This window comes from Kitasatospora sp. NPDC085464 (genome assembly GCF_044541955.1).
Taxonomy (GTDB): domain Bacteria; phylum Actinomycetota; class Actinomycetes; order Streptomycetales; family Streptomycetaceae; genus Kitasatospora.
This window is the reverse complement of sequence record NZ_JBITTM010000024.1, coordinates 1-111,869: the sequence shown is the minus strand read 5'-3', so window position 1 is coordinate 111,869 and position 111,869 is coordinate 1. Positions and strand designations below refer to the sequence as shown.

Annotated in this window: 108 protein-coding genes and 1 pseudogene (1 of these 109 running past the window's edge); 56 read left to right on the top strand and 53 right to left on the bottom strand. The window is 74.8% G+C overall.

What is annotated here, in order from left to right; genetic code table 11:
• The 6 genes from ACIGG8_RS22225 to ACIGG8_RS22200 form a co-directional block, all read left to right on the top strand.
• Positions 1-469, top strand: partial view of a TetR/AcrR family transcriptional regulator gene (locus ACIGG8_RS22225; protein ID WP_396550094.1) — the 3' portion only. The gene continues 185 nt to the left of window position 1, outside the view; 469 of the gene's 654 nt are visible here — the last part of the coding sequence; its start codon lies off the left edge, out of view; it ends in the stop codon at positions 467-469.
• A gap of 207 nt (positions 470-676) precedes the next feature.
• Complete coding sequence (locus tag ACIGG8_RS22220; RefSeq protein WP_396550092.1) at positions 677-1,408, top strand: 2OG-Fe(II) oxygenase; 732 nt, start codon at positions 677-679, stop codon at positions 1,406-1,408.
• On the top strand, positions 1,405-1,914 hold the full coding sequence (locus ACIGG8_RS22215) for an ABC transporter substrate-binding protein (RefSeq protein ID WP_396550091.1): 510 nt from the start codon (positions 1,405-1,407) through the stop codon (positions 1,912-1,914). Before ACIGG8_RS22220 ends, ACIGG8_RS22215 begins: the two co-directional genes overlap by 4 nt.
• A 231-nt stretch (positions 1,915-2,145) precedes the next feature.
• The gene (locus tag ACIGG8_RS22210) at positions 2,146-5,127 is read left to right on the top strand and encodes a LuxR C-terminal-related transcriptional regulator (protein ID WP_396550089.1); all 2,982 of its coding nucleotides are present in this window, start codon (positions 2,146-2,148) and stop codon (positions 5,125-5,127) included.
• Positions 5,128-5,306: 179 nt separating this feature from the next.
• The gene (locus ACIGG8_RS22205; protein ID WP_396550087.1) at positions 5,307-5,978 is read left to right on the top strand and encodes a DUF6426 family protein; all 672 of its coding nucleotides are present in this window, start codon (positions 5,307-5,309) and stop codon (positions 5,976-5,978) included.
• Positions 5,975-7,066 (top strand): Fic family protein, encoded by a 1,092-nt coding sequence (locus ACIGG8_RS22200; RefSeq protein WP_396550085.1) that lies wholly within the window; start codon positions 5,975-5,977, stop codon positions 7,064-7,066. The genes ACIGG8_RS22205 and ACIGG8_RS22200 overlap by 4 nt, the downstream gene beginning before the upstream one ends.
• Before the next feature lie 165 nt (positions 7,067-7,231).
• Here ACIGG8_RS22200 and ACIGG8_RS22195 read toward each other — a convergent pair whose 3' ends face one another.
• On the bottom strand, positions 7,232-7,933 hold the full coding sequence (locus tag ACIGG8_RS22195) for a transglycosylase family protein (protein ID WP_396550084.1): 702 nt from the start codon (positions 7,931-7,933) through the stop codon (positions 7,232-7,234).
• Positions 7,934-8,210: 277 nt separating this feature from the next.
• Between ACIGG8_RS22195 and ACIGG8_RS22190 the strand changes: the two genes are divergently transcribed.
• From ACIGG8_RS22190 to ACIGG8_RS22165, 6 genes are all read left to right on the top strand, one after another.
• A complete protein-coding gene (locus ACIGG8_RS22190) occupies positions 8,211-9,035 on the top strand; it encodes a hypothetical protein (protein ID WP_396550082.1) in 825 nt (274 codons plus the stop codon).
• Between the two features lie 557 nt (positions 9,036-9,592).
• Positions 9,593-9,802, top strand: a complete 210-nt coding sequence (locus ACIGG8_RS22185) for a hypothetical protein (RefSeq protein WP_396550081.1) — start codon at positions 9,593-9,595, stop codon at positions 9,800-9,802.
• Positions 9,799-10,185: a hypothetical protein gene (locus tag ACIGG8_RS22180; RefSeq protein WP_396550080.1), complete on the top strand. Its 387-nt coding sequence runs from the start codon at positions 9,799-9,801 to the stop codon at positions 10,183-10,185. The genes ACIGG8_RS22185 and ACIGG8_RS22180 overlap by 4 nt, the downstream gene beginning before the upstream one ends.
• A gap of 95 nt (positions 10,186-10,280) precedes the next feature.
• A complete protein-coding gene (locus tag ACIGG8_RS22175) occupies positions 10,281-10,610 on the top strand; it encodes a hypothetical protein (protein ID WP_396550079.1) in 330 nt (109 codons plus the stop codon).
• Positions 10,611-10,755: 145 nt separating this feature from the next.
• The gene (locus ACIGG8_RS22170; protein WP_396550077.1) at positions 10,756-11,763 is read left to right on the top strand and encodes an SPFH domain-containing protein; all 1,008 of its coding nucleotides are present in this window, start codon (positions 10,756-10,758) and stop codon (positions 11,761-11,763) included.
• Positions 11,760-12,650, top strand: coding sequence for a hypothetical protein (locus ACIGG8_RS22165; protein WP_396550076.1), 891 nt, complete (start codon positions 11,760-11,762; stop codon positions 12,648-12,650). The genes ACIGG8_RS22170 and ACIGG8_RS22165 overlap by 4 nt, the downstream gene beginning before the upstream one ends.
• Positions 12,651-12,726: 76 nt before the next feature.
• Here ACIGG8_RS22165 and ACIGG8_RS22160 read toward each other — a convergent pair whose 3' ends face one another.
• Positions 12,727-14,178 carry an amidase gene (locus ACIGG8_RS22160; RefSeq protein ID WP_396550074.1) on the bottom strand — a complete coding sequence of 484 codons (1,452 nt, stop codon included), beginning with the start codon at positions 14,176-14,178 and terminating at the stop codon, positions 12,727-12,729.
• Between the two features lie 196 nt (positions 14,179-14,374).
• On the opposite strand from ACIGG8_RS22160, the gene ACIGG8_RS22155 reads away from it, so the two are divergent.
• A complete protein-coding gene (locus ACIGG8_RS22155) occupies positions 14,375-14,995 on the top strand; it encodes a TetR/AcrR family transcriptional regulator (RefSeq protein ID WP_396550072.1) in 621 nt (206 codons plus the stop codon).
• A gap of 84 nt (positions 14,996-15,079) precedes the next feature.
• On the opposite strand, the gene ACIGG8_RS22150 is transcribed toward ACIGG8_RS22155, so the two are convergent.
• Together ACIGG8_RS22150 and ACIGG8_RS22145 are read right to left on the bottom strand one after the other, a co-directional pair.
• Positions 15,080-16,054, bottom strand: a complete 975-nt coding sequence (locus ACIGG8_RS22150; RefSeq protein ID WP_396550070.1) for a DUF1906 domain-containing protein — start codon at positions 16,052-16,054, stop codon at positions 15,080-15,082.
• Positions 16,055-16,294: 240 nt separating this feature from the next.
• A complete protein-coding gene (locus ACIGG8_RS22145; protein ID WP_396550068.1) occupies positions 16,295-17,896 on the bottom strand; it encodes a sodium:solute symporter in 1,602 nt (533 codons plus the stop codon).
• Between the two features lie 247 nt (positions 17,897-18,143).
• On the opposite strand from ACIGG8_RS22145, the gene ACIGG8_RS22140 reads away from it, so the two are divergent.
• From ACIGG8_RS22140 to ACIGG8_RS22130, 3 genes are all read left to right on the top strand, one after another.
• Positions 18,144-18,842, top strand: a complete 699-nt coding sequence (locus ACIGG8_RS22140) for a hypothetical protein (RefSeq protein ID WP_350520624.1) — start codon at positions 18,144-18,146, stop codon at positions 18,840-18,842.
• 235 nt (positions 18,843-19,077) lie between these two features.
• Complete coding sequence (locus ACIGG8_RS22135; protein WP_396550066.1) at positions 19,078-21,123, top strand: protein kinase; 2,046 nt, start codon at positions 19,078-19,080, stop codon at positions 21,121-21,123.
• A 98-nt stretch (positions 21,124-21,221) separates the two neighbouring features.
• Positions 21,222-22,172 (top strand): hypothetical protein, encoded by a 951-nt coding sequence (locus ACIGG8_RS22130; RefSeq protein WP_396550064.1) that lies wholly within the window; start codon positions 21,222-21,224, stop codon positions 22,170-22,172.
• Positions 22,173-22,246: 74 nt separating this feature from the next.
• Here ACIGG8_RS22130 and ACIGG8_RS22125 read toward each other — a convergent pair whose 3' ends face one another.
• Positions 22,247-22,753: a glycosyltransferase gene (locus ACIGG8_RS22125; RefSeq protein ID WP_396550062.1), complete on the bottom strand. Its 507-nt coding sequence runs from the start codon at positions 22,751-22,753 to the stop codon at positions 22,247-22,249.
• On the opposite strand from ACIGG8_RS22125, the gene ACIGG8_RS22120 reads away from it, so the two are divergent.
• Positions 22,740-24,122, top strand: coding sequence for a helix-turn-helix domain-containing protein (locus ACIGG8_RS22120; protein ID WP_396550060.1), 1,383 nt, complete (start codon positions 22,740-22,742; stop codon positions 24,120-24,122). The genes ACIGG8_RS22125 and ACIGG8_RS22120 overlap by 14 nt on opposite strands.
• Before the next feature lie 111 nt (positions 24,123-24,233).
• Positions 24,234-24,536 (top strand): hypothetical protein, encoded by a 303-nt coding sequence (locus tag ACIGG8_RS22115; RefSeq protein ID WP_396550059.1) that lies wholly within the window; start codon positions 24,234-24,236, stop codon positions 24,534-24,536.
• Positions 24,537-24,664: 128 nt separating this feature from the next.
• Here the strand turns inward: ACIGG8_RS22115 and ACIGG8_RS22110 are convergent, their stop codons facing one another.
• Positions 24,665-25,171, bottom strand: a complete 507-nt coding sequence (locus ACIGG8_RS22110; protein WP_396550057.1) for a hypothetical protein — start codon at positions 25,169-25,171, stop codon at positions 24,665-24,667.
• A 201-nt stretch (positions 25,172-25,372) separates the two neighbouring features.
• A complete protein-coding gene (locus ACIGG8_RS22105) occupies positions 25,373-26,128 on the bottom strand; it encodes a hypothetical protein (protein WP_396550056.1) in 756 nt (251 codons plus the stop codon).
• Positions 26,129-26,272: 144 nt separating this feature from the next.
• On the opposite strand from ACIGG8_RS22105, the gene ACIGG8_RS22100 reads away from it, so the two are divergent.
• Entirely contained in the window at positions 26,273-26,626 is a 354-nt protein-coding gene (locus ACIGG8_RS22100; RefSeq protein ID WP_396550054.1) for a hypothetical protein, read from the top strand.
• A gap of 80 nt (positions 26,627-26,706) precedes the next feature.
• Here ACIGG8_RS22100 and ACIGG8_RS22095 read toward each other — a convergent pair whose 3' ends face one another.
• A complete protein-coding gene (locus ACIGG8_RS22095; protein WP_396550052.1) occupies positions 26,707-27,279 on the bottom strand; it encodes a hypothetical protein in 573 nt (190 codons plus the stop codon).
• A 141-nt stretch (positions 27,280-27,420) separates the two neighbouring features.
• Entirely contained in the window at positions 27,421-28,203 is a 783-nt protein-coding gene (locus ACIGG8_RS22090) for an SDR family NAD(P)-dependent oxidoreductase (RefSeq protein WP_396550050.1), read from the bottom strand.
• 49 nt (positions 28,204-28,252) lie between these two features.
• Here ACIGG8_RS22090 and ACIGG8_RS22085 point away from each other — a divergent pair, with 49 nt between their 5' ends.
• From ACIGG8_RS22085 to ACIGG8_RS22075, 3 genes are all read left to right on the top strand, one after another.
• Positions 28,253-29,197, top strand: a complete 945-nt coding sequence (locus tag ACIGG8_RS22085) for a helix-turn-helix transcriptional regulator (protein ID WP_396550048.1) — start codon at positions 28,253-28,255, stop codon at positions 29,195-29,197.
• 116 nt (positions 29,198-29,313) lie between these two features.
• Positions 29,314-29,571, top strand: coding sequence for a hypothetical protein (locus ACIGG8_RS22080; RefSeq protein ID WP_396550046.1), 258 nt, complete (start codon positions 29,314-29,316; stop codon positions 29,569-29,571).
• Complete coding sequence (locus ACIGG8_RS22075) at positions 29,556-30,158, top strand: serine hydrolase domain-containing protein (RefSeq protein ID WP_396550044.1); 603 nt, start codon at positions 29,556-29,558, stop codon at positions 30,156-30,158. The genes ACIGG8_RS22080 and ACIGG8_RS22075 overlap by 16 nt, the downstream gene beginning before the upstream one ends.
• A 26-nt stretch (positions 30,159-30,184) precedes the next feature.
• On the opposite strand, the gene ACIGG8_RS22070 is transcribed toward ACIGG8_RS22075, so the two are convergent.
• The 3 genes from ACIGG8_RS22070 to ACIGG8_RS22060 all read right to left on the bottom strand — a co-directional run bounded on the left by ACIGG8_RS22070 (position 30,185) and on the right by ACIGG8_RS22060 (position 33,083).
• Positions 30,185-30,715 carry an SMI1/KNR4 family protein gene (locus ACIGG8_RS22070; protein WP_396550042.1) on the bottom strand — a complete coding sequence of 177 codons (531 nt, stop codon included), beginning with the start codon at positions 30,713-30,715 and terminating at the stop codon, positions 30,185-30,187.
• 128 nt (positions 30,716-30,843) lie between these two features.
• Entirely contained in the window at positions 30,844-31,320 is a 477-nt protein-coding gene (locus ACIGG8_RS22065) for a diadenosine tetraphosphate hydrolase (protein WP_396550040.1), read from the bottom strand.
• A gap of 68 nt (positions 31,321-31,388) precedes the next feature.
• A complete protein-coding gene (locus ACIGG8_RS22060; RefSeq protein ID WP_396550039.1) occupies positions 31,389-33,083 on the bottom strand; it encodes a DUF885 domain-containing protein in 1,695 nt (564 codons plus the stop codon).
• 231 nt (positions 33,084-33,314) lie between these two features.
• On the opposite strand from ACIGG8_RS22060, the gene ACIGG8_RS22055 reads away from it, so the two are divergent.
• Positions 33,315-34,424, top strand: coding sequence for a DUF5937 family protein (locus ACIGG8_RS22055; RefSeq protein WP_396550037.1), 1,110 nt, complete (start codon positions 33,315-33,317; stop codon positions 34,422-34,424).
• 82 nt (positions 34,425-34,506) lie between these two features.
• Here the strand turns inward: ACIGG8_RS22055 and ACIGG8_RS22050 are convergent, their stop codons facing one another.
• The 3 genes from ACIGG8_RS22050 to ACIGG8_RS22040 all read right to left on the bottom strand — a co-directional run bounded on the left by ACIGG8_RS22050 (position 34,507) and on the right by ACIGG8_RS22040 (position 36,940).
• Entirely contained in the window at positions 34,507-35,169 is a 663-nt protein-coding gene (locus tag ACIGG8_RS22050; protein ID WP_396550036.1) for a hypothetical protein, read from the bottom strand.
• Between the two features lie 19 nt (positions 35,170-35,188).
• Positions 35,189-36,160 carry a hypothetical protein gene (locus ACIGG8_RS22045; protein ID WP_396550034.1) on the bottom strand — a complete coding sequence of 324 codons (972 nt, stop codon included), beginning with the start codon at positions 36,158-36,160 and terminating at the stop codon, positions 35,189-35,191.
• Between the two features lie 222 nt (positions 36,161-36,382).
• Positions 36,383-36,940 (bottom strand): TetR family transcriptional regulator, encoded by a 558-nt coding sequence (locus ACIGG8_RS22040; protein ID WP_396550032.1) that lies wholly within the window; start codon positions 36,938-36,940, stop codon positions 36,383-36,385.
• Positions 36,941-37,130: 190 nt separating this feature from the next.
• Here ACIGG8_RS22040 and ACIGG8_RS22035 point away from each other — a divergent pair, with 190 nt between their 5' ends.
• From ACIGG8_RS22035 to ACIGG8_RS22025, 3 genes are all read left to right on the top strand, one after another.
• Positions 37,131-39,977: an AAA family ATPase gene (locus tag ACIGG8_RS22035; protein ID WP_396550030.1), complete on the top strand. Its 2,847-nt coding sequence runs from the start codon at positions 37,131-37,133 to the stop codon at positions 39,975-39,977.
• Between the two features lie 116 nt (positions 39,978-40,093).
• Positions 40,094-40,888, top strand: coding sequence for an NAD-dependent epimerase/dehydratase family protein (locus tag ACIGG8_RS22030; RefSeq protein WP_396550155.1), 795 nt, complete (start codon positions 40,094-40,096; stop codon positions 40,886-40,888).
• A 409-nt stretch (positions 40,889-41,297) separates the two neighbouring features.
• A complete protein-coding gene (locus tag ACIGG8_RS22025) occupies positions 41,298-42,116 on the top strand; it encodes an alpha/beta fold hydrolase (protein ID WP_396550028.1) in 819 nt (272 codons plus the stop codon).
• Positions 42,117-42,144: 28 nt separating this feature from the next.
• Here the strand turns inward: ACIGG8_RS22025 and ACIGG8_RS22020 are convergent, their stop codons facing one another.
• The 3 genes from ACIGG8_RS22020 to ACIGG8_RS22010 form a co-directional block, all read right to left on the bottom strand.
• Positions 42,145-45,696 (bottom strand): tetratricopeptide repeat protein, encoded by a 3,552-nt coding sequence (locus ACIGG8_RS22020; protein ID WP_396550026.1) that lies wholly within the window; start codon positions 45,694-45,696, stop codon positions 42,145-42,147.
• A 176-nt stretch (positions 45,697-45,872) separates the two neighbouring features.
• On the bottom strand, positions 45,873-46,349 hold the full coding sequence (locus tag ACIGG8_RS22015) for a hypothetical protein (protein WP_396550024.1): 477 nt from the start codon (positions 46,347-46,349) through the stop codon (positions 45,873-45,875).
• Between the two features lie 67 nt (positions 46,350-46,416).
• Positions 46,417-47,199, bottom strand: coding sequence for an AraC family transcriptional regulator (locus ACIGG8_RS22010; protein WP_396550022.1), 783 nt, complete (start codon positions 47,197-47,199; stop codon positions 46,417-46,419).
• A gap of 286 nt (positions 47,200-47,485) precedes the next feature.
• Here ACIGG8_RS22010 and ACIGG8_RS22005 point away from each other — a divergent pair, with 286 nt between their 5' ends.
• The gene (locus ACIGG8_RS22005; protein ID WP_396550020.1) at positions 47,486-48,196 is read left to right on the top strand and encodes an alpha/beta fold hydrolase; all 711 of its coding nucleotides are present in this window, start codon (positions 47,486-47,488) and stop codon (positions 48,194-48,196) included.
• A 405-nt stretch (positions 48,197-48,601) separates the two neighbouring features.
• Here ACIGG8_RS22005 and ACIGG8_RS22000 read toward each other — a convergent pair whose 3' ends face one another.
• Positions 48,602-49,579 carry a M56 family metallopeptidase gene (locus ACIGG8_RS22000; RefSeq protein ID WP_396550018.1) on the bottom strand — a complete coding sequence of 326 codons (978 nt, stop codon included), beginning with the start codon at positions 49,577-49,579 and terminating at the stop codon, positions 48,602-48,604.
• Positions 49,576-49,998: a BlaI/MecI/CopY family transcriptional regulator gene (locus ACIGG8_RS21995; RefSeq protein WP_396550016.1), complete on the bottom strand. Its 423-nt coding sequence runs from the start codon at positions 49,996-49,998 to the stop codon at positions 49,576-49,578. The genes ACIGG8_RS22000 and ACIGG8_RS21995 overlap by 4 nt, the downstream gene beginning before the upstream one ends.
• Before the next feature lie 496 nt (positions 49,999-50,494).
• On the opposite strand from ACIGG8_RS21995, the gene ACIGG8_RS21990 reads away from it, so the two are divergent.
• The 3 genes from ACIGG8_RS21990 to ACIGG8_RS21980 all read left to right on the top strand — a co-directional run bounded on the left by ACIGG8_RS21990 (position 50,495) and on the right by ACIGG8_RS21980 (position 53,297).
• Entirely contained in the window at positions 50,495-51,643 is a 1,149-nt protein-coding gene (locus ACIGG8_RS21990) for a hypothetical protein (protein WP_396550014.1), read from the top strand.
• A gap of 198 nt (positions 51,644-51,841) precedes the next feature.
• Positions 51,842-52,804 (top strand): alpha/beta hydrolase, encoded by a 963-nt coding sequence (locus tag ACIGG8_RS21985; protein WP_396550012.1) that lies wholly within the window; start codon positions 51,842-51,844, stop codon positions 52,802-52,804.
• Between the two features lie 109 nt (positions 52,805-52,913).
• Positions 52,914-53,297, top strand: coding sequence for a VOC family protein (locus ACIGG8_RS21980; RefSeq protein ID WP_396550010.1), 384 nt, complete (start codon positions 52,914-52,916; stop codon positions 53,295-53,297).
• Positions 53,298-53,507: 210 nt separating this feature from the next.
• On the opposite strand, the gene ACIGG8_RS21975 is transcribed toward ACIGG8_RS21980, so the two are convergent.
• On the bottom strand, positions 53,508-54,596 hold the full coding sequence (locus ACIGG8_RS21975; protein ID WP_396550008.1) for a hypothetical protein: 1,089 nt from the start codon (positions 54,594-54,596) through the stop codon (positions 53,508-53,510).
• Between the two features lie 526 nt (positions 54,597-55,122).
• Positions 55,123-55,683: a TetR/AcrR family transcriptional regulator gene (locus ACIGG8_RS21970; RefSeq protein WP_350520661.1), complete on the bottom strand. Its 561-nt coding sequence runs from the start codon at positions 55,681-55,683 to the stop codon at positions 55,123-55,125.
• Between the two features lie 106 nt (positions 55,684-55,789).
• On the opposite strand from ACIGG8_RS21970, the gene ACIGG8_RS21965 reads away from it, so the two are divergent.
• Complete coding sequence (locus ACIGG8_RS21965; RefSeq protein WP_396550006.1) at positions 55,790-57,382, top strand: FAD-dependent monooxygenase; 1,593 nt, start codon at positions 55,790-55,792, stop codon at positions 57,380-57,382.
• A 158-nt stretch (positions 57,383-57,540) separates the two neighbouring features.
• Positions 57,541-57,789, top strand: coding sequence for an amphi-Trp domain-containing protein (locus ACIGG8_RS21960; protein ID WP_350520663.1), 249 nt, complete (start codon positions 57,541-57,543; stop codon positions 57,787-57,789).
• Between the two features lie 59 nt (positions 57,790-57,848).
• On the opposite strand, the gene ACIGG8_RS21955 is transcribed toward ACIGG8_RS21960, so the two are convergent.
• From ACIGG8_RS21955 to ACIGG8_RS21915, 9 genes are all read right to left on the bottom strand, one after another.
• Entirely contained in the window at positions 57,849-59,180 is a 1,332-nt protein-coding gene (locus ACIGG8_RS21955; RefSeq protein ID WP_350520664.1) for a sigma-70 family RNA polymerase sigma factor, read from the bottom strand.
• Positions 59,153-59,572 carry a YciI family protein gene (locus tag ACIGG8_RS21950; protein ID WP_396550004.1) on the bottom strand — a complete coding sequence of 140 codons (420 nt, stop codon included), beginning with the start codon at positions 59,570-59,572 and terminating at the stop codon, positions 59,153-59,155. Before ACIGG8_RS21950 ends, ACIGG8_RS21955 begins: the two co-directional genes overlap by 28 nt.
• Before the next feature lie 147 nt (positions 59,573-59,719).
• Positions 59,720-61,603, bottom strand: coding sequence for a hypothetical protein (locus ACIGG8_RS21945; protein ID WP_396550002.1), 1,884 nt, complete (start codon positions 61,601-61,603; stop codon positions 59,720-59,722).
• Positions 61,604-61,748: 145 nt separating this feature from the next.
• Positions 61,749-62,078, bottom strand: a complete 330-nt coding sequence (locus ACIGG8_RS21940) for a hypothetical protein (protein WP_350520667.1) — start codon at positions 62,076-62,078, stop codon at positions 61,749-61,751.
• A 418-nt stretch (positions 62,079-62,496) separates the two neighbouring features.
• Complete coding sequence (locus ACIGG8_RS21935) at positions 62,497-63,237, bottom strand: hypothetical protein (protein ID WP_396550000.1); 741 nt, start codon at positions 63,235-63,237, stop codon at positions 62,497-62,499.
• Positions 63,234-64,688, bottom strand: coding sequence for a DUF58 domain-containing protein (locus ACIGG8_RS21930; protein ID WP_396549998.1), 1,455 nt, complete (start codon positions 64,686-64,688; stop codon positions 63,234-63,236). The genes ACIGG8_RS21935 and ACIGG8_RS21930 overlap by 4 nt, the downstream gene beginning before the upstream one ends.
• Positions 64,685-65,704, bottom strand: a complete 1,020-nt coding sequence (locus ACIGG8_RS21925) for an AAA family ATPase (RefSeq protein WP_396549996.1) — start codon at positions 65,702-65,704, stop codon at positions 64,685-64,687. Before ACIGG8_RS21925 ends, ACIGG8_RS21930 begins: the two co-directional genes overlap by 4 nt.
• 127 nt (positions 65,705-65,831) lie before the next feature.
• Positions 65,832-66,377, bottom strand: coding sequence for a hypothetical protein (locus ACIGG8_RS21920; RefSeq protein ID WP_396549995.1), 546 nt, complete (start codon positions 66,375-66,377; stop codon positions 65,832-65,834).
• Positions 66,374-67,447, bottom strand: coding sequence for a DUF4129 domain-containing protein (locus ACIGG8_RS21915; RefSeq protein ID WP_396549993.1), 1,074 nt, complete (start codon positions 67,445-67,447; stop codon positions 66,374-66,376). The genes ACIGG8_RS21920 and ACIGG8_RS21915 overlap by 4 nt, the downstream gene beginning before the upstream one ends.
• A 414-nt stretch (positions 67,448-67,861) precedes the next feature.
• On the opposite strand from ACIGG8_RS21915, the gene ACIGG8_RS21910 reads away from it, so the two are divergent.
• Positions 67,862-69,199 (top strand): hypothetical protein, encoded by a 1,338-nt coding sequence (locus tag ACIGG8_RS21910; protein ID WP_396549992.1) that lies wholly within the window; start codon positions 67,862-67,864, stop codon positions 69,197-69,199.
• A gap of 100 nt (positions 69,200-69,299) precedes the next feature.
• Here the strand turns inward: ACIGG8_RS21910 and ACIGG8_RS21905 are convergent, their stop codons facing one another.
• The gene (locus ACIGG8_RS21905; protein ID WP_396549991.1) at positions 69,300-69,875 is read right to left on the bottom strand and encodes a TetR/AcrR family transcriptional regulator; all 576 of its coding nucleotides are present in this window, start codon (positions 69,873-69,875) and stop codon (positions 69,300-69,302) included.
• A gap of 169 nt (positions 69,876-70,044) precedes the next feature.
• On the opposite strand from ACIGG8_RS21905, the gene ACIGG8_RS21900 reads away from it, so the two are divergent.
• Positions 70,045-70,782: an SDR family oxidoreductase gene (locus ACIGG8_RS21900; protein WP_396549989.1), complete on the top strand. Its 738-nt coding sequence runs from the start codon at positions 70,045-70,047 to the stop codon at positions 70,780-70,782.
• Between the two features lie 123 nt (positions 70,783-70,905).
• Here ACIGG8_RS21900 and ACIGG8_RS21895 read toward each other — a convergent pair whose 3' ends face one another.
• On the bottom strand, positions 70,906-71,670 hold the full coding sequence (locus ACIGG8_RS21895) for a VOC family protein (protein WP_396550152.1): 765 nt from the start codon (positions 71,668-71,670) through the stop codon (positions 70,906-70,908).
• Positions 71,671-71,846: 176 nt separating this feature from the next.
• On the opposite strand from ACIGG8_RS21895, the gene ACIGG8_RS21890 reads away from it, so the two are divergent.
• From ACIGG8_RS21890 to ACIGG8_RS21870, 5 genes are all read left to right on the top strand, one after another.
• Positions 71,847-72,575 carry a tetratricopeptide repeat protein gene (locus ACIGG8_RS21890; protein WP_396549987.1) on the top strand — a complete coding sequence of 243 codons (729 nt, stop codon included), beginning with the start codon at positions 71,847-71,849 and terminating at the stop codon, positions 72,573-72,575.
• 330 nt (positions 72,576-72,905) lie between these two features.
• A complete protein-coding gene (locus ACIGG8_RS21885) occupies positions 72,906-73,835 on the top strand; it encodes a hypothetical protein (protein ID WP_396549985.1) in 930 nt (309 codons plus the stop codon).
• 172 nt (positions 73,836-74,007) lie between these two features.
• A complete protein-coding gene (locus ACIGG8_RS21880; protein ID WP_396549983.1) occupies positions 74,008-74,403 on the top strand; it encodes a hypothetical protein in 396 nt (131 codons plus the stop codon).
• A gap of 37 nt (positions 74,404-74,440) precedes the next feature.
• Positions 74,441-74,911 carry a hypothetical protein gene (locus tag ACIGG8_RS21875; protein ID WP_396549982.1) on the top strand — a complete coding sequence of 157 codons (471 nt, stop codon included), beginning with the start codon at positions 74,441-74,443 and terminating at the stop codon, positions 74,909-74,911.
• 265 nt (positions 74,912-75,176) lie between these two features.
• Complete coding sequence (locus ACIGG8_RS21870) at positions 75,177-75,545, top strand: ATP-binding protein (protein ID WP_396549981.1); 369 nt, start codon at positions 75,177-75,179, stop codon at positions 75,543-75,545.
• A gap of 25 nt (positions 75,546-75,570) precedes the next feature.
• Here the strand turns inward: ACIGG8_RS21870 and ACIGG8_RS21865 are convergent, their stop codons facing one another.
• From ACIGG8_RS21865 to ACIGG8_RS21845, 5 genes are all read right to left on the bottom strand, one after another.
• Complete coding sequence (locus ACIGG8_RS21865; RefSeq protein ID WP_396549979.1) at positions 75,571-75,936, bottom strand: iron chaperone; 366 nt, start codon at positions 75,934-75,936, stop codon at positions 75,571-75,573.
• A gap of 50 nt (positions 75,937-75,986) precedes the next feature.
• A complete protein-coding gene (locus ACIGG8_RS21860) occupies positions 75,987-76,748 on the bottom strand; it encodes a DUF6928 family protein (protein ID WP_396549977.1) in 762 nt (253 codons plus the stop codon).
• A gap of 113 nt (positions 76,749-76,861) precedes the next feature.
• Positions 76,862-77,842 (bottom strand): aminoglycoside phosphotransferase family protein, encoded by a 981-nt coding sequence (locus tag ACIGG8_RS21855; protein ID WP_396549975.1) that lies wholly within the window; start codon positions 77,840-77,842, stop codon positions 76,862-76,864.
• A gap of 116 nt (positions 77,843-77,958) precedes the next feature.
• A complete protein-coding gene (locus ACIGG8_RS21850) occupies positions 77,959-78,567 on the bottom strand; it encodes a cysteine hydrolase (RefSeq protein WP_396549974.1) in 609 nt (202 codons plus the stop codon).
• Positions 78,568-78,682: 115 nt separating this feature from the next.
• Positions 78,683-79,984 carry an MFS transporter gene (locus tag ACIGG8_RS21845; RefSeq protein WP_396549972.1) on the bottom strand — a complete coding sequence of 434 codons (1,302 nt, stop codon included), beginning with the start codon at positions 79,982-79,984 and terminating at the stop codon, positions 78,683-78,685.
• A gap of 138 nt (positions 79,985-80,122) precedes the next feature.
• Between ACIGG8_RS21845 and ACIGG8_RS21840 the strand changes: the two genes are divergently transcribed.
• Positions 80,123-81,058 carry a LysR family transcriptional regulator gene (locus ACIGG8_RS21840; RefSeq protein ID WP_396549970.1) on the top strand — a complete coding sequence of 312 codons (936 nt, stop codon included), beginning with the start codon at positions 80,123-80,125 and terminating at the stop codon, positions 81,056-81,058.
• 52 nt (positions 81,059-81,110) lie between these two features.
• On the opposite strand, the gene ACIGG8_RS21835 is transcribed toward ACIGG8_RS21840, so the two are convergent.
• Entirely contained in the window at positions 81,111-81,998 is an 888-nt protein-coding gene (locus ACIGG8_RS21835; RefSeq protein ID WP_396549968.1) for a patatin-like phospholipase family protein, read from the bottom strand.
• A gap of 84 nt (positions 81,999-82,082) precedes the next feature.
• Here ACIGG8_RS21835 and ACIGG8_RS21830 point away from each other — a divergent pair, with 84 nt between their 5' ends.
• Positions 82,083-82,673, top strand: coding sequence for a TetR family transcriptional regulator (locus ACIGG8_RS21830; protein ID WP_396549966.1), 591 nt, complete (start codon positions 82,083-82,085; stop codon positions 82,671-82,673).
• A gap of 127 nt (positions 82,674-82,800) precedes the next feature.
• Here ACIGG8_RS21830 and ACIGG8_RS21825 read toward each other — a convergent pair whose 3' ends face one another.
• Positions 82,801-83,706, bottom strand: coding sequence for an NADP-dependent oxidoreductase (locus ACIGG8_RS21825; RefSeq protein WP_396549964.1), 906 nt, complete (start codon positions 83,704-83,706; stop codon positions 82,801-82,803).
• A gap of 127 nt (positions 83,707-83,833) precedes the next feature.
• Positions 83,834-84,904, bottom strand: a complete 1,071-nt coding sequence (locus tag ACIGG8_RS21820) for an alkene reductase (RefSeq protein WP_396549962.1) — start codon at positions 84,902-84,904, stop codon at positions 83,834-83,836.
• A 218-nt stretch (positions 84,905-85,122) separates the two neighbouring features.
• Here ACIGG8_RS21820 and ACIGG8_RS21815 point away from each other — a divergent pair, with 218 nt between their 5' ends.
• Entirely contained in the window at positions 85,123-85,680 is a 558-nt protein-coding gene (locus ACIGG8_RS21815) for a MarR family winged helix-turn-helix transcriptional regulator (RefSeq protein ID WP_396549960.1), read from the top strand.
• A gap of 10 nt (positions 85,681-85,690) precedes the next feature.
• On the opposite strand, the pseudogene ACIGG8_RS21810 reads toward ACIGG8_RS21815, so the two are convergent.
• A pseudogene (locus tag ACIGG8_RS21810) lies at positions 85,691-86,026 on the bottom strand (3-oxoacyl-ACP reductase); the annotation flags it as partial.
• Between the two features lie 148 nt (positions 86,027-86,174).
• On the bottom strand, positions 86,175-86,699 hold the full coding sequence (locus tag ACIGG8_RS21805; protein WP_396549959.1) for a hypothetical protein: 525 nt from the start codon (positions 86,697-86,699) through the stop codon (positions 86,175-86,177).
• 638 nt (positions 86,700-87,337) lie between these two features.
• Between ACIGG8_RS21805 and ACIGG8_RS21800 the strand changes: the two genes are divergently transcribed.
• The gene (locus ACIGG8_RS21800) at positions 87,338-87,976 is read left to right on the top strand and encodes a ParA family protein (protein WP_350520697.1); all 639 of its coding nucleotides are present in this window, start codon (positions 87,338-87,340) and stop codon (positions 87,974-87,976) included.
• Positions 87,976-89,229 (top strand): ParB/RepB/Spo0J family partition protein, encoded by a 1,254-nt coding sequence (locus ACIGG8_RS21795; protein WP_396549957.1) that lies wholly within the window; start codon positions 87,976-87,978, stop codon positions 89,227-89,229. The genes ACIGG8_RS21800 and ACIGG8_RS21795 overlap by 1 nt, the downstream gene beginning before the upstream one ends.
• A gap of 90 nt (positions 89,230-89,319) precedes the next feature.
• Here the strand turns inward: ACIGG8_RS21795 and ACIGG8_RS21790 are convergent, their stop codons facing one another.
• A complete protein-coding gene (locus tag ACIGG8_RS21790; protein ID WP_396549955.1) occupies positions 89,320-93,501 on the bottom strand; it encodes an AAA domain-containing protein in 4,182 nt (1,393 codons plus the stop codon).
• Between the two features lie 183 nt (positions 93,502-93,684).
• Positions 93,685-94,125: a nuclear transport factor 2 family protein gene (locus ACIGG8_RS21785; RefSeq protein WP_396549954.1), complete on the bottom strand. Its 441-nt coding sequence runs from the start codon at positions 94,123-94,125 to the stop codon at positions 93,685-93,687.
• Positions 94,126-94,247: 122 nt separating this feature from the next.
• Here ACIGG8_RS21785 and ACIGG8_RS21780 point away from each other — a divergent pair, with 122 nt between their 5' ends.
• Together ACIGG8_RS21780 and ACIGG8_RS21775 are read left to right on the top strand one after the other, a co-directional pair.
• Positions 94,248-94,820, top strand: coding sequence for a TetR/AcrR family transcriptional regulator (locus tag ACIGG8_RS21780; RefSeq protein WP_396549953.1), 573 nt, complete (start codon positions 94,248-94,250; stop codon positions 94,818-94,820).
• A 134-nt stretch (positions 94,821-94,954) separates the two neighbouring features.
• A complete protein-coding gene (locus tag ACIGG8_RS21775; protein WP_396549951.1) occupies positions 94,955-96,175 on the top strand; it encodes a damage-control phosphatase ARMT1 family protein in 1,221 nt (406 codons plus the stop codon).
• 79 nt (positions 96,176-96,254) lie between these two features.
• Here ACIGG8_RS21775 and ACIGG8_RS21770 read toward each other — a convergent pair whose 3' ends face one another.
• From ACIGG8_RS21770 to ACIGG8_RS21750, 5 genes are all read right to left on the bottom strand, one after another.
• On the bottom strand, positions 96,255-96,689 hold the full coding sequence (locus tag ACIGG8_RS21770; protein ID WP_396549950.1) for an SMI1/KNR4 family protein: 435 nt from the start codon (positions 96,687-96,689) through the stop codon (positions 96,255-96,257).
• Between the two features lie 193 nt (positions 96,690-96,882).
• Positions 96,883-98,007: a DUF4185 domain-containing protein gene (locus ACIGG8_RS21765; protein ID WP_396549948.1), complete on the bottom strand. Its 1,125-nt coding sequence runs from the start codon at positions 98,005-98,007 to the stop codon at positions 96,883-96,885.
• 240 nt (positions 98,008-98,247) lie between these two features.
• A complete protein-coding gene (locus ACIGG8_RS21760; RefSeq protein WP_396549946.1) occupies positions 98,248-99,174 on the bottom strand; it encodes a universal stress protein in 927 nt (308 codons plus the stop codon).
• Positions 99,175-99,408: 234 nt separating this feature from the next.
• Positions 99,409-99,558, bottom strand: coding sequence for a sigma 54 modulation/S30EA ribosomal C-terminal domain-containing protein (locus ACIGG8_RS21755; protein ID WP_396549944.1), 150 nt, complete (start codon positions 99,556-99,558; stop codon positions 99,409-99,411).
• A complete protein-coding gene (locus ACIGG8_RS21750) occupies positions 99,546-99,890 on the bottom strand; it encodes a hypothetical protein (RefSeq protein ID WP_396549943.1) in 345 nt (114 codons plus the stop codon). Before ACIGG8_RS21750 ends, ACIGG8_RS21755 begins: the two co-directional genes overlap by 13 nt.
• 266 nt (positions 99,891-100,156) lie before the next feature.
• Between ACIGG8_RS21750 and ACIGG8_RS21745 the strand changes: the two genes are divergently transcribed.
• From ACIGG8_RS21745 to ACIGG8_RS21720, 6 genes are all read left to right on the top strand, one after another.
• Positions 100,157-101,038 (top strand): universal stress protein, encoded by an 882-nt coding sequence (locus tag ACIGG8_RS21745; protein WP_396549941.1) that lies wholly within the window; start codon positions 100,157-100,159, stop codon positions 101,036-101,038.
• Positions 101,039-101,089: 51 nt separating this feature from the next.
• On the top strand, positions 101,090-101,737 hold the full coding sequence (locus ACIGG8_RS21740; RefSeq protein WP_396549939.1) for a hypothetical protein: 648 nt from the start codon (positions 101,090-101,092) through the stop codon (positions 101,735-101,737).
• A 185-nt stretch (positions 101,738-101,922) separates the two neighbouring features.
• Positions 101,923-102,624, top strand: a complete 702-nt coding sequence (locus ACIGG8_RS21735) for a response regulator (RefSeq protein ID WP_396549937.1) — start codon at positions 101,923-101,925, stop codon at positions 102,622-102,624.
• Positions 102,625-102,766: 142 nt separating this feature from the next.
• Positions 102,767-103,150 carry a pyridoxamine 5'-phosphate oxidase family protein gene (locus ACIGG8_RS21730; RefSeq protein WP_396549935.1) on the top strand — a complete coding sequence of 128 codons (384 nt, stop codon included), beginning with the start codon at positions 102,767-102,769 and terminating at the stop codon, positions 103,148-103,150.
• A gap of 170 nt (positions 103,151-103,320) precedes the next feature.
• Positions 103,321-104,199, top strand: a complete 879-nt coding sequence (locus ACIGG8_RS21725; RefSeq protein WP_396549933.1) for a universal stress protein — start codon at positions 103,321-103,323, stop codon at positions 104,197-104,199.
• Between the two features lie 95 nt (positions 104,200-104,294).
• Positions 104,295-105,155 carry an NAD(+)/NADH kinase gene (locus ACIGG8_RS21720; RefSeq protein ID WP_396549931.1) on the top strand — a complete coding sequence of 287 codons (861 nt, stop codon included), beginning with the start codon at positions 104,295-104,297 and terminating at the stop codon, positions 105,153-105,155.
• Positions 105,156-105,285: 130 nt separating this feature from the next.
• Here ACIGG8_RS21720 and ACIGG8_RS21715 read toward each other — a convergent pair whose 3' ends face one another.
• Complete coding sequence (locus tag ACIGG8_RS21715) at positions 105,286-106,278, bottom strand: asparaginase (protein ID WP_396549929.1); 993 nt, start codon at positions 106,276-106,278, stop codon at positions 105,286-105,288.
• A gap of 134 nt (positions 106,279-106,412) precedes the next feature.
• Between ACIGG8_RS21715 and ACIGG8_RS21710 the strand changes: the two genes are divergently transcribed.
• Complete coding sequence (locus ACIGG8_RS21710; protein WP_350520720.1) at positions 106,413-106,901, top strand: hypothetical protein; 489 nt, start codon at positions 106,413-106,415, stop codon at positions 106,899-106,901.
• 218 nt (positions 106,902-107,119) lie between these two features.
• Positions 107,120-108,058 carry a phosphorothioated DNA-binding restriction endonuclease gene (locus tag ACIGG8_RS21705; RefSeq protein ID WP_396549927.1) on the top strand — a complete coding sequence of 313 codons (939 nt, stop codon included), beginning with the start codon at positions 107,120-107,122 and terminating at the stop codon, positions 108,056-108,058.
• Between the two features lie 29 nt (positions 108,059-108,087).
• Here the strand turns inward: ACIGG8_RS21705 and ACIGG8_RS21700 are convergent, their stop codons facing one another.
• A complete protein-coding gene (locus tag ACIGG8_RS21700; RefSeq protein WP_396549925.1) occupies positions 108,088-108,636 on the bottom strand; it encodes a DUF1707 domain-containing protein in 549 nt (182 codons plus the stop codon).
• A gap of 190 nt (positions 108,637-108,826) precedes the next feature.
• On the opposite strand from ACIGG8_RS21700, the gene ACIGG8_RS21695 reads away from it, so the two are divergent.
• On the top strand, positions 108,827-109,546 hold the full coding sequence (locus ACIGG8_RS21695; protein WP_396549923.1) for a TetR/AcrR family transcriptional regulator: 720 nt from the start codon (positions 108,827-108,829) through the stop codon (positions 109,544-109,546).
• Between the two features lie 138 nt (positions 109,547-109,684).
• Here the strand turns inward: ACIGG8_RS21695 and ACIGG8_RS21690 are convergent, their stop codons facing one another.
• Complete coding sequence (locus tag ACIGG8_RS21690; RefSeq protein ID WP_396549921.1) at positions 109,685-110,686, bottom strand: LysR substrate-binding domain-containing protein; 1,002 nt, start codon at positions 110,684-110,686, stop codon at positions 109,685-109,687.
• A gap of 153 nt (positions 110,687-110,839) precedes the next feature.
• Between ACIGG8_RS21690 and ACIGG8_RS21685 the strand changes: the two genes are divergently transcribed.
• Complete coding sequence (locus tag ACIGG8_RS21685; RefSeq protein WP_396549919.1) at positions 110,840-111,574, top strand: flavodoxin family protein; 735 nt, start codon at positions 110,840-110,842, stop codon at positions 111,572-111,574.
• Positions 111,575-111,869 lie beyond the last annotated feature (295 nt).

Sequence of the window (111,869 nt, the reverse complement as noted above, 5' to 3'; positions counted from 1 at the left end):
CCTGCTGGCCGCCATGGACGGCTACCGCCCCGAGGGCGACTGGAAGCAGCGCATCACCGCGCTGGCCCTGCGCCTTCGCGAGGCCTTCGGCGAGCAACCCCAACTCGCCGCGGTGTGGGGGCGCTACGCCTCCGGCGGCACCGGATCCCGGCTGGTGATGGAGGAGCTGCTGCAGGCCCTGCGCGCATCCGGGCTGCCCGACGAGGAGGTGCCGGTGCGGTACCACCGCGTCGTGATCCTCCTCGCCGCACTGATCGCCTCCGAGGCCGGCATCAGCACCATCTCGCCCACCGAGTACGAACAGGGCATGGAGCAGTTCCGCGTCGCGGTGCTCGGCGCCGACCCGGAACGGTTCCCCACCCTGGCCCACTTCGCCCGCGACGTCCGTCCCCTCGGAGCGGACCGCAGCGCCGCCTTCGAGGAGATCCTCGCCGCCCAGCTCGCCCACATCGAGGCCTCGATCCCCTGACGCGCCGGCGCCGGACGTCCCCTGCGACCGGGGCCCTGCCGAACGCCGGTGGCGGAGGTCGGATGCGGGAGGGACGCGGGTGCCCGTCGGCCTCCTCGCCCGCCCGCAGAGCGGCGTCCGAAATCCGCCGGACACCCGGACCCGGAACGACGAGGGTGGTCCGTGCGGGGGAAGCCCGCACGGACCACCTCGAAGGGACACCGGCCGATGGCGGCGCACACGACGACGGACAGGCCGGTGGCCGACCGGCTCGACGAGACCGACTGGGCGGCCCTGGCCGGGGAACTCGACGCGTACGGGCACGCCCTCACCGGCCCGCTCCTCACCCCCGCCGAATGCCGGACGATCTCCGCCCGCTACGACGAACCCGAGCACTTCCGCACGACGGTCGACATGGCCCGGCACCGCTTCGGCTCCGGCCAGTACCGCTACTTCACTCACGAACTTCCCGCCCTGGTACGGGACTTGCGGGAATCCTTCTACCCCCGCCTGCTGCCGGTCGCCCGTACCTGGGCCGCCAGGCTCGGCACCCCCACACCGTGGCCCGACCGCCTCGACGAGTGGCTGGAGCTGTGCCACTCCGCCGGTCAGGCCAGGTCCGCGCAGATCCTGCTGCGCTACGGCCCCGGCGACTGGAACGCCCTGCACCGCGACGTGTTCGGCGACATGCTCTTCCCCCTGCAGGTCGTCATCGGCCTCGACGCTCCCGGCACGGACTACACCGGCGGCGAGTTCCTGATGACCGAGCAGCGCGCCCGCGCCCAGTCCCGCGGCTCGTCCACCCTCCTCCCGCAGGGCCACGGCCTGGTCTTCACCACGCGGGAGCGGCCCGTGGCGAGCAGGCGGGGCTGGTCGGCCGCACCGATGCGGCACGGCGTGAGCACCGTTCGCTCCGGCCGCAGGCACACCCTCGGCCTCGTCTTCCACGACGCCTCGTGACCACCCACACCGACGCCGAACTCGCGGCTCTCGTGGGCCTGTTGACCGCCGACCGGGTCGGCGTCGAAACCGTCGCGATCGGTCACGGCCGGGACGACGCCTCCCGCGCCGCCGCGCACGCGTTCGCCGAGGCCTGGCAGGCGCGCGGCGGCACGGTCCTCGCCCGGGTGGACTGGCCGGAGGACGCCGCCTCCTGGCTGCGCCCCGCGCGCCGTCTGACCGCCCAGACCCCCGACGCCTGGGTGATCGCGGCCGCCGTCCCCGGTTTCGCCCGGCTCGCCCGCCGCCTGCGGCGGTCCACCGACTTCGACCCGGCCCGCGCCGTCGCGTTCGCCTCCCTCGGCGATCCCCGTCTGCCCGCCCTGGCGGGCCCCGGCACCCTGGACGGCTTGCGCGGCGCCACCGCGGACGGCGGCACCTGGGAGGTCCGGGACGGCCGGCTCCGGGGCGACCGGATCCGGGACGACCGGCTCACCTCCGACCACCCGAACGGGACGAGCAGCTGACCTCTGGGCAGGACGACCGGTGCGCTCTCCGTTCGCCGAAGGGTGCATCCGGAGGGTCCGTCCGGGCCGCCGGACGGCCGGGCGTGCACGACGGGCCGGGCCCGCCCGCTCTTGTGGACCCTTCGTGAAGATCGCTAGCATCGGCCCCGGGGCCGCCCGCCGACGCGGCCGGGGAGGAGCGGTGTGTCCCAGCGGCCGGCGTTACCGGCGGAGCCGGATCCGATGGCGGCGATGAACCGCCTCCTCGACGGCGTCCTCGCAGGTCGCGGTGGTGTCCTGGAGCTGGTGGGCGACCCCGGCACCGGCAAGACCCACCTGCTGAACGCCCTGGCCCGGCTGGCGGCGGACCGCGGCGCGGCGCTGCTGCGTGCCAGGGCCGTTCCGGGCGAGGCCAAGCCGTACCAGGTGTTCCGCGACGCCTGGTGCTCGGCACCCGAACCGCCCGAACCGCCCGCGCCGTCCGCCCCGGTACGCCTCCCCCGCTGGGACTCCGCCGCCGACCGGGAACTCGCCCGCGCGCTGGGCGCACTCGGCGGGGACGGCGCGGTCCTGCTGCTCGATGACCTCCACCACGCCGACCCGTCGTCCGCCCGGCTGCTCGGGCAGCTCCTCGACCAGCCGCCGCCCGGCCTGCTGCTGGCGCTCGCCCACCGGCCCCGGCAGACCGCGCCCGCGCTGCTCAGCGCGCTCGACGAGGCCGAGCAGGCGGGCACCGCCACCCGGATCGAGCCCCGGCCGCTGGACACCGCCGCCGTCGCCGCACTGCTGCGCGCGCACGCCGAGCGCACCGGGCCCGCCGGGCCGCCCGACCCGGCCGCCGACCCGGCCGCAGCGCCGAAGGCCCCGCCGGCCGGGCTCACCGGCCCCGGCGCCACCCCGGCCCGGTGGGAGGCGGAACGGCTGCGGGCGGCCGCGGGCGGCAATCCCCGGATCGCGCGGATCCTGCTGGAGTACGGGCCCGAGCCCGGCCCGTCGCCCGCCGGCGGCCGCCCGCCCCGGGCCGCCGCGCCGCTGCTCGCCGAGCTCGACCTGCTCTCCCCGGCCGCCGCCGAGCTGCTGGACGCCGCGGCCGTACTCGGTGAACCGTTCTGGCCCGGTGACCTGGCGCAGGTCCGCGGCCTCGCCGCCGCCCCCGCCGCCGAGGCGCTGGCCGAGCTGACCCGGACCGACCTGGTGCGCGCCGCCGGGCCGGGCGGCGAACTGGCCTTCCGTCACCCCGTCCTCGGGACGCTGCTCCACCGGCGGATCGACCCCGGTCTCCGGACGGCGCTCCACCGGCGCGCCCTGGCCCTGCTGGAGACCCGGGACGCCCCGGCCGCCGCCCGGGCCAGGCACGCCGAGCACACGGTCCGCGGCACGGACCCGGCCGAGGCACTGCGGCTGCTGGCCGAGGGCGCGGCCGAGGTCTTCGCGACCGCGCCCGCCACCGCGGTGCGCTGGCTGCGTATCGTCCTCGCGCACCCGCCGCGGAACAGCCGGGACACCGATGCCCGGGTCCGCCTCGCGGTGGACTGCTGCCGGGCGCTGACCGCCGCCGGCCGGCCCGCCGAGGCGCGCGAGCTCGCCCACCAGGTCCTGCACGGCTCGCACACCCTGGGCGAGGGCCCGCGCTCGGCGGTCCTCGCGGCCTGTGTCGGCGCGGAGCGGCTGCTCGGGCGGTACGCCGAGGCCGACGCCATGGCGCGCACCGTACTGGACTCGCTGCCCCGGCCGCTGACGGGCCCGCTGCCGGCCGAGACCGCCGAGCTGGTCTTCGACTACGGGCTGCTGCACGCGCTGCGCGGCACCGCCGCCGAGGTCCGGGACCTGGCCCACGAGGCGGCCGGGGTGGCCGGGCAGCCCGGCCGGACCGCGCTGCAGGTGCTGGCCGGCTTCTGCGACAGCTACGCCGGTGACTTCGCCCGCGCCGATCCGGCGGTGGCCGTCCTGGCCCACCTGGTCGACTCCCGACCGGACGGCTTCGCCGGCCGGGCCCCGGAGCTGCTGGCGCTGCTGGGCTGCGCCGAGCTGTACCTGGAACGGTTCACCGACGCCTACCGCCACCTGGACCGGGGCCTGTCGGTGGCCGGCGACGGCGCGCACAAGCACCTCGCCGTCGACCAGCTGCTCGGCCTCTCGATGCTCGACCAGTGGGCGGGCCGGCTCGACCTGGCGCAGCGCCGGGCCCGGCGCGCCGAGCGGCTGGCGGACGAGATCGGCGCCCCCGACGCCGCCGGGCTGGCGATGGCGATGCGCGCCTCCGCGCTGCTCTGGGCCTCGCCCCGGCGGCGTACGGCCGAGGCCGTGGCGCTGGCCGAGCGGGGCCTGCGGACCACCGTCCCGGGGGCCGGGTGGTGGGCCGGCTCGGCGCTCGGTCTGCTCGCGGTGGCCCGGCTGGCCGGCGGCGATCCGGCCGGCAGTCTGCGCACCCTCGCCGGCGGCGGCGGCCCCGACCTCGAACGGCTGCAACCACCGTCCAGGCCCTCGCTGTTCGCGGTGATGACGACGGCCGCCGCGCTGTGCGGGGACCTCGGTACGGCGCGGCGCAGCGCGGCGGCGGCCGACGAGGCGGCCCGGCGGCTCGGGCGGCCGACCTTCCAGCAGGCGCACGCCGACCGGGCGGGCGCGGCGCTGGCGCTGGCCGAGGGCGACCACCGGGCGGCGGCGCGGCTGGCGCTGGGGGCCGCCGAGGCCTTCGACGCGCTGCGCGTGCCGCTGCTGTCCGCCTGGACGGTGATCGGCGCGGCCCCGGCGATGGCGGCGGCGCTGGGCCGGCGGGCCGCGCTCGGCCGGCTCGACGAGGCCGTGGAGTCGGCCCGGCGGTGCGGGGCGCTGCGGCTGTGCGAGGACGGCGCGCGGGTCAGGTCGGCGCTGCTGGAGCTGCCGGCCGCGCCGACGGCCGCCACCGGCGGATCGACGACGGCCACCGGCGGCTCGACCGGGCTGAGCAAGGCGACCGGGCCGACCGGGCTGAGCGGGCCGAGCGGGCCGACGGGCCTGAGCGGGTCGACGGGTCTGAGCGGGCTGAGCGCGCGGGAACGCGAGGTGGCCGAACTCGCCGCGCAGGGGCTCAGCTCTCGCCGGATCGCGGAGCACCTGGTGCTCAGCCCGCGGACGGTGGAGACCCATCTGGGCAGCGTCTACCGCAAGCTCGGGGTGGCCTCGCGCGCGGCGCTGGCCCGGCTGCCGCTGGACACCGACGGCGGACTGCCGGGCGGCGGGCCCGCGGCCTGATACCCCGCCAGGGCAACTGCTCGGTAACCATCTTGCGTAGGTCTACCGATGCCCGCAGCGGCACCCCGGGGCCAGACTCGACGGCGGACGGCCGACCGCCGCCCGCGCACCGCGACCCGGAGCGCCGGGACGGTCGTGGACCCTCCGTCCGCCCCCCCTCGCCCACCGTGGAGACCCTCGTGAAGCTCCGGACCGCCCTGAGCGCAGTCGCGCTCGGAGTCACCGTCCTCACCGCCGTTCCGGCGACCGTCCTGCCGCAGGCCGCCTTCGCGGCGGACTGCTACACCTCGTGCGACCCGTGGGACCACGACTACACCGGCGACGGCTTCGTCCTGGACGTCGACGGCCTCCCGCTGGACAGCACGCCGTTCCCGGACGACGACGTGATCCGGGTGATCGGACGGGCGCAGCCCGACCCGGTCCCGGTGCAGCCGGAGTGGACGCCGCCCAGCGGCGGCTCCACCGGTTCGAGCCCCGGCACCCGGGCGACGCCGGTGAAGATCGTCAACAAGAAGGTGATCCGCAAGGACTGCGTCCAGAACACGTCCGACCACCCGACCACGATCAAGACCACGACCAGCTACTCGGTGTCGTACAGGGTGAGCATGGAGCTCGGGATCGAGGCGCTGAACGCGCTGAAACTCACCGTCGGGCACGAGCTGAACACCGTGTCCACCCAGTCCACCGAGGTCTCGGTGGTGATACCGGCCCACGGCACCTGGGCGCTGGGGGTGGAGTACCAGACGGTCGAGTACGCCATCACCGCGACCAACTGGATGGGCCAGACCGAGACCCAGTACGTGACGGTCACCCAGCCGACCGGCAGCCTGATCTCCGGTCCCTGCGGATGACCGCACCGTTCGCCGAGCGCGGGGCACGGCCGGTCCGTCCGGTCGTGCCCCCGCCCGGGGCGACGGCGGTGCCGGCCGGGGCGCGCGGTCCGGCCCTCGCCGCGCTGGCCGAACTGCGCGAGGCCGCAGCCGACTTGGACAACCCGGACCTGTTCCACCGCCCCCGGCTGAGGACCCGCCTCCACCCCGGCCGGCTCGGCGGCACGGACCCCGGCCGGCTGGCCGAGCAGGCCGCGGCCTCCGCCGGGAACCGCGCCGCCGCCGGACTGCTCGCCGTGGCGTCCGTCCGGGCCGAGCTCCGGGAACGGCCGGGGCAGCGGCCCTGCTTCACCCCGGACGCGCTCGTCGACCTGCACCGCCTGCTGGTCGCGGAGGACCCGTCCGTACCGGGCGGCGGCGGGCTGCGCCGCACCGACGCCCACGTGGTGTGGCCGGACGGACGGCGGTTCGCGATCGCTGTCCCGCCCGGCCGGCCGCTGCACGGGCACCTCCGCCGCTGGCACGACTGGACGGTGACCACCGACTCGCCGCCCCTGGACCTGGCGGCCTTCGGAGTGCTGCGGCTGTACACCGTCCACCCGTTCCCGGACGGCAACGGCCGGCTCGCCCGGCTGCTCGCCCAGTGCGACCTGGTCGCGGCCGGCCTGCTGCCCGGGCTGCTGCTCGACCTGGACGGCTGGGTGGAGGCCCGGCGCGCCGCGCACGACGAGGCGATCGTCGCCGCGGCCGACGGCGACTGGGCGCGCTGGGGTGCGGTCTTCGCCGAGGCCGTCACCGAGACCGCCCGGCACCGCACCGCCACCCTCACCGCCCACCGGCGGCTGCTCACCGCCGCGATCGACGCCGTCCGGGAGGACCGGCAGGCGGTGGGCGTGCTGCGCGGGTTCACCGCCGCCCCGGCGGTGTCCGCCGACTGGCTGCGGCCGCGACTGCCCTACGACCCGGGCCCGGCGCTGGCGCGGCTGCGTCGGGCCGGGCTGCTCACCCGTCACCCCCGGCTGCCCGGGGCCCTGGTCCACCCGGGCCTGCTGGCGCTGCTCGACACGCCGTTCGCCGCCCGCCCGCCTGAGGGAGCCCGGCCACGCTGACGGCCCGTGGTGTCGACGGCGCCGACGGGGTCGACGGTGTCGGTCACGTCGTCGCGGTGCTCCGGAGTGCGCCGGCGGGTTCCGGAACCGGGGCCCCGCTGAGCTCGAAGCGCCTGCGGACCGACGGGATCACCCGTGGCCGGTGGCCGAGGGGGCTCCCCGTGGTCAGGCGGCCAGGGTGAGGACCTGGCCGGGCAGGAGCAGGTCGGGGTCGTCGCCGACGGTGCCGCGGTTGAGGGCGTACAGGGCGGGCCAGCCGCCGGGGACGCCGGCCGCCTGCGCGATGTCCCCGAGGGTGTCGCCCTCCCCCACCGTCCACGTGCCGGTGCGCCGGTCGCCGCTCGCCTCCGCGACGGTGTCCGGGTCGGCGGTGTGCTGCGGGGCGAGGGAGGCCGCGGGTACGTGCGGCCGGGCGTACACCGGGCGGTTGCCGCGCCCGCGGCCGTCGGTGCGCGCGGCGGTGTGGGCGGTGGGGTGCGCGGCGGAGCGGTCACCGCCGTGGGCGGACCGGGCTCCGCAGGCCGGCCAGGGCGTCAGGCCGCGGCGTGCGGCGAGCCGTTCGGCCACCGCGATCTGCTGCTCCCTCGTCGCCCGGTCCGCGCGCGGCGCGTAGGCGAGGCCCCCGTTGGAGCGCCAGGTCTCCGCGTCGAACTGCAGGCCCCCGTAGTAGCCGTTCCCGGTGGAGGTGTTCCACCGCCCCCCGCTCTCGCACCGGGCCACCGCGTCCCAGTCCGCACCGGCCCGGACACCTTCCGCCGCCGCGGCAGCGGTCGACGCTCCCGGGCCGCCGGAGACGACGCCGAGCGCGAGCAGGACGAGCGGGAGAAGGACGATCAGACGGCGCACCGCCACGGGCAGCAGCGACATGAGCACTCCTGGACTCGGGAAACGAGCACTGGGCACCGCGGTGCCCCCTCCAGCCATTCACCACTCCGGGGCCGCCCGACCGCCGACGGGCCGGTGACTCCTCCGGGCGGCCGCCCTACACCACTCGAACGCCGGTGGGCACGAGGCGTCGCCCGGCGGGTTGTCGCAGTTCTGTACCGGAACCCGGCGGTCCGATCATCGACGGGCCACCGGTGGCTATCGTCGGCCGGGCATCGAGCATCGCGACGGCGGGGGATGCGTGAACGACGGGGGACGCGTGAACGACGGGAACGAGGTCGCGCCGGGAACCGGCACGGCGGCCTGGGCGAGGGCCGGCCAGAGGACGGCGCGGTTCCTGCTGACGGCGTTCGCCGGTGCGGGGATCGCCCTGCTCCTGCTGGGGCTCGGGCTGGCGTGGCTGGTGGACTGGAGCGGCCCGAACCCGACCGACACCGGCGGCTTCGGGCACTACCTGCTGGTTTCCGCCCTCTGGGCGGTCGGGGCGGGGGTGGCCGGCCTGGTCGGGGCGCAGCTGCGGCCCTCCCGGGGCGAGGGGTCGGACCTGGCCTGGCTGGCCTGGTGCGACCTCGGCCTGGTGCTCGCGCTGCTGTGGCCGTTGCAGGTGTTGGCCGTCGCTGCCGTCGTCGGGTTCGCCGCCGTCACCGGGGTGCGGGCCGGTGGCCGGGCCCGGTGGCTGCGCGGGTGCGGGGCACTGGCGGGGGCGTGCCTGTCCGTCGCCGGGGCGGTGTGGGGTGTCACCGGCTACGAGGCCGAGCAACCGTGGACGTCCGGCGATCCCGCCGGCCGGGCCGTCGTCGGCACCTGGAGCGGCCCGAACGGCGAGACCCTCGCCCTGGCCGCCGACGGCACCTTCCGCGCGACCGCTGCCACCACCGCGACGGCCGCGCGGTACTCCCTCACGGAGCCCTGGTACCAGGGCGAAGGCCGTTGGAAACTGACCGACATGGTAGGCCCTGGCCGGACGCTGACCCTCACCTTCGCCTCCGGCACCGACGACCTGGTGGTGTACGGGGCGCTGACCCCGTCCACGCTCTGCCGGCCCTACGCGGAGGAGTGGTGCGACGCCGCCCTCCACCGGTGACGGCCCGACCGGCCACGGGCACGACCGGCCACCCGCGACCGGCCGGGCCGTCGAACACCCGGATCGGTCGGACACGTGCGTTCCGTTGCGGGGGCCAACTGTTCACCGGGGACGGGGGTTTGGGGCGCAAGGCAGGACGGCGGCGGTACCGGCGGTCGGATGATCGGGGGATGGACCACGCCGCGAGCCCGTACCCGTTGCCGCTCCCGTCGGTTCCCTTCCCGACGGTCCCTGTTCCGCTGCCGCCCCGGCCACCGCACGTCCATCCGCCGTCCCCGCCGCCCCGGCCCCAACCACCGCCGACCGACTGCCCGACGCCCAGCCCCACGCCGACGCCCACGCCCACAGCCGGTCCCCCGGCAACACAGCCACCGACGACCTCGCCCGCACCCACCGCACCGTCCGCGTCGCCGGCCCACCCGTCGCCGTCGCACCCCGGGCCGGCCGCCGAGGTTCCCGCGCCGCCCCCGGCCCGGGTCCACGAGGGCACGCGGCCGACCGCGCCCCGGGCTACGCCCGTCCCGACGAGGCCCGCCCCCACGGCGTCCCGTCCCGCCGTGCCAACACCCCTGCCCGTCGCCGACATCGGCGCCAGCACGACCACCTCGGCGGTCGCCGCCCCGCCGCCCGACGGACCGGACGCGCCCACCGTGCCGGCTCTCGCGCCCTCCGTGTGGGCCACCGTCGTCGTCCTCACCGTTCTGCTGCCCGCCGCGCTCGCCGCGGTGTTCGGCCACCACCGAGCCCCCGTCAGGAGCCGCCGTTGAACCCCGGACCGCTGATCGCCGCCGTCACCGCCGCCACCCTCGCCGCCGCGTCCCTCGCCGTGGCCCACCGGCTCCGCCCGCGCTCCCCCGAGGGCGAAGCCCCGCCCGAACCGCACGCCACACTGGCCAGCATCGGCTCCGGTCTGCTCTCCGGCTTCACCCTGCTCACCGGCTTCCTGATCGCCACCGGCTGGGCCGCCCGGAGCACCGGCATCACCCCGCCCGGCGGCCTGTACGCGGCCGACCTCGCAGCGGGCACAGCCGTGCTGCTCTACCCGGCCCTGGCCGGGCTGCCCTTCACCCCCCGGTACGTGACGGCGGTCTGCCTCTTCGGCCTGCTCGTGGGCTACACGACGGCACTGGCGTTCCAGCTCCGGCCGTAGGCCCTGCCGGGCGGCACGGGGCCTGCCCGAGCCGGGCGCCCTCGCGCCACGAAAACCGTGTGACCTCACCCGCCGCGTGTCGAATACTCGGCGCCATGCAGACCTTCCCCAGGAACCCGGATCGGCTCGAAGCGCCGGTGCAGCTGACGGACGACACCGGCACCGCGTGGCAGCTCCGGAAGAGGCGGATCGACCTTCGCGCGGTGCGCCGGCTGATGAAGGACCGCGCCGCGACGGTCATCCTCGGCGAGAGCGGGGGCACGCGCCCCCGGCTCGTCGCGGACAGCGAGCGCCCGCTGCTCTGGGCCGCGGTCAGGGACGGCTACCGGGGGCCCGGCGGAAGCCCGAGCGCGTCCCGCTACCTCGCGCACGAGTTCCGTGCGGGCACCGACCGCCGCATGCTCTACGTGGAGGAGCACTGCTGACCACGCGGCGGATCACGCCCGGCCGGGGATGCGCTCGGCTCGGGCCGTGAGGTCCGGCCCTCGGCCACCCCCACCCCTTTTTCGTCATCTTGACGAAAAAGGGGTCCGCACCATATCGTCGTCATGACGAAAAGGGGGTCCTCCGATGGCCGACATCACCCGACGATTCGGGCTGCGCCACCTGCGCGCCGTTCCCACCGCCCACGTCCGCCACCTGCGGCGCGGGCGGGTCGCCCACGAGGGGGCCGGGCTGGCGTTCTGGTTCCGGCCGCTGACCGCGGCGATCTCCGAGGTCCCGGTGGACGACCGGGAGCTCGCCATGCTCTTCCACGCCCGCACCGCCGACTTTCAGGACGTCACCGTCCAGGCGACGCTCACCTACCGGATCACCGACCCGGCCACCGCCGCCACCCGCGTCGACTTCGGGATCGACCCGGACACCGGCGCCTGGCGCGCGGCCCCGCTCGACCAGCTCGCCACCCTGCTCACCGAGACCGCCCAGCAGCACGCGCTGGGCCTGCTCGCCCGCACCCCGCTCGCCGCCGCCCTCGTGGACGGGGTCGACGCGGTGCGCGAGCGGATGACCGAGGGCCTGGCCGACGAGCCGCGGATCACCGAGACCGGGCTCGCCGTGATCGCCGTCCGGGTGGTGGCACTGCGGCCCGAGCCGGAGGTCGAGCGGGCGCTGCGCACCCCCGCCCGCGAGCTGGTGCAGCAGGAGGCCGACCGGGCGACCTTCGAACGCCGCGCGGTGGCCGTCGAGCACGAGCGCGGCATCGCCGAGAACGAGCTCGCCAACCGGATCGAACTCGCCCGCCGCGAGGAGCAGTTGCTCGCCCAGCAGGGCGCCAACCGGCGACTCGAAGCGGAGGAGGAGGCCGTCGCCGACCGGGTCCGCACCGACGCCGAGGCGCAGCGCCGCACCCGGCTGGCCGCCGCCGAGGCGCAGGCCGCCCGCGAGCTCGGCGACGCCCGGGCGGCGGCCGAGGCCGCCTGGCTGGCCGCCCACCAGCAGGCCGATCCGGCGGTGCTGCGGGCGCTGGCGCTGATGCGGCTGGCGGAGCACCTGCCGCGGATCGACAGCGTGACGCTCACCCCGGACGTGCTCACCGGTCTGCTGGCCCGCCTCGGCGCCCCCGGGGCGCAGCGGTGACCCTCGCCCCGCGGGTGGTGCTGGTGCACCGGCGCACCGAGTACGAGGAGCTGGTGGCCCGTCACGGCACGCCCGGCCAGGCGGCGTTCTTCCTCGCCTCGCGGGGCCGCTCGGTGGAGGAGGTCGAGCAGCGCCACACCCGGCAGGCGGCGGCGCTCGCGCGGGCGGCGGCGGCCGTGCCGCTGGACTGGCGGCGCAGCCGGGTCGAGCGGGCGGACCTGCCGCGTTTCCTCTTCGAGCCGGGGGACGTGGTGGCCGTGGTCGGGCAGGACGGTCTGGTGGCCAACGTCGCCAAGTACCTGGACGGCCAGCCGGTGGTCGGCGTGGACGCCGAGCCCGGTCGCAACGCCGGTGTGCTGGTCCGCCACCGGGTGGAGGCGCTGCCCGCGCTGCTGCGGGCGGCGGCGCGCGGCGAGGGGCCGCTGGAGGAGCGGACGATGGTCGAGGCCGTCGCGGACGACGGCCAGCGGCTGCTCGCACTGAACGAGGTGTACGTCGGGCAGCCCGGCCACCAGACGGCGCGCTACCGGCTGGCCGTCGAGGGCGACCCGGAACCCCAGGCCTCCTCGGGGGTGCTGGTCGGCACGGGGACCGGTGCCACCGGCTGGTGCCGTTCGGCATGGCTGGAGCGCGGCGGCCCGCTCGCGCTCCCCGCCCCGGGCGCCCCGGCCCTGGCCTGGTTCGTCCGCGAGGCGTGGCCCTCCCCCACCACCGGCACCACGCGGGTGCACGGACTGCTCGACGGCGGGCGGCAGTTGGTCCTGACCGTCGAGTCCGAGCACCTGGTCGCCTTCGGGGACGGCATCGAGGCGGACGCCCTCGAACTGGCCTGGGGCCAGAGCGTCCGCCTCGGGGTCTCCACGACGTGCCTGCGCCTGCTGGCGTGAGCCCGGCCCCGCGCGCCGCCGGGCGGCGCGCGGGGCGGGGTGCGGGGCGGGGTGCGAGGGCGGGGTGCGAGGGCGGTCAGGCCCCGTGAGCACCGCCCGCCCACACGGCGGGGGTCCGCTGCGACCAGGGAGCGGCCTGTTCCAGCTGTCCGGCGAGCCGGAAGAGCAGGTCCTCGCGGCCGTGTCCCGCCGCGAACTGGATGCCGATGGGCAGTCCGGTGGCGGGGTCGGTCTCCAGCGGCACGGACATCGCGGGGGTGCCGGCGACGTTGAACGCAGCCGTGAAGGGCGAGCGGTGCAGGACCTGCCGGAGCCAGCCGACCGCGTCGCCGCCCTCGGCGCCCTCGGCGTACCCGCCCAGGGGGACGGGCAGTTCGGGCAGGGTCGGGGTGAGCAGCAGGTCGTAGTCGGCGAAGTAGCGGCCGATCGCGCGGGCGACGCCGTTGCGCATCGCGAGCGCCTGGACGAACTCCGTCCCGCTGACCGTCCGCCCGTAGGCGTAGCTGGTCAGCGTCTCGGGTTCGAGGGTGGTGGAGTCGACCGGTCGCCCGGAGGCCGCGGCGAGGCCGTCGATCCAGGCTGCCAGGTTGGCGGTCCAGAGGCGGGCGTTGGCGAGGACGAACTCCTCCCAGTCGACGCCGAGGTCGACCCTGACCTCCTCCACCCGGTGCCCCAGCGACTCGGCGAGCCGGGCGGAGCGGAGGGCGGCGTCGACGACGGTGCCCTCGACGGCCCGACCGCCCCAGGGCCGGGTGAGCAGGCCGATCCGCAGGCTGCCCGGGGAGCGGGTGACCTCCTGCGCGTAGGGCCGCTCGGGCCGCTCGGCGGAGTACGGGTCACCGGCCTCGGGGCCGTGGACGAGGTCCAGCAGCGCGGCGCTGTCGCGTACCGAGCGGCTGAGGACACCGTGGACGGCGAGGCCGTTGAAGACCTCGTCCGCGTCGGGGCCCATGGATATCCGGCCGCGGGTCGGCTTCAGCCCGAACAGGCCGTTGGCGGCGGCGGGGACGCGGATGGAGCCCGCCGCGTCGGTGGCGTGCGCGATCGGGACGATGCCGGCGGCGACGGCGGCTCCCGAGCCGCCGCTGGAGCCGCCGGGGCTGCGGGTCGGGTCCCAGGGGTTGCGGGTGGGGCCGTACAGGGCGCCTTCCGTGGTGGTGCTGTACGCGAACTCGGGAGTGGTGGTGCGTCCGAGCGTCACCAGTCCGGCGCGGCGCAGGCGCGTCATGAGCGTCGAGTCGGCTCCGGCGACGTTCCCCGCGGCGAGCCGGCTGCCCAGCTCGACCCGCCGGCCGGCCATGGTGACGGCGAGGTCCTTGATCAGGAAGGGCACCCCCGCCAGCGGGGTACTGCCCGGGGCCGGCGCGTCCTGGGCCGGCCAGGTCTCGACGACGGCGTTGATCCGCGGATTCACCGCCTCGGACGCGCACTGGGCGGTCGAGGCGAGTTCCGCGGCGGTCACCTGGCCGCGGGCCACCAGGTCTGCCAGGCCGACGCCGTCGTGGGTCACGTACTCGGAGAGCTTCATCTTCGTCCGTTCTGGAGGGTCGACACCGGTCGGCGATACCGATCGGTCCCGCATGAGACCGATCGGTATCGTCCGGGACTGAGCGGTACCGTAGCATCGGAAGCAGGCGGCGCAACGCCCCACTGGAACGAGGAGGGGCCGCAGGGTGAGCACGGACGGGATCGGCGGAGCCGACAGGGCCGGCAGGCGGAGCAGGGTGGCCACGTTGCCGCCCCGGGAGCGGATCCTCGACGCGGCGGAGGAGCTCTTCGCCCGCGAGGGGATCAAGGCCGTCGGCGTCCAGGCGATCGCCGACCGGGCCTCGACCACCAAGATGGCGCTGTACCGTCACTTCGCGACCAAGGACGCCCTGGTGGAGGAATGGCTGCGCATCGTCGCCGCCGACTACACCGCCGTGTTCGACCGGTTGGCGCAGGCCCACCCCGACGACCCCCGGGCCCAGATCCTGGGGATGGCCCGGTTCATCGCCGACGGACTTCCCGGGATCTCCCACCGGGGGTGTCCGTTCATCAACTCCATCGCGGAACTTCCCGACCGCGCGCACCCGGCGCGGCGGCTGATCGAGGCCCACAAGGCCGGCCAGCTGCGCCGGCTCACCGACCTGTGCGTCCGGGCCGGACTGCCCGACCCGGACGAGGCGGCTGCGGAGCTCACCTTCGTCCTGGAAGGAGCCCAGGTGAGCACCCAGAACGGAAGCGTCGGGCACGCGGGCGAGCGGCTCATGAGGATCGTCGGGGCCGTCCTGGATCGGCACCCGGCCCCTGCCCCCGACGGCCCGTCACGGCACCGGACCGGCCGACCGCCGGGGAACGGCTGACGGACGGCCGGGGGAAGGGAGCCGGCCGACCGCCGGGGAACTGCTGACAGGCGGCCGGCGGCCGACGGCCGGCTCGGCAGCGGGTCAGGAGCCGCCCGCCACCAGGCCGTCCACCTGGTCGCGGTCGATGCTGAGCGTCATCCCGCCGTACGTCTCGTTGACGCCGCCCCGGTACTGGTGGATGCGGTGGCCGGTCCACAGGTCGTCGGGCAGCCCGGCCTGGCCGGTGGTCGTGGCCTTTCCGTCCCAGCGGGCGTACCAGATCGCGTCCGGCAGCGGGGACCGTCCGGCCCGGGCGGCGGCGACGACGTCCGCGATGCCGGAGTCCATGCTGGAGTAGAAGCCCGAGCGGTACCCGGCGTCCTGCAGGGCCCTGGTCCAGCCGGCGGTGAAGTCGACCACCGCCCGGCTGCACACCGCGTCGCCTGACGGGTACGCCTCCATGTCGAGGTACACCGGGCTGCCCGGCCCCAGCCCGAGCGTCTGCAGCGCCTGCGCCGCCTCCGCCGCCTCCTCGCCGCCCTGCTCCTCGGCCCGCTCCGGGTCGATCCGCAGCGGCTTGTCCGGGCGCGCGGCGCAGGGCGCCTGGAGCCCGACGTGCGTGGGCACCAGCTGCCAGCCCATCGCGCGGACCTGGGCCACCCACTGCGGCGTCAGTCGGCTCTGCGTGCAGGCGCGCTGGCCACCGCTGCTGTAGATGTTCACCGCGCCGTACGGCGAGGCGGTCCACCAGACGGACATGGCGTCCAGCGACGGCGCCGAGCAGGCGTCGAACCCGGGCCCGGTGTAGCGGTACTCGGGCAGCGCATCGTCCGGTCGTGGTCCGCTCGGCAGCGGTACGGGCGGCAGCGGTACGGGCGGTCGTGGCACCGGCGGCAGCAGTCCGGCCGACAGCGGTACGGGCGGCAGCAGCCCGGCGAGGGGGCCGGGGGCGGGCGCGGCGACGGGCACGGGCCGGACGGCCGGCTCCCGCGCGTCGTGGGCGAGCCCGTGGGCGGCGCCGGGGAGCATGGCGAGCACGGCCGCGGCGGGGAGCGCGGCAAGGGACGAAAGGCGCATCCCCCCGTTCTAACCGCCGCCGGGGACGCCCCCGCGTCACACGGCGGCCGTGCCGCACCCGTTCACCCGCAAGCGCGACACCGCCGAGCCGAACGCACCGGACGCGGGCCGACCGGGGCGGACGGAGCCTCACCACACCGTTCCCGCCCGGCCGGCCGGGACTTCACTACGGGCGGCCCGGCGCAGCGCGGCCGTGAAGGCGGCCGCGTGGCGGGCGATGTGTGCCGCGTCGGCCCGGTGTCAGTCCGGGGCGGGGGCCGCCTCGGGGCGGCCGGGACCGACAACGGGGTCGGCACCGGGGCCCAGAACTGCGCCCGGCTGTGCGGCGCGCGCCGGGACGCGCGGGGCCTCGGGTGCGCGGTGGAGCAGGCTGAGCACGCCGCCGACGGCCAGGGTGACCACCACGCCGATGGGGACCAGCCACTGGGCGGCGATGGCCGTGGGCACCGTCCCGGCGGCCGTGGTGACGTCGATCTTCACCCCGCGCACGAGGTAGGTCATCGCGGCGACGGTGACCACGAAGGCGAGCACGGAATCGGTCCCGTTGGCGCGCCGCACGAGGCGGCCGAGCAGGAAGGCGCCGAGCAGTGCGCCGTAGGTGTAGCCGGCGATGGTCAGGCCGGTGAGGTAGACGTTGCCGGTGCTGGTGCTGAAGGCGCAGGCGAAGACGGCCATCAGCGCGGCCCACACCAGGGTCATCACGCGGGCGAGCCTGAGGAGGAACTCCTCGGAGGGCGTGCTGCGGAAGAAGCTGTGGATGATGTCGGCGACCGTCGAGTTCGACATGGAGTTCAGCGCCGAGGACAGCGAGCCCATGGCGGCGCCGAGGATGCCGGCGACGAGCAGGCCGGAGACCACCACGGGCAGCCCGTGCAGGATGAAGTCGGGGTAGAGGTTGTCGGAGCTGCCGAGTCCGAGCGCCTTGAAGCTCTTGCCCTGGTTGTAGGACCACAGCAGGGCGCCGACGAGGGAGAAGGCGGCGAACTGGAGGGTGACGAACACGCCGGAGGCGATCATCGCCTTCTGGCCGTCGCGCAGGGTCCTGGTGGCGAGGATGCGCTGCACGATGAGCTGGTCGGAGCCGTGGCTGGCCATGGCGAAGATCGCGCCGCCGACGATCGCGGTCGGTAGCGCGAACGGGCTGGTGAGGACGTGGGCGGGGGCGAAGTCGGTGTCGAAGAGCCGGAACCGGCCGGCGTCCAGGGCGCGCGCGTAGCCGTCGGTGCCGACGTGGCCGGACAGCACCGCGATGGTGAGGAGGGCGCCGCCGAGGTAGAGGCCCATCTGGATGGCGTCGGTCCAGATGACGGCCCTGATGCCGCCGAGGTAGGTGTAGACGACCGTGATCAGCGTGAGCACGATGATGATGGTGCGGTAGCCGGTGTGCACGCCGAACTCGCCGAGCAGCAGCTTGATCGGGATCGCCGAGGCGAACAGGCGCACGCCCTCGGCGAGCAGCCGGGTGACGACGAAGGTCACCGAGGCGAGCCCCTGGAGCCCGGGGCCGAACCTGCTGCCCAGGTACTGGTAGGCGCTGACGAAGCCGCCGCGCTTGTACAGCGGGATGAGCGCGGTGGCCACGACGACGCGGCCGATGACGTAGCCCAGGGCCAGTTCGACGTTGCCGAAGCCCTGCCCGCCGTAGGCGCCGCCGGGCAGGCTGATGACGGTCAGCACGCTGGTCTCGGTGGCCACGACGGAGAACGACACGGTCCACCAGGGCATGTGGCCCTCGCCGACGAAGTAGTCCTTCGCGGTCCGCTGACGGCCGGCCAGCCGCAGACCGATCACCGCGATGGCGACCAGGTAGACGACGACCACGAGAAGGTCGAGTTGGCGCACGCTCTCTCTCCTGTCTCTCTCCCGGCTGCCGTTCCCTCCCGCCCCCTGCGCTCTCCCGGCTCCGGGCCCGCTCCCGACGTCTCCTCATCATCACGCACCGGAGCCGGTCTCAGGACCAAAAAGCCGGATGCCTGCTGACGTGCCGTCCGATCACAATCTGAGAATCGGAGAATCCGTGAGACGGCAGTGACCTCCGGTGGGATGCTGTGCCCTTGGTCCGACCACCGCACCGACCCGGGAGCCACCCATGCCGCTGTTCGGCAACCGCAAGAACCTTCCGAAGCCGCTCTGCGACGAGCACGGCCCGTGCAAGGCGCTGGCCGCGATCTCGGTCTTCGAGGTCCGGGACCGGCTGCGGCTGCTGGTCGCCCCGACCCGGTCCCTGGGCCCCGACCCCATGGCCCGGCCGATCGACGACGAGCTGTCGGTCGTCCTGTGCGTGAACGGCGGCAAGCGCGGCGGGGCGACCGAGGCCCTGTCGATAGCCGAGCACGCCGCCGACCAGTGGAGCGTCAGCCGGGCCGAGCTCTGGGAGCGGGCCTTCGCCAACCTCGCCACCGAGAAGCTCAACCGGCAGTCCTTCAACGCGACGAACGGCGACGTCCTGTACGCCGTCAACGGGATGGGCGTGTGGCCCGGTGCCGCCCAGGCCCTGCGCCTGGAGAACGCCCTGGGCGGGGCCGAGCTGCCGTACGGCGCGCTGGTCACCCTGCCGACGAGCAACGCCTTCTGCGCGGCACCGATCCGCACCGGCTCGTCGCTGAACGCGATCCGCTTCATGATCGACCTGTCGAAGCAGCTCCAGGCGAACGACCCGGCCCCGCTGACCTCCTCGATCTTCTGGTACCGGGACGGCTGGCTGGAGAACCTGAACGTCGGCGACAACGGGATGATGCGGCCGTCCGCCCGCTTCCGGGAGATGGCGAACGGCCTCCCGGCCGCGTGAGGCCCGTCCGGATCGGCATCCCGGCTCGCCCGCCGGGGGCTGCCGGGCGTCCGCCGAACGATTGGCACGGTGTGCGAAGCACTCGCCCCGCCGTCACCCGCCCCCGGGGGCCGGGAACCCGGTGTCCACGGGGTGCGTCCTCGTCGTCGGTCGGCGTGCCGTAGGGTGCCGCGCCGGCAGGCACAGTCGGCGGTGGCGCACGGCGAGCACGACACGGAGCGGGGAGCAGCAGACGATGGACGACCGGACGCAGCAGGGCGACAGACCCGGCGGGGGCGGCACGCCCTCCACCGCCCCCGGCGAGGCCCCCCGGGCCGAGGACGCCCGGGTTGACGAGGCCGGCGTCGACGAGACCCGGGCAGAGGACTCGCAGACCGAGCAGACCGCGGAGTCCGCGGAGGCCCGGCCCGAGGAGCCTCAGGTCGAGACGCCGCAGGTCGAGGACGCCCGGCCCGAGGACGCGCGCGGGGCCTGGGAACTCCCGGGCTACCTCCACGACCGCGAACTCGGCGCCGGAGCCGGCGGCCGCGTCGTACTCGCCCACCACCTGGAGACCGGCACGCCGGTCGCGATCAAGTACCTGCACGACCGCGTCGGCACGCCGGCGCTGCGCGCCGAGGCCGAGGTCCTCGCCCGGATCGACTCCGCGCACATCACCCGGCTCTACGAGTACGTGGAGGGGGCGCGGGGCTCCGCCATCGTGATGGAGCTGGTGGACGGCATCGCCCTGCGCGACCTGCTGCGCGCGGAGGGCGCCACCAGCGCGCAGGCCGCCCTGGTGGTGCTCAAGGGCTCCCTGCTGGGCCTGGCCGCCGCCCACGAGGCCGGGGTGGTGCACCGCGACTACAAGCCCGCCAACGTGCTCGTCGACACGGCCGGCACATCGAAGCTCGTCGACTTCGGCATCGCGGTGCCCAGCGGCGACGACCGCGACGTCTCCGGCACCCCCGCCTACATGCCGCCCGAGCAGTGGGCGGGCCGCCCGGCCTCCCCGGCCGGGGACGTCTACGCCGCCACCGTCACGTTCTTCGAGTGCCTCACCGGCGCCCGTCCCTTCGAGGGCGCCACGATCGCCGAACTCGCCGTCCAGCACGCCGAGGCGCCGATCCCCGCCGAACTCGCGCCCGACCTCGTCCGGCCGCTGATCCTGGCCGGTCTGGCCAAGGACCCGGAGGCCCGTCCCGACAGCGCGGCCGCGTTCGTCCGCGAGCTGGAGGCCGTCGCGACGACCGGTTACGGGCCGGGCTGGGAGGAGCGGGGCCGCCTCGACCTGCTGGGCCTGCTCGCGCTGCTCGCGCCGCTGCTGCCCGGCGCCGGCGCGGCCGGCGCCACCTCGCTGGCCCACACGTCCGTGGGTTCCCAGAGCTCGCTGGGCCTCCTGGAGTCGCTGGGCTCCCAGGGTGCCGTGAGCGCCCTCGGCACCCAGGGCGCGGCTCCTGCGGCCCAGCAGATCCCGCACCCGGTCCCGCCCGGCCGCGGCGTGCTCCGGCGCAACCGCGGCAAGGCCCTCACCGGCGTCGCGGCCGGCGCCCTCACCCTCGCCACGCTGGCCGGCCTGGCGGCCGCGGGGGCGACCGACGGCGGTGCCCGCACGGTCGTCGGCGCAGCCTCCCCGGAGGCGACCACCAGCATCGACCCGCAGACGCCGACGGACGGCGGCGCCTCCCCCACCCCGACCGGCGACGGCTCCACGCCGAGCCCGACGGCCTCCACCCCCGCCCCGACGGCTTCGCCCACGGCCACCCCGAGCACGCCCGGCAGCACCCCCACCGCCACCCCGACCACCAAGGCGCCCACGGCACCCGCCTCGCCCGGCCGGCCCGCCCCCGGCGGGCCGCCGGCACCGTCCACCCCCGGCGCGCCCGCCCCCACCACGGCCGCGCCGGCCTCGCCCCCGGTCACCGCCCCGCCGAGCCCCAGCCCGAGCCCGAGCCCGACGGTCGCCCCCGCCACCCTGACGGTCGACTCGGTCAGCCTGGCCCCCGTCACCTGCAGCGGCCGTTGGAGCCTGACCGCGACGGCCACGGTGACCGCCCGGGGCACCGGCAGCGGGACGCTGACGTTCAGCTGGTACCACAGCTCGGGCGGCCGCGCGGTCACCGTCGCGACCGACACCGTGCCCGTGGTGAACGGCACCGCCACCATCAGCCGCGCGCACGACTTCGGCTCCGCCGACACCTTCCCGACCTGGGGCGTGCGCGTCACCACCACCCCGGCGGCGGGCAAGGCGGGCACCACGTCCTCCGAGACGTCCGCCTTCCTCTGCAACCCGCCCCGCTGACGCCCCGGCACCGGCCCCCCGGCGCCTGGTCCCTCCCGTTCCCCTTGCCGTTCCCGTCCGCTCCCCCGTTCCGTCCCCGTTCCCGTCCTGGAGAAGCCATGTCCACCTCCCGCCCCGACTCCGCGCCCGACCCGGGCGCGGACAGGACCGTCGTTCTCGGCAAGCACCCGGCCGCCGACGGCGGTACGGGCGGCGGAGCCGCCGCGGGCGAGGCGACCGTCCGGCTGCCCCGCGAGACGGAGGCCACGGTCCGCCTCACCGGCACCCCCGGCGGGACGGGAGCGGGCGCCGAGGGGGCAGAGTCGGAGCCGGAGAGCGCGACCTTCCTCGACCCCCGGGTCTGGGGCAGCGCACCGCGGAGCGGGCAGACCCTCACCCTCACCGACTCCACGCGGACCGGGGAGTCCACCGCTCCGGCCGCAGCCCAGGACGCCGAAGCGGCTCCCGCCGTCCCCCCTGCCCCTGCCGTCCCCGCCGACAGTGCCGCCAGTGCAGCCGCCGCTGCCGCGTCGTCCTCCTCCGGGTCCGCCACCCCGGCGGAACGCCCGCTCGCCTCAGGGGAGTTCCGTCACTTCGGCCCCGGCGTCCCGCCGCGGGCGGCCGCCGCCTGGCACGGCCAGACGGTGCCGGAGGCCGGACAGCCACGGCCTCCTCGCCGGGTGTGGCGGTGGCTGGCCCCGTTGCTCGTCGTCCTCCTGGCCGTCGCGGCCTTCCTGTTCTGGCGCCACCTGCGCACCCCGGCCCTGGCCGTCACCGGTGTCACCGTGACGACCGACCAGGCGAACCCCGGCTGCGCGGCCACCGCGGTGGTCACCGCCGCCGTCGAGACCAACGGCGGCGCCGGCACACTGCGCTACCGCTGGGTGCGCAGCGACGGCACCACCTCGGACGAGATCGTCCAGGACGTCCGCTCCGGTGTGCACCACACCGACCTGGTGCTGCGCTGGAGCTTCGAGGGCCAGGGCGCGCTCCAGGCCACCGCAACCCTGCAACTCCTCGCCCCGGCCCCCCGCACCGCCGCCACCTCGTTCACCTACCACTGCAGCTGAGGCACGTCGCCTGCCGCCTGCCCCACGCGGGCGGGCGGTCCGGGCGGATGGCCGGGTGGCAGGCCGGGTGTGCCTCACCCGAGGCGGACGGGGGCCTGCGCGTGGTCGTACAGCTGCGCGATGTAGAGCGGTGGGAGCCGTGACAGCGTGGTGCGGGCGGTGTCCATCGCGGCGGCGTGACGGGGGTCGCCGAGGACGGCCCTCATGGCTTCGGCGATCTCGTCGCGGGTCGCGGTGAGGTCGAGCGCACGACCGAGCCCGCGCCGGGTGAACGCGGCGGTGTTGCCGGGCTGGTCGGCGAGAACGCCCATGCCCAGGAAGGGCGTTGCGCCCTGGACGGCGTCGAGCAGGGAGGCCCGGCCGCCGTGTGTCACGAACAGGTCGGCGCGGTGCAGGAGCGCCGGCTGCGGGGCGGGCTCGACGACCGAAGCGTGCGTGGCGGTCCGTCCCGGCGACCAGAGCTGACGGCACGATGGGTAGGGTGGAACGGCTGATGGGGCTCTGACCAGCGGGGGCGGAACGGGCCTGGAACGCCGGACCGGGACGCCGGGGGATCGGAGGGGACAGGTGTCACAGGACACGGGGGCCGCGGAGGCGGAGGAGTTCGCGCGGCTGCTACGGGAACTCAAGGACCGCTCGGGCCTGAGCTACGGGACGCTGGCCAAACGCCTGCACATGAGCACGTCGACGCTGCACCGCTACTGCAGCGGCACGGCGTTGCCCAACGAGTACATGGCGGCGGAGCGCTTCGCACGGCTGTGCCGGGCGACGCCGGAAGAGCTGGTGGAACTGCACAGGAGCTGGATCCTGGCGGACGCGGCACGGGGGCGGCGGACGGAGCGGGCCGCGGAGCCGGCGCCGGCCCAGGCGCCGGCGCAGCCTTCGGCGCCGGCGCCGGAACCCAAGCCCGATCCGGCTCGGACTCCGGCTCCGGCTCGGACTCCCGCTCCGGCTCCAGCGCCGCCCGCCTCCCCGGCGGCCGGGGAGGCGGGCGCCGAACCGGTCGTCGAGGTGGTGACGCCGCCCGGATCGCCGCGGCGCCGCCGCAACGTGCTGATCGCCTCCGCCGCGGCCGTCGCGCTGCTGGCCGCCGTGGTGGTCTTCGTGCGTCCCGGCGGCTGGGGCGACGGCAACGACTCGGGCGGCCGGCAGGCGGCCGGCGCCACCGCGTCGGGCGCGACGGCCACGGACACGACGGCGCTGCCGGGGCCGCCGGCCTCCGCCGTCTCCGCTGCCTCCACCGCCGGGACGGCGAGCCCGTCGGACACCGCCACGGCAGCCGCCACCCCGCCCGGGACCGCAGCTCCGGGGCCGACCACCACCCCCGGTGCCACCCCATCGGCCGACGCACCCCCGCCGCTCACCGTCGGCACCCGGCCGTACGTCTACGACAACCCGTGCAGCCAGCACTTCCTCGTCAACAGCGCGCCCGCCCAGGTCGGGCCGCCCGCCCCCGAGCGCGACGCCCCGCGCTGGGCCGCCGCCTACGGTGCGGTGTCCTCCGGCGAGCAGGAGATCGCCTTCACCGTCCAGGGCACCGGAGCGGACACGGTCGTCTTGGAGGCGCTGCACGTGCGGGTCGTGTCCAGGGGTGCGCCGCTCGCCTGGAACGACTACTCGATGGCCGTAGGCTGCGGCGGCGAGGTCGAAACCAAGTCCTTCGACATCGACCTGGACCGGGGCAGCCCCACCGTCACCGTCAAGGGCGGCCAGCGGAACTTCCCGTACAAGGTCAGCGAGTCCGACCCGGAGGTCTTCTACGTCATCGGCCACACCAAGGCGCACGACGTCCGCTGGGACCTCACCCTGGACTGGTCGAGCGGCAGCCGCCGCGGCACCATCCGCATCGACAACTCCGGCACCGCCTTCCGCACCAGCGCCGACGTCAACCGCCCGGGTTACGACTACCCGCTGGGGCCCAACGAGTGGATCAAGCGGACGGACGGTTAGGAGCTGTCGGGTCCGGTCGTCGACGGCGTGTTCCGGCCTTTGCTTCAGGCGCCGGTGACGGCGACCCGAAAGTCGATTGCCGGAGCTCCGCCGCCACGCGACCATCGTCGGATGGAAACGGAAGAAGGCCGGAAGCTGGTTCGGGTGGTGCAGACGTGTTCTGCCTGCCCGTCGCAGTGGGATGCCTGGACGGCGGACGGCCAGTACCTGTACCTCCGGTACCGGCACGGTGAGGGCAGCGTCGAGTGGCACCCCGGGCCTGACGATGAGGCCGACACGCCGGAGTCCTGGAACGCGGGCCTCTCGGGGCTCCTGGTCGAGTGGGACGACGGCACCGACGGCGGTGCGATCAGCCTCGGGGACTTCCTCGCGGCAGCGGGTCTGGTGCCGGCGCCGGGTGCCTCGGTGAGCTGAGGCCGTGACACAGCGTCGGTGCGGGGCCGGGCGACGGTCACCCGACCGACCGGACAGCGTCAGGGCCCGCCGTCGAAGCCCCGCGGGCGGGGGTGCGACGGCGGGCCCTGACGTGTCCGGCGGCTCGGTCAGCACAACATGTCTTGGCCGCTGTTGACGACGGAGCCGTTCGAGAAGTTCCACTCCGGCGTGTGCCCCTCGCGGGAGCAGCCGCTGAACTCGGCGATGCCGTAGTAGAGGCGGTCGCTGGAGGGGTTGGAGTAGATCGACAGCTTGCTGTGTCCGGGGAGGAACGAGTCCCACCAGGCCGTCCCGTCCCACACGACCGTCGGGGACGCCGGGCCGTACTCGGAGCCGCCGCCGGAGGAGTTCCGGACCTCGATGAAGCCGTTGGCCCTGGTCCAGTTGGTGTTGGTGATGTGGGCTTCGGTGTACGCGCCCGAGGTGCAGGAGTCCCACGCGAGGTAGAACGTGCCCATGGTGTGGCCGCCGCTCCAGATGTAGCGGGTCGGGCCGAGCTGGGACAGTCCACAGGCGTGCGCGGTCGCGGCCGGGCCGGCGACGGCCACCGTCAGGCCGCCGGCTGCGACGGCGAGCGCGGTGATGCCGGCCCGGATCCGGGTGCGGAGTTTCATTTCACGTCCCCCTTTGTGAGCTGAACTTCCTCGCTCGAACGGTGCCACGGAATCCGGACCCCGGTCCAGCCATCGACTTACCGGATTCCCGTAAAGCTTTCGTATGGCGCCGTGGATTGCCGCCGACGCGTTTTGTCGGGCGAATGACCCATGGTGCCGAGACGGGTGGACGACTGCAGTTCCTCGACAACCCCGCTGGGCTCAGGGGGCGCCGGTGGGCGCGGACCGGCCGACCTGGAGGTGGTAGTCGGCGGCGGTGGCGAAACTGCCCGCCGCACCCCGCACGCTGAGTTCGTGGCGGCCGGGGGCGAGCGGCTCCAGCCGTACCCACAGGCCGCAGGCGTACCGGTAGACCTTCCCGGAGCCGGCGGTGAACGGGTTGCCCTTGACCGTGTCGAACCCGATCAGGGTCGGCTCGATCGTCTCGACGGGCAGGGCGCGCCCGTCCAGGGTGGCGCTGCCCTGGGCGGCGGTCATGAAGTCCAGGCAGTCGGTGCGGCCGCCGCTCAGGTTCACCACGGGGAAGATCATCGGCATGTCGGCGGGGACGGTGCAGGAGCGCGTGACGGCTCCGCCCGTGGTGCCGGCGAGGAACCAGAGGTCGGCCTTCTGCCCCTGGCCGCAGAGGTGGCCGTCGCGGTCGAGGACCGGATTGCGGGCCTGCTCGATCGAGGCGGCCCAGCTCCACCAGCTCGCCTGTACGTCGTACGGCCGGATGGCCTGCACCCTGGCCGTGTAGGCGGGGTTCGCGTCGGGCGGGGGCTCCTGCGTCGCCGGGACGCTCGGCGAGGGGGTCGCGGCGGAGCCGGCGGCGGTGGGGACCGGGGTGGCGGACCCCGAGGCGGCGGGGCCCGGGGTGGCCGAACCGGCGGCCCGGTCGGGGGCCGGTGAGCCGGTGCAGGCCGCGGTGAGGGCCAGGGCGCCGACGATTACCCCGGCGAGTCGTCTGGAGAGCATGATCGGAAAGCTTACGGGGGCAGGTCCGGGGACCGGACGCCGGGCGGTTCGGCCCACCCGGCCCGGAACGGCTCACCCGGCCCGGCCGTCGCCAGACCGGGGGCGGTTGACGGATGGTCACGGCCGGGCCCTACGGTGGTCGGCATGACGAACTCGGGGACCCCGGACAGCGACAAGACCGACGTCCGGATCAGCATCTTCGGCGGCAACCGCCTTGCAGGACACGAGATCCACAGCCGCACCGTGACCGCCTCGCTCATCGGCGGCGCCGACATCGACCTGACCGACGTGGACATCCCCGACGGCGCCGAGCTGCGGATCACCAAGCTCAGCCTGATCGGCGGGGTGAAGCTGCGGGTCCGCCCGGAGGTGCGGGTGATGGTCGGCGGCATCCGCCTCGGCGGGGTCAGCGACGACGGCCCGAGCCGCCCCGGCGGCCCGACCGTCCACGTCGCCGCCTGGGGCCTGCTCGGCGGCGTGAGCGTCCTGCGCGACTGACGCGGGCCCGCGCGGGTCTCGCGCGGGACGCGCGCCGCCATCGGACGGTGGGCGCCGCCGTCAGGTGGTGGGCGTCGCCCTCAGGTGGTGGGCGTCGGCGCAGGCGACGCCACGCCGGTGGGCGGGGCCTGGCAGGGCAGGGTGACCATGACGGTCACGCCCTGGCCGGGCTTCACCGCGCCCACGGTGATGGTGTAGTGCTCGGACTCCTGGGAGGCCTTGAAGTCCCAGGTGTCCGAGTCGGACCCCTTGGAGGCGATCTTGAAGCCTTCGCCCGCGAGCTTCTCGCGCAGTGCCCGGACCACCTCGGGACGCTGCTCGTCCGCGGCCTCCAACTGGATCGCCGAGCCGAGCTGGTACGGCTCGCCCTCGTCGGCGACACTGATCCCCCGGCCCGGGCACTCGAAGAAGCCGGACATGCCGCCCCACGGATTCCGCTCAAGGCCCGTCAGCGTCCGCACGTGGTCCTCGATGCGCTCCGCCCGGGTCCGCGCCTCCTCCCGGGACTCCACGCGCACCGGCTTGCTCGGCGCGTCCGACCCGCCGACGAGCGAGCACGATCCGAGCACCAGTGCGCCCGCCGCCATCAGCACGGCCGCACCGGCCCCCCGTACGGCCGCACCGGACGGAAGGGCCGTCGAACTCTTGGACAACTGCGGTACTCCCCCGTGAACAAGCGTGCGATCTGCAGTCCGGATGCTACGGCACCACCGGGGAGGATCCGTACTCGATCCGAGGCCCGCCGCGCCCGGTCCCCGTCCGTCCGTCCGCCGTCAGCCGTCAGCCGTCAGCCGTCAGCCGTCGCGGAGGATGCGGTGGGCGATCGGCGGGTGCACGCGGAGCAGGGCCAGCAGGGCCCGGGAGGCGCCGATCGGGACGAGGGGGCGGCCGCGTTCGATGCCCCGGGCGATCGCGGCGGCGGCCTCGGCGGCCGACAGCTTGCGGACCGCACCCTCCCGGTCCGCCGTCATCGCCGTGTCGACCAGCGGCAGCACCACCTCCTGCACCCGGACGGACGGCGTGTCGGCCTGCGCCTGGTAGCGCAGCGACTGCACCAGGGTGTGCACGGCGGCCTTGGTCGCGCAGTAGACGGGTGCGGAGCGCTTGGGCGCGTACGCCAGGCCCGAGGTCACGGCGACGAAGGACGCCGGGCCGCCCGCCGCCACGAGGTGCGGCCAGCTCGCGGCCGCCAGCTCGACCACCGAGCGGAAGTTGACGGCGATCTCCTGCCCGACCCGGTCCAGCAGTTCGGGGCTCGGCCCGCCGGTGAGGGAATCCAGGTGCTGGACACCGGCGTTGGCGACCACCACGTCCAGCCCGCCGAGCTGCCCGGCGGCGAGCCGGACCACCCGGGCGGCCTCCCCGGGCACCGACAGGTCGGCGACCACCGCCTGCCGCGCGGGCTGCGACGGAACGGTGAAACCGGGTGCAGTGTCCGGGACTTCGGGCACGCCGGGGTCGCTGCGCCGGCCGCAGGTGACCACCCGCGCGCCGGCGTCGACCAGGGCGCGGGCCAGGGCGTCCCCGACCCCGCTGGTGCCGCCGGTGATCAGGATGCGCTTTCCACTCACGTTCATGCCCGCCACGATGGCCCGGCGCCGCACCCCGCACTTGTACGATCGCGCCATGGCGCCTCCCCCGTCCCGGCCCTCCGGCCGGACCGTGCACCCCGAACTCACCGCCGCGGTGCTGTGGGCCGTCACCGCGGGCGCCGCGCCCCCCGCGCCCGCCGCCCGGCTCGCCGAGCGCCACCTCGCCGACGGCGCCCCCGTGCCCGAGCAACTGCACCGCGAGCTGCTCGCCCACCTCCACCGCCTCGGCTGGCCGACCGTCCTGGCCGCCGCCCGCCGACTGTTCGCCCGACCGCGGGACCCGCTGCTGCGCTCCCTCGTCGCCGCCGAGGACGTGGCCGACCTGCTCACCCGGTCCCGGCTCGCCGAGCCCTGGCTGTACATCGGCCACACCACCCGGGCCGACCTTCGCCCCGGCGAGCTGACCGTGCGCCACCTCGGCCACCTCGGCCACCGGCCGCTGCCCGCCGAGACGCTCTTCGTCTGCGCCCTCCACCTGACCGCCGTCGCCACCGTCACCGCCCAGGACGTGGACGCGGTCCTGCTCACCGGCGACGGCCGCACCCTGCCGCCGTCCGCCGTCCACCCGACCGACGCGCCCGCCCCGATCGCCGCCTGGCGGCTGCGCTGGACGGACACCGCGACGGCCCCGACGGCACCCCACCCGGCCGAGCGGCGGCTGCTCGGCGAGGTCCGCCGCCGGATCGCCCTCGACCCGGCCGCCCCCTGGCGGGTCGGCGACACCGCCACCAGCCTCGGCCTGTCCGCGCGCACCCTCCAACGCGCCCTGCGCACCGCCGGAACCACCTTCCAGGCCGAGCTGACCGCCGTCCGCCTGGACACCGCCGGGCACCTGCTGCGCCGCACCGACCTGCCGCTCGCCGACATCGCCGCCGCGGCCGGCTTCACCGACCACCCCCACCTCACCCGCTGCTTCCGCGCCCACCACGGCTGCACGCCCAGCCAGTTCCGCCGCCGGTCCGCCGAGGCCGCGCACTGAGCCACCGGCACCGGGCGGCGGCCGGTCACCCCGGCGTGCTCCGGTGCGCTGCCGCGGACCGCGCCGCGTCCTCGTTCCGCCGACGCCGCTGCACGGCGCGGACGATCTCCGCCCCGGTGTCCTCCAGGAAGGCGGCCGCCGTGCCCAGCTCGCGGATCACGATCCGTCAGCTGCTCGACCACACCAGCGGCATCCACAACTTCGCCCGGACCAAGCTCGCGGCGGACGACTTCGTCGGCGTTCCGTTCCTGCAGCACCGGTTCGACAGCTTCACCCCGCGTCAGCTGGTGGAGATCGCCCTCGCCTACGAGCCGACCTTCGCCCCGGAACGGGCTGGGAGTACTCCGACACCAACTACGTGCTCGCCGGAATGATCGTCGAGCGGGTCACCGGCAGCAGCACGGCGCAGCAGATCGCCCAGCGGATCACCACGCCGCTGCACCTGAAGAGCACCTACGAACCGACCGGTGACGACCCGCGCATCCACGGCCCGCACGGCCGCGCCTACTCCAAGCTGATGGTGTCCGGCGACACCACCCCCTTCTACGACGTGACCGAGCAGAACCCCTCCCTGGGCTTCGGCTCCGGCGACATGATCTCCACCAACGGCGACCTCGCCACCTTCTTCCGCGCCCTGCTGCAGGGCCGACTGCTGCCGCCCGCCCAGCAGCAGGAGATGCTCACCACGCTCGACCCGCGCGGCGGGTGGATCCCGAACACCCGCTACGGCCTGGGCGTCGCCTCGCTCGACCTCTCCTGCGGCACGGTGTGGGGCATGGGCGGCGCGATCGACGGATCCTGGTCCTACACCTTCGGCACCCGCGACGGCCGGCACGTCCTCTCCACGGAGGTCAACGGCGACTGGGCCAACGGCACGTGGGCCTGGCCGATCGGCGTCTTCACCGCCGAGCTGGAGGCCGAGTTCTGCACCCCCACCACGACCGCCACCACCCCCTCCTGAACCGCCCGCCCTCCCGGCGCCCGGCGTCAGTCCACCGTTGGGGCGTCGAGGTCGAGGTCGAGGTCGAAGGATTCGGCTGCGGTGAGCTGCTCGACGAACGTCCTGAAGTCCGCGGCCAGTTCGAGTTCGGTGCCGAGCTCGGTGTCGAACCAGGTGACCGACGGATCGCCGTCCGGGCCGCAATCCCGGTAGTCGAGACCGATCCAGTGGTGACCGTCGCCCGAGAGGAGGACGAGCGGCGACGGCAGCGCCCACTCCTCGACCAGGTGGGGGGTGTCCAGCAGCGACATCGTCCGCTCGCTTCGGCCGATGCCCAGCAGGACGTCGAAGGGAACGTGGTCCTCGCTCCACGAGGTCGGCCGGCCGGTGGGGAACGCGTCGTGCTCGTCGGCCACGATGCCGCCGTTGCGGATCCGCAGGAGGTCGAGCAGGGCCGGGGGAAGGGTCACACCGAGCAGACGCTCCGCTTCCCGCACCGCCTCGTCCGTCAGGGGCTCGTGGACGCCGTGCTCACCGGCACCCCAGAACGTCGCCGTGACCTCGTCGAATCGCGTCATGACGGGCAGCCTACGGCTCGGCCGCGCGGGCCCGGTCGCGGGGTCACACCGGGCGCGGGGTCACACCGGCCGCAGGATCACACCGGCCGCAGGGTCACACCGGCCGCAGGGTCACACCGGCCGCCGGGTCACGCCGGGCGCAGGCGGTCCAGTTCCTCCCCGATCGCCGCGCGCAGGACGTCGTGCCGCGGGACGAGGGCGAACCGCTGGTCGGACCACCGGTCCCGGGGGTAGAGCCACACCGGCCGGCCCACCAGGTCGGCCGGCTCCCAATCGAACCGCGGCCAGACGTGCGCGTGCAGGAAGCCGTCCGTGTTGCCGAGGATCTCCAGGTTGACCCGCCGGAACGCCGGGTCCAGGCGGCGGGATGCCCGTTCGACCGCCTCGCCGAGCCGGTCCATGTCGGAGAGGAAGGCCAGCCGTCCGTCCCTGGGCAGGTCCGAGAGTCGTTCCGCCCGGGGATCGTCGGCCAGGAGCACCGAGTAGCCCGGCAGGAACTGCACGTCGCCGATCACGGCGAACCCCGCGGTCAGCCGCCGCAGCACCGTGGGGTTCTCACCGCGCAGGGCGCTCCCGATCCGGTCCGTCCGCCAGTCGTCAGCCATGGCCGGAATCTACCCGGCCACGGCCGCCCGCCCGTCGGCCGGGTTCCTGCGCCCCGGTCGACGGGCGGTCACAGGACCGTCAGGGCCGCCTCCAGGTCGTCCAGGCCCAGCGAGCCCTGGCGCAACGCCTTCATGTGCCAGCGCTTGAGGTCGAAGTCGTCGCCCGTCCTGCGGCGGGCCGCCTCGCGACCGGCCAGCCAGGCGCGCTCGCCGAGCTTGTAGCCGATGGCCTGGCCCGGGCGGCCGAGGTAGCGGACGATCTCGCTGTCCAGGACGGCCGGCATCAAACCGGCGTACTCCGCCATGAAGGCGCCGCCCAGCTCCGGGGTCCAGCGCTCGCCCGGGTGGAACGGGGAGTGGGCCGGGATGACGCTCTCCAGGTGCATGCCGATGTCGATGACGACGCGGACGATGCGCATCATCTGCTTGCCGAGGTAGCCGAGGCGGCGTGCGGGATCGGTGAGGAAGCCGAGCTCGTCCATCAGGCGCTCCGCGTACAGGGCCCAGCCCTCCACGTTGGCGCTGATCTTGCCGAGGGTGACCTGGTAGCGGGACAGCTGCCCGGCCGCCGCCGTCCACGAGGCGAGCTGCAGGTGGTGGCCGGGAACGCCCTCGTGGTACCAGGTGCTGACCAGCCGCCAGGTGCGGAACCGTTCCTCGGCGTCGCCGTTGGCCGGCGGCAGGAAGGTCCGGCCCGGGCGGGCGAAGTCCAGGCTCGGTCCGTTGTAGTACGGCGCGGCCGCGCCGCCGGCCGGGGCGATCCGGGTCTCGACCCGGCGCAGCGGGCCGGTGATGTCGAAGTGGCGCCCGTCCAGCGCCTCGATCGCCTCGTCGGTGATCCCTTGCAGCCAGGCGCGCATCCGCTCGGCGCCCTGCACGGTGTGCCCGTGCTCGTCGAGGTGGGCGCGGGCCTGCCCGACGGTGGCGCCCGGGAGCACGCGTCCGGCCTCCGTGCGCAGCTCGGCCCAGACCCGGTGGAACTCCTCCCACGCCCAGCCGTAGGCCTCGTCCAGGTCGAGGTCGGCGCCGGTGTACCGGCGGGCGCCGAGCAGGTAGCGCTCGCGGCCGACGGCGTCCGGCGTGCCCTGCGCGGCGGGCCGGTAGGTGTCGCGGAGCCAGTCCCGGAACGCGGCGACGGCGGCGGTCGCGTCCTTCGCGGCCGCGTCGAGGTCGGGGCGCAGCCGCTGCGGCGCGGGGGCGACGAAGTCGGCGAACCAGCCGGGGCCGCCGGCCGTCTCCCCGGTCCACGCGGTGAGCTGCGCGCCGAGGACGTCGGCCTGCCGGGGCGCCGCGAGCAGTCCGCGCGCGACGCCCTCGGTCAGGGTGGCCCGGTGGCCGTCCAGCGCGGCGGGCAGGTTCCGCAGCCGTCCCAGCACCGGGGCCCAGTCCTCGTCGGCGGCGGTGGGCATCATCGTGAAGATGTTCCGGAGCTGATGCACCGGCGTGTGCAGGTTCGCCACGGTCCGCAGGTGTTCGCCGGCGTCGTGCGCCCGCAGCTCGGCCTCCAGCCGCTCGCGCAGCAGCCGGGCGCAGGCGTGCTCCGCCGGGTCCCCGCCGGGCCCGGCCGCGGGCAGGGCGTCGAGTCGTGCCAGCGCCTGCCGGGCGAGGCGGGCCTGCTCCTCGATGCCGTCCGGCGACAGGTCGGGCATCGTGTCGTCGCCGGGCGTCAGGCCCAGGGCCGTGGACGTGACGGGATCGTGTGCGGCGACCCGGGCCACGTAGTCGTCGGCGATCTGTCGGGGGGTCATCACCTGGTCGGGCATGTCGTCCTTCTCGCTCGGTCGGCCTCGGGCGGCCGGAGGGAGCCCTCCGACGGAGGCTAGTGCCGCTGGTCTCGGGGTCGAGGTCGGATCGGTGGGCGCGGAGGGGTACGGCGGTCACTGCGGATGAGGTGGTCGCCATCCTGCCCGGATGCGCCGCGAATAGTCCCGTCGTTTGACGGATTCCGTCAAACGAGCACCGTGTCGCGGGTGCGTCGGGTGCAGCATGGGTGCATGAGCGTGTGCATCGACATCGGGGGGCTTCGACCGGAGCAGGTCGCAGCAGCCCCCTCCCCGCTGGCCGAACTCGGCATGGCGCTGCACGCGCTCGCCGAGCCCGGGCACCACCCGGGGCTCCAGGGCTGGGCGACCGGCGTGACCGCCCGCCTCGACCCGCACCTGGCCGACCGGCTGTACGAGGTCGACTTCCTCTGGCGGACGACCTTCTCCGATCTCTTCCTCCCCTACGCGGGCATCCCCGGCGACGCGGCCCGCCCCGGGGCCACGCTCGGCGAGGAGCTCGACCTCCTGGACGAGCTGACCGACGAGCAGTTCGTCGACGCCGCGCTGGAGTTCAACTACCCGACAGCGTACGGCGAACCGAGCCACGGACCGCTCGACGACCCCGGACAGCATCGCCGCGTCCTGGAGCTGGCCGCACTGCGCGGCCCGCGCCAGATGAGCTTCACCGACCGCCTGTTGACCGACCCGCCCCGGATCCGGCACTGGCTGCGCCGCCTCCTGGAGGACTGCGACGAGGCGTTCTTCGCGGACACCTGGGCCCGGCTGTGCCCCCGGCTCGCGGCCGACACCCGCCACCGGACCGAACTGCTGCGCCGCAAGGGGGTGGCCGAGGCGCTCACCTCCCTGTCGGCGGCCGTCACCCTGGACGAGGCGGAGGCCCTGGTCACGGTCGACAAGGTCGGCGCCGGCCGGACCGCCACGGCGGGCCGCGGCCTGCTCCTCGTGCCCACCAGCATGGGCTGGCCGCACCTGATGGTCCTGCACCGCGACGGCTGGCAGCCGGTGGTGCACTACCCGATCGCCTCCCCCGAGCTGGCGACACCGCCGCCCTCCGTCGAGCAGGTCACCCGGCGCCTGGCCGCCCTCTCCCACCCCGTACGCATCCGCCTCTGCCGCCACCTCGCCCGCGGTGCCTTCACCACCAGCGAACTCGCCCAGATCCACGGCCTGACCGCCCCGGAGATCTCCCGGCACCTGGGCGTCCTGAAGAAGGCGGGCCTGGTCACCACACGGCGCCGCGGACGCTACGCGCTGCACCAGCTGGACGTCACCGTCGTCGCCCGGCTGGGCAGCGACTTCCTGGAGGGCGTCCTCCGCTGACCGGCCCCGCCCCACCCACGGGCCCGGCGCACCCCCCGACCCGGCGCCGCCGGGGCCACGCGCCGGGCGCGGGCCCTGGAAGCTAGTGGCCGTCCTGCTTGACCCCTCGTCTCAGCCACGGAGCGAAGATCGACGTGGCGAGGAACGTTCCCACCGCGCCCAGGACCGTCACCACGACGGGGAGCGCGGGTGCATGCAGGACCACGTAGAGCGGCGACCCGGGGATGACGAGCCCCCACACGGCGAAGGAGAAACACCCCATGCAGGCTTCCGCGACCGGTGGCGCGGACTTCCGGGTCTTGTCCTCGGGACGGCTGGGGGCTGGCTGCGGAGTCCCGGATCCGACCAGGGGCGGAAGGCGGGATGCCGCGGGATCCTCCCCGCCGGGATTCTCCCCGCCGGGCTCCTTCGCGGCAGGTGCGTCCGTGAAGGCGTAGGTGGCGAGGAATGCCGCGGCGGTGCCCAGGATGCAACCGCCGTAGAGGACCCAGCGGAGCGGAAGGTAGGTCGCCAGCGGGTCGTCCTTCAACACGCCGGTCAGCACGCCCAGCACGGTCGTGTACAGCGCGATCACCTCGGTCGGCACCGCCTCGACCAGGGTGTCCGCGCCACTGCCTTCGCCGGCGGCGGTCGACTCGCCGTTCCCCGTGGCGGAGGCGGGCCAGGTCCGGGAGGTCGGCGGTCGGACCGCGACGGCGGGCGCACGTCGCCGACGGGCGGTGACGGCGAGTGACCTGATACTCATGGCTCACACCCGGCCGTCGTCAGAAGGTCACCTGGACCGCGAGTCCGCTGTCCAGTGTGGAGGCCAGGTCCTGGATGTACTGGTGGTCGAAGAAGTGCGGCGACGTTCCCGAGCCTCCGACGAAGTGGCCGAGCACCGAGCCGCTCCACATGCCGGAGGTGACCATGGCCAGACTGCCGGAATCGCCACGCCGGAGCCGGCCCGACGGCGCGAACTGCCACACCTTCAGCCACTGGCGTCGGGCGTCGCCGAGCGTCACCAACGCAGCGGTGACCGATCCGACCTGTCGGCCCGACGGGCCACCGTAGACGACCACGTCCAACGTCTCGTACGGCGGTTGCGGAGGCGGCATGGCGCCCCGGTGGGAAACGAACGCCACCCGGTGATCGGGATCGTCGAGTGCGACGACGGCGTAGTCGTACCCTCCCTTGGTGCCCGCGTTCACGGGGTCCTGCCAGTCCACGACCGTCCCGGTCACCCAGCGCGGAACACCGTCCCCCGTGGCGTACACGTCGACCTGCACCTTGCCCGGGACGAGATGACCGGCAGTGATGAAGCCCGACTCCTGCGGGCCGATCCTGCAGGGCAGGCCCACGGTCGCGCTGCCCGCGGGGCTGCGGGCGACCACCTCGTCGGTGGGATAGACCACGCCGGCGGCCGTCGGCCGGCCGGCCAGGTCGATCAGGGTGTCCGGCGGCACCTCCCAGGACCGCAGCAGTCCCCAGACCCGCGTGTCCGACCAGCCGTTGTCCATCAGCGTGGCCAGCGGATAGCGTCCGGCGGGACGCCCGACCCCGTCCGCCCTGACGTCCTCGAAGCTCGCCACCACCAGCGGGTACGTCCATCGCCCGTGTGCGTCCGGTGCACTGCCCACACCCCAGACCAGGGGCTGCATCCCCTCCTCCAGGGACCCGAGGTAGTGCTGGTACAGGTCGAACAGTCGCTGGACGACTCCGAACAGTCGCTCGTTCTCCGGGTCGGTCCACCACACCGTGACCACCTCCCACGTGCGGGGCGCCTGCCGACGGAACAGTCGGCGGAGCTCAGGGCCAGGATGGCCCCGCCGGTTCGGGCGGGCGAGCCGGTGCTGCCCGTCCGAGTGGCCCTGTCGGTGTCGGGAGGAGGAAGGCCGGGGCTCGGCGGCGGGCCGCGACGGCGATCACCGGCCGCTTACCTGCACCGGACGTCAGGGACTCGTCAGCACCCCCGGAACTCACTCCACCAGGGCGGCGGCGATGCGGCGGATCGTCTCGCGGCGCTGCGCCCGGTCGGCGGGGTCCAGGACCGCCAGCACCTCGGGGTTGGACGCCGCCCACAGCATCGCGACGTGGGCGAGCAGGGCGAACAGGACCCGGGGGTCGAACCGGGTCGAGATCCGGCCCTCGGCCTGCAGCTCGGCGATGGCGGCACTCCTGCTGCGCACCTCGGCGATGCCGAGGTCGTTGAGCGCGTCGCCGTGCTCCAGCCGCTGCCAGGTGATGATCCGGGGGATGTCGGGGTGCTCGGCGTAGAGGTCGCTCAGGCTCGCCGTGAACCCGGGCAGGTCGTTCACGTCGAGCGGCACGTTGACGACGATCTGCTCGACCAGTTCGTTCCAGACGGCGTCGAACAGCCCGGCCTTGTTCCCGAAGTAGTGGTAGATCTGGGCCTTGTTGCTGCGTGCGGAGGCGGCGATGCGGTCGACGCGGGCACCGTTCAGCCCGTACGCGGCGAACTCGGCCCGGCCTGCCGCGATGAGTCTCCGCTTGGTGGCTTCGGCGTCGCGCTCCATCTACCCAGCTCCTAACTAACCGTTTACTTGACAGGGTCACCACGACACAGTCTAATCAACTAACCGTCCAGTTGAATATGGACGGGCGTGCACCTCGGGGTGGGGTCACGCATCTCGGGGCGGGGTCGCGCACCTCGGGGCGGGGTCGCGCACCTCGGGGCAGGGGAGGGGACCGGGCGTGGAACCGGGCATGGTGATGGTCGGTCGGGACGGCGAGCGGGCGAGGCTGTCCGCGTTCGTGCAGGCCTCCGACGGACAGGCCCTGCTGCTCAGGGGCGAGGCCGGCGTCGGCAAGAGCACCCTGCTCGACCTGGCGGCGCGGATCGCGGCCGGGGACGGCCACCTGGTGATCCGAGCGACCGGGGTCGAGGCGGAGACCGAACTGCCCTACGCCGGACTGCACCAGCTGCTCTACCCGCTGCTCGCGGACGGCGGACAGCCCGGCCGGCCACCGCTGAACGCCGCCGCCCGCACCGCGCTCGACGCCGTGTTCGACCGGACGGACGACTCGCCGCCGTCCGTCATGGCCCTCGGCATCGCCGTCCTCAACCTGCTGTCGTCGACCGCCGCGACCCGGCCCCTGCTGCTCGTCCTCGACGACGGCCAGTGGCTGGACGAGGCCAGCGCCGACGTCTGCGGGTTCGTCGGCCGCCGGCTGGCCGGCAGCCCCGGGGTCAAGCTCTTGGTGGCCGTCCGCAGCGACATCGCCTCACGGTTCGACACCGCGGCCCTGCCCGAGGCACCGGTCCACGCGCTCGCCGACGCGGACGCCACCCGCCTGCTGGACCGGCACCACCCCCAGCTCGGCAGGCACCTGCGCGGCCTCGTGCTGGAGACGGCCCGCGGCAACCCGCTGGCACTGCTGGAGCTGCCCGCCCACACCGCCTCGCAGCCGGGCGACCGGGCGCCGGAGGACCTGCTCGGCCCGCACGGCGTGCCGCTGCCCCGGCGGATCCAGGAGATCTACGCCACCCGCCTCGCCCGCCTCGGCGACACCGTCCGGGCGCAACTGCTGACCGGCGCCCTCGACGGCACGGCGGCCAGGCCGGGCGAGGGCCACGCCCCGACCCCGGGGTACCGCATGCGCGGCGTCGACGAGGCGGTCGGGTGCGGCCTGCTGGTCGTCGAGCCGGCCACCGGCAATCTCGTCTTCCGGCACCCGCTCGTCCGGTCGGCCGTCGTCCAGCTCGCCACCACGGACGAACGCCGGGCCGCCCACCGGGTGTTGGCGCACCTCCACCGGGAGAACCCGGAACGGCGCGCCACCCACCTCGCGGCCGCCACCGTCGACCCCGACGAGGAGGTGGCCGCCGCCCTCGAAACCGCCGCCCGGTCGGCGACCCGGCGCGGGGGCGCACGCATGGCCGTGTCCTGGCTGACCCGTGCCGCCGAGCTCAGCGAGAACCGGGCCGACCGCTCCCGGCGGCTCGGCGACGCGGCGTACGTCGCCGGGCAGGCGGACCGGCTCGGCCAGGCCCGCAGCCTCGCACTGGCCGCCTCCACGCCCGGCTCGGACGACAACCCCGCCGCGGTCCTCGCCGACGCCTACCTGGCGCTGTACCAGAACGGCGACGTGCGGGCCACGCACCGCCAGGTCACGGCGGCGATCGGGCGACTGCGCGACGGCGACGCGGCCCGGCCGTTCCAGGCCCAGCCCTCCACGACCCGGCCTTCCCCGGCCCGGCCCTCCACGACCCGGCCCGACGCCGACCCCAACGGCGAGGTGCTCGACCGCCTGGTCAGCCTCCTGCTCGCCGTCAGCCAGTACGCCAGCAGCCGTACCGCGTGGCACCGCACGCACGACGTCCTCACCTCCCTCGGCGACCTCGCCACCGAACGGGCGTGGCTGTACGCCGGCACCTGGAGCGACGTCGTCCGGCACGGCGCCGGCCTCGCCGAGGCGGTGGAACGGGCCGCGGCGGACCTGCAGCACCAGGACCCGTGGGACGTCACGCGCCTGGCCGTGTCGGCCTACCACCTCGACGTCCTGAGCCCGCTGCGCCCGTACCTGGAGCGCGTCGTGGACCGCGAACTGGACACCGGCGCCACGTCCAGCGGCATCGTCATGCTGCACCTGGTCATGCTCGACCAGACCGCGCTCGGCCAGTGGGACGCCGCCGAACGCACCGGACAGCACGCCCTGGCCCTGGCGACCGAGACCGGCAACCAGCTGTTCGCGCACCAGACCCGCGCCTACCTGGCCCAGCTAGCGGCCGTACGGGGCCGGGCACAGGAGGCCCGCGACCTGCAGGCCGAGGTCGACGCGTGGGCCCGCCCGCGCGGCGTCGGATTCCTCACCCAGCTCGCGGACGCCATCGGCGCGACCACCGCGCTGAGCGCCGGCGACTACGAGACCGCGTTCCTCTACGCCATCGGCATCACCGCGCCGGGGGCGTTCCGACCCTACGCGTACCAGGCGTCGCGGACCCTCCTTGACCTCGTCGAAGCCGCCCTCCACACCGGGCGCGCCGAACAGGCCCGGGCCCACGCACTGGCCGCGCGGGACGCCGGCCTGCCCGACCTCTCGCCGCGCCTGGCCCTGATCACCCACGGGGCCCTGGCGATGACGGCCGACGACGACGCGGAGGCGGCGGAGATGTACGCCCGCGCGCAGTCCCACCCGGCGGCCGAGCGGTTCCCGTTCGAGCTGGCCCGGATCCGGCTCGCCCACGGGATCCGCGTGCGCCGCGCCCAGGGCGGCGCCGCGGCCCGCGCCTTCCTCGCCCCGGCCGCCGAGGCGCTCGACCGGCTCGGCGCCACCGCCTGGGCCGCGCGAGCCCATGCCGAACTGCGGGCCGCCGGGGTCACACCCCACACCCCGGCACCCACCGCGGTGCCGCTGACCTGGCAGGAGCGCCGGGTCGCCGAACTCGCCGCCGCCGGCCTGACGAACAAGGAGATCGGCGAGCGGATCCGGCTCTCCCCCCGCACGGTCAGCGCCCACCTCTACCGCGTCTTCCCCAAGCTGGGCGTCACCACGCGCGCCGCCCTCCGCGACGCCCTGACCAGGATCGACCACCACTCCGCCGCGCCCTGACCCCCGCACCTTCAAACCCCTCGAACTCCGACGCACCATCAGGTACCGTCCCACGTCGCCGAATCGACCCGTCCGTTCCGACGAGCCTGCGAGGAATCATGGAGACGCAACCGATGGTGAACCAGCCCCGCGAGGTCCTGCTCACCGGTGCCGCCGGCCGCATCGGCACCTGCCTGCGCGAGTCCCTGCCCGCCTACGGCTACCGGCTGCGCTGCTTGGACCGCCTCCCGGTGCCCGGCGAACCCGACGCCGTCATCGCCGACCTGCAGGACGCCGGGGCGCTGGCGGCGGCGATGGACGGCGTCGACGCCGTCGTCCACCTGGCCGGGATCCCGGGCGAGGCACCGTTCGGCGACATCCTCGCCGCCAACATCGAAGGCACCTACCGGCTCTACGACGCCGCCCGCGCGGCGGGCGTGCCGCGGATCGTCCACGCCAGCAGCAACCACGCCGTGGGCTTCACCGAGCGCCCCGCCGACGGCAGCACCGTCCGGGTGGACACCCCGCAACGGCCCGACACCTACTACGGGCTCTCCAAGTGCTTCGGCGAGAACCTCGCCTCGCTGTACGCCGACCGGCACGGCATCGAGACGGTCTCCCTGCGCATCGGCTCCTTCGCTCCCCGGCCCCGCAGCGTCCGGATGCTCGGCACCTGGCTCAGCCCCGCCGACTGCACCCGCCTGGTGCACGCCGCCCTCACCGGCCCGGTGGCCGGCCACACCGTCGCCTACGGCATATCCGCCAACACCCGCGCCTGGTGGGACCTCGCCTCCGCCCGGGCACTCGGCTACCGACCCCTGGACGACGCCGAACTCTTCGCCGCCGACCTGATCGCCGAACTCGGCGAACTCCCCGCAGAGGACCCGGAGTTCCGCTACCTCGGCGGCCGCTTCACCCAGGCCCGCCCCTGACCGCCACCCGCCATCGGCGGCAGAACCGCCGGGACGACGTCGTCCGCGGCGCGTCAGGGGACGACCTGTGCGCCGAGCAGGCCGCGTCCGGCTTCTGCCGCCGCGCGCCACCGGGCGCTGCTGGAACCGGCCCGCTCGCCGCAGGCCTTCGGCGAGTCCTTCGGTGACATGGCTCCCCCGCCGCAGTTCCAGTTCGAGCCGTACCCGGAACTGCTCAGGTCCGGGCTGCTGTGGCGGGCCGGCGACGCCGGGAGGCGTGTCCCGTTCGGGCCGCCGGGGGCCGGAACGTGAACGCCGTACGGGGTCACCGCGCCCGACGTGGGATGCCGCCGGGACCGACGACGGCATGCCGGCGGGATGACGGTGGGATGACGGTGGGATGACGGCGGGCGGGTGCACGCTGGTGCGCATGACCGAGCTTCTCGCATCAGCCGACGACGGACGACGCATCACCGCCCTTGACGACGGATCCGGACCGACCCTGCTGGTGGTCCATCCGGGGGGCGGCGATGCGACGGCCTGGGACGGCGTCACCCGCCTGCTCGTCGACGACTTCCGCGTCGTCAGGATCCGCCGACGGATCTACGTCTCCGGAGCGGACATCGTCCTTCCCCACTCGATGGCCGTCGAGGCCGCCGACATCGTCGCCGTCGCGAAGCTCCTGGACTCTCCGGTGCTGCTCGTGGGGCATTCCTCCGGCGCGGTCGCCGCGCTGGAGGCCGCCCTGCTGGACCGGTCGGCGTTCGCCGGCCTGTTCCTCTACGAACCTCCCCTGCCCACCCGGGAGTCGGTCGCCGGACCGAACACCGGGGGCGCGGGAGCGCGGGCCCGTGCCGCGCTCGACGGGGGCGATCCGGTCGAGGCGATGCGGATCCATCTGCGGGACATCGTCCGCATGCCCGCACCGGTGGTGGACGCCGTGTTCGCCGACCCGGACACGCGGGCCAGGCTGACCGCGTACGCGGCCGCGCAGATCGCCGACACCGAGGCGGTCGACGCGCTCGGCGTCGGCGTCGACCGCTTCGCGACGCTCGAAACGCCGACGACCCTGATCGAGGGCGATCTCAGCCCCGCCCACCTGCGCGAACGCCTCGCCGACCTGGCGGCGGCCCTGCCGAACGCGCGGGTCGTCACGCTCACCGGCCAGGGGCACGGCGCCCACCTCGCCGCCCCCGACGCCCTCGCCCGCGCCGTCCGCGACACGGCGGCGCAGGTCCTCCAGGGGTGACTGCAGGCCTCACCCCTGGTCCACGGCACTACCAGGAACCGTCGGGCCGGAGGAGGGCCCGGTCGATGAGCCCGAGTGCGTGGTCCGCGTCCGGTCCGCGCCAGTTCGGGCTCGTGGCCACGGCATCGAGGAGTGTTCTCGCGGTGGCGATGAGTTCCCGGGCACCCTTCGGACCGCGCCCGCGTTCGCCGAGTCCGCCCAGGCGTCGGCGGATCGCCATGGACTCCCGCACGCAGGCCAGTGCGTCGTCCAGTTCGCCCGACCTGGCCAGGGTTCTCCCCAGGACGGCCAGGTCGACCGCCAGGTGGCCCGGGCCCACGGGGTCGCGGGCCGACCTGCGCCGACAGGCGACCGCGCGGCGCATCGCTGCGGCGCCGGTGATCGGCATGCCCAGCTCCGCGGAGACGATGCCCGCTCGCATCCAGGCGTCGGCGAGCCGGGACTCGTAGTGCTCGGTGTCGTACGGCCCCACTCTGAGGAGGACGTTGACGGCCGCGTACGCGGGTGCGAGCGCTTCTTCGTGTCGTCCGAGCCTGCGCAGGATCGTCGCCGCCCTTCCCAGGGCGGTGGCGCGCTCGGCTTCGGCGGGGATGGCCCGTCGGGGCGCGGGCCACCTCCGCCCACGGCGCAGTCCGCCGGCGCGTTCCAGTGCCGCCGCGGATTCCGCGGGCGACTCGGGCAGCGACGAATCCGTGCCCAGGGGGTCGCTGCCGGTCAGGCGGAGGTACAGCCGGGAGGCCGGGTTGTCCTCGGCTATCCGCCGGCGGAGCAGCTCGACGGTGTCGCACAGCCCGGGGAAGGCCGGGTCCTCGCGCGCCGGACCGGCGTTGGTGGACACGAAGTTGTCGACCACTTCGGCGAGTTCGCCTGTGAAGCCCGCGGAGCTCGTGAAGCCCGCGGAGCTCGTGAAGCCCGCCGAGCCGCTCTTCCGCAGTCGTCTCGTCCACGGCCGCGACCCCGCCGGGTTCGTCAGGAGGGCGACTGCCGGGGTCAACGCGCACTCCGGACCGTATCTGGCCGAGCCCTCCATGTGGAAGGTGATCGCCATGCTCTCGGCGCCCGTGGACAGCATGTCCTCCCAACGCCCCAGGTGGCCGTAGACCTTCGCCAGGAGGGTGAGTTCGACGGAGAGCAGGCGCTGGTACTCCGCGGGGTTGCGCCAGGCCATCCGGCGGCGGAGCCCGATGCCCTCGATCTGGGGTGCCAGCGACTCCTCCCACCGCTGGAATGACTCGAAGACTCTGGCGAAGGTGGTCAGAGCGGTGGTGAGTCGCCCTTCGTGCTCGGCCGGATCCTTCCGGAGCAGATCGCGCGAGATCGCGATCGCCTCTTCGGCGGCGGCCACCGCCTCCTGCTCGCGTCCGGCACCCGCGAGGAGTTGCGCCAGTTTCTGCAGGGCGAACTGGAGGTCCTCCCGGTTCTCGGTCTGCGTGTCCCCGTGCAGGCTCCGGAGGGTCCGGACGGCCTCGGACTGCGCGTCCGCCGACTCCGCGGGGCGGTGCAGCATGTCCAGGGCCGACGCCCGTCTGTCGAGCCCGCCCGCGAGGAGCCGGCCGTACCGCGCGGGATTCTCGTGCATCGATCGGCGGGACAGCCCGATGACTTCTGCGGTCGACGCCAGGGCCTTCTTCGGCCGGCCCACTTCCAGCTGCACGATCGCGAGCATGACGAGCCAGGTGAGGAGGTCGTCCTCGTGATCCCCCGGGCTGCGGCGTTCCAACCCGCGCCACAGCGTGACCACTTCGGAGATCAGCGGCAGGGCCCGGTCGAACCGTTCCAACCGCATCTGGACGCCGGCCGCTCCGCCCAGGACGTGGACGTAGTCGCTCTCGTGCTCGGCCGGGTCCTCCGCGGCGAGTCGGCGAAAGATGCCGAGCCCTTCGTCGATCACGGCCTCCGCTTCCGGCAGGTCGTCCGCCTGTGCCCACCGGAAGCCGCGGACGCTCCGGTTCAGGGCAGCCGTCATGGCGTCCCCGCCCAGGGTCGGCAGCAGCAGACAGGCACCCAGGGACACCAGCGCTTCGGCCAACTCCTTGTCGTGGGACGGCGGATGATCGGAAGCCAGTCGTCGGATGACCGGGACGGCGTCCCGGAGCGCGGCCACGGCCGCGTCGAAGCGGTCGGCGGCGGAAAGGCGCGCGGCCAGCGCCTGCAGGATCCGAGCCCGTTCGACGTCGGTCGCGCCGGCCAGCCGGCCCTCGGCCAGGTGCTCGGCCAGCGTCGCCGCGGCGACGCTGAGCGCTCCGTCCGTCCGGTCCGGGATGCGGGCCTCGACGGCCTCCAGGACGCCTCTGAGGTGGGGCCAGCGGGTGGCGGCGGCGACCAGGAAGGTGATCGTCCTGGGTGCGAAGGACGGGAGTTCGTGCCCGGCGTCGTCCGGCGACTCGGCCCGGCCGAGCAGGAGCTCGGGAACGTCGCTCGCCCAGGGGTCGGGGACGTGGCCGGAGATCCGGTGGCCGGGCAGGGTGAGGGCCAGGAAGTCCTCGGCGAGGCGGTCCGGGTAGAGCGGTTCGAGGGCGCTGTCCGGGGCGGTCGGCGGATAGCAGTAGCCGTGGTCGTCCAGGACCCGGTCGGCGTCGGCGAGGCCGGCGCGCGCGAGGGCGTGCCTCGCGTCGCGGTACGGGAGCGCGCCGGTGAGCGCCGCGACGAAGACGGCCCTGGACAGCTCCAGGGGCGTGCTGTCCAGGCCCGTCCGCCCTCCGGCGGGATCGTGCCCGACGGGGACCGTCCCGCCGTCGTACAGCGCCTGCCAGTGGTGCCGTTCCCGGGCCAGCAGATAGCTCGTCAGGCCGATGAGGTCGGCGGGCGGCGGCGGTGCGGAGGCGTTCGGCGCCCGGGGCGCGGAGGCGTTCCGCGCCAGCGGTGCGGAGGCGCTTGGCGGCAGCGGCGCGGAGGCGTTCCGCGCCTGCCGGTCCACGGCGACCAGCGCCGCCATGTGCACGGCGAGGGTGAGCCCGAATTCGGGCTGTTCCAGCCAGGTCGGTACCGCGATGGCCTCGGGAGCGTCCAGCCCGTAGTGGCGGGCGAAGCAGTCCCGGGCCACGGCGAACATCCGGCCGCGCGCCTCCCCGGAGTCGGGCAGCGGGTCCAGGCGGTGGTCGGCGAACGTGTCCGGAGCCCAGCCGGCCTGGTCGAGTGCGTGCAGGAACGGCTGCGAGGCCTGCGCGGTGCGCGCCAGCAGGAGCACCCGTACGGGGACGTCCTGGCGGAGCACCTTGTTGCTGAACAGCCAGGTCAGGTGGGTCAGGGGCCACCGGTCCGCGTAGTCGACCAAGACGAGCAGCCCGCGTGCTCCGCCGATCCGCAGGTCCTGGCTCGCGGGTGCCGTGTCGTCGATTCGGCCGATCGTCTGCTCGGCGCTGAGCACCTTCCAGCCCAGCCGCCGGGTGCGGGCGGCGATCTCGTCGGCCAGGCGCGTCTTGCCCTGGCCGCCCGCGGCGTGCAGCCAGAGCGCCGCCCGTCGGACTCCGCTGTCGCGCCACGCGGTGAGTTCGCGCAGCTCTGCTTCGCGGCCGACGAACTCCACCACGGCGGTGCGCGCGTTGAGCAGATGGCTCGGATGGACCGGCGGTGCGCCCACGTGCTGGACCGGCCCGGGGTCCGGCTCCGCGGGGGCGTACCCCCTCAGGAGGTAGACCGGCCCCCGGCCCGGAACCTGGTACAGGTCCCCGCCGACCACTCCGTAGGCATTCCCCGCGAGGGCCGTGACGGGCTGGACGACGCCCGGCCCGCTCCGGCCGCCGCGCCGTCGTGGGCTCACGGCCGGTTCGGCGATCCGTCGCCCCGGGCGCCGCCGTCCCGGACCACCCCGAGGTTGACGATGTTGCCGCCGATGACGCCCTGGGCCTGGGCGTTCTGCCCGCTGGCCGTGATGTTCTGGATGGTCTGCGACTGCGGCTGGAACTGCTCCTGCGACCTCAGCTCGGCGAGGAACTGCTCCACGTCCTGAAGCGCCTCGGGGTGGGCGGCGAGCAGGTCGCGCAGCCGGGTCTCCCAGACGACCTCGGCTCGGGCCCGGACGCGCCCGGGGCCGTCCTCCCCCTCGGCAGCGAACTCGGCGGCGATCTCGGCGGACGAGCGTTCCAACTCGGCTCCGATCCGCTGTTCGGCGTCCCGGCCGGAGCGACGCCAGAGCGCGGGTGCCCTGCGCACCAGGTCGACCACCCCGGTCGCCAGCGCCCTGACCAGCTGCTGGCCGCCCTCGATCGCGAGCGCCTCGAACACATCCGTCATGACCGCCCCTTCCCGCAGCCTCGTCCGGGCCGCCGGATCATGTCAACTCTACTGCGGGTCAAGGACATTATGAGAGATGCGTGGCGCCTGCACAGGGTTTCGGCCGCGGCGGCCGACAGGGCCCGACCACCGCCGGGAGCCGGGAGGCCCGAGCGGTGGTTCGGAGGTCGGCACGGTAGCGGCCCGGGGTCGTGCCGATGATGTCGGTGAACGCCGTGATGAAGCTGCTGGGGTTGGACCATCCGCAGGCGTAGGCGGTTCGGCCGGTGTCGTGGCCGTCGGCGAGCAGCACCAGCGCGTGGTGGATGCGCAGTTGCGTGCGCCACTCGTAGAAGGTCATGCCGAGTTCGCTGCGGAGGAGCCGGCTGAGGGTGCGGGTGCCGGCTCCGACCCTCCTCCCGAGTTCGGCCAGTGTGGCGTTGTCCGCCGGGGTCTCGTACAGCATCCGGGCCAGGGCCTGCAGTCGGTCGTCCCGCGGCTCCGGCAGGTGCAGCGGCTGCTCGCGTGCTTCGTCGAGTTCGTCGACGAGGACGCGCAGGAGGCGGAGGCGCGCGGAGCGGCTGTAGCGGGGCCCGGCGTCGTCGTTGCCGGGGCCGGCGGCGTCGTCGTTGCGGGGGGCGGTCAGGGCGAGCAGGACCTCGCGGGCGAGGCCGGAGGCCAGGAACACCACGGGGTGATCCGGTAGGAGCCGGGCGAGGGACGGCGGAAGGAAGGCGATCCGCATGTCGGTGTCGCCGTGGGCGCGGTGCCGGTGCGTGAACCCGGCGGGGGTCCAGGCGACCCGGTTGGCGGGGACGATCGACGTGCCGCGCTCGGTGCGGACCGCCAGGACGCCGTCGGCCGCGTACACCAGGTGTCCCCGCGCGTGGGACTGCGCTGCGCTCGTACCGCCGGACGGCCAGAGGTGGCGCCCGCCGGAGGGCCACACCTGTGACGTCACACCGGCGGTCCGGCGGGCTTGGCGGTGAACGGGCATCAGTTGGCGTCCTATCGGTGACGAGCCACACGTCGGTCCGGTGACACTACCTGCATGCCGAGTGGCCTTCCGTCCCGCGTGAGGCGCCGGACCGAACCACACGTCAGGCCGTCGAGGCGGTGTGCCTCGATGCCGCGGCTTGAGAGATGGAGAGAAGACCATGACGTCATTCGTCCTCGTTCCCGGCGCTTGGAAGGGCTCTTGGGCGTTCGAGGCGGTGATCCCGCTGCTGGAGCGAGCCGGTCACACCGTTCACGCCCTGACCCTGACCGGCCTGCGGCCGGACGACGACAACGCGACGGTCGCTGGTGCCAACCTCGACACGCACGCCGACGACGTCCTGCGGCATGTCGATCGCCACGGCATCACCGACGCGACGCTGGTCGGCCACAGTTACGCCGGGATGGTGATCGCCGCCGCCGCTGATCGCGCCGACGGCCGGGTCTCGCGACTGGTGCACCTCGACGCCTACGTGCCGCGCGACGGCGACTCGTGCTGGTCCTCGACGAACGACCACTTCCGGGAGGTCTTCGTCACCGGTGCCGCGGCCACCGGCTACGCCGTCCGACCGCCGGAGGGCGGCGATCCCCGCCGCCGCCCCCACCCCCTCGCCTCGTTCCTGCAGACGATCCGGCTCACCGGCGCGTTCGCGCGGGTCCCCCGTCGGGACTTCGTCTACTGCTCGGGCTGGGAGGACCGGACACCGTTCGCCGAACTCCGCACCCGCCTCCGGACCGATCCCGACTGGCAGGTCCACGACATTCCGACCGGCCACAACGCCATGCACGAGGCCCCGGAGGCCGTGGCCGCCATCCTGCTCGGCGAACCCACGGCGGGCGTGGAGACGCCCGGGCAGCCGGCTCGCCGCTGAGCGGATCCTGCCGCGCCCACAGTGCCGAGCCGCCGAGCCGGAGCGACCGAAGCGACTGAAGCGACCCGCCGTCGGACACGGGTCGACGCACCGCGACGCCGCTCGGCCTGCAGCCCGCCGTCCGCGGAATGGGGGACAGGGCCCTGAGTGCAGCCAGGACAATCCCGTGCTTCGCGTCCGCCCGAGCGATACGTTCGTCCTCTCGCAACCGGAGGTAACGAGGAACCACTGCCGGTCCTGCGCTCCCTGATCCGGCTCGTCGAACCGGCCGACCCGGACCTGTGCGCGGGCCGGGGTCCGGCCGGCGGGGAGCAGCGCGACTGCGACCACCACTGCTCCCCTCCCCTGAACCGTCACGGCGGTCATCGGCGCGCGGTCACCGGCCCGCGGTAGTCGGCCTGCGGGTCATCGCCCCGCAGCCCTCGGCGCCGCGTACTCCACGTACTCGTGCAGGCCGTAGGCGAGGCCCAGCGCCAGCACCGCCGAGATCACCACCGCGGCGATCAGCCCGAGGGCGACGGTGCGCGCTCCGCGCCCCTTGGGCCCCACGGGCTCCGGCCCCAGCAGGGCCTCGACCCGCTGGGGCACCGGGCCCGTACGGACGGACAGCAACCGGTCGCCGCCGCGTGCGAACGCGCCGGAGGGTGCGGCGGAGGAGACGGCGGTGGACGTAGCGGAGCCGGCCAGTGCCGCGCGGGCGATGGCCGTCGCGGCCGTCCGCCGGCTGTTCACCGCCCGGGCCGCGGCCTCGTCCGCCCACCGCTCCAGGTGGAACTCCAGGGCCTCACGCAGCCGCCCCAGCGCCGGATGGACGGTGGCGGCGAGGTCGGCGACGCCCGACAGCAGGTGGTGCCGCCCGCGGAGATGGGCCCGTTCGTGCGCGAGCAGCACCGCGCGCTCCGACGGTCCGAGGGCTCCGAGCATGCCCTCCGTCACCACGACACGGCCGGCGCGCCCGCGGTGGCGGGGCAGGGCGAAGGCATCCGCCTCCTCGCCCGGCAGGACGACGAGGTCACCGTCCGCGGTCCCCGCGCCGGTCAGCGTCCACGCGCGCGACAGCAGCACGCGGTGCCGGCGCACGGCCAGCGCGAGCCGGACCGCCTGCACGGCGAGCAGCACCCCGGCGACGCAGGACACCGGCACGACCGCCGGCCAGTCGGCGGCCACCCGGCCGAGGTCCATGTGTTCGAGCCCGGCGAGGACCGGCACGTGGAAGAGCGCGATCAGTGCCGCCGCCGTCCCGCCGGCGAGCTGCACGGCAGCCCCGGCGAGCACGAGGGAGGCCTCGCGGGGCGGGAGCAGTCCGGCCAGTCGGCGGGCCGCGGGCGCCGCCGCCCAGGGGAGGGCGGCGGTGAGGGCGACGATCACCAGGAACAGCGTCACGGCCTGCCCTCCGGTTCCACCTCACCCTCCCGGGCGGGGGACGGTTCGGACTCCGCTTCGAGGATGAGGCGCCGCAGGGCGTCCCCGTCGTCGGCGGAGAGCGAGGAGACGAAACGCTTCAGCACGAGGTCCCGGTGCGGTTCCTTCTCCAGTTCCCGGCGCATCCGGCCGGCTGCCAGCCCGGCCGCGTCGGCCACGGGGGCGTACGCGAAGGAGCGTCCGGGCCTGGTGCGCTCCAGGGTCCCCTTCTCGTGCAGGCGGGCCAGGATCGTCGTCACCGTCGTACGGGCGAGGCCTTGGGGCAGGGCGCCCTTGACCTGCTGGGCGGTCAGCGGCTCACCGGCCGCCCAGAGCACCGCCATCACGTCCGCGACGAGCTCCCCGTGCGGGCGCCTGGCCTCCCGGCCGTCCCTCGCCATCTCTCCCCCTGCTCCGATGCGGTCGACCGGCACGCCCCGGGCGCCGGCCGGCGCCCGCCCGGACCCGGTGTGGTGACGAGACGGGGTCGGGCGTGCGGAGCCCGGGTGTGCCTCGCTCAACTCTAGGGGGCACTACTCCGGCGGTGGCGGGGCAGGGGGTGCCCCGGGCTCGGGCGAACAATCGCTCGGACGCACCGTCAAGTCCCCCGGGAACCACACGATTCGATACGACGACAACAATGTAGACCAACCGTGCGGGCCCGGGTATCGTGAAGATCCGGCTTGCCCGTGCGGACCGCGCCGCAGCCGCCCCGCCGGTGATCAGAGGCCGTGTTCACCCCGGCCTCGGGGCGGCCGTTCGCGGCGCGGCGCGCCGCAGGTGCTGACGGGAGTCGTCCGGCGGAGACCCCCTCCCCCGCATCCGCGCCCTGCCGACCGGCCCGACGAACACCCGCGGTTCCGTGCGGCACCGCGACTCACCCGGAGGTAGCGATTCGTGACCCGTTACAGCGTCGACCCCGACCGGCGTGAGCTGATCGCCGCCTGGGGAACCGGTGAGGGCAACCTCGCCACCCGCATCGCCGCCCTCCCCGCCGACGTGGCCGTGTCCGCGTCCCTCGGACTCTCCAGCGCCCTGACCCAACTGTCCGACGCGGCCTGGCGTGCGTACACCCACCCCGCCAGCGCCGTCGGTTCTCGGGTTCCCGACACCGGCGGCCGGGTCCGCGACCGGGAACCCGACCCCGTCCGGGAGGTCGCCCGTGCGATCGCCGCACCGGACCCGGCCGGCCGCAGCGCCGTCCTCGCGTCGTCCGGCCGGCTGCTCGAATCGGCCCGTCTGGTCGGCCGGGCCCTCCACGACCTGGCCGATCCCCGCCTCACCGAGGCGGTGCTCGCCGAGACCGCCACCGAGCTGGCCGCCGTCGAGAGCGCCGAACTGGGCGACCTGACCGGCCGCGCCCAGCAGGCCGTCCTGCTCAGCCGCGAGGACGCCTCCCCCGCCCAAGTCGCCGCCGCGGACCACCTCCTGGCGCAGGACCCGTTCGGTCCGGCCGCGCTGTTCTGCGCCGTGGAGCCGACCGCGGCCGCCGTCGCCGCGGCCCACTGGCTCGCCGCCGCGGTCGAGGTCACCGCCGAGGCCACCGGGTTCGACCCCGTGCGGGTGATGCAGGAGGCCGACGCCATCGGGCCCCTTCCCCACGAGACCCGCACGGTCATCCTCGGCCTGATCGAGACCGGTGTCTCCCCGTACGACGCCGTCACCGGCCTGGTCCGGCACGCCATGCAGATCACCGAGGGCCTCCTGCCCATCCCGGTCGCCCTGCGCGACCAGGTCGACGACCCGGAGGACGAGGACGACGACGAGGAGGAGACCGCCGCCGACTACACCGTCGAGGACGACCCGGGCCTCACCGACCTCGCCCTGCGCCTCACCCCGCTGGACCCCCGGCGGCCTGCCCGAAGCCTCCTCGAAGTCCTCGTCGACGGCATCCGGGCCTGCCGGCTCCTGCACGCCGAGTTCACCGGCCTCGACCGCGACTCGGCGGCACCGGGCGCCGACCGGGCCGAGCAGGAACGGAGCCGCGAACACTTCGCCCGACTCGTCCGCGCAGCCGCCGCCCGTCACCGCAGCCGACTGTTATGACGGCATCGCCTTCAACCCCTGGGCCTGACACCACCGACGACGACACCGTCCCCACCCTCACACCCACACACGCCCCGGCCGACGCGGTCCCGGGGGCGCCGCACGCCGGCACGGGCGGGGCTGGCAGGCTGGGCCGGGGCGTCGCCGGGCGCCCGCGGGGAGGGAGTCCTGGTGATGGGTGGATCGGCGGCTCGGCGGGTGCCCCCTCTGGATCCGCAGGTGCGGGCCGCGGTGGACGCCGCCGGTGCGCGGGCGCGGGAGGTGCTCACGCCGGAGGGCCTGGCGGCGTGGCAGGAGCAGGACGCCGCCGCCCGGCCCCGCCCGACGCTCGACCGGCTGCGCGACGGCGGCCGGTTCGAGGTGGAGGAGGTGCGCGTGCCACGGGCCGACGGCAGCGACCTCACGCTCGTCAGCGCGCGGCCCGCCGGGGTCCGCGAGCCGCTGCCGTTGCTGTACTACCTGCACGGCGGCGGGATGGTGACGGGCAACGCGTGGTCCGTCCTGCCCCGGCTGCTGCGCGGGTGGGCGCTGCCGCTGGGGTTGGCGGTCGTGTCCGTCGAGTACCGGCTGGCGCCGCACACCCGGTTCCCCGGGGCCGTCGAGGACTGCTACGCCGGGCTCGTCCGGGCGGTCGGACTCGCCGACCGGCTGGGCGTGGACGCGCGGCGCGTGATCATCGGCGGCAAGAGCGCCGGCGGCGGGCTCGCGGCGGCCCTGGCCCTGCTGGCCCGCGACCGCGGCGGCCCGGCGCCGGTCGGCCAGCTGCTGCTGAGCCCGATGCTCGACGACCGCGGCGACACCTTCTCCAGCCACCAGATGGCCGGCCACGACACCTGGGACCGCACCTCCAACGCCACCGCCTGGCAGGCCGTGCTCGGCGACCGGTACGGCGCCGCCGACCTCCCGCCGTACGCCGCCCCGGCCCGCGCCACCGACCTGTCCGGACTGCCCCCGGCCTATGTCGACGTGGGCTCGGCCGAGACCTTCCGGGACGAGGCCGTCGCCTACGCCGACGCGATCTGGCGGGCGGGCGGCGAGGCCGAACTGCACGTGTGGCCCGGCGCCTGCCACGGCTTCGACACCCTCGCCCCGGACGCCGCCGTCACCCAGGACGCCCACGACGCCCGTACCCGCTGGCTGCGGCGTGTCCTCCAACAGTGAGGAGGCCGCCGGCCCCCGACCCCCTGCTGCCGCGGCCGTCCCGGGACCGCCCCGGATCGTCCGGCCTCCGGGGTGGAGATCGGGGTGGAGATCGGGAAGACTCGCCCGCATGGTTTCGGTACTGCAGAACGTGGCGATCGACTGTGCGGACGCCTATGAACTGGCCTGCTTCTGGAGCAGGGTGACGGGTCGCCCGCTGGACCCGGAGGACCGGCCGGGTGCCCGGGAGACCCAGGTGATGCTGGCCGAGGGCCCGGTGCTGTACTTCAACCAGGTGCCCGAGGGCAAGACGGTCAAGAACCGGATCCACCTGTGTCTGCGCCCCGAGACCTCGCGCGACCTGGAGGTGGACCGGCTGCTGGGCCTCGGTGCCACCCTGGTCGGCGATCATCGCAATCCCGACGGCTCGGGCTGGGCGGTCCTGGCCGATCCCGAGGGCAACGAGTTCTGCGTGCTGCGCAGTGCGTCCGAGCGGGCCGCCGCGGGTTCCTGACGCGGGTTCCTGACGCAGGTTCCTGACGCGGGTTCCTGACGCGGGTTCCTGACGCAGGTTCCTGACGCGGGTTCCTGACGCAGGTTCCTGACGCAGGTTCCTGACGCGGGAAGAGCAACACCGAGCCCGCGCGGCTGGGGCACGGGCTCGGCGGCGTCCGGGGCGGCAGCGGCCGGAACGGTGGCAGCGGCCGGGACGGCGGGGCGGCGTTCAGGTGGTGATGAAGACGTCGAGGGCCTGGGTCACGATGTCGATCGGGTTCGAGAACGACCTGCTGAAGTTGCTGGTGCCCGCGAAGTGCATGCCGACCGGGTTCCGGGCCTCGTCGAAGGTCCAGACGATGGAGCCGGAGTCCCCGGGCTGGGTGAAGACGCCGCCGTTCCCGCTGATCGCGATGGAGCCGGAGAAGAAGGCGGAGTTCCCTCCCGGGTAGCCGACCCAGTGCGAAGCGCCGACCTCCTGCACGAAGCCCGAGGTGAGTTCCGTCGTCCGCCCGCTCTTGCCGACGAGCATGCCGACCGTCGCCGCCGTGGTCGTGGAGCTGATCGCGATCTCGACCGGGCCGCTCGGCCCGGGGGCCAGGACGTTCGGGCTGACGTTGGCGGGGTCCGCCCAGGCCGTCGCACAGTCGACGCTGTTGACGGTCCCGCCGAACGTCACGGGAACGAAGCGCTCCAGGACGGCCACGAGGTCCTGCGGGCAGACCCCTCCGTCGCCGGTGGCGGGCTGGACGACGCAGTCCCCGAGCTGGCCCTGGTTGCTGTTGGCGAGGATGTGGTTGCAGCTGATGAGGAGCGTTCGCTGGTCCCGCGGGGCGGACCGACCGGTGGTCAGGCAGCCCAGCGTGCCGGTGCCGAGGGCGTTGGGGTTGCTGATCACCGATATCCCGCCGGGTGCGGGCCGTGCCTGGAAGGTGAACGCCTGTGCCTCGATCGGCCCGGTGACGACGGGGACGACGACCACCCTGGGTGAGGCCGCGGCCTGGACGCCCATGCGTTCGACGAGCACCGCGGTGACGTCGGCGGCGGTCCTCGGCTGGGCCAGGTAGACGGTCAGCGTCGGCTGCCCGGGCTCCACCGCGCCGTCGCGCGGTCCGAGCTCCGACGGTGTGGCCCGGCCGATGCCGACGCCCTGGATGTTGGTCAGCTCGGTGAAGGCCTCCGCCGACCGGACGCCGCTGCGTTCGTCACCCTGGGTCCTCAGGGCCTCCTCGATCGCGGCTCGCGCCTCCAGGAGCTCGGGCGGGAATTCGGCGGGGTCGAAGCCGATGTTCTCGGGCAGGTTCCCCGGGGCACTCATCTGGACGTCCTCGCCGGACCGTGCGAAGTCTTCCGGCGGGGGCTGGCTGGGCCCTGGCATGGCAAAGCTCCTCGGAGGTGCGCGCCGGGGGCGAGCGGTCCCCGTGCCGGGACGGGACGACGGCAACTCGCACGAACCGGTCGGACTCCCGCCGGCGGAACGCGAGTCGCCGGCGGAACGCGGGTCGGAAGCGGAAGGCGGGTCGGGATCGCCGCCGTCGGGGAACGGCCCGGGGTTCCACCGGGGCCGCGCCGCCTGTTCGGGTCCGTCCGCCGGGACCGGGTCGGGTCCGTCCCGTGGGACGACAGGCGTCCTCGGCGCGGACCGGTGCCGCTCGTGGCGCTACCTTCATGCTCCCACCCCGGCAAGTCGCCCGCCTCCCCGTGGGTGACCTGAAACCCCGGCAGCCCGGCGGTCCGACGTCGGCCCGCCGGGCCGGGAGCGGCGGCACCGGTCACGGGCCGTCAGGGCGGTCGCCCGGGTGGGCCGCCCGGTTCTGCAGCGAACGCCGCCGGGGGTGCGGAGGTCAGCGCACGAGGGGCAGGAAGACCGTGTCGACGATCTCTTCGAGGACGTGATCGGGCGCGGGGGCGAAGGTCGTGAGGATCTCGTGGCGCAGCAGGTCGAAGGGGAGGGCCTTGATGCGTGTGCTGAGGTGTTCTGCTTCCACTTCGCCGCGGGCGACGGCGCGGTCGAAGAGGACGTCGGCGGTTTTCTCACGGGCTGCGGTGAAGAGGTCGCCGGGGCTGGTGCCGGTCGCCTGGTAGTAGCCGGCCAGGTGCACGTTCATGACGGTGACGAGTTGGACGCGGGTGGCGTTGATCGTCCGCATGAGGGTGAGGACGTCCTCGCGCAGGCTGCCGGTGTCGGGGATGTCGACGCGGGACTGTTCGAGGACGTGGGCGATGGCCGCCCGGACGAGTTGGTCGCGGCCCGACCAGCGGCGGTAGAGCACGGGCGGGCTGGTGCCCGCGCGCCGGACGACGGCGTCCATGGTGAATCCGGCGTAGCCGCTGTCCGCGAGTTCGTCCCAGGCCGCGTCGAGGAGTGCCTTCTCCAGTGCCGCGCCGCGGCGTCGCTCAGCCATCCGGGACCCCTTTGGAAAGAGTTGCCTTTCTTATCTCGGCATCCTAGCCTGAGGGTCACAAGATAGAACTCTCTATCTTAAGGACCGTGTCCGTGAGGAGAACCGGATGTCCGTACGAGAGCGAACCCCCGTGTCGACGGCGATGGACCACGACGTGCTCGTGGTGGGTGCCGGGCCGGTCGGCCTGATGCTCGCCACGGAGCTGCGGCTGGCGGGGGTCCGGGTCGTGGTCGTCGAGCGGCGGACGGAGATCGACACCGCGCGCAAGGCGGGCGCGTTCAACACGGCCACCGCCGAGGCCTTCGAACGGCGCGGCCTGCTCGCCGCGATACGGGCCGCGGCGGGGAGGCAGCCGCTGCAGGCCGAGGGGGAACGACCGCCCTTCGTCGGGCACTTCGGCGGGATCCAGGTCCCGTCCGGCCCCGTCGACGAGCAGGCTCCCGGCCTGCGTGGACGCGGCCCGGACTGGTACGTGCAGGTCCCGCAGGCCGAGGTGGAGCGGGTCCTCGGCGAGCGCGCGGCGCAGCTGGGGGTCGAGGTCCGGCGCGGGGTCGAGGTCCGCGGCTTCGACGAGGACGAGGCCGGTGTCACCGTCCACCTGCCCGACGGCGAGGACGTCCGGGTGGCGTGGCTCGTCGGCTGCGACGGCGGCCGCAGTTCGGTCCGCCGCCGCGCGGGCTTCGACTTCCCGGGCACGGACCCGCAGATCACGATCCGACACGCGGTGGGCACCATCCAGGGGGCGGAGCACCTGGGGCTGGGCTGGCAGCACACTCCCACCGGCGTCTACGTCCACGGGCCGGGCCCCGGCCAGGTGCGCACCGTCGAGCCGGACGGTCCGCCTGCGGACCGCGAAACGCCGGTCACCGCGGCCGAGATGGAGGCCAGCCTGCGGCGCGTCAGCGGCGCCGACGTCCGCATCACCGCGCTCACCTTCGGCGCCCGCTCCACGGACCACGCGCGGCAGGCGACGACCTACCGGCGCGGTCGCGTGCTGCTCTGCGGCGACGCCGCCCACGTGCACTCACCGTTCAGCGGCCAGGGCCTGAACCTGGGCATCGGCGACGCCGTCAACCTCGGCTGGAAGCTCGCCGCCACCGTGCAGGGGTGGGCGCCCGAGGGCCTGCTCGACACCTACACCGGCGAACGGCACCCGATCGGCGCCGGGGTGCTCGACTGGACCCGCGCCCAGGTGGCCGTGATGCGCGGCGACGCCCACAGCCGCGCCCTCAGGGACGTGACCGCCGACCTCCTCGGCACGCGGGACGGCGCGACCCACTACGTGCAGCGGATCTCCGGTCTGTCGCAGCGCTACGACCTGGGCAACGGCCATCCGCTGGTCGGCACGGCGGTGCCCGACCTCCGGCTGGACGACGGCGCACGGCTCTCCGACCGCACCCGTACGGGCCGGGCGCTGCTCGTCGACCTCGCCGGGGACGACCGGCTGGCCGCCCTGACCGCCCTCGCCGAGCGGTACGCCGGGCGCCTGGAGCTGGTCCGCGGCCGGGCGGAGGGCGTCGGGGCGGACGGTGTCGAGGTGGACGGCGCCGGGGCGGAGAGTGTCGAGGTGGACGGCCTGCTGGTCCGTCCGGACGGCTTCGTGGCATGGGCATCGGCCGCCGGTGACCCCGTGGGCCGGGGCCCGGAAGCCGCCCTGACACGGTGGCTGGGGAAGGGCACGGGTCCTTCGGACGGGTGAGCGGTCCCGCGGCCCCGGCACCCCCGACCTCCGGGACCACCCCGACCACCGCGCCCCGGCCCGTGTGGGCACGCCGCACCGCTGCCGCCGGGCCGATGCCGGGCAGCGGCGTGAGAATGGGCCGTAGCTGCCGTGTCCGACCAGCTCGGGAGGCGTCCATGAAGGACCTGGAGTTCAAGCAGAAGCGCACCTTGACCCGCGCCGAGGCCGCCGATCAGCTCGACGCGCTGGCGGCGGCGCTCAGGCGCGGCGGCCAGGCCGAGCTGGACCTCGGGCCCGGGAAGCTGTCCCTGCGGATCCCGGACGAGCTGCACACCGAGATCGAGGTCGAGCTGGAGGACGGCGAGATCGAGCTGGAGATCGAGCTGACCTGGCGGGCGGGCCAGCCGGACAGCGCCGGCGACTGACGACCGCGCCCGCCTGCCATGTCGACAGGCGGGCGGACGGGCCCGCAGGCAGCCGGGCGTCACCCCAGGGCCGCCGCCTTGCGCAACAGCACCGACCGCTCGCTCGCGTTGCGGCACAGCCGGGCGGCGAGTTCCAGCTCGGCCCGGGCCTCGACGGTGCGGCCGAGGCGGGTGAGCAGTTCGCCACGGACGGTCGGCAGCAGGTGCGACCCCGACAGGCGGCCGGAGGCGGCCAGCTCGTCGACCGTGGACAGCGCCTCCAGCGGCCCGCCCGCCATCGCGACCGCCACGGCCCGGTTGAGCTCGACGACGGGCGACGGGGCGACCCGGCCGAGCGCCTCGTACAGGAGCACGATGCGTTCCCAGTCGGTGTCCGCCACCGAGGGCGCGGTCGCGTGGCAGGCGGCGATCGCGGCCTGCAGCCCGTACGGGCCGAGGCCCCGCCCGAGTGCCGAGGCCCGGCCGAGCGCGGCGAGGCCGCGGCGGATCGCGGAGCGGTCCCACCGGCGGCGGTCCTGGTCCTCCAGAAGCACCGGCTCGCCGTCGGGCCCGGTGCGGGCCGGGAAGCGCGCGGCGGTGAGCTCGAACAGGGCGAGCTGGCCGTGCACCTCCGGTTCGGCGGGCAGCAGGGCGGTCAGCGTCCGGGACAGCCGTACGGCCTCGTAGGCGAGGTCGGGGCGCAGCAGGTCGTCGCCGCTGGTCGCCGTCGAGCCCTCCGTGAAGATCACGTACAGCACGCTCAGGACGGCGCCGAGCCGCTCGCGCCGGTCCTCGGGCGGCGGCAGCTCGAACGGCACGTGGGCGGCGGCGATCGTCTTCTTGGCCCGGGTGATCCGGGCCTGGACGGTCGCCGTGGGCACCAGGAAGGCGCGGGCGATCTCCTCACTGGACAGGCCGCCCACCACGCGCAGGGTGAGTGCCACCCGGGCCTCGGGGGAGAGCACCGGGTGGCAGGCGGTGAACACGAGCGCGAGGACGTCGTCGTCGACCCGGTCCGGGTCCCACGGCAGGTCGTCCGCCCGCTCGGGCGCGGCGGCCGCGCCCGAGCTGAGCTCGCCGTCGGAGAGCGGACCGGCGAGCGCGGCGTACCGTTCGTCGAGCGCCGACCTGCGGCGGAAGGCGTCGATGGCCCGCCGCCGGGCGGTGGCGAGCAGCCAGCCCACCGGGCTGCTCGGCTCCCCGTCGCGCGACCAGGCGACGAGCGCCTCCGCCAGGGCCTCCTGTGCGACGTCCTCGGCGAGCGCGAAGTCCCCGGTGTAGCGGGCCAGCGCGCCGATGATCCGGGCGGACTCGATCCGCCAGACCGCCTCGACGGCCCGCCGCGCCGCGTCGGCGACGGGCGGGCCGTCGGCGGCCGCGGGCGTCACAGCTGGCCGGTCCGCTCGCGCCACGCCCGCTCCTTGATGATCCACTCGTTGTCCTGCGGGAACTCGTCGATGCCCGGCACCCGGCGGATCTCGCACTTGGAGCCGGGGATCGCCGGCATCCGCTTGGCCCACTCCACCGCCTCCTCCTTGGAGGCGACGTCGAGCAGGTAGAAGCCGCCGAACAGCTCCTTCGTCTCACCGTACGGCCCGTCGGTGACGACCGGGGTCTCCCCGTCGTAGTCGACCACCACGCCCTGGGAGGGGTCGTCCAGGCCCTCGGCGGCGACGAGCACCCCGGCCCGGATCAGCTCGTCGTTGAAGCGGCCCACCGTTTCGAGCATCTGCTCGAAGGGTGTGTCCATCATCTTCGCGACGGACTCGTCCGTGCCGCGCATGATCAGCATGTACTTCGCCATGGTCGGTCTCCTTGTTCGGGGTCGTCTCTCGACCCTCTCAGTCCCAGGTCGAACGGCGCGGCAGCGAAATCGACACGGCGGACGGATTCGGGCCTGATTTTTTTCCGACCCCCTCCAGGGGGGCGGGGCCGGTCAGGCCGGACCCGGTCAGGGCCGGGCGGGTGCCGTCTCCTGGATTCGCCCCTGCAGCTGCTTGGACAGCTCCGCGACGCAGGCCGCGAGCTGCCCGGTCGTCAACTGCGCCGGGTCGCCGCCGCACCCGCCCGCCGGTACGGCCGGCGGCTGACCGGACGGCTGCGGGGCGGTCGGCTGCGGCGCGGACGGCTGCGGGGCGGTCGGCTGCGGGGCGGTCGGCTGTCCGGACGGCTCCGGCGTGCCGGGCGCCGGGGCCGGCACACCGCCGCCCGGCGGGGAGATGCTGCCGTTCAGCGACACCAGGTTGGGCGTCACCGTGGCGTCCCCCGACAGGTCGATGTAGTCCTGGGTCTGCCCGTTGAAGTCCACGAAGCCGCGCCACATGTCCCGGCCGAACGGGACGATCTCCTGCAGCGCGCCGCCCTGCCCGGCGCTGATGGTGATCGAGGTCTGCTGCGCCATGTACGACACCATCCGGCTCGCCAGCACGTCGAGGTTCACCGACGGCGCGTCGTCGCCGCGCACGTACACGTGCAGCTCGTTGAGGCCGCCGCCGGCCCGGTCGGCCTGCACGACCGCGAACGCCACCACCAGCTGCGAGGAGCTCTCCCGGGGCACCAGCGGCGTCACGTAGTACAGGTGGCCGTCCGCCTTGGAGCGCAGCAGGAACTCGCCCGGGTTGACGGCGTTGGTCGCCGCCGAGGTGTGGTCGTAGCCGAAGCCGCGGTCGTCCTTGGCGCCGCGTCCGCCGAGCCACTGCACCTCGTGGATCTGATCCCGGACCACCGAGGCCGGGTACACCGCGCCGGGCAGCTCGCCCGGCGCCACCGCGGCCCGGTACGTCATGCTCGGGCGGCCGTCCGGCGAGCCGCGCAGGACCAGCACCCCGGCCGGCTCCAGGACCGTCCGCTGCCGCCAGCCGATCTGCCGCGCCACCGAGATCACCACCACCGGCTCGGCCGTGCGGGGGTCGGCGCCGTCGCAGTAGCCCCAGATGTCCTGGTCGCTGTAGACCAGGTCCGGGAACCGCTCGGCGAGCAGGTTGCGCAGGCTGACGGCCCCCGTGCCGGCGAAGGCCCGGCCGAAGGCGTGGTCGCCGCGGAACGCGCAGGTGGCGACGGAGTTCGAGCGGCCGTCCCAGACCGCGACGCCCTCCATCGGCTGCTCGCCGGAGCCGTCCAGGACGGCCGTCCACACGCCGCCGCCCTGCGGGGCGTCGGGCAGGTAGTGCAGGCTGTGCCCCATCAGGTGGACCCCTGAGGTCAGGCCGGCGCTGTCGGTGAGCGCCTTGGTCGCCGCGGCGTAGGAGGCGGTGCGCGCCTCGAAGTCGAAGTCCGGCATCGGCGCGGTCTTCACGCAGGCCGGCACGTCCGCGGTGCCCACCAGGTCGCAGCGGCCGCCGTCGCCGGCGCGGGTGTGCTCGGTGACCGGCAGCACCGACCGCGGGGTGCCCGCGCCGCCGGCCGGGACGTCGAGCACGGTCGCCGCTGCGTAGTAGCGGCCCGCGTCCTTGTCGTCGTCCCACAGCCCGGTGCCCACCCGTACCAGCGAGCCGACCACCGCCAGCAGCACCGCGGCCACGGCCAGGCGCACCCGCCACCCGCGGAAGCCGGCCCCGGACTGCTCCGCGACGTACCCGACCACGCCGACCGTGCCGCACAGCCCCACCGCGACCCACACCCAGAACAGCGGCGTCGCGTCCGGCACGCCGCCGTGCGGGAAGAACTCCTGCCGGAGCAGCAGCACATAGCTCTGGTCCTGCTGCCCGAACCCGCCGAACGCGACGTGCTTGACCAGCCACACCAGCACCGCGACCAGCGGCATCCACAGCCACCAGGCGGCCAGCGCCCACAGCCCGCGCCGCAGCGCCCCCCGGCGGACGTCACGCCCCGTCACACGCTCCCCCTGTCCGCGCCCCGCCGCCGCTCCCCCGACCCGACGATCCTCCGATGCTACGCGCCGGGCCGCCTCCGCCGCCGGGGAACAAGGGCACCCGCGCAAAGGTGCCCGGTGTCCGCAGGGCGGTCAAGACGTTTGCTGCCTAGCGCCGTTGCATCGCCCGGTCCTCCGCCGCGCGCCGCTGCCGGTTGGCCCGGTCCTTCGCGGCGTCCTTGCGCGTCTGCGCCGCACCGGGGGGCTCGACGACGAAGTTGCAGTTGCCGCAGACGTAGCCCCCCTCCGGGCCGTAGGTGATCTCCGCCCCGCACTGCGCGCAGTGCATCCCGGACACGCTCACCTCCCGCGTGGTGACCTCCCGCAGTGCGGCGTTCGCCGGCGGCGGGACCACGTACCAGCACGACCCGCAGACGTAACCGCCCTGCGGGCCGTGGCTGACGGGCTGCCGGCACTTGCCACAACGGGGAGTGTTCATACCTACCTCACGATGGACGGGACGACGGGGACGGCTCGCGCGGACGACGGCACCGCACGGCCGATGACGGCGCCGCACTGCCCGCAGGCAAGCTGTCTACCCTGATCCTGCATCAGCGACCCACAGTTCGGACACTGCATGGCGATTCCCTCCGGTCTCCTCGGTGGTGCAGCCATCGTGGCGCGGGTACCCCGGAGATCGGAAGCCCCGTACCCCGAGGACCGGTCGGCTTCCCCTGACGCCCGCTCAACCCGCCCTGCTCCTCCGCCCGGAGACCGGCACGAGGCAGGCGCTCGGCATTGCGCTCGGCGCTACGCTCGGCCGATGGTGACGGTGCTGGTCAACGGTCTGCCCGGAGCGGGCTACGCGTTGAGCGGCCGCCGACACGGCGTGACGAGGGTGCGGTGACCGCCGGCGCTCAGTGCCGTCGCCCGCCCGGGCGACGGCGGGCGGCGGGCGGCGGTTGGTCCGCCGGGGGCTGCGACTGCTCCGGGCGCAGGGCCAGGCCCACCCCGACGGCGGCCGTGGCCAGGCCCAGCGCGGCCAGCGGCCGGGACCACTCACCCACCGTGGCGGGGGCGAACGCGGGTGGCAGCACCAGCAACGAGGCGGTGAGGGCGGCGGCCGCCGAGGCGGGGCGGATGCTCGGGTGCCGGGGGCCGAACGCGTCGAGCAGCAGCAGGTGGGCGGCGAGCAGGACGGTCACGGCGAGCGCCCGGCCCCACGACGGTTCACCGAGCGCGGCGAGCAGGACGGAGGCGGCGGCGAGGAGGGTGGGGCGGGTCGCGGACAGGCGCGCGAGCCAGGCCGGCGGGGCGCCCGACGCGTCCGGGCCGGCCGGTGCGGGAACGGCGGCCCACAGGGCGCCGACGGCGACCGGCAGCAGGCTGACCGGCCCCAGCCGGTCGGTGAGCGTGCCGTCTCCGGTGCCGGCGGCGGCGAGCGCGAGGGCGGTGCCGGTGGCGCGCAGGGCGGCGCGTTCCAGGCGCGGGGCCCAGCCGGTGCGGTGGGCCGGTGCCGCAGCGCCCGTACGAGGGCGGCGGGCCGGTTCGGCGAGCGTGCGCGGCGGAGACCCCGGCTGCGTGGCGCGGGGCGCGCGGGTTGCTCGGGGCGCGCGGGTTGCTCGGGGCGCGTCGGTCGGGCTGGTCGGTCCGGTCATCGGGCGGCTCCCACGATCCGGCGGCGCAGCAGGGGCCCGAGGGCCAGGTCCAGGCTCTCGCCGGGTGTGTGACGGACCACCGGGATGCCCCGGCCGCGCAGGCTGGCGCGCATCGCCTCGCGCTCCGCGCGCCACAGGCGCAGCGCGAGGGCGTCGGTCTCGTCGTCGGGGCGGGCCGCCGGCTCCCCGACCGGGATCTCCACCACGACGAGCGGGTTGCCCCGTTCGCGGACCCGGCCGAGGACGTCGAGGATGCGCTGGTCGGCGAGCGGGGTGAAGGCGTAGACGAGGGCGTGGCCGGGCAGGGCCGCGAGCGGCAGGGTCGGCAGGGGGCCGCGCGGGGGGCGGTCCTGACGGACTTCCAGCACGCTCTCCACGATGCGGTAGAACTGCCGGTCCCCGGTGGAGGCGGTGAGCAGGCGCAGGCGTCCGCCGACCGCGACGAGGCCGATCCGGTCGTGGCGGCGCAGGTAGGCGCGGGTCAGGCCGGTGGCGGCGCGCAGGGTCTCGTCCAGGCTGCGCAGCCCGGTGGCGGCGTCGATGTAGTCGGCGAGCGTGTCGAGCAGGACGACCGCGTCGGCTGCGCGTTCGGCCGCGAACTGGTTGATCTGGACGGCGTCGCGGCGGGTCGTGGACGGCCAGTGGATCCGGCGCTGCCGCTCCCCGGGTACGTGCGGGCGGACGCCGACGACCTCGATGCCGGTGCCCTCGTGCGCGGTGGTGTGCTCGCCGATCCGTTCGGGCAGGCGGACCGGGATCGGGGTGAGGCGGGCGGCGTCGGGGACGGGGAAGACGTCGACGGTGCCGAGGTCGGTGCGGACGGTGCGACGGGTCAGGCCGCGGGCGTCGGGGACGTCGAGGTCGACGACGCCCAGGTGCCGGCGGCCCCAGCTGGCCGCGTGCAGGACGAGGTCGACGCCGGTCGGGGTGACGGTCAGCGCGTCCAGGGTGACGCCGGGGCCGAGCGTCACGACGGGCTCCGGCGGGCCGATCCGGCCGTCGTGCTGCACGGTGACGTGCACGGCGATGGCCTCGCCCTCGAAGCAGCGCTGGAGGCGGACGGTGCTCTCGGCGGACAGCCGGGTGGGGCGGCTGCCGCCGGGAGCCGCCAGGGCGAGCAGGACGGCCGCGAACGCGGCCGGGGCCAGGAGCCAGGCGTGGCCGGTGACCAGGGCGGCGAGGGCCGCGACGGTGGCCACGGTGAGCAGGCGCAGGGTCTGCTCACCGGGCCGCCAGTACGGTGCCGGCGGGGTGTCGGGCAGGCCGGCGGCGGTGGCACGGACGCTGCGGGCGACGGCCAGCGCGCGGACGCGGCGGGCGAGCCGGTCCGTGCCGCCGGTGCCGTCGGTATCGCCGCTGCCGCCGCTGCCGCCGGTGGCCGTCGGCAGGCTTGCGGCCGGGGCCCGTCCGGGGCGGCCCGGGGTCCCGCTGCCGTCCGACGCGGCGTTCACCGTGTCCCCGCCTGGGGCAGCGTCTGCGGTGCGGGGACGGAGGCGACCAGCCGCGCCATCACGTCGTCCGCCTCGATCTGGCGCACCCACAGTTCCGGCTTGAGCGTGATGCGGTGGGCCAGGGCCGGGCCGGCGAGCGCCTTGACGTCCTCGGGGGTCAGGTAGTCCCGCCCTTCCACCATGGCGTGGGCGCGGGCCAGTTGGACCAGCGCCAGGCCGCCGCGGGGCGAGGCGCCCACCTGGATCTGCTGGTCGTTGCGGGTGGCGTCGACGAGGGCCATGACGTACGCGACCAGGTCGTCGTCGACCTCGACCAGTTCCACCGCCGCCCGCATGGCCAGGAGTTCCGCCGGGCCGGCCACGGTCTCCAGGACCGGCTCGGGGGCCGCCCGGTCGATCCTGGCGCGCAGCATCGCCGCCTCGGTGGCGGTGGGGAGGTACCCCATGCGGACGCGCAGCAGGAAGCGGTCGAGCTGGGCCTCGGGCAGGGCGTAGGTGCCCTCGTACTCGATCGGGTTGGCGGTGGCGATGACCAGGAAGGGGTCGGGCAGCCGGCGGGTGGCGCCGTCGACGGAGACCTGGCCCTCGGCCATCGCCTCCAGGAGGGCGGCCTGGGTCTTGGGCGGGGTCCGGTTGATCTCGTCGGCCAGCAGCAGCTGGGTGAACAGCGGGCCGGGCCGGAACACCATCTCGCCGGTGTTGCGGTCGTAGAAGGGGGCGCCGGTGACGTCCGAGGGCAGCAGGTCGGGGGTGAACTGGATCCGGCGGAAGTCCAGGCCGAGGGTGGTGGCGAAGGAGCGGGCCAGCAGGGTCTTCCCGAGCCCGGGCAGGTCCTCGATCAGGACGTGCCCGCCGGCGAGGGCGCCGAGCATGACCAGGCGCAGCGCCTCGGGCTTGCCGACCACGGCCCGTTCGATCTCCGCGATCACCGCGCGGGCGCGCTCGCCGGCCTGTTGCGGGGTGAGCGGCGGAGGAGTCGGGACGGTTCCCTGCGGTGCGGGGCCGGCGGGACTCACCGGACCGGCAGGACTGGCAGGACTGGCAGGACTGGCAGCGGCGGGGCCGGCGGGACGGGCGGAAAGGTCGGGCATGACGCTCCTGCAGAAACGATTCGGTCGGTGGGAGGTGAGGGAGGGGCGGCCGTCACAGCGAGTCGAGCCGGTCGACCAGCTCGCGCAGGACCGCCGCCGGGAAGGCTTCGGCCGGGGCCGGCGCCAACGGGTCGATCCACGGCCACAGCCCGGGTCCGAGGAGTTCGGCGGCCCGGGCGCGATCGGCCGACAGGTCCACGCCGTGCGCCTCCGCGAGCCGTACCGTGTAGAGCCGTTGGAGCCGGAAGCGCAGCGGCGTGGTGTCCCCCTGGGGGTCGAGGCCCTGGCGGACCGTCCAGCGCCAGTCGCCGAGGCCGGGCGCGTACGCCTCCATCTCCTGCGGCCGACGGCGCCGGAAGAAGGTCTCGGTCTCGGTCTCCGCCCCGGCGACCCGGCGGGCGACGAGCAGGCCGACCCCTGTCAGCAGGACCGCACCGGCCCCCGCCCCGGGCCGGCCACCGACCAGGGCGAACAGGATCTCGGCGACGACGGCGGGCAGGGCCAGCTCGATCAGGCTGTGCCGCACCGAGCCCGGCCGGGCCAGTTCGCGGTCCGTCCCGTCCACGGGCCCGTCGCGTCGGGGTGCTGAACTGCTCACCGCTGCTCCCCTGTTGTGTCAGCTCCCGTTGGGTGGGCGCCTGTTGCGTGAGCCGCTGCCGGGTGTGCCTCTGCTGGGTGCGCGACGGCCGGTGTGCCCTCGTCCGCCGCGGCCCCGGCGTCCGCGGGCTGGGCGTCCGCGGGCTGGGCGTCCGCGGGCTGGGCCTCCGCGAGCCGGGCGGCGATGGCGTCCAAGGCCGTACGGGCCCGGTGCACCTGGTGGTCGTCCATCGGGTGGGTCGAAAATCTGGCCTCGCGGAACAGCGCCGTCAACTCCCGTGCCCCGGCGGCGTCGACCCGCTCGTCGGGCAGCGCGCGCACCAGCAGCTCCGTCGGGCTCTCCCAGGCCTGCCGGGGCAGTCCGGAGGCGGCCAGCGAACCCTCCATGGCCGCGTAGCAGGCGATCACCGCCGCCCGGGCGTCCGCTCCCGCCAGGGCCCTGCGGCCCGAGGCGACCGCCTCGACGAGTGCGCCCTCGGGGCTCGCGGGCGCAGCGGGCAGCACCTCGGGCAGCTCCCGGCTACGGCGCCTCGACCTGCGCAGCCGGACCACGGCAAACGCGCCGACGGTGAGGACGGCTGCCGCCGCCAGGGCGATCAGGGCAACGAGCAGCATCCCGAGCCCTTCCCCGGACTCCGGCGAGACCGGCACCGGCGCGGCCGACGGGACGGTCTCGGGGGTGGAGTCGGGCGAGGGCAGCGAGAGGTCGGGCAGCGCGTCCCCTCCGGACCGGCTGTGCAGGACCAGCAGCAGGACCGGCACGGCGACGGCGGCCAGGGGCAGCAGGAGCATGGCCGTCTCCCGCAGGCGGTCGGCCCGGGGTGTCGGCCCGTGGAGGTGGCGGACCTCCTCGCGGAAGCGCACCGCGAACCTGCCCACCAGGACGGCCCAGCCGAGCCCGAGCAGCACCACGTAGCCGAGGCCCGTCACCGGCCCGCTCGTCGCGGTGCCCAGTAATCCGCTCCCGGGCCGCAGGGTCGCGGCAGCCGTCAGCAGCCCGACGACGACCAGCAGTAACCCCGCCCGTCGGCCGTGCCGTCCGCGCGTACGCGTCGGCGATCCACCGCTCATGCGAACCCCCCGGTCCCCGCGCGCACGAACGGCGCGCGAGGTGCAGCGTCGCACACCGGCCGTCACGGTGTCACCTGCCGTCGCAGGCAGCCCACACGTCCCCGGTGTCCCTCGCGTCCCGCGCCCCGCCGGCCCGTGCCCGACCGGGGCGGAAGACGGTCGGAAAACTTCTTCGAACCCACCTGCAACCCCCGCGGTGGCCGCACGTCTGTATCAGTGAGGGGAACGGAACGGGGCTGACGCACAGGGGGGCCACCGTCCGGGAGCCGGCCTCCGTGACCCGTCGGGTCCACGAGGCCGCTCGACCGCTCACTCAGGTACGCACAGGTACACGCACACCCACATCCCATCGCCTTCGGTACCGCCGAACCCTCTGTTCGGCATGCCCATGACAAGATTGTTCCAGGGGGAACCATGTCCAGCACCACCCGCGTCCGCCGTTCCCGCCGCGCCGTCACCGTCGCCGCCGCGCTCGGGGTCCTCGCACTGGGCGGCTCGCTCGCACTCCCGGCGCAGGCCGCCTTCGCCGACGGCGTGCACCAGGGGACGCTGACCGTCCAGACGCCCCAGGAGGTCGGCTTCGCCGGTCAGCCGGTCGCGTTCACCGAGACCGTGACCAACACCGGCACCGAGACCACCGCCTTCTCGCTCGTCCTGCAGACCACGACCGAGGCGGGCACCCCGGAGCACGCGATCACGATCGACTACAAGGACCCGGCGAACGGCAAGTGGACCTCGGTCCCGCTGGAGTTCTACCGCGGCGACGACGAGGCCACCTACCACGGCCTGATCAACGGCATCACGGTCGCGGCCGGCAAGACCGTGAAGCTGGACATGCGCATCGGCGCCCCGATGGGCCTGCCGCACGACGGTGCGAGCAACGGCGGCTTCCGCTCCATCACCCTGAGCTCCCGCCTCACCGTTCCGGGCACCTGGGAGAACCTGGGCGAGCTGGTCAGGACGATCTCGGTCGAGCCCATCGTCGGCTCCCTGGCCCACGTGCCCGCCACGGCGGTCGCCGGCGGCGCGCCGATCGAGTTCGACGCGGTGCTGTCCAACCCCACCCCGTCCGCCTACATCAACCTCGGCAACGTGCTCTTCACCGACAGCCACGCCACCGTCCAGGTCCGCAAGGCGGACGGCACGTGGACCACGCTGAAGAAGTACGCCACTGACACCGACGACACGGCCGGCGTCTACCTGCAGGGCCGCAACTCCTCCATCGGCGCCGGGAAGACCACGGTGAGCCGGGTGCGCGTGTCCTACGACGGGACCACCCCGCTGGGTGCGACCCGCATCAACCCGTGCGTCTTCGTCAACGAGGGGAGCGCCCCGTTCTGGGGGACCACCAACTGCAGCCAGGGCAGCACCGTCAACGTCGTCGCCCCGGCCGCGACCCCGGCCCCCACCACGCCGCCCACCAGCACCCCCACCACCGCCCCGGGCAAGACCCCCGGCAAGACCGGCGGCACGTCGGGCACCGGCACCGAGCAGGGCACGGACACCAAGCAGGGCACGGACGTGAAGCAGGCCACGGACACCAAGCCCGCGACCGACACGGCGCCCGCACCCGTCGCCCCCGTCGTGGCTGCCGCGCCCGCCGCGGGTGCCGCCCCCGCCGCCCCCGCCGTGGGCGAACTCGCCGCCACCGGTGCCGAGTCCAGCACCATCCCGGCCGTGGCCGCCGCGGCGCTCGCCACCCTCGGGGCCGGCGCGCTCGTCCTCGTCGGCCGCCTGCGCCGCCGGTCCTGAAGCACCCCGCGGCCCGCGCCCTCCCCGGTCACCCACCGGGGAGGGCGCGGGTCCGTCCGTTCCGGTGGCCGTCCCCGCCGCCGCCCTCCACCCCGTAGGCTCACGAACGGACCGTCAGCCCGTCCAGGGTGAGGTCCAGCAGGCGTTCGGCGCGTGCCCGCAGGTCGGGCCCGGCCGAGGTGAGGGCGATGCCTTCGAGGGCGGCCGCGAGGTCGGCGGGGCCGATGTCGGTGCGGATCGCGCCGACGGCCGTGCAGGCGTCCATCAGGGCGGCGAGGGCCCGTCGGACCATGTCCCGGCTGTGGCCGTGCGAGATGCTGCCGGCTGCGGCGAGGGCGCGCAGTGCGTCGGCCATTCCGGCCTTGGCGGCGACGTAGTCGAGGAAGAGCCGGGTCCAGGCGCGCAGCGCATCGTACGGCGGCTCGGCTGCGAGCAGGCCGGGGACGGCGTCGCACAACTGGGCCAGCTCGTTGCGGTAGACCGCCTCGATCAGGGCCTCGCGGGTGGGGAAGTTGCGGTAGAGGGTCGCGCTGCCGACGCCCGCCGCCTTCGCGATGTGTTCCATGCGGGCGTCGAGCCCGTCCTCGGTGTAGACGCGCACGGCGGCGGCGAGGATCCTGTCCCGGTTGCGCTGCGCGTCGGCGCGCAGCGGGCGGTGCGAGCTGCCGTCGGTCACGTGTAGTCGTCCCTTCCTGTCTGACGGTCGATCCTTCCCGTCCTGTCCGCCGATTGCCAAACGGAGAGTTCCCCACTTAACGTGGGATCAAGTGGAGGACTCCCCACTTTCATCGCGGGCACCCTTGGACACCCTCAGGCGGGCCCACCCAACTCCGGAAAGGCTGCTCATGCCGGGAATCGAAGGCAAGGTCGTGGCGATCACTGGCGCCAGTAGCGGCATCGGGGCGGCGACCGCCCTCCACCTCGCCGGGAGGGGCGCCCGGCTCGTCCTCGGGGCACGACGCGAGGACCGGCTGGACGCGGTGGTCGCGCAGATCACCGCGCAGGGCGGCAGCACCGTCGGCGCCGTCGTCGACGTGACCCGCCGCGAGGACCTGCGGCGCCTGACGGACACGGCGCTCGACCGGTTCGGCCGGCTCGACGTCCTGGTCTCCAACGCCGGCACCATGGCGGTGTCCCCGTTCGACGAGCTGCGCCAGGACGACTGGGACGCCATGGTCGCCACCCACATCACCGGCCTGCTCAACGGGATCGCGGCCGCCCTGCCCGTCTTCCGGGCGCAGCGCTCCGGCCAGTTCGTCAACATCGGCTCCACCGCGGCCTACACGGTGAAGTCCCCCCAGGGCGTCTACGCGGCGACCAAGACCGCGGTGAAGGTGCTCACCGAGGGCCTGCGCCAGGAGTCCGGGCCCGACCTGCGCGTCACCCTCGTCTCCCCCGGCTTCACCGACACCGAGGGCGTCGGCAAGGGCGCCGCTCCCGACGTCGCCGCCGCCCTCCTCCGCCGGCGCGACGAGATCGCCATCCCGCCGTCCGCCATCGCCGCCGCCATCGCCTATGCCATCGACCAGGCCGAGGGCGTCGACGTCAGCGAGATCGTCGTCCGCCCCACGGCACAGGACTGACACCGGGGGCGGCGCTCCTTCCCCGCCTCCTTCCCCGCCCGGGACGGGACGCGCGGAAGGTCCCGGCCGTCGTGCGGACGGGACCTTCGGCGGGGGCCGGGCGCTGCCCGCCCGGCGGGCGGGTCAGCCGGTGGTGCGGGGTGCGAAGACGCCGAACATGGCGCCCTGCGGGTCCCGGACCACGGCGATCCGGGGGCCGTTCTCCATCTCCACGTCGACGGGCCCGTGCAGGACCTCGGCCCCCAGGCGCGCCGCGGTCGCCGCGGCGGAGTCCACGTCCGCGACCTGGAAGTACGGGGCCCAGTGGGACGGGACCTCCGCCGGGACGGAGGCGTCCATCGCCATCACGCCGCCGAACATCTCACCGGCCAGGCCGACCATCGGGTAGACGTCGTCCGGCCAGACCTGCCAGCCGAAGGTGGTCTTGTAGAACTCGACCGCGGCGTTCCTGTCCCGGGTCGACAGGTCGACCCAGCCGAAGGCGTTCGGCTCGTTCACCACGCCGAACCCGGCGAACTTCCGGGCCTGCCAGACGGCGAACGGCGCGCCGGTCGGGTCGCTGAGCAGCGCCCAGCGGCCGAGGTCGCCGATCTCCATCGGCCCCATCCACACCTGGGCGCCCGCGCCCTTGGCGGTCCCGCAGGTGCCGTCGACGTCCTCGGTCGCGAAGGACACCAGCCACATCACCGGTTGCTGCGGGTTCATCAGCGGCGCCACCGCCGCGGCGGGCGCGCCGCCGTGGGAGAAGGTGGTGTAGCCGCCGTACTGCGGGTCGGGGTCGGTCTCGGCGCTCCAGCCGAACAGTTCGCCGTAGAACGTCTGAGCGGCGGGGAGGTCGCGGGCGCTCAGCTGCGCCCAGCACGGGGAACCGGGGACGATCTTGGTCACCTTCAACGCACGAGCCTCTCGGTTTCGGGTTCGGGTTCGGGTTCGGGGCAGGAGGACCATATCCGACTGTTCGTCAGATATCCGGCACGACCGGCGGTTCGGGGGACGGCCCGGTGCGGCCGGGCCCCGTTTCCCGTCCCGGGGCCGAGGGCAGAGCGCGCGAGCTCCCGAGCCGGATGCTCAACGCCCGCCGCGCCGTGGTGCCCTTCACCGGCCGCCACGACGAGCTCGCCCGGCTGCGGGAGTGGCGCGACGGCGACGGCGCGCGGTTGGCGGTGCGCTGGCTGTACGGACCGGGCGGCCAGGGCAAGAGCCGCCTGGCGGCCCGGTTCGCCGACGAGGCACTGACGACCGCCGAGGAGGCCGTCCGCCAGTGGCGCGAACTGGTCGCGGCCAACCCGGCGTTGCACGAGGAGTTCCTCGCCGCCGCCCTGTCCGACCTCGGCAACCGGCTCGCCGCTGCCGACCGGCCGGAGGAGGCCCTGACCGCCACCGAGGAGGCCGTGCTGATCCTCGACCGCCGAGCCGCGACCGGCCGCGCCGTCGACCGGGACAGCTTCGCCAACGCGTTGAACAACCTCGGCAACCGGCTGGCCGCGGTGAACCGGCCGGAGGCCGCCCTGGACACCTCCCGGAAGGCCGTGGAGATCTACCTCGTCCTGGTCGGCGAGCACCCGGCGGCGTACGAGCCGGCCCTGGCCCGGGCGCTCGCGAACCTGGGCATCCGGTGGGCGCAGCTCGGCTTCCCCCGCAAGGGGCTGGACGCGACCGAGGAGGCGGTGCGCATCCAGCAGGCCCTGGCGGCCGCGAACCCCGAGGCGTTCACGACCGACCTGAGGCGCTTCACGTACAACCGTGACGCGCTCCGCGCGGAGCTCGCCGAGCGCTCGCCCCGGCCGCGGTGACCTACGCCGCTCCGGCCGGGCCGCCGCCCTCGGCCACTCCTGCGTCAACGGGCGTACGCGCCAGCCCGGGTGTCCCGGGGAACACCGACCACCCGATTCCGGATGCTACGCACGGCGGGGTGCGGCGATCACAACAGTTGCCACAACTGTCGCTTCCCGGTCGACAACGGACCGTTCATCGTCAACTCGCGTTCCACCGATGTCTCTTGACGACCGATTGGATCTCGGTCCGGCGTATCGTGTTACGTTTCGCTAGCCAACAGACAACAAGTTGACCCCGGCGGTGCTACCAACACCCCGGGGTCCGGCAACTGGAGCCTTCTTCTCCCGATGCGTATTCATCGTAGCGTCCCCGTACGTGACTTCACCGTACTTCCCAACAACGTCCTGCAGTACCGACGGCTCTCCTACACTGCCCGCGGTCTGCTCGCGGACCTCCTCTCCCGCCCCGACGGCTGGCAGGAGGACGGTCGGCAGATGGCCGACACCAGCCCCCAGGGGCGCGGCGCCGTCCGCAAGGCCCTGAAGGAGCTGATCGCGGCCGGCTACTACCGGGTCGTGACGGTCCGCCTGCCCGACGGCACCCTCCGGACCGAGAACCACGTCTACGACACCCCTCAGCTCCCGGCACCGGGTACCACCCCTCCGGCGCCCGGTGGAACGAGCACCGGTGGTGCTGACGCCCTACCAAAGAACCGAGACAAAGAACCCTCCCTCCCGGCCGCCGCGGAACGCGACGGGCCCGAGGTCAAGCACCGGGCCCCCGAGGCCCCGCTCCCTCCCCCTCCCCCTCCCCCGGACGAACGAACGCGGGAGGCGGTCGCAGCACTCTTCCGGGCGATCCGGCCCGAACCCCGCCTCCGCCTCGGCGAGGCCGAAGCCCGGAAGCTCGCCCCACTGGTCGCCCGGTGGCTGGAGCGCGGCGCCACCCACAGCGAACTCGCCCAGGCCCTCCTGCCCGGGCTCCCCGCCCCCCTGCACTCGGCGGCAGGGGTGATCCGCTACCGCCTGGAAAACAAGATGCCGCCCGAACGAGCCCCCGCGCGCCCGGCAGCGGCCCGGTACGCCGAGTGCGCCAAGTGCCACGACCCGGTGCCGAAGCCCGGCATCTGCCGCCCCTGCGCCGGGCTCGGCGCACCCACGCCCGCCGTCGGCGGCAGCGGGGCGACCACCCTCGCCGGAGTGACCCGTGCCCGGGCGGCCCTGCGTGCGGCCCGGACGACCGCACTGGGCCTCGGCGGACTGGCCCAGCCCGGGTGAGGCCTCGCCGGCCGCGGCTTCGCCGGTGTGCCGGGGGTGTACCGCCGGGGCGCCGAGCGGGCGCTCCGAGCAGGCGCTCCGACGGGCGGGGCCCGCGGCACCGGGCCCGTCCGACTGATCCGGATGCCACCGTGCGCGTGCAGCACACCGGCCCTGCGGCGAGGTTGAGGGGATGGACACCATCATCGTGCTCGAAGCCGACACCCCGACCAACGTCCGGCTGCTCGGTGCCGACCACACACCGGCCGACCCCGAGAACCCCGTACGCCGCGCGCACACCGCCCGGGCAGCGGCCTCGGGCGTCTGCGACCCGCTCACGCTGTGCGGCCTGGACACCTCCGACATGACCCTCGCCCCGCACCGGTCCACCGACCTCGGCGAACCGCACCCCCGCCTCCCCTGGGCCACCTGCAGCAGCTGCCGCAAGGCCGAGGAGGGCACCCGGCCCGCCCCCGTCGCGGACCGCGCCGGCACGGACGTCGTCGGCACGGACAGCGCCGCTGCGGACGGCGCCGGCACGGACGGCCCGGAGGACGCCCCCCTCCCGGCCGAACCCCCGGCGCCCTGAACCACCGAAGGCCGGACGGGGCCGCGAGAGCGGCCCCGTGCCCCGGCACGCGCCGGGCTCAGCCGACGGTCGGCTCGCGGCCGTACCCGGGGCGGACGACCTGCTGTCCCAAGGGCACGCCGTCGCCGCCCGGATGGGCCGGGACGTCACGGTGAACGGCACTGCGTTCGGGCCCGCTACGGTCACCGCACAGGCGATCGGCATCACGGTGTCCACGGGACGCCCCGGCAAGGCCCTCGGCCTGTTCGGGTCGATCGGTGACCTGTCCGGCCTCACCCCGTCGGCGCGCAACCGGATGCTGCTGGACGTCGCCCTCGCACAGGCGGAGACACGGCAGTCGGACACCGCCCTGGACACGCTGTTGGACGTCTGCTCGGCCGCACCGGGCTGGGCCCGGAATCAAGCCCTGCCGGGGGTGATCGCTCAGAAGGCGAGTGCGGGCAGCGCGACCACCGCCAAGCTGCGGAAACTGTCGGCGATCCTCGGCACGTCCATGGTCATCGGCTGACTGATACAGGGCGTATCACTTCCGCCCGGTACGACTTCGGAAAGTGATACGCCCCGTCCGTTCACTGAAAGTGCACACGCAGCCACATTGGGTGCATGCCGACATCCCATCACGAAGCGGTCCGCTCCCCCGTCACCCGCGTGCCGGTCGCCCCGTACGTCCCCGCCCCGGATCCGCTCACCGCGCGCACCCTGGCGGTGACGGCCACGCTCGTACGAACCACCGAGGCCCCGACACGACCCCGGCCGCGTCACCGCGCCCGGCCATGCTCCGCCTGCCGTACCGGCCGGAGTCGGCCGCAGCGGCCCGCAGTCTGGTCCGCGCCAAGCTGATCGAATGGGGACTGCCCGGCCTGGTCGACGACGCCCTGCTGATCGTCTCCGAGCTGACGGCCAACGCCGTACGGACCGGCTGCCAGACGTACATGATCGTCGGCATCCGCCACCCCACGACCGGTACCGTGCGCCTGCTCGTCTCCGACGGCTCGGCGTCCGTGCCCGTACGGATCGACGCCGGTCCCGACGCCGTGTCCGGCCGGGGACTCGACCTGGTCCACCACCTCACGAACGGCCGCTGGGGCACGCAACTGTGGCGCCGGGGCAAGGTCGTGCACGCCGACCTGCCGGCGTGCTGAACACGATCGAGCGGAAGGACCGGCGTCAGCAGACCGGGCCCGGCCGTGCCGCAGTTGCTCGCAACAGGTCCTGCACCAGACCGAAGTCGATCGCTTGCGGCCTGCGGAACCGCAGACACCCCTTGCCCATGTCCTGCCCCGCCAGCCGTTCGGCGAACGCCTCACGCACATCACTGCGCATCAGATAGAAGGAGATGTGCTGCTTCTGGCTGGCGAAGGCGATCTCGGCGACACCGTCCCGCTCGTACGCGGGCATTCCGTAGGCCATGAGCTCCGTGAAGCCCTTCAGCTCCTGCCGGCACAGCTGTCGCAACTCGGCCAGCGCGTCTCTACGCTCATCGGGCACCTCGGCCAGGTAGCCGTCCACGTCTTTCGCTGCACTTTGCACCATCACGAGAGGATATGTCGCGTTCTTGCCCCTGAGCCAGACACGGACAGTCCCTACGAGTCCTCTCTGATCAACGTGCCGTCCGGGCCGAGTCGGTAGACGCGCGGCGGGGGCATGACCGCTATGGCCGCCTTGAGGGCGGCGTCCCGCTCGGCGGGGTCGGGGGCGTTGGGGTCCCGGACGAGGTAGCCGTGCAGGGCGACGGTCTCCGCGGCCAGGTCGCCCGGCTCCGGGCAGCCCTCGACGACGAAGCCGCAGAGCGCGCGCAGCGCGTCCTCGCCCATGTCCAGCGGGTGGAAGGGCAGCGGGTACGGCTCCTCGTCCTCTTCCTCGTCCGGCCACGGGACGATGTCGGCGGGGCGCTCCCCCGCCCAGTAGGGCGTCTCGAAGGGGAGTGGTTCGCCGATGTCCTCGATGATCCCGCTGTCCGGGGACAGGCTCAGCGCGCGGACGAGGCGCCCGTCCTCCCACACGCCGAAGGCCAGCCAGTCGACGACGCTGTGCATGGCGTGCAGGACCATCCGTCGGCCCGCGCTCGCCGCCACCAGTTCGTCCGGGAGGCGGGACGGGAAGTCGATCATGAACCGTTGGTCGCAGACCAGCTCCACCCCCGGCCAACTCCCCGCGTGGGCAAGGCCGTTCGGGGGATGGACCCCGCGCCCGAGGTTCGACGGGGCGGCCACGTCGATCGCCCAGCCCGGGTACAGGCGCCGCATCATCGCGGCCGTCCGCTCGCGGTCCGGCGCACCGACCCGCTTCAGCAGGCCCGGCGCCTCCCCGTCGGCGTACACGAGCAGCCCGGTCTTGGCCCCCACGGTTCCTCCCTCACGACGAATGCCCACGTTGCGCTCGCAAGCTACTCGCCGGCACCGACAGAGCGCCGGGCGCTCGGTCGTGGGTGGGGCGGGGCGCCCACCGGCAGGCTTCGTCAGCGCCCGGCCGTCGCGGTGAGGCGTCGCAGGGCGGTGTGGGCGGGTGGGCCCCAGGTGGGTTTGCCACCGGGGCGACCGCGGACACCGGCCTCTCCGATGAGGATCCCGGCGAGGGCGCGCAGCACCGCGCATCCGCGGGCGCGGCGCAGGGTCGCGGCGTCCGTAGCCGACCGGTCGGCGGCACGGGAGCGGGCGGCGACGCTGGAGCGGGAGGCGGCACGGGACCGGTAGGTGTCGTGGAAGCGGTCGACGGCACCGTCCGGCAGGAGGATCCAGGCGGCGGCGAGGTCGTAGGCCGGATCGCCTGCGCACAGGTCGCCGAAGTCGATCACGCCGCAGAGGGTGCCGTCCGCGGTGAGGACGTTCGCCGGGTGAAGGTCGGCGTGGAGCCACAGCGCCGGGCCCGCCCAGCCGGGCGCGGCGACGGCGTCCTCCCAGACTGCGCGGACGGCGTCCGGGTCGGGGATCAGCCCCATGTCGGTGGCCGAGGCGAGCATCCTGGCGAACCCCTCCGCGTGCTCGGCCAGTGGCCCCCCGCGGTCGCGGCCGACGGGCGCGCCGTCGGGGGCGGGCCGGTGAAGGGCGGTCAGGAACCCGGCCAGGCGGTCGGCCGCGTGGGTGGCCCGCGTGGCGGGGGCGCGGTCGCCGGGCGCGCCGGGGACCCACGTGGTGACGATCCAGGGCCGCGGGAACCGCTCGGAGGGCTCCCCGAGGCGCTGCGGGACGGGGACCGGCAGGGGCAGCTGCGGGGCGAGGGAGGGCAGCCACGCGTGTTCCTTGCGCAACAGCCCGTCCGCGGAATCCGTCGCCCAGGGCAGGCGGACGGCGAGGTCGTCGCCGAGCCGCCACAGCTGGTTGTCCCAGCCGCGTGCGCCGAGCCTGATGGGGCGGTCGGCCAGGTCGGGATGCTGGTCGCGGAGCAGCTCCCGGACGAGCTCCGCGGTCATCTCGGTCGCGGTGTGCGCGGTGTGGGCCATGGGTGACCACCGTAGTGGCGAAGGGGCTCACCGGTGCGTGCTTCGGCGGTGGCCGGACGGGGTGGGTGTGGGTGAGCACGGGATGGGCGCGGGCTGGGCGCAGAGCGCGGTTCGGGTCAGGCGGCGCGGAGCAGGGCGGGCAGGGCGGTGGTGTCGATGATGCGGGCCCGGGTGGGGAGGACGTGGCGGAGCAGGACGTCGTGGACGTCGGGGTCCGGGTCGGCGACGCCGTCGGACAGGACGTGGAGCCGGTAGTCGCGGTCTGCCGCGTCGAGGACGGTGGACAGGACGGCGCCGCCGGTGCTGACGCCGGCGACGACCAGTGCGGTGAGGCCGCGCTCGCGCAGTCGGCGGTCGAGGTCGGTGGTGGACAGGGCGCCGTGGCGGGTCTTGCGGACGACGATGTCGCCGCCGCCCTCCCGGGGAGCCAGGCGCTCGTGGACGGCGGCGGCGGGGTCCTCGTGGTGCATGGCGCGGTGGCGGGCCAGTGCGGCGAAGGAGGTGTTGGCGGCCGGGACCGCGGCCCAGTCGGCCTCGGTGAAGCCGAGGCGTCCGTGGACGACGGTGCCGCCCGCGGCGCGTACGTCGGCGACGGCTCCTTGCAGGCGGGTGAGCAGGGCCTCGCGCTCCCCCTCGTCGGGCAGGACGGCGGCCAGGACCGCGGGCTGGCAGTCCAGGACGAGCAGGGCGGTGTGCGCGGGGTCGAGGGCAAGGTCGGTGCTCACGCGGGTGTCCTCCTGGGTTACGGCGGCGGTAGCGGTTACGGCGGTAGCGGTCACGGAGGTGGCGGTGGAAGTTTCGACGGCGGTGACGGCAGTGGCGCTTGTGGCGGCGCGGGAGTCAGGCCGGGGTGTCGACCGGCACCGACGGCCCCGGATCCGGCTGCGCCACCTGGTCGCGGCGGGGCAGCAGCAACGGGGTGGCCAGGATGGCCAGCCCCGCGACGGCGAGGGTGGTGCGCGGGCCGGTCGCGCCGGCGAGCAGTCCGCCGAGCGCGGTGAGGACGGCGATGGCCGCCTGCTGGCCGATCGACCAGGCCGCCAGGGTGCGGGCGACGAGGTGCTTGGGGGTGTGTTCGAGCCGGTAGGTGGCGAGCACCGGGGTGTAGAGGCTCATGTTGACGATGATCGCCAGCTCGACGGCGATCACGGTGACGAGGCCGACGACGCCGGGGCGGACGAAGGCCAGGCCGATCAGCCAGACGGCGCGCAGGGTGCCGGCGGTCCGGAACACCCGGTGCCGTCCGTAGCGGGCCACGACGCGGGGGGCCAGCCGGGAGCCGACGAGTCCGCCGAGGCAGGGGGCGGCGAAGGCGAGGCCGTACTGCCAGGGGGCGAAGTCGAGTCGGCGCAGCAGGAGGACGGCGAGCACCGGCTCGGTGGCCATGATCAGGCCGGAGACGAGCACGTTGTTGAGGTAGAGCGCGCGCAGACCGGGGTCGCCCAGGATGTGCCGCCAGCCGTCCAGCACCCCGCCCGCCCGGACCGGGCCGGTGCCGGTAGCAGTGCCGCTGCCGCTTCCGGTGTCGCTACCAGTGCCGGTGCCGGGCGGCCGCGGGGCCTCCTCCCGGCCGCCGATCGCGGTGATGCCGAGCGCGGACAGCAGGTAGCTGAGCGCGTCGGCCACCACGGTGGTGACCGGCCCGAACACCCCGATCGCCGCGCCGCCCAGCGGTGGCCCGACCGCGATGGAGCTCCAGTTCGTGGACTCGAACCGGGCGTTGGCCACGAGCAGGTCCTCCGACCGGACGAGGGCCTTGAGGTAGGCGCCGCTTGCCGCGCCGAACGCGATCTTGGCGGCGGCGACCACGATCGAGACCACGAGCAGCTGGACGAAGCCGAGCCACCCGAGGGCGTAGGCCGCCGGGATGCTCGCCATGGCCGCGAACCGGGTCAGGTCCGTCGCGATCATGACCGGGCGTTTGCGCCGGAACTCCACCCACGGCGCGAGCGGCACCGCGACCAGCGCTCCCACCGCGGGCCCGACCGCGGACAGCGCGGACACCTCGGCCGGAGCGGCGTGCAACACCAGCACGGCGATCATCGGCAGTGCCCCGAACCCCAGCCCGGACCCGTACGCGCTCACCGCGTACGCCGCCCACAGCCAGCCGAACCGGCGGCCCAGCCGCTTCCTGCCGCTCATGCTCGATGCGTCTCCTCGCCGTCTCGATCACACAAACCGGGGTTGATCGAGGAGAGCTAATCGGGCGGCACAACCGCGGGTCAAACAACCTCCGCGCCATCGCCGCACAACCGTGGGTTGTTCACTAGGGTGGTCGGCGTGGACCTCGAAGCAGTGCGCACCTTCGCCGCCATCGCGGACGCCGGCCAGTTCCAGAAGGCCGCGGTCGACCTCTCCGTCACCCAGCAGGCCGTCTCCAAGCGCGTCGCCGCGCTGGAGCGCGACCTCGGCGTGCGGCTGTTCACCCGCACCCCGCGCGGGGCCGAGCTGACCATCGACGGGCAGGCGTTCCTGCCCCACGCGCGCGAACTGCTGCGCGTCGCGGAGCGCGCGGTCGCGTCCGTGCGCGTGGGGCACCGCCCGCTGCGGGTCGACGTGATCGCCTCGCGCGGCGCGGCGTCGGGCCTGATGCGCGGCTTCCACCGCGCGCACCCGCAGATCGACCTCGACGTGGTGATGCTGCTGGAGATCGAGACGGCGATCGCCGCCATCCGCTCCGGCACCGTCGACGCGTCCTTCCGCGCCGTCGCCGCGCCCGGCCGACCCCTGCCCGAGGACATCACGTCCGTCCGGGTGCTCGACGAGCCGCTCCAGCTCCTCACCGGCCCCGGCCACGCGCTGGCGGGCGCGAGGTCGGTGACCCTCGCCGAGCTGGTCGGCCACCGGATCTGGATGCCGGGCATCCTCCCCGGCAGCGAGTGGGGCGCCTACTACGACGACCTGGTCGCCGAGTTCGGTCTCACCATCGAGGCGACCGGCCCCAACTTCGGCTCCGACGCGCTCCTCGACACCATCGCCGACACCCCGGCCCTGGCCACCTTCATGAGCGAGCACACCCGCCTCGTCTGGCCCGCCGGCCACGGCCTGCGCCGCATCCCGGTGACCGACCCGACGCCCGTCTACCCGCACTCACTCCTGTGGCACCGCGACAACCCCCACCCGGCCCTGGCCACCCTCCGCACCCACCTCGCCGCCACGACCCCCGGCCACGACGCCCCCGGCACCTGGGCCCCGGACTGGGTGCTGCCGCGCTGAGCGCAGCCGGGCCGGCCGCGTCCGGATCACCCGGCCGGGGACCAGGCGGCGCTCAGTCCTCCGTACCGAATCCGGTCCCGGCCGCGGCGTCGGCACCGGTGTCGGTCCGCCACGCGGAACGGAGCCGCTCCGCCACCTCGGCGGCCTGGCGAAGACCCGACCGGTAGGCCGGCTCCCAGGCCGTCCGGTCGTTCAGGTCCGGGCCGAACACGCCGATCGAAGCCGGATCGGGCTCGACGGTCACCACGGTGTGCGCCGCGGCCACGGCCAGCTCCCGGTGGAGCAGCTCACGGGGAAACAGGTGCGCCTGCGGGTCGACCACGACGAGCGTGCGCGCTCCGGCCGCGAGCGCGGCGTTGGTCGCCGACCACAGGGCGCCGTCCATGTACCGGCGGCCGTCGACGGTGATCGGCGGGTAGATGCCCGGAAAGGCCGTGCTCGCCGCCACGGCGACGGGCAGCGGCGCGCCGCTCGTACGGTCGAGGACGGCCGGCTCGCCGGTCTCGGCGTCCACCACGGGGATGAGCAGCGGCCGGTCCGGCCAGTCGTCCGTGCCGACCATGGCGCGCATCCGGGCGACATGGGCCTGCTCGGGGCCGGTCTCGGCGTCGAGCGCGATCCGGCCGACCCGGCGCCGCGCCCCGTCCGGGTCCGCGGCGGCCTGGCCGAGCACGGCGAACACCTCGCCCAGCCGGCGCCCGTCCACCCGCGGCGGTGTGCTGCCGGAACCGGCGGGGCGCACGGGCGTGGCGAGGCGGCCCGGGTCCTGACCGGTGGCCAGCAGTGCGCCGGTGATCGCGCCGGCCGAGGTGCCGACGATGAGATCGGCCTCGCCGAGATCCACCCCGCCGTGGCGCAGGCCGCGGGCGAGCCCGGCCGTCCAGGCGGTGCCGACGAGACCTCCGGCGCCGAGTGCGACGGCCCGGTCGTGTGCGTGCATGACTGTCTCCTCCCCCATTCTTGAAACAGTCGTACCATATACTGACGCAGGCTCAGATCCGCAAGAACGAAAGGACGGTCCACCGTGGGGCGACCTCCGGACCCCGCTCGACGGGAGGCCACGCTGGCCCGGGCGACCGACTACGTGCTGGCGCACGGCCTCGCCGGGTTGAGCCTGCGGCCCCTGGCCGCCGCCCTCGACACCAGCCCGCGGATGCTGCTCTACGACTTCGGCAGCAAGCAGGAGCTGGTGTCCGCCGTCCTCGCCGAGGCCCGCCGCCGCGGCGCGATGCGGCTGGCCGGGCTCCCCCCGGCGCAGGCCGCCTCCCCGGAGGAGCACCTGCGCGGCATCTGGTCCTGGATGAGTGCACCGGAACGCGCCCCGTTCGTCCGGCTGTTCTTCGAGGTGCACGCCGACGGTCTGGTCCATCCCGAGAACTACCCGCACCAGGCCGAGGCGATCACGGACTGGTTCGACACCCTGGGCGCCGTGTTCCACGACGTCACCGCCGGCCCGAACGACACCGTCACCCCGACGCTGGTCATGGCCGTCATCCGCGGCCTCCTGTTCGACCTCACGACCACCGGCGACCGCCACCGCACCGACCGCGCCCTGGACCGCTTCTGCGAACTCCTCGGCCCCGCCCTCCGACCGCCACGACCAGCGGGCACATGACGCTCCGCAGCCGGCTGGAGTGCGGGGCCGGCTGCGGCCCCGGCCGTCCGCCTCGCGCGGTCCGGCGGCGCGAGGCAACGGCGCGACACGGCGAGGCGGCGGCAGCACAGGGGGTCAGGGCAGGAGGTCAGGGCAGGAGGACGGCCTTGCCCCGGTTGCGGTGGGCCTCCAGGTCGGCGTGCGCCTGGGCGGCCTCCGCCAGGGGGTAGGTGCGCCAGATCGGCACGGTGAGCTTTCCGGCGGCGGCGAGCTGCACCAGCTCCGGCAGTGACTCCCCGCCCTGGCCGCCGGTGCCCGCGCTGAAGCGCACGCCGTGCTGCTGGGCGGACATGTCGGCGATGGTGATGACCTTGTCCGCGTCGCCGGTCAGGGCGACGGAGTCGGCGAGCACGCCGGCGCCGGCTGCGTCGAAGACGAAGTCCACTCCGCCCGGGGCGGCGGCCTTCACCCGCTCCGCCCAGCCGTCGCCGTAGCGGACGGCGGTGGCGCCCAGCGCGGTGATGCGCTCGACGTCCTTCTCCCCGACCGTACCGATGACGGTGATGCCTCGGGCGACCGCCAGCTGCACCGCGATGTGGCCGACGCCGCCGGCGGCGCCGTGGATGAGCAGGGTCCGGCCCGCCTCGACGCCGAGCTGGTCGAGGACCCGGTGTGCGGTCCGGCCGACCGTGACCAGCGAGGCGGCCACCTCCCACGACAGCTCCGCGGGCTTGGCCACCGGGTGTTCCAGCAGGGCGTACTCGCTGTAGCTGCCGCCGGCGGTGGCACCGAGCACCTCGTCGCCGACGGCCGCACCGGCTCCCTCTCCGACGGCGTCGACGACACCCGCCGCGTCCACGCCCGGTGTCACCGGGAAGTCGGCGGGGGCGACCTTGGCCATCATGCCGGAGCGGATCTTCAGGTCGAGCGGGTTCACGGAGGCGGCCCTGACCTTGATCCGGACCTGGCCCGGACCTGGCTGCGGCGGGGTGACCTCGGTCGGGCGCAGCACCTCGGGCGGGCCGTACTCGGAGAAGGTGATGGCAGTGGACATCGGGAACTCCCAGGTGAAGACGGGTTCGGAAGACGGATCGGACGGGATCGCCCTGACCCACTGTGCGGTCACGACGGCGGCCACGCCCGTGGCCGCGCCGGTGTGCCGCGCGCCTGTCAGCCGTCGGTCAGGCGCCGAGAGCCGGGTAGTCGGTGTAGCCCCGGTGGTCACCGCCGTAGAACGTGGCCGGATCCGGCGTGTTGAACGGTCCGCCGGCGGCCAGCCGGGCCGGCAGGTCCGGATTGGCCAGGAACAGCGCCCCGTAGGCGATCATGTCCGCGCTGCCGTCCTCGACGAGCTCCAGCGCCTCGGGCCCGGTGACGGCGGGGTGGGTGAAGGGGTTCAGGACGAACGGGCCCGGCCACGCCTTGCGCAGGCGCGCGGTCAGGTCGCGGTCCGGGCCCTCCAGCAGGTGCAGGTAGGCCAGGTCCAGGCCGGTCAGCCGCCCGATCAGCGCCTCGTACACCTCGGCCGGGTCGGCCTCGGCGATGTCGTTGTACGGGTTGCCGGGCGAGATCCGCAGACCCACCCGGTGGCCGCCGATCGCCTCGGCCACCGCGGTGACCACCTCGACGGCGAATCGGATCCGGCCCTCGGTGTCGCCGCCCCAGGCGTCGGTGCGCAGGTTGGTGTTCGGCGCGAGGAACTGGTGGACCAGGTAGCCGTTGGCGCCGTGGATCTCGACGCCGTCGAACCCGGCTTCGACGGCGCGGGCGGCGGCGTCGGCGAAGTCCGCGACGGTCTGCCGGATCTCCGCCTCGCTCAGCTCCTCCGGCGTCATGTAGTCCTTCGGGCCCTCGTGGGTGAACACCTGCCCCTTGGCGGCCACCGCCGACGGCGCCACCGGCACCAGGCCGTCGGGCAGCAGGCTGGGGTGGCCGATCCGGCCGGTGTGCATCAGCTGGGCGAAGATCACCCCGCCCTCACGGTGCACCGCGTCGGTCACCGTCCGCCACGCCGCCACCTGCCCGGCCGTGTGCAGGCCGGGGGTGTCGGGGTAGCCCTGGCCGACCGGCGAGGGCTGGATGCCCTCGGTGACGATCAGCCCGGCGGCGGCGCGCTGCGCGTAGTACGTCGCCATCAGCTCCGTCGGCTCCGCGCCCGGCCCGTACGCGCGGCTGCGGGTCATCGGCGCCATGGCGATGCGGCTGGTCAGGGGCTTGCCGCCCAGAACGATCGGATCGAAAGCAGTGGTCATGATCTCTTCCCTACGTGAGGAGTGCCGGTGGCCTCGATGCATCCAACGTAACAGATACCTGCTCGAACAGGTAAGTGCCCGAGGAGCCACTCCTCCACGGCCTCCTGGCGTCATCCATGCAAATCTGCCAGGGAAGTTGCCGTGCGAAGGCGGGAGGATCAGCGAGGGAGCGCAGCCGCGCGATAGAGTTAGCTGCCCGATCAGGAAGTGAGGAAGAGATGACCCAGTCCCCGAAGGCCGGGAAGGATCCCGCAGGATCCGCTCAGGGAGCCAGCGTTCCGCTGCCGGCCGCCGCCGCCGGCGGGCCCATCAGCCACGCGATCTTCCGCCTCGCCCGCCTGCACCGCATGTACGCCGGACAGCTCCTGCGCCGCATCGGCCTGCACCCCGGCCAGGAGCTCGTCATGATGCACCTGTGGGAACTCGGCCCCCGGCGCCAGACCGACCTCGTACGCCTGCTGGACTCCGACGCCGCCACCATGACCCGCACCGTCCAGCGCCTGGAGCAGGCCGGCTTCGTCCGCCGCCGCCCCGACCCCACCGACAAGCGCGCGTCGCTCATCGAACCCACGGCCGCCAGCCACGCCCTGCGCCGCGAGGTCGAACAGAGCTGGAGCACGCTCGAAGACCTCGTCACCTGCGGTCTGACCCCCGACGAGCGCGCGGAGGCCCTGCACACCCTGGAACGCCTGGAGCACAACCTCGTCGAGGCCGCCGCCGACTCCGGGTGCGAGGGGACGGAGGAGCCTCAGTCAGGGAGCTCCGCTCGGCCTTAGCGGGCAGGGCTCACCACGGGACGGCCCGGCCGAAGCGGTCCAGATACGCCAGGCCGGGCGTGCCCAGTCGGGAGAGCAGGACGTCCACCGGCAGGGGGACGGTCTCCTCGATCGTGAACGGCGCGTCCGGACCGCCCAGGGCCGTACGGATCCAGCCCGGCGCCAGGAGGACGAAGGCGCGCCGCGTCCCGCTCTGCCGGGCCGCGAAGCTCCGCAGGAACATGTTCAGCGCTGCCTTGCTCCCCCGGTAGACCTCGCGGCCGCCGGCCGTGTTGTTCGTGATGCTGCCCTGTCCCGAGGACATCGCCCCGATCAGGCCCGCCGGTGGCACCAGGTCTTCGAGGGCCGGCCGCTCGGCGGCGCGTCCGCCCCCGGTGGTGCCGAACGGCCCGGACAGGGGCGGGCCGTTCGGCACCTGGCAGGGGGCACCGCCCGTCAGCCGGCGGACTCCGAACTATCCGACCGCTCCGGCGTGGTGGTGCCCGACGGCGGGATCAGGCGCCCCACACGGTCCAGAAGACGTCGGCGTTGTCGCCGCCGCCGCCCTGACGGACCGGGGCGAAGACGCCGCCGTCGGTTCCGTTCTCGTCATAGCCGTTGGAACCGACGTAGGGGTTGGCCCAGTGCAGCTGGACGTACTTGCCGTTGCGCCAGCTCTGCTGGCAGTCGTAGGACACGTACTGCACCAGGCCCTCGGTACCGGTCATGAACCCGTTGCTCTCGGACCCGAAGGTCTCCTCGGTGCCGTCCGCCAGCCCCATCCACGGCTCCTGCGTCCAGATGCCGTGGGCCAGGGAGTAGTTGGTCCGCCAGAGCGTGCAGCCGGTCTTGTTGGTCAGGTGGACCGTGGTGCTCCGGGCGGCCTGGACGCCGGCCGGGGTGGGCTGGACGGCCTTGACGGCGGCCGAAGCGGTGGCTGCTCCGGTGGCCGGGGCGGCCTGGGCGGTGCCGGTGGCGATGGTGCCGAGCCCGATGGCGGCCACCGTGGCCAGCGCCGCGACGCGTGCGGAGATGCGCATGGTTTCCCTCGATTCCGTGTGTGTGCGGTGGGCGGCGCGGGCCGTGTGCCTGCGCCGTGGTGAACGATCCGCCGCGCCGGGCGACAAGCGATGGACGGGCGGGACGGCGCGACGCGGCCCGTGCCGCCCGCCGCGCGTCCATCGTTTGTCTACTGTCCACTGTCGTGGTGTTTCGGGACTTCGGGCGCCTCGGTGGCCGTCGGCGACCCGTCGGCCGTCGGGGTGGCAGTACGCCGGTCCGGACGCGGGGGAATTCCGGCGGCTTTCGATCTGGCGGTCCGTCATGATTTCCGGAACGTCACTTCCGGCGATTTCCCGGGTGTGTGAATCGGCGAGTGCCGTGCACGATTCCTGTTCCCTCCCCCCTCCGCCGCAGCCGGGCCCGCGGTTTCCCGGATCACCGGGGCGGGGGGCCGTCCACGCGGGGGGAGAACCGCTTTCCGGGGACGGTACCGGGCGCCGGAGACGATCATTGTGCGCGAAAACGGGCGGGTCGCGTCCGACTCCCAGTTGATCATCTGCAATGCTGTCCCCGTCCACCGTTCGCGGCTTTGAACGGCGGACATCCGCAGTACCGGGCAGTCAGCCCGGGAAGCCCACGGAGAGAACGGAACATCATGAAGCCATCCGTGCTTGTCGTGTCCACCGACCCCCAGGGGTCCGCCGTCGTCTGGGCGGAGCGGGTGGGCGACAACCTGCCCTTCGACTTCATGGCGGCGCACGACCACGCCGAACAGCTGATCCACCTCAAGAACACCGGCGCGAAGATCCACGTGATCGCCAACCAGAAGGGCGGCGTCGGCAAGACCACCACGACGGTCAACCTCGCTGCGTGCACGTTCGACGTGCTCGGCGAGAAGGACGAGTACCAGCACATCTTCATCGACACGCCGGGCACCCTGGCCGACGAGGAGATCCTGCGCCGGGCGCTGGAGATCGCGGACGACGTCCTGGTCCCGATGATCACCGAGCCGCTGTGCTTCGACCCGACGGCCCGGACCATCCAGAAGGTCATCGAGCCGATGGACATCCCCTTCCGGATCGTCGTCAACAACTGGGACCCGCGCGACGGCCGCGCCGACCTGGAGGACACCGAGGCGTACATCGCGGCGAAGGGCTGGCCCCGCGCCAAGACCGTCCTGCGCCGGTACAAGATCCACTCGCGGGCGGTGGCCGAGGGCACCGTCGTCACCCAGTACAAGGAGAGCGGCACCGCCTACCGGGCCCGCGAGGACTTCTTCCGCCTGTCCCTCGAACTCGGGTACGGGGGTCGCTGATGGCAGGCCGTCGTGTCTCCTTCGCCTCGATGGCCGCCGACCCGGTCGTCGACGCCCCGGGTGTGGAAAGCGGCAGCAGCGCCAACGACACCCCGGCCCGGTGGATCCCCACCACCAACTGCCTCCCCAACCCGCGCAACCCCCGCGACGAGCTGGGCGACCTCTCCGACCTGGCGAGCATCAAGGACCGCCAGCTGCAGAGCTGCCTCGCCGTCACCCCGGCGGCCTACCTGCTCCTGTGGCCGGAGGACCGGCAGGTGCTCGGCGCGGGCCCGCAGGACGTGGTCATCGTCAACGGCAACCGCCGTCGGGCCGCGGCGCAGCTGTACGGGCGTGAGCAGCTGCTCGTGGTCGTCGACGACTCGGTGGCCGAGTCCAAGGCGACCCTGCTGCGGGCGGCCCTCGACGAGAACATGGCGCGCAAGGACTTCGACCCGATCGAGGAGGCCAACGCGGTCCTGCTCATCGTGGCGCAGTACCCCACCGCCAAGGAGGCCGCCGAGGCCGAGGGCTGGTCCCAGAGCTGGATCTCGCACCGCAAGAACCTGCTGAAGCTCCACCCGGAGCTGCAGCGCCAGGTGCGGGCCAAGGCACGCGGCGAGGAGGGCGTCTCCATCAACGTCGCCCGGCGGCTGGGGTCGGTGAAGGGCATCGAGGAGATGTCCCTGGCCGAACAGACGGCGGAGCTGGACCAGTTGCTGCAGGCCGACGCCGACGCGGTGGCGCTCAAGCGGGCGGCGCGGCTGGAGGCGAAGGCGGGCGTCAAGGCCGCCCCGGCCGGCGTGCCGGCACCGCAGCCGGCGGCCGCGCCGGCACCGGCCGCCGAGCCGGTCGCCGAAGCGGTCGCCGCAACCGCCGCGATAGCTGCCCCGGCGCCCGCCCCGGCCGCTGCCGAGCCGGTCAGCCGACCGGCTGCGGAGGCCGCGCCGTCGGCGGCAGCCCAGGTGGCGCCGACGACGCCGGCCGCGCCTCGGCCGGAACCTGCAGCCCCGGCAGCTCCGAAGGCGGCTCCGTCCGCGAGCGCCGAGCCCGCTTCGGGCACCGACCGATTTTCCGCGGAAAATTCCGACCCGGTCCCGATGCCGGAGCAGCGCGAGAAGCCGGCGGTCGCAGCCCCGCAGGCCGATCTGGACGGTGTCGACTGGCACAACGTCGAGGAACTGGCGGACGCCATCTGCCGCACCCTCTCGGCCGACGAGGCCTACCGCCTCGCCGACGCCCTGGCGAACCGTCTGCTGACGACCAGCAGCTGACGCACCCTGGTGTCCCGCTCCACCCGCTCGGGGTGGGGCGGGACACCGCTGTTTTCCGGTCCCGGCGGCCTACGCGGGTGGCCCGGTGACCTACGCGGGCGGGGCCGACGGTTCGGGGGCGTCGAGGGGCCAGGTGTCGCGGTCCTCGATGTGGTCGTAGACGGGGAGTTCGTCGGCCAGGACGTCGAAGTGGACCAGCGGGGCCCACAGGGCGCGGTCGCCGACGACGTACAGGCGGCGCTTGGCGCGGCTGGCGGCGACGTTGAGGAGGTGGGGGGTGCCGGCCGCCCATGCGCGGGCGCCGCGGCGGCCGGCGCCGAGCAGCAGGATGACGACGTCGGCCTCCTTGCCCTGCGCCTTGTGGACGGTGGCGCAGCGTTCGTCGAGGTGTTCGGCGCTCCAGCCGGGGAGGGTGCGGCAGGTGTCGCGGGCCTCCCGGACGAGGGCGCGGAAGGGGGCGATGATGCGGAGGCGGTCGACGCCGACCTCGTGCCGGTCGAGCCGGCGCAGCAGGAAGGTGAGGGCGCGTCGGTCGCGTTCGCCCCAGGGGGCGTCGGCGGGGCGCTCGGGGTCGGGGGTGTCGAGCCAGCGGCTGGGCAGCAGGCCGTCGTGCTCGGGGTCGGGGAAGGGCTGCGGGTGGGTGCCGTACACCATCAGGCCGCCGTAGGCGACCTCGTTGCTGACGGTGAACATGGGCTCCTCGCAGCGGCGGTGTACGCGCAGCGGTGAGCCGACCCAGACGGTCTCGTCCTCGGCGCCGGTGGGCGCGGGCAGGTACGTGCCGTAGCGGTTGACCCGGTCGGCGACGGCCTGGGCGGAGGTGGCGGAGGGCAGCCACTCCTCGTCGACACCGTGGGCGAGCAGCAGGCGGCGCTGCAGGGCGCTGGGCATGGTGACGACGGGTTCGAGCTGCAGGGGGTCGCCGACGAGGACGGCGCGGCGGGCGCGCCACAGGGCGCCGACGGCGGCCTGCGGGGTGGCCTGGCCGGCCTCGTCGACGAGGACCCAGCCGAGGGAGCCGCGGCCGAGGCGGGCGAACATGCTGCCGATCGAGGAGAAGGTCGTGGAGACGACGGGGACGAGCAGGAAGAGGGTCTGCCAGGCGTGCAGGACCTGCTCGTCGGGGACGGGGCCGTTGGTGCCGGCCATGAGCTCCACCAGGACCTGGAGGTTGCTGCGGATCCGCTTGGCGGTGTTGGCGACGAAGGCGCGGTGCAGGTCGAGGGCGCGCAGGAACAGGTCGCTGCGGGCGGTGCTCCAGGCCTCGTCGGCCCAGGGGGCGCCGAGTTCCTGCTCGGGGTCGTCGAGGTGGAGCCAGTCCAGCGGCAGGGAGGGGAGGGTCTCGGCGGCCTCGCGCAGGGAGCGGTGGGCGGCGTCGACGCGGGCGACGGCGCTCTCCAGCTCCTGCAGGGCCGCGCGGGCGTCCTGTCGGGCCCGCTGGAGGGCTTCATGGGCGGCGGACTCCTCGATGAGGGCGGCACGCTCCAGCGCTCGGGCGAAGTCGGCAGCCGTGGCGGCCGCGGTGACGTCGGTGGTGGAGCGGGTGCGCAGCTCGGCGGCGGCCTGCTCCTCGGCGCGCACGCAACGGGCGATGTGGCCGTTGGCGTCCGCCAGGGCGGTGTGCTGCTCGACGAGCAGGGCGAGGAGTTCGGCCTGGCTGCGTTCGCGGTGCTGCTCGGCGGCCTGGCGCTCGGCCTCGCTCCGGAGCATGCGGCGCAGCCCGGCGCGCAGGCCCGACTGCGCGGTGGGGGGCTCGTCGTGGAGGGCCGTGAGGGTGTCGACCTGTCGGCGGTGCTGGTCGGCGCGTTCGCGGGCGACGGCCAGGACGCTCCGGGCTTCTTCGAGGGCCTGGCGGGCCCGGGAGACGCCCCGGTCGGCGGCCTCGTGGGCGGCTTCGGCGGTGCGGACGGCGCTCGCACCGGTCTCGACGGCCGTGGCGGCGGCGTCGGAGCGGGTCCGGGCGGCGGCCACCCGTTCGTCGGCACGGACGACGGCTTCGCTCAGGGCGCCGAGGTCGGCGTCGAGCCGGTCGGACCGGGTGGTCGCCAGCGCCGTGGCGAGGCGGGCGCGTTCGGCGCGCAGGCGTTCCACCTCGGCCTGGGCGGCCCGGAAGGCGGCGACGGCCTCGGGCCAGGAGGGGACGGGCTCGGCGGAGGTGGCGGGGGCGGCGGGGGGCGCTGTCACGGTCGCTGGGGCCGTGGCCGTGCGGCGGTCGCGCGGGGTGCGGGCAGCGGGCCTGGGCGCGCTCGGCGGGACCCAGTCGCCGAGGACGGCGTTCATGCCGCGCAGCGGCGGGAGGCCGGCGGCGGTGCGGACGGCGTTCTCGTCCTCGGGCAGGCGGCCCCACCAGAAGCGCTCGGTGAACCGCGTCCGGTTGGTCTTGTTGCCGAGGACGGCGGCCACCAGCCCCCAGGCGGGCGCACCGCCGAGCAGGGCGGAGGCGAGGTCGGAGAAGTGGTCGGGGCCGCCGTGCCAGTGCTCGTCGAGGGCGGTGGCGCCGGGCAGTTCGGCGGTGATGTTCTCCACCGCGCCGTTGTTGGAGGAGGTGACGACGATCTCGCGGCCGGTGAGCCGCGGGTCGAGGACGGAGACGAAGCGCGCGTGGACGCCCTGGCGGTCCTTGCCGCGCCAGGCTCGGCCGACGAACGCCTCCTCGGGCCGCCGGTAGCCGGCCAGCACGGCGGCGCGCTCGACCACGAGGGCGGCGACCAGGTCGCGCAGCATGGTGGTCTTGCCGGTGCCGGGCGGGCCGTTGACGGAGAACAGGCCGCCGGCGTCCGGGCCCGGGGTGGTGGCCGTCGTCCCGGTGGCGCGGTCCGCGAGCATGCGGTTGACCGCGAACTGCTGGCTGAGCGCGAGCGGGTAGCGCGCCTTGGCCGGCCAGCGCCCGGCGGGGACGAGCGCCGGGTCGACGCCTTCGAGGACGGTGAGGCGGTCCACGAGCAGGTCGGTGCGGGCGGCGACCGGGATGTCCTGACGAGCGGTCAGATAAGCCTCCAGGGCGGGGCCGAGGCCCTCGCCGCCGCTGTCGGCGAGCGCCGCGCCGACCCGGGCGAGGTCGGGCGGGAGGAAGCTGTTGAGGAACGGCTGCGGGGCGGCGGCCTTGGCCTTCGGGTCGCGCGGGAGGCGCACCAACCGGCTCTGCACCCGGATCACGCGCGGGTCGAGGTGCTCCTCGACGCCGCACAGGTGGGCGATCTGGGCGGTCAGCGCGACGAGGTCGGCGAGTTCGACCGGGCGCGCGCCGGTGTCCTCGTCGGTTCCGTCGGGACCGTGCCCGTCAGGCCCGTCAGGCCCATCGGGCCCATCGGGCTCGTCGGGGGAAACGGGCGCAACGGTGGCGGATGAAGCGGACGGTGACGGCACCGCGGCGGACGGCTGCGGCTCGGCCGCGGCCCCCGGCCCCTCGGCGTCCTGCCGTCCCGTCCGGCGGACCGCCGACCACTCGGCGACGCGCCGCACCAGCGGCTCCGTCGCCCCCTGCACGGCGGCCCCGGCGACCTCGCCGAACAGCGCCCCGACCGCCGCCACCGCCGCGCCGCCCAGGACCTCAGCGAGCAACTGCCGCCAGCCGCCCGTCGGTTCGGCCCCCGCGCCGCCGGGCACCTCGCGTCCGGGCACCGTGCCGCCCACCGGCCGGGGCAGCAGCGGGTTCGGCAGCGAGTACGGCAGCTGGTTCGGCAGCGGCCGGGCCCCCGGCGCGTACCGGATCGGCGCGGCGGCCAGCTGTCCCACCGCCACCTCGAACGCCTCGCCCAGCTCCTCGAAGCCGTCCAGCCACCCGGGCGACGACGGCCCGGGGTCGAAGAGCCGCCCCGTCGCCCAGGCGCACGCGGAGACCACCGAGGTCTCCTCGACCGGCCGCCCGTGCTCGTCCAGGACCAGCGCGAACATCGCGCTGCGGCCCGACAGCTTCAGCTCCTCCTGCGGCACCCCCGGATCGGGGTCGGTGCCCGCCGGAAGCACGGCGATCATCGCCTGGCGCAGCCGCTCCACCTCGAAGACCCCGCCGTACACCTCGTGCCGCCACACCATCCCGCGCGGCGCACGCCGGGCCGCCGTCTCCGGGTGCTCCGGCGACCAGGGCAGCAGCGCCGCCGCCTGGCCCGCGACCGGCGTGACGTCGACGACGACCGGGTCCGAGGCCCGGGGCCGGCCTGCGCGGCGCTTGCGCGGCACCTCGGGGATCGACGGCGGGCTGAACAGCTCGATCGCCCGCCAGCACTCCAGCAGGTCCCCCGCCCGCCGGCCCCGCCCGTCCCCGCTCCCCACCCGTCGCCCCCTTGCGTCGAACCTGCTGCGCGCAGCCGCTTCGTGTGCGTCGGCCGGCGGCCGAATCTACCGGACGGCGGGCGGGTGAGCCGAGTGCCGGCGGCGTTGCCCGCTGCGGGCGGCCGTGGTGGGGCGCCGGCCGGAGCGCTCGGGGGACGAGTGGAGCGCTCCGGCAGGGGCCGGCTACTCGCCTTCGAGGGCGGCCACCAGCTGGGGCAGGGTGCCGCCGGCCGCGTGGAAGGCCAGGTGGTCGTGGTAGTCCCGGCTGTGGACGATGCGGCCGTCGCGGACCCGCAGGACCTGGATGTTCGCGGTCTCGAAGTCCCGACCGGTGGTGCGGTGGTGGGCCCGGTAGTCCCACTGGGTGACGATCACCTCGGGATCGTCGGTCTCCCGGATCACCACGTTCTCCGCCGTGAGCCGCAGGGGCGAGCGTTCGGCGACTTCCGCGAACCGCTTCGCGAGGACGGCTCGCCCTTCGAACCGGCGCGGCCCGACCGGCTCGAAGACGGTCTCCACCACGGTGTCCTCGGCGTAGAGCTCGGCCAGTTCGGAGAACCGTCCTTCGGTGATGCCCTGCAGCAGCTTGAGGAAGACCTCGCGCGGCGACAGCGTTTCGGACATGATCAACCCCCAGGATCGCGCCGCTAGAATCGGACTAGCGACTCCGCTTCAAACGATACGGACCAGCCACTCCGGTTGTCCAGGGGTAGATCCGCGCGCGCCGCGGACGGGAGGAGACAGGCATGAGCGGGGCATCGGAACGACCGCTGCGCGCCGACGCGGCCCGCAACCGGGCCAAGCTGCTCGACGCCGCCACCGAGGTGTTCACCACCCGCGGCATCGGCGTGCCGACCGAGGAGATCGCCCGCGCCGCAGGGGTCGGGGTCGGCACCCTCTTCCGGCACTTCCCCACCAAGGAGGCGCTGCTGGAGGCGGTCATGGTCCGCAGGCTGGAGACGATCACCGCGCGCACCGCGGAACTCGCGGCCGAGGCCGAACCCGCCGAGGCCTTCTTCGCCTGCTTCCGCCTGATCGTCGAACACTCCGCCGGCAAGCAGGAGTTCACCCGCGCCCTGGCCGAGGCCGGGGTCGACGTGCACGCCTCCCTGCGGGAGTCCACCGAGCAGATGCGGTCCCAGCTGACCGAACTCCTCGCCGCGGCGCAGCGGGACGGGGCCGTCCGCCCCGAGGTGGGCCTGCCGGAGCTGATCGCCCTGCTCGTCGGCGTCGGCACGGCCACCGAGCAGCTCGCGGCCGACCCCGGGGCCCGGGAGCGGATCTTCGACGTCGTCTTCGCCGGACTGCGGCCGCAGTGACACCCCGGAGGCACGGCAACCCGGTGCCGCGACTCCACGCCGAAGCACCGCGTCGCGACTCCGGGCCGCCACCCGCGTAGGGTCGGCGACCGACGCACCCACCTGCCCGATGACGACGAGGGACGAGCCCCACCGTGTCGAACGCGCCCGTGATCCGCAGTGACGTCCCCGGGTCCTTCCCCTGGAGCGTCTTCCACGTACGCCACCCCGAGCTCGTCCGGCGGGTCCTCGACGCCCTCCCGTACGGCCCCGCCGAACGGTCGGCCGTCGAGCGGCTGCTCGTGGAGAGCACCGACGGCGTCCTGGAGCCGCTGCGCGCGGACGCGGTGGACGCGACGGATGGGCCGGACGCGGTGGACGCGACGGATGCGACGGACGCCGCCGACGCGGCCCGGTGGCTGGCGTGGGGCGAGGGCCTGTGGGGCAGGCCGTGGGGCGAGGCGCCGTTCCTGTGGGCCGAGAGCTACTTCTACCGTCGGCTCCTCGACGCCACCGGCTACTTCCGGCCCGGCGCCTGGCAGGGCGTCGACCCGTTCGCGCCGTTCAAGGCCGCCGAGCTCGGCGGGTCGGCGGTCGACGACGAACTGGCCGCGCTCGACGCCCTCGACGGGCTGCCGCAGACCCGCCGGCGGGAGGCGCTGCTGTCGTCCTCGCTGTGGGGCAACCGCGCGGACCTCAGCTTCGGGATCACCGCGGAGCCGGGCGGGCCCGCCGCGTCCGGCCTGGTCGCCGACGACAGCGCGCTGCTGTGGGCCGCGCTGGAACGGGCCGGGGGCGGGCGGCTCTGCGTCGTCGCCGACAACGCGGGCCGGGAGCTGCTGCCGGACCTCGTGCTGATCGACCACCTCCTGGCCGGCGGCCCGGCGGCGCAGGTCACGCTGTACGTGAAGCCGCAGCCGTACTTCGTGTCGGACGCGACGATGGCCGACGTCCTCGCCGCGCTCGAACGCCTCCGCACCGCGCCCACCCCGGCCGCCGCGTCGGTCGGCGAGCGGCTGTGGCGGGCGATGGGCAGCGGCACGCTCGCGGTCCGCACGCATCCGTTCTTCTGCGCGCCGCTGCCCTTCCACGACATGCCCGCCGACCTCCGGGCCGAGTTCGCGGACGCGGCGCTGACCGTCGTCAAGGGCGACCTCAACTACCGCCGCCTGGTCGGCGACCGGCTCTGGCCGCCGACCACCCCGTTCACCGCCGCGACGGCGCACTTCCCGTCCGCCGTCGCAGCCCTGCGCACCCTGAAGTCGGACGTGATCGTCGGCGTCGACGCCACCACCGTCGTCCGGCTCGACGACACCGGTACGCCGTGGCGCACCGACGGCCGTCACGCCGTCGTGCAGGTCGACGCCCGGCGGTAGGGGGACGGCACCCCGCCGGACGGCACCCGACGGGGCCGCACCCGACGGGCGATACCCCGCGGGGCGCACCGGGCGGCGGCTACCGGTACCAGTCGTCCCCGCCCCCGGCGAGGGAACGGCCCAGGTAGTCCGCCAGGTCCCGGGCCACCCACCGGCGGCTGTCGTCCTCGTGCTCCCAGACGAAGACGTCCGGACGCTCGGGCGTCCGCACGAACGCGAAGTGGTCCCCGCCCCCGTTGTCGCCGAAGAAGAGCAGGGCGTCGAAGGGCATGTACAGCTGGGCGAAGGAGGTGTCGGAACGGAAGAGCAGGTTCCGCTCGACGACCGTTTCGAGAGGCCACACGGTGTCCACCGCGGTGCGCCCGATGATTCCGTCGCTCTCCAGGAACAGCTGCCTCAGCTCGGCCGGCAGCCCGCACCCGAGCCGGCGCTCCGCCTCGGCGAGCGCCGTCACCTGCGCAGGAGTCCGGAACCCCGCCCCGGGGAAGGCCTCACCAGCCGCTTCTCTCCACATGGCTCCGAAGACTACCCAGGGGTCGGCCGGACCTCGGCGCGAGCCTCGACCTCAACCTTGACCTTGACCTCAAGCTCAACCTCAGGTTCAGGTCGAGGTGCAGCTTCAGGCTGTGCAGGTTCAGGTTGAGCCTCAGGTCCAGGATTCGGCTTCACGCTCAGGTCGAGGTCCGGCCTCACGTTCGGCATCAGGTTCAGGACAGCATGTTGATCCGGTACTGCATGATCCGGTAGTTCGTGTCGTCGTACCACTGGCTGACGACGATGTGGAAGTTGCCGAACGTCGAACCGGGGACGACGAAGCCGCCGTACGGGCTGGCGACGAGGTTGCCGACCTCCTGGCCCGGGGCGCCGGGAAGGATCATGGTCTGCTCCAGTGTCCTGGTCAGGTCCGAGGTCGGGAGGGGGAAGACCATCGCCCTGATCGACAGCGGGTCCATGTTGAGCCAGGTGAGGACGTACTTGCCGTCCATGGCGCGGAAGCACATCTCGCCCCACCTGCGGGTGCCGAAGACGGTCGTCGGGGCGGGCGCGTTCCACCGCCAGCCGCCGTCGGCGAAGCCCCACGGCTCGTAGGCGTCCGGGTTGCCGAGACTGTCCTGCCGGACCCGGTGCAGCAGCATGCCCGATTCCACGTCGCGGTTGAACACCGTGGACAGGACGTAGCAGTAGCCGTCGTCGGCCACGGCGTACGTCTTCTGCTGGAACTGGCCGCCGTGCAGGTCCCCTGGCCACTGGCAGAGGTACTCCCAGGTCTCGCCGTTGTCGGTGGAGCGCCAGAAGTCGGTGTGGTGGGTGTCGTAGATGACGCCGCGCATGAGGTGCATGTACATCACGCCGTCGACGACGAACACGTCGGACGGGATCGCCGTGGTGAACTTGTCGCCGACCGGGTTGTGCGGCTCGTCGACGAGGCTCCTGGCGTGGTCACCGCCGACGCTGCCGTCGATGCGCAGGTTGTCGGGGTCCGCGCTGCCGGAGCGCAGGCCGACCGGGGCGCGCCAGTCGCCGGTGCCCACCCGGTCGCCGTCGAAGGTGTCGCCGCAGACGAAGAGCATGGTGCCGTCCGGGCACCGCACGGGAATGCCGAGGTCCGTCCACGGCGCGGCGAACGGCCCGGTCTCGACCGGCCCGCTGAGGTTCTTGATCTTGGTGGCGATCGTCGGAGCGGTCGGGTCGTACGGCCCGTTGGCGACCGCCGCGGGAGCACCCGTACCGAGGGCCCCCGCCCCCGCGGCGACGCCGAGACCGATCCTGAGCAGCGTGCGGCGGGAGGGCCCGCCGGTCGTCGCGTCGTTCCCGCCCGATGAGTGGGTCATGGTGTCGATGGCCTTTCCGAGTCGACTGGATCCCCGCGGCTTTCCTGCGGCTCCCGAGGCTACGGCGATCCGCAGGCGCCCGGTCGATCGGTGAACAAACCTTCACTCAAATTGGTTAGGAATTACCGGAGTTCACGATCCGCACGCAGCTCGTTCGAGCCCGGGCCGCGACCGCCACCGGGCGATTCAGTCGTGCGGTTCGGTCGTGCGGTTCGGTCGTGCGGTTTCAGTCGTGCGGTTTCAGTCGCGCGGGACGATCGCGACCGGGCAGAGCGCGTGGTGCAGGACGGCGTGCGCCACGCTCCCCAACCGGGACACACCCGCCTGGTGTGCCGGGGTCCGCCGCCCCAGCACGACGAGCGAGGCTCCCCGGGAGGCGTCGACGAGCGCCCCGCCCGCGTGCCGGGCGGTCACCTCGGCCTCCACCCGCACCCTGGGGAACTTGTCCCGCCAACGGGCCAACGCGTCCCGCAGGCGCACCAGCTCCGCCTCCGCCAGCGAGTCCCGGATCTCCCGCTGGTCGACCGGCGCCTGCGTCACGTACGGGCCGGCCGGCAGCGAACGGCTCTCCAGCACCCGCAGGGTGACGCCCCGGCGGGCCGCCTGCTCGAAGGCGAAGGCCAGCACCTCGGCGCAGGCGCGGTCGCCCTGGACGCCCACCACCACGTCCCCCACCACGTCCCCCGCCACGTCCCCCGCCGCGTCCGCCGCCGCGTCGGCCTCGCCATCCGCCTCACGGTCTGCGCCCGCGCCCGTGCCCGTGCCCGCCCGGACGAGCACGACCGGGCAGAGCGCGTCGGCGGCCACCCGGAGCCCGACCGAGCCGACCAGCAGGCCGGTGAAGCCGCCGAGGCCTCGCGAGCCGAGGACGATCAGCCCGCCCCGCGCGCCGGCCGCCGCGAGCGCGTGGGCCGGGCTGCCCGGAATCCGCTCGCACGACAGGTCCAGGCCGGGCAGGTCGGCCGTGAGGCGGTCCCGGACCGCGAGCAGCTCCGGCGGCAGGCCGTCGTCCGCCCCGGCCGGCCGCAGCGGCCTGCCGTCCTCGGCTCCCCCGACGTGGATCATCCGGAGCGCCCGGCCACTCCGGTCGGCCTCGGCGGCCGCCCACGCGGCCGCCGCCGTGCTCTGCTCCGAGCCGTCGATCCCCACCACCACGGAGTGCGACATGTCGCGTCCTCTCTCGGTCCCGCGGGACGCGGCCGTTCCGCGCCCCCGCCGTCCGGGACAGCATCGCGTCGTGCCCCGCGGCCGTGGCAGGGGCCGAGCTGCCCTGCCACCGAGCCGAAGGTCCCGGCGGCGCGGGGTCGGCGAGGGGTGCCGCACGCACGGCGGGGAGCCGGGGACGGTGTCACCCGTCCCCGGCTCCCCGCCGTCGGCGCGGCTCCTGCCGCCGCTACCGCGTCACCGCGCCGGTGTGATGAGGCCGTAGTGGCCGTCGTAGCGGTGGTAGAGCACGTTGCCCCGCCCGGTGGCGGTGTCGGTGAAGAAGACGAACGGCAGTCCGGTGAGGTCGAGCCGGGACACCGCCTCGGCCACCGTCAGTTCCGGCACGCCGCGGCGCTCACGCTGAGCCCCGGCTCCGGCTCGCCGATGGGCCCGGCGACGGACCCGGCGACGGCCAGGCGGTGGGCGTCGCGGTGCCGGTGCACCCGGGCGAGCCGGGCGGTCAGCCGGTCCTGGAGCAGGTCGACGGCCTCCTGCATGGTCGCGGCCGCCACGTGGGCGCGGACGGGACGGCCGTTGAGGTCCACCACGGCCGGCTCGTGCTGCCGTTCGACGACGGCCAGCAGCTTCGCCCGGGCGTAGTCGGGCGCGGCGAGGGACACCTCGCCCCGGGTCTCGACCCGGATGTCGGGGGCGATCGGCGTGTGCAGACGGTTCATCAGGAGTCCTGCCTCTCGGATGTGGTTCCAGCCTGCCGGGCGCCGGCGGGCCCCGTCGTCGGCCGTTCGTCCCGCAGGCAGGGCCGTGCGGCCCAACTCCCCACCGGTGGCGGCGGGACCCGGAGGCCCGGGCCCGACCGGGACCACCGGCCCGGCGGCCGGTCCCTTCGGTCCCTTCTCCCACCGCGCGCCCGGGCGGCAGATTCGACGGTGCCGGGCGCCGGCCGTCCCGGCCCGACACTTGATCCCACAAGGGGGAAACCACCATGACGCGCTGTGTCCTGACCGGAATCGACGGATCACCGCAGAGCGAGGCGGCGGCCCTGTGGGCGGCCGCGGAGGCCCGGCGCCGGGGCTGCGCGGTGCGGCTGCTGCACGCGTGGCCGTGGCTCGACGCCGGGGACGGGAACGCCTCGCGGCCCGGCGACCTGCGGCCGAGGGCATCGGACGCGCTTCGCGGGATCGCCGACCGGATCCGGCACGACCACCCGGGCCTGCCGGTGGAGGTCACGGTGGTCGCGGACGATCCCGTCGACGCACTGCTCGCCGCGACGAAGGGGGAGGAGCTGCTGGTGCTCGGCTCCCGCGGGCTCGGCGGCTTCGCCGGCCTCCTGGTCGGTTCGGTGGGGCTCGCGGTGGCAGCGGCCGCGACCGTCCCGACCGTGCTGGTCCGCCCCGGACCGGGGCCCGCTTCCCCGGCGGCGGCCGTCGGGGCGGACCGGGAGGTGGTGGTCGGGCTCGACGGCCGTCAACCCGACGACACCGTCGTCGCGTTCGCCGTGGCCGAGGCGCAGCTGCGCGGCTGCCGGCTGCGCGTCGTGCACGGGTGGGACCCGGCGCCCGTCTGGGCGTACGGGGGCCTGATGCCGCCCCTGGTGGACCTGACGGAGCAGGAGGCCACCGAAGCGGCCCTGATCTCCCCGGTCGTCACCGCCCTGAGGGCGGAGCACCCCGGGCTCGACATCGTCGAGGACGTCCGCCTCGGTGGCGGAGCCCGGGCCCTGCTGGAGGCGGCCTCGACCCGTGCGGACCTCGTCGTCGTCGGGCGGCGGGAGCACCGTCACCGCCTCGGGCCGCGCCTCGGCCCCGTGGCGCACGCCGTCCTGCACCACTGCGCCGCCCCGGTCGTCGTCGTCCCCCACCCCTGAGCCGGGCACGGCCCCGCCATCGCCCCCTGAACAGCGACAAGGAGCACCGCCGTGTCCCGCACCCACCGCCCGGCCCGGCCCGCCGGCCCGCCTGCGCCGTCGTGCGGCCACCTGCGCCGGGCTCTCGGCCGGGAGCGCAATCCGCTCAGCCGCGCTCTCGACCGGGCCCGGAGCCGGGCGGTGGTGCTCACCGCCCTCGGGATCGCGCTTGCGGCACTCCTCGGGGCCGGGGCGGCCGTCACCGACTTCGCCGCGGGCCAGCGGCAGGCCGCGGCCACGGCCGCCGGTCTGCACCGCGTCGACGCCCTGGTGCAGGGCTCCGTCCGGAGGGCGGAGGCCACCGTCGTCGGCGGGAAGGCCGTGTACCGCGCCGACGCGGCCTGGACCTACCCGGGCACCCGGCCCAACACCGGCAGCATCGACGTCCCCCGTACCGCCGGGCCCGGCAGCACCGTCGGGATCTGGGTCGACGACAGCGGCCGCCCCGCCACCGCACCGTCCGGCACCGCCGACGTCGTGGCCGACGCCCTCTGTCTGAGTCTGCTCGTCTTCGGCCTGCTCTGCGTCCTCGCCTCCGCCGTGCTCTGCACGAGGCTGAGCGTCCTCGACCGTCGGGCCGACCGGGCGTGGACCCTGGGCTGGGCCCGGTATGAGCCCGTCTGGAGCGGCCGTGCCCCTCGCGGCGGCGGGCACGGCTGACGGACCGGCCGTTCCGTCCGCGACACCGGCCACGGCACCCGGCCGTGGCACCCGGTCCCCACACCCGGCCGCGGTGGAGCGGAACAGGGCCGGAGGGCCCTATCGGAAGCGCCCCCGGTCGCGTCAGACTCCACGGAGAGTCACGCGGTCCGCCGGCGGGGCGGGCCCACGGGGTTGGAGCGGCGATGACGGAGAGTCCGGTGGCTGGGACGAGCGGCTCGGTGACGGTGTTCCTGCTGGACGACCACGAGGTGGTCCGCCGGGGCGTGCACGACCTGCTGGACGCCGAGCCGGACTTCCGGGTGATCGGCGAGGCCGCCACGGTCGAGCAGGCGCTCGCCCGGGTCCCCGCGCTCCGCCCCGACGTCGCCATCCTCGACATGCGGCTGCCGGACGGCGACGGCGTGACGGTCTGTCGCGAACTGCGCTCCCGCATGCCCGGGCTGGCCTGTCTGATCCTCACCTCGTTCGACGACGAGGAGGCGCTCCTGGACGCCATCATGGCCGGGGCCGCCGGATACGTCCTCAAGCAGATCAGCGGCACCGACCTGGTCTCCGCCGTGCGCACCGTCGCCTCCGGCCAGTCGATGCTCGACCCCGGCGCCGCCACCCGGCTGATGGCCCGCCTGCGCGGCGACGCCGTCACCGAGCAGAGCTCCGACCTGCCCCAGCTCACCGAACGGGAGCGGGAGGTGCTCGCCCTGGTCGGTGAGGGGCTCACCAACCGCCAGATCGGTCAGCGGCTCTTCCTCGCCGAGAAGACCGTCAAGAACCACATCTCCCGCCTGCTGGCCAAGCTCGGCGTGGAACGGCGCGTCCAGGCCGCCCTGATCGCCTCCCAGGCCCTGGGCCCGCACCGGCAGCCCTCCGCTCGAACCGGCCACTGAACCGACCGCCGAACCCATCGCTCGACCCGCCGCCGAACCGACCGCCTCGGGCACCGGCCCCACCAATCGGATCCGATCGGCATCCCCGCCGGGGACCAACGACCCCTCCCCCGGCGCCCGCCACGGCGACACCATCGATGCCATGACACCTGACACCACGCCGCTGGACGGGCGAGAGTGCCGCCGGCTCCTCGCCGGCCTCTCGGTCGGCCGGGTCGTCTACACGCTCGGTGCCCTGCCGGCCGTCCAACCCGCCCGGTACCGGCTCGGAGCGGACGGGAGCGTGCTGCTGAGCACCGCCGCCGGGTCCGAGCTGGTCCGGGCGGTCGCAGGCGCGCTGGTGGCCTTCGAGGCCGGGGAGCTCGACGCGGCGGACGGCACCGGCTGGAGCGTGACCGTCCTCGGCCGCGCCGACGTCACCCCCGAGGGGGCGGCGACCGGGCCGGCCGGCACGGTCACCGTCCGCATCCTCCCGGAGCTGGTGAGCGGCCGCCTGTTCCCACCGAACCGCCTGGTCCAACGCTGATCGGACCGAGGTCGGTCGGTGCAGACGGCCGTCCGGCCCCGGGACCTTCGGTACCCAGGTGGGGCTGCTCGGCCCCTGTGGCCGACCGTCGGCCCCGCGGGAGTCTGATCGCCGGACGGGACCGCGCCCACGAGTGCCGCGGCCCTCCGCCGACCAGGGAGGTCTCAGCGATGTCGCACAGCGTGGTGGTGGGGATCGACGGCTCGACCGAGAGTGCGGCGGCGGCCGAGTGGGCCGCCCGCGAGGCCCTTCGGAACGGGCGCGCGCTGCGGATGGTCCTGGTCGCCGGCGGCGAGGTGGACGCGCTCGACCGCGACCTCGGCGGCGACGGCACGCTTCCGGGCCCGGTGGCCGCGATCCGGGACCGCATCAGGGCCGAGCTGCCCGGCCTGGCCGTCTCCTGCGAGATCGTCCCCGGGAACCCGGCGTACGCGCTGACCGCCACCGCCCGCCGGGCCCCGGTGCTGGTGCTGGGCTCGCGCGGGAAGGGCGGCTTCGCCGACCTCCTGATCGGCTCCGTCAGCCTGCGCGCCGCCGCCCGCGCGGACTGCCCGGTGGTCCTGGTCCGCGCCGGATCGGACGGCGGAGCCGAGGCGGACGTGCCGGCCGCGACGCCCGGACCCGTCGTCGTGGGCGTCGAGGGCGACCGGCCGTGCGACCCGGTGCTCGCCTTCACCTTCCGGCACGCCGCCGACACCGGCGCCGCCCTGCGGGTGATGGAGAGCCGGGACACCTTCCGCGGCCCGTCCGCCACGGAGGCACCGGTGGACCGGTGGCACATCGGGCAGTCCCTGGCGGCCGCCGAACGGGGCCGGCTGCAGGACACCCTGAAGCGCTGGCGGGACGAGTTCCCCGACGTCCGTACCGAGGCGGAGGTGTGTGCCTGGAGCGCGAGCAGAATGCTCGTGGAGGCGTCCCGCACCGCCTCGCTGGTGGTCCTCGGCCGGCGCTCCCCCAGGCACCCGATGGCCGGGCCCCGGCTGGGCCCGGTGGCCCAGTCCGTGCTCCACCACGCCCACGGCCCCGTCGCCGTCGTACCCCACCACTGAGCCGGTCGAAGGGGCCCGCGGTGCCCTTGAAGGTGGCGACCGGCTGTGCATGACTGGAGGGAGCAACGCTCCCGGCCGACATCGAGGTGCCCCGGATGGGATTCATCGGCACGGTGGGGCTGGTGCTCCACCCCGAGCGCACCTGCGCGCCCACCGTCGAGGCCGTGGTCCGTTGGAGCCGGGCCCGGGGGACGAAGGTGCTGGGGCTGGCGGAGGAGGTGGCCAGGATCGGCTGCGAGGCCATTCCGGTCGGGACCGAGGAGCTGGCCACGAGCGCCGACCTGCTGATCAGCCTCGGCGGGGACGGCACCATGCTGCGCGCCATGCGGCTCGCGACCGGGGGCCACGCGCCGGTCCTGGGCGTCAACGTCGGACGCCTGGGCTTCCTCGCCGAGGTCGACATACCGGAACTGCCCGCCGCGCTGGACGCGATCGACGCCCAGCGGTTCACCGTGGAAGTCCGTTCCGGCGTCCACGCCCGCTTCGGGACCACCCGGGAGACGGCGCTCAATGACGTCGTGCTGCTGCGCAGCCCGGGCCACAGGTCCGCGGCGGTCGCCGTGCGGGTCCAGGGCGAGCCCTTCGTGGACTACACCGCCGACGCGGTCGTCGCCGCCACGCCGACCGGCTCCACCGCGTACAGCTTCTCCGCCGGCGGCCCGATCGTCTCCCCCAACGCGGAGGGGCTGCTGATCACACCCGTGGCTCCGCACGCCGCGTTCAACCGCTCGGTGTTCCTCTCCAGCGGCGAGCGGCTCGACCTGGAGGTCCTGCCGCACAGCGGCGACCTCGCCGTCGAGGCCGACGGCCTCCTGGTCGGCCGTGTCGTACCGGGCGACCACGTCGCGGTGACCATGCTGCCCGCCGCCGCACGCGTCGTACGGCTCGGCCGCACCACGTTCTACCAGCGGGCCCAGCGCAAGCTCCGGCTCACCGGCTCGGCGGAGCACGACTGACTCGCCGGGGCGTCAGCCGCGGCGGAGGCGGCGCACGCGGCGGAGGCGGCGCACGAGGCGGAGGCGGCGCACGAGGCGGAGGCGGCGCACGCGGCGGAGGCGGCGCACGCGGCGCGGGCCGCTGCCGGGGTCAGTGGGCGGCCAGGGCGAAGGCGGCGGCGGTCTCGTCGCGGTTCCGGCCCTGGCCGAGCAGGACGTGCAGGAGCAGGCGGGCCTTGTAGGCGTCGAGGTGGCCGCCCCGGATCAGTCCGCGGGCCAGCAGGTCCTTCTCCGAGCCGGCGAAGCCGTACGTCCCCTCCAGGACCGGCCCGTTGCCGATGCGGCTGGCGAGGACGACCGGGATCCGGGCCGCGGCCCGCTCCAGGACGGCCACGAAGCCCTCGGGGACGTGGCCGACTCCGAACGCGGCGACGACGAGCCCGTCGCACGCCTCGGCCATCGCGGCGAGGAGGGCGCCGTCGTCGCCGAGCGTCGCGGTGTACAGGCCGACGCGGGCCGCGGCCCGGATCGTCGGGCCGGCGAAGGTCGTACGCGCGGCGAGCGGGCCGTGGAGGTGGACGCGCCCCTCGTAGAGGCGGCCGAGGGGCCCCGTCGCCGGGGAGGTGAACGCGGCGGGGCTGGTGGTGTGGGACTTGCGGACGGTGCGGGCGGCGTGGATCTCCTCGCCGAGGACGACCACCGCGCCGGCGCCGCGCAGCTCGGGCGCCGCGGCGGCGATGACGGCCGCGTGGATGTTCGCCGGGCCGTCCGCACCGGGCAGGGTGGGGTTGCGCATCGCCCCGGTGACCACGATCGGCTGCTCGCCCGGGTGCAGCAGGTCCAGCAGGTAGGCGGTCTCCTCGATGGTGTCGGTGCCCTGGGTGACCACCGCGCCGTCGCAGCCGGACCGGAAGGCCTCGGCCAGGGCGTCCGCGAGCGCGCTCAGGTCGTCGAAGCCGAGGGACGCGCTGGGCAGGCGCCGGAAGTCGTGGACCCGCAGCTCGACGTCGAGGCCCTGCAGGGCGGGGACGGCGGCGAGGAGGTCGTGGGCGGACAGAGCCGGCACGACGCCGCCGGTGGCCGGATCGGCGGTCATCGCGATGGTGCCGCCGAGGGAGAGGATCGCAACCGCCTTCGTGCCCAACGCCGTTGTCTCCTTGTCGGGGTGTCCGGGTGTCCGGCTCTACCGAGGTTCGAATGACCGCCGGGTGGCCGGGTGGCCGGGGGCCGGGGGCCGGGGGCCGGGGGCAATCTACCGGCTCGTGGCATGCTGTGACGATGCTCCTGGCACGTCATGGAACCAGCGTCGAACTGCGCCCGCTGCGCTACCAGTTCCCCGCGACGAGCGGCGACCCGTACGACGACAACTGGCTCGTCGTCGAAGGCAGGGTGACGACCCCCGCCGGCGGATGGTCGTTCCAGGATCCGGCCCTGCTGACCTCCGAAGGCCGCGAACTGTCGTCCTGGCTGCGCGCGGTCGCCGCGGGCAGGGTGGCCGTGGCCGAGCCCGACGAGGAGGGCGACCTGTCGCCGAGCCTGTCGTTCCTGGAGCCGAACCTGGCCTTCAGCCTGGCCGGCAGCCTCGACGGCCGGTCGCTGGTGCGCGTCCACCTGTCCCTGGAGGCGGCACCGCCGTGGCAGCGGTGGGACGCCGACGACGCTCCGGACATCTACCAGTACGCCGTCGAAGTCGCCTGCAGCAACGACGAGTTGCTGCAGGCCGCCGACGCGTGGGAGCACGGACTGTCGTCGTTCCCGTCCCGCTGAACGAGCGTCCCTGCCGTACCGGAGGCCGGACGGATTGATCCGGCCTCGCACCGGTCCGTAGAGTGCCCCGACGCCGTCACGCGGACGGCGCACGGGCAGCACACGGGGTACGGGGGGATCATGGCGGACGGTTCCGGCCACGCGGTCCGGACAGGCGGCGCGGCCGAGGGGCGGGACCGGAAGCGGGTCGTGCACGACACCTACACGGTGACGGTCCGGTGAGCACCGACTGGCTCGACCGCGCGGCGAGGCTACGGCGCTGGACGAACAACGGCGTCCGCGCTCCGCACAAGCCGCTGCTGCTGCTCTACGCCCTCGGCAGCCACCAGCAGGACGCCGACGGCGAGCTGCGCTTCAGCGCGGTCGAGGGTGAGCTGAAGCGGCTGCTCGCCGAGTACGGGCCGTCTCATCCGACGACGCCCGCCTACCCGTTCCACCACCTCGTCAGCGACGGTGTCTGGGAGGTCCGGACCGACCGGGGCCCGGGAAGCCCCGGGAGCGGCGTCGGCGTCCTCCGCGCGAGCGGCGCCACCGGCAGGCTGGCGCCCGGGCTGCGGGCCGCACTCGCCGAGGAGCCGTCCCTGCTGGGCCGGATGGCCAGGGTGGTGCTGGACGCCCACTTCCCGGTGTCCCTGCACGCCGACCTCTGCGAGGCCGTCGGCCTCGACCTGGAGCGGGCCGGGACCGGCTTCGTGGGCGCAGCCGACACCGGCGGAGCCGACCCCGCGGCCCGGCGGCAGCGCGACCGGCGGATGCGTGAACTCGTGCTCACCGCCTACGAGTTCCGCTGCGCGTTCTGCGGTTACGACGGGGCCCTCGGCGCGAGCACGGTCGGGCTGGAGGCGGCGCACGTCCGCTGGTGGTCGCACGACGGGCCGGACGAGGTCGACAACGGCCTGTGCCTGTGCTCGCTGCACCACAAGCTCTTCGACAAGGGCGTCCTCGGCCTGGGGGAGGACCACCGCATCCTGGTGTCCCAGCGCTTCGTCGGCCGCAGCGAGGCCAGCCGCCGGCACGTGCTCGCACTGTCCGGACGCCCCGTCATCGGGCCGCAGCCCGGGAACCCGCCGGTCGCGGCCCGGCACCGGCAGTGGCACGTACGGCAGGTGTTCCACGGCGCGCCCCGCCCGCCCGCGGAGGCGGCGCACACCGGCTGAGGGACAGGACGGCGTGACCGACGGGCGCTTCAGCGCCACGCATGACGGATCGTCAAGCGCCCGAGCCCCATGAACCCCGAGATCCGGATCCTCGGTCCGCCGGGGCGGGCGCGCCGCCGGGCCTTGTGGAGCGCTTGCCGCCGGCCGGTCTGCAGACCCTCGATGTCGACTACCGCGTCGCGCGGGACGGTGATCCTGGCGCTGCCGGTGCCGACTTGCAGCTCGATGTCGACCACCGGGTGGTCGATGACCGCCCGGGAGAGGTCCAGGTGCACGCTGCCGAGCGCGGACGCGACCGTGAGGGTCCGGGGCACCCGCCATGCGCCGCGTCGGCGGATCCGCCCGCTGACGGCGGCGATCGTGGACGCCGCACCCGCGTGCTCCTCCGGGAGCGAGGCCAGGGCCGACCGGAGCTCAGCGCCCGTCGTGGCGGTCAGCACCTCGTGGAGGCGTTCGTCCAGCTCCTCGTCCGAGAGCCGCCCTTCGCCGTACGCCTCGTGCAGCCGCTCGACCGCCCGGTCGCGGTCCTCCTCGCCGACCGGCGGCGGCCGGTGGTCCGGTCCGCCGGGCCCGGCCATCACCGCCCCCTGCGCCCGTGCGCACGGGCACGGGCAGGGGCAGGCTGCGGAGCAGGACCGTGCAGCCTCCGGGCGGCTGCGACCGGGTCCACCACGACATCTCGACTGAGTACGCTGTACGCGGTCACGGCGACCACGCTAGCAGGGGAGCGGCCACTGGGTACTGTGTACGCAAGCAGGGGGTGCAGCGGTGACCGACGCCGAGTACACGAACATCTGGATGCGGCCCGAGCGCCCGGCCCGCGGACCGAAACCGACCTACAGCCGTGCGCAGATCACCGAGGCCGCGGTCCGGATCGCCGACACCGAGGGGCTGGAGGCCGCCACGATGCGGCGGATCGCCACCGAGATCGGCGCGGGCGCGATGTCGCTCTACCGTTACGTCCCGAGCCGGGACGACCTGATCCAGCTCATGGCCGACCGGCTGATGGGCGAGATCGACGTCGAGGGCATGCCCTCCGGCGACTGGCGGGCGGATCTGACACGCTACGCCGACGGACTGCGGGCCATGTGGCTGCGGCACCCCTGGATCGCCACCGTGAACCGGTCGCTCCCCGGTCTCGGCCCCCACCAACTGCTCCTGATCGAACGGGTGGTGGGCGTGCTCGACGCCCACCTGCCCATCGACGAGAACCTCGGCCTGATGGCCGTGCTGAACGGCTACGTCGAGGGCGCCGTCCGCGACGAGGTCAGCCAGGCCGAGGAGCTCCGCCGCAGCGGCCTCAGCGAGTCCGAGTGGGCGGCACGCAGCCACCCGTACGTCCGGCGACTGCTGGAGAGCGGGGAGTACCCGATCTTCAGCAAGATCGCACTGGAGGCGCGCCAGCCGCGCCTGAGCCGGGACGACCGGTTCCGGTACGGGCTGGAGCGCGTCCTCGACTGCCTCGCCGCCGCCCTCCCGTCACCCTGACCCCACGCCCACGGCGGGCGGGGTTCTACCAGTCGCCCCCGCCCGCCGGCACCACCCCGGCCGGCGCCACGCCCTGCGTCACCTGAGACACGTCATCCCCCTCGATTCGATCAAGGGCCCCCAGCGTAGGGCAGGTGATCATCCGTGACCGGGCGTGCGGCACCCGGGCCGTTCGTCCACGAGGCCGCCGCCGGCACCGCCGCCGCCATCGCTGTCGCCGGCCACGGCGCCGACACCTGCGCCGGCGGACGGGAGCTCCGTCGAGGCCTGCAGCAGCAGGTCGCGCAGGGCCGTGGCGGTGTCCGACGGCTCGGCGGGCGTGAGGACGACCTGGTCGACGGTGGTCGACGGGCCGGCGAGGGGGATGACCCGCAGGCCGGGTGGCCGGTGGTCGAGCGCGGACTCGACGGTGATGCCGATGCCCGCTCCCGCGGCGACGTGCGCGGCGATGGCGTGCACGCTGTCGGCGGTCCTGATGATGCGCAGATCGGCACCGCCGATCCGGAAGGCGGACAGCAGGCGGTCGCAGAGGCCGCTGTTGATCTGGTGGGGCCAGGTGAGCAGGTCGGTGGTGGACAGGTCGGACGTGCTCAGCCCGGTGCGCCCGGCGAGGGGGTGGTCCGCGGGCACGAGCGCCACGAACCGCTCGGTGGACAGCACCCTCGCGCGGACGCCGGTGACGTCACCGGTCGCCCAGCCGATGCCGAGCCCGATCGTCTCCGCCCGCAGGGCGGTGAGCTGGGCGGTGGTCGGCATCGACTCCGGCACGATCGTCACGTCGGGGAACCGGTCGCGCAGTTGTGGCAGGCAGCGCAACAGCAGCTGGTGACCGGTGTACTCGGCATGGGCGACGACGAGGGTGGTGCGGGCCCGGTCGCCGGCGGCCAGGGCGCGCCCGCGCTGCTGGAAGCGGCGCAGCTGGGCGAGGGTTGCGCGGGCGTCGGGCAGGAGCGCTTCGCCGAGGTCGGTGAGTGAGACCCGGCGGCTGGTGCGGTGGAAGAGCCGTCCGCCCAGGCTGCTCTCCAGCCGTCGGACGGCGTCGCTGACGGTGGGCTGGCCTCGGTGCAGGCGCGCGGCGGCGCGGCCGAAGTGGAGTTCCTCGGCGACGGCGACGAATGCTTCCAGTTCGATCCTGTCCACGGGAGCAGGCTAGCGCGATCGATCGGTGTCGCCGATCGCTGTATGCCGGAGTTCGGCGTTGATGGCGCGGCGCGCACGGGCTGTGATGGGTGGGCAGGCCGACGAGCAGGCCCGCGAGCAGGACTTTCCCACGATCGGAAGTAGTGAAGAGTCATGGCAGTCAAGGACGTTGACCGCGACCAGGATGCGCCGACGGTCACCGTGACGGTGGTCTACCACTCGGTGCACGGGCACACCCGGGTCCTGGCCGAGCACCTCGCCGGCGGGGCGCGGCGGGTGCCCGGCGCCGACGTGCACCTGGTCGAGGTGCGGCCCGAGGACGTCGTCGCGGGCCGCTGGCACGACGCCGGCGTGATGGCGCTGCTGGAGCGCTCCGACGCGATCGTCCTCGGCTGTCCGACGCTGATGGGCAGCGTGTCGGCGGTGTTCAAGGCGTTCATGGAGGCGGCGTTCACGCCGTTCGTCACGCAGGCATGGAAGGACAAGCTGGCCGGCGGCTTCACGATGTCCGCCTCGCAGAGCGGTGACAAGCTGGCCGTCCTGGAGCAACTGGCGGTGTTCGCCGCGCAGTTGGGCATGCAGTGGATCGGCGTCGGCGACATGCCCGGCAACAACTGGAGCGGCGGCTCGCGCGACGACGTGAACCGGCTGGGCTCGTGGCTCGGACTGATGAGCCAGAGCCACGCCGACCAGGGGCCGGAGCGGGCCGGCTCGCGCGGCGACCTGATCACCGCCGAGCGCTACGGCGAGCGGATCGCCCGGCTGACCCAGCGGTGGGTCAACGCCCTGCCGTACGACACCCCCCGGATGACCGAACACGAGGCCCGCGCCCTGTCGGCGTCCCTCCGGGAGACGGACGACGCGCCGACGGCCCTGACCGGCGCCTGACCCCTCGCCTGACCTTCCGCCTGACCCTCCGCCCGACCCGGCGCCTGACCCGACATCGGCGCTGTTCCGGCACCGCCGCCGTCATCGCTGTCGCCGGGGCGTTCGGGAGGGCGCCGGGTGACGCCCGGGTGCCCCCGGCGGACGGCGGCACCCGGGCCCGGTGCCGCCGTCGGTCACCGCCTGCTTCTCAGGCGTTGGTCTTGAGGGTGTCGTCGAGCCAGTCGTAGATGCGGGCCTGGGTCAGGCGCATGGCGCCGGGGTGGCAGTGGGCGCCGGCGCCTTCCTCGGCGGTGAA

Bases quoted from the DNA above. Each gene is read 5' to 3' on its own strand.
- ACIGG8_RS22220 (WP_396550092.1), top strand. From the start codon at position 677: ATGGCGGCGCACACGACGACGGACAGGCCGGTGGCCGACCGGCTCGAC.
- ACIGG8_RS22210 (WP_396550089.1), top strand. From the start codon at position 2,146: ATGAACCGCCTCCTCGACGGCGTCCTCGCAGGTCGCGGTGGTGTCCTG.
- ACIGG8_RS22200 (WP_396550085.1), top strand. From the start codon at position 5,975: ATGACCGCACCGTTCGCCGAGCGCGGGGCACGGCCGGTCCGTCCGGTC.
- ACIGG8_RS22195 (WP_396550084.1), bottom strand. From the start codon at position 7,933: ATGTCGCTGCTGCCCGTGGCGGTGCGCCGTCTGATCGTCCTTCTCCCG.
- ACIGG8_RS22175 (WP_396550079.1), top strand. From the start codon at position 10,281: ATGCAGACCTTCCCCAGGAACCCGGATCGGCTCGAAGCGCCGGTGCAG.
- ACIGG8_RS22170 (WP_396550077.1), top strand. From the start codon at position 10,756: ATGGCCGACATCACCCGACGATTCGGGCTGCGCCACCTGCGCGCCGTT.
- ACIGG8_RS22160 (WP_396550074.1), bottom strand. From the start codon at position 14,178: ATGAAGCTCTCCGAGTACGTGACCCACGACGGCGTCGGCCTGGCAGAC.
- ACIGG8_RS22150 (WP_396550070.1), bottom strand. From the start codon at position 16,054: ATGCGCCTTTCGTCCCTTGCCGCGCTCCCCGCCGCGGCCGTGCTCGCC.
- ACIGG8_RS22140 (WP_350520624.1), top strand. From the start codon at position 18,144: ATGCCGCTGTTCGGCAACCGCAAGAACCTTCCGAAGCCGCTCTGCGAC.
- ACIGG8_RS22135 (WP_396550066.1), top strand. From the start codon at position 19,078: ATGGACGACCGGACGCAGCAGGGCGACAGACCCGGCGGGGGCGGCACG.
- ACIGG8_RS22130 (WP_396550064.1), top strand. From the start codon at position 21,222: ATGTCCACCTCCCGCCCCGACTCCGCGCCCGACCCGGGCGCGGACAGG.
- ACIGG8_RS22115 (WP_396550059.1), top strand. From the start codon at position 24,234: ATGGAAACGGAAGAAGGCCGGAAGCTGGTTCGGGTGGTGCAGACGTGT.
- ACIGG8_RS22110 (WP_396550057.1), bottom strand. From the start codon at position 25,171: ATGAAACTCCGCACCCGGATCCGGGCCGGCATCACCGCGCTCGCCGTC.
- ACIGG8_RS22105 (WP_396550056.1), bottom strand. From the start codon at position 26,128: ATGCTCTCCAGACGACTCGCCGGGGTAATCGTCGGCGCCCTGGCCCTC.
- ACIGG8_RS22100 (WP_396550054.1), top strand. From the start codon at position 26,273: ATGACGAACTCGGGGACCCCGGACAGCGACAAGACCGACGTCCGGATC.
- ACIGG8_RS22090 (WP_396550050.1), bottom strand. From the start codon at position 28,203: ATGAACGTGAGTGGAAAGCGCATCCTGATCACCGGCGGCACCAGCGGG.
- ACIGG8_RS22085 (WP_396550048.1), top strand. From the start codon at position 28,253: ATGGCGCCTCCCCCGTCCCGGCCCTCCGGCCGGACCGTGCACCCCGAA.
- ACIGG8_RS22070 (WP_396550042.1), bottom strand. From the start codon at position 30,715: ATGACGCGATTCGACGAGGTCACGGCGACGTTCTGGGGTGCCGGTGAG.
- ACIGG8_RS22065 (WP_396550040.1), bottom strand. From the start codon at position 31,320: ATGGCTGACGACTGGCGGACGGACCGGATCGGGAGCGCCCTGCGCGGT.
- ACIGG8_RS22060 (WP_396550039.1), bottom strand. From the start codon at position 33,083: ATGCCCGACCAGGTGATGACCCCCCGACAGATCGCCGACGACTACGTG.
- ACIGG8_RS22055 (WP_396550037.1), top strand. From the start codon at position 33,315: ATGAGCGTGTGCATCGACATCGGGGGGCTTCGACCGGAGCAGGTCGCA.
- ACIGG8_RS22050 (WP_396550036.1), bottom strand. From the start codon at position 35,169: ATGAGTATCAGGTCACTCGCCGTCACCGCCCGTCGGCGACGTGCGCCC.
- ACIGG8_RS22040 (WP_396550032.1), bottom strand. From the start codon at position 36,940: ATGGAGCGCGACGCCGAAGCCACCAAGCGGAGACTCATCGCGGCAGGC.
- ACIGG8_RS22035 (WP_396550030.1), top strand. From the start codon at position 37,131: ATGGTGATGGTCGGTCGGGACGGCGAGCGGGCGAGGCTGTCCGCGTTC.
- ACIGG8_RS22025 (WP_396550028.1), top strand. From the start codon at position 41,298: ATGACCGAGCTTCTCGCATCAGCCGACGACGGACGACGCATCACCGCC.
- ACIGG8_RS22015 (WP_396550024.1), bottom strand. From the start codon at position 46,349: ATGACGGATGTGTTCGAGGCGCTCGCGATCGAGGGCGGCCAGCAGCTG.
- ACIGG8_RS22005 (WP_396550020.1), top strand. From the start codon at position 47,486: ATGACGTCATTCGTCCTCGTTCCCGGCGCTTGGAAGGGCTCTTGGGCG.
- ACIGG8_RS21995 (WP_396550016.1), bottom strand. From the start codon at position 49,998: ATGGCGAGGGACGGCCGGGAGGCCAGGCGCCCGCACGGGGAGCTCGTC.
- ACIGG8_RS21980 (WP_396550010.1), top strand. From the start codon at position 52,914: ATGGTTTCGGTACTGCAGAACGTGGCGATCGACTGTGCGGACGCCTAT.
- ACIGG8_RS21975 (WP_396550008.1), bottom strand. From the start codon at position 54,596: ATGAGTGCCCCGGGGAACCTGCCCGAGAACATCGGCTTCGACCCCGCC.
- ACIGG8_RS21970 (WP_350520661.1), bottom strand. From the start codon at position 55,683: ATGGCTGAGCGACGCCGCGGCGCGGCACTGGAGAAGGCACTCCTCGAC.
- ACIGG8_RS21965 (WP_396550006.1), top strand. From the start codon at position 55,790: ATGTCCGTACGAGAGCGAACCCCCGTGTCGACGGCGATGGACCACGAC.
- ACIGG8_RS21960 (WP_350520663.1), top strand. From the start codon at position 57,541: ATGAAGGACCTGGAGTTCAAGCAGAAGCGCACCTTGACCCGCGCCGAG.
- ACIGG8_RS21950 (WP_396550004.1), bottom strand. From the start codon at position 59,572: ATGGCGAAGTACATGCTGATCATGCGCGGCACGGACGAGTCCGTCGCG.
- ACIGG8_RS21940 (WP_350520667.1), bottom strand. From the start codon at position 62,078: ATGAACACTCCCCGTTGTGGCAAGTGCCGGCAGCCCGTCAGCCACGGC.
- ACIGG8_RS21935 (WP_396550000.1), bottom strand. From the start codon at position 63,237: ATGACCGGACCGACCAGCCCGACCGACGCGCCCCGAGCAACCCGCGCG.
- ACIGG8_RS21915 (WP_396549993.1), bottom strand. From the start codon at position 67,447: ATGAGCGGTGGATCGCCGACGCGTACGCGCGGACGGCACGGCCGACGG.
- ACIGG8_RS21910 (WP_396549992.1), top strand. From the start codon at position 67,862: ATGTCCAGCACCACCCGCGTCCGCCGTTCCCGCCGCGCCGTCACCGTC.
- ACIGG8_RS21900 (WP_396549989.1), top strand. From the start codon at position 70,045: ATGCCGGGAATCGAAGGCAAGGTCGTGGCGATCACTGGCGCCAGTAGC.
- ACIGG8_RS21890 (WP_396549987.1), top strand. From the start codon at position 71,847: ATGCTCAACGCCCGCCGCGCCGTGGTGCCCTTCACCGGCCGCCACGAC.
- ACIGG8_RS21885 (WP_396549985.1), top strand. From the start codon at position 72,906: ATGCGTATTCATCGTAGCGTCCCCGTACGTGACTTCACCGTACTTCCC.
- ACIGG8_RS21880 (WP_396549983.1), top strand. From the start codon at position 74,008: ATGGACACCATCATCGTGCTCGAAGCCGACACCCCGACCAACGTCCGG.
- ACIGG8_RS21870 (WP_396549981.1), top strand. From the start codon at position 75,177: ATGCTCCGCCTGCCGTACCGGCCGGAGTCGGCCGCAGCGGCCCGCAGT.
- ACIGG8_RS21865 (WP_396549979.1), bottom strand. From the start codon at position 75,936: ATGGTGCAAAGTGCAGCGAAAGACGTGGACGGCTACCTGGCCGAGGTG.
- ACIGG8_RS21855 (WP_396549975.1), bottom strand. From the start codon at position 77,842: ATGGCCCACACCGCGCACACCGCGACCGAGATGACCGCGGAGCTCGTC.
- ACIGG8_RS21845 (WP_396549972.1), bottom strand. From the start codon at position 79,984: ATGAGCGGCAGGAAGCGGCTGGGCCGCCGGTTCGGCTGGCTGTGGGCG.
- ACIGG8_RS21835 (WP_396549968.1), bottom strand. From the start codon at position 81,998: ATGCACGCACACGACCGGGCCGTCGCACTCGGCGCCGGAGGTCTCGTC.
- ACIGG8_RS21825 (WP_396549964.1), bottom strand. From the start codon at position 83,706: ATGTCCACTGCCATCACCTTCTCCGAGTACGGCCCGCCCGAGGTGCTG.
- ACIGG8_RS21820 (WP_396549962.1), bottom strand. From the start codon at position 84,904: ATGACCACTGCTTTCGATCCGATCGTTCTGGGCGGCAAGCCCCTGACC.
- ACIGG8_RS21815 (WP_396549960.1), top strand. From the start codon at position 85,123: ATGACCCAGTCCCCGAAGGCCGGGAAGGATCCCGCAGGATCCGCTCAG.
- ACIGG8_RS21805 (WP_396549959.1), bottom strand. From the start codon at position 86,699: ATGCGCATCTCCGCACGCGTCGCGGCGCTGGCCACGGTGGCCGCCATC.
- ACIGG8_RS21795 (WP_396549957.1), top strand. From the start codon at position 87,976: ATGGCAGGCCGTCGTGTCTCCTTCGCCTCGATGGCCGCCGACCCGGTC.
- ACIGG8_RS21785 (WP_396549954.1), bottom strand. From the start codon at position 94,125: ATGTCCGAAACGCTGTCGCCGCGCGAGGTCTTCCTCAAGCTGCTGCAG.
- ACIGG8_RS21780 (WP_396549953.1), top strand. From the start codon at position 94,248: ATGAGCGGGGCATCGGAACGACCGCTGCGCGCCGACGCGGCCCGCAAC.
- ACIGG8_RS21770 (WP_396549950.1), bottom strand. From the start codon at position 96,689: ATGTGGAGAGAAGCGGCTGGTGAGGCCTTCCCCGGGGCGGGGTTCCGG.
- ACIGG8_RS21765 (WP_396549948.1), bottom strand. From the start codon at position 98,007: ATGACCCACTCATCGGGCGGGAACGACGCGACGACCGGCGGGCCCTCC.
- ACIGG8_RS21760 (WP_396549946.1), bottom strand. From the start codon at position 99,174: ATGTCGCACTCCGTGGTGGTGGGGATCGACGGCTCGGAGCAGAGCACG.
- ACIGG8_RS21750 (WP_396549943.1), bottom strand. From the start codon at position 99,890: ATGAACCGTCTGCACACGCCGATCGCCCCCGACATCCGGGTCGAGACC.
- ACIGG8_RS21745 (WP_396549941.1), top strand. From the start codon at position 100,157: ATGACGCGCTGTGTCCTGACCGGAATCGACGGATCACCGCAGAGCGAG.
- ACIGG8_RS21735 (WP_396549937.1), top strand. From the start codon at position 101,923: ATGACGGAGAGTCCGGTGGCTGGGACGAGCGGCTCGGTGACGGTGTTC.
- ACIGG8_RS21730 (WP_396549935.1), top strand. From the start codon at position 102,767: ATGACACCTGACACCACGCCGCTGGACGGGCGAGAGTGCCGCCGGCTC.
- ACIGG8_RS21725 (WP_396549933.1), top strand. From the start codon at position 103,321: ATGTCGCACAGCGTGGTGGTGGGGATCGACGGCTCGACCGAGAGTGCG.
- ACIGG8_RS21720 (WP_396549931.1), top strand. From the start codon at position 104,295: ATGGGATTCATCGGCACGGTGGGGCTGGTGCTCCACCCCGAGCGCACC.
- ACIGG8_RS21710 (WP_350520720.1), top strand. From the start codon at position 106,413: ATGCTCCTGGCACGTCATGGAACCAGCGTCGAACTGCGCCCGCTGCGC.
- ACIGG8_RS21700 (WP_396549925.1), bottom strand. From the start codon at position 108,636: ATGGCCGGGCCCGGCGGACCGGACCACCGGCCGCCGCCGGTCGGCGAG.
- ACIGG8_RS21685 (WP_396549919.1), top strand. From the start codon at position 110,840: ATGGCAGTCAAGGACGTTGACCGCGACCAGGATGCGCCGACGGTCACC.